The sequence below is a fragment of the Streptomyces canus genome (assembly GCF_030815415.1).
In the GTDB taxonomy this organism is placed as follows: Bacteria; Actinomycetota; Actinomycetes; order Streptomycetales; family Streptomycetaceae; genus Streptomyces; species Streptomyces canus_F.
Map to the genome: position 1 here is coordinate 461374 of NZ_JAUSWW010000001.1, position 112855 is coordinate 574228.

Sequence of the window (112855 nt, forward strand, 5' to 3'; positions counted from 1 at the left end):
CAAGGCCTCCCCTCGGGAACTCAAGCAGGAACGGGCCAGCCAAACCCGCAGGCAGCTCCTCAACGCCGCCTCCACTGCCTTCGCCGAAAAGGGATTCCCCGCCGTCACGCTCCAGGACATCGCCGACCTCGCCGAGGTGACCAAGGGGGCCGTCTACTTCCACTTCTTGAACAAAGAGGCCGTGGCCGTCGCGGTCACCGAGGAGTTCTACACACAGCTGCCCGCCATCGGCGAAGCGGTCACGGCCAGGCAACTCCCGCCGCTCGACGCGGTCGCCGAGCTCCTTCTGCAGACCGCCATCGCCCTGCGGGACAACCCGGTGATGCAGGCCGGCGCCCGGCTGCAGATCGAGCGGAACCTCGTCAACGCCGACATGCCTACGCCGTTCAGCGAGTTCACCCAGCTCATCACCGAACTACTCGCACAGGCCCAGGACGAGGGCACGCTTCGGACCACCACCGACATCACCTCCATGGCCCGGGTCGTCGTCGCCGCGTTCTTCGGCAGCCAGCACATCTCCTGGGTCCAGCACAACCGTGAAGATCTCACACAGCGCGTACAAGAGATCATCGACGTCATCCTCCCGCACCACACGTGACATTCGCGCCCTCCCGGCCACCCACCGCCACACAAGAGGAGAGCCCTGCCCATGCCTGCCCTCGCCCTCCCGGTCGTCCCCCTCGGCACCAACGGACCGTCAGTAGGCGCCCAAGGCCTGGGCTGCATGGGCTTCAGCGAGTTCTACGGCCCCAGCGCACCGGCCCAGGCGCAGGAGACCCTGCAGGCCGCCCTCGAGGCGGGCGTCACCATGTTCGACACCGCCGACCTGTACGGACACGGCGAGAACGAGGTACTCCTCGGCCCCTTCGTCCGCGCCCACCGCGAACAGGCCTTCCTCGCCACGAAGTTCGGCATCGTGCGTCGGCCGGGCCAGCGGACCTGGACCCAGGTCCGCGGCGACCGCGCCTACGTCCGACAGTGCGTCGACGCAAGCCTCAAGCGTCTCGGCATCGACACGATCGACCTGTACTACGCGCACCGTCGCGACCCTTCGGTCCCCCTGGAGGAAACCGTCGGCGCGATGGCGGAGCTCGTCCAGGAGGGCAAGATCCATCACTTGGGGCTCTGCGAGGTGACCGGTCCCGAACTGCGCGCGGCCCACGCCGTCCACCCGATCACCGCCTTGCAGTCCGAGTGGTCGGTCTTCAGCCGCGACGTCGAGACATCGGCGGTCCCCACCGCCGCGGAACTCGGCGTGGCGTTCGTCGCGTACTCGCCCCTCGGCCGTGGCCTGCTCACCGGCGCGCTCCCTGACAGCAGCGAACTGAGCCCGGGCGACGCCCGGTTGACGATGCCCCGGTTCACCGGCGAGGACGCACGCACCAACTACACGCTCCTCGAAACCGTCCGCGCGATCGCCGCGGACCACGCCGCAACCCCCGCCCAGATCGCGCTGGCCTGGCTGCACCGACAGTCCCGCGTCCACGGCCTCACCGTCGTGCCCATACCCGGCTCCCGCAGATCCTCCCGGCTGCGGGAAAACACCTCGGCGACGGCACTCACCCTGTCCGCGGCCGAACTCTCCGCGCTCGAACCACTGGCGGCACAGGTGGCCGGCACCCGCTACGCGGACATGAGCACCACCGCGACCGCCCGCGAGTGATCCCCGCAGCCCGACGTCGGCGTGCTGAGCGCCTGCTCCCGACAGGACCGCGCACCAGCGTCACGCACCCCCACCCGTCGGCGACAGCGCCCCGAGGACTGCCGCAAGACCACTCGGATCGCGGCGTGCGATGTTGTGGCCGACGGGAATCTCATGCACCCGCCAATCCGAGTCGCGGCGCGGCCGTTCGGCCACGTCCACGAATGGGCTGCCCGGCCACGCCCCACCGCTGATGAACGTGCGGCCGACCGCGTATCCGCCACCGTCGTGCAGCCTGAGCGACTGAAGGAAGCTCGGCAGCGGGTGCGGGCGCGCACGCGGGTCGATCACGGAAGGGATCGCCACCCAGCAGCCGTCGCCGCGGGCGCCGGCCATGAACAGGTACCGAAACTGGTCACTGGTCAGCGACCAGCACGAATCACTGGCCACCCGTGGCGGAGACGTGCGAGGCGTCACCGAGGCGGTGTCCTCCACCAGCCGCATGGCCGCGCCCCGCGCCTCATCGGAGTCGGCCGCCACCGGGATGGCGACACGCCCCGGGGTCCCGGCCGGAACGCCCTGCTCCCGGCTCGCCTACGTGTGCGCCTGCGGCGCGGCCGTCAGGTCTGCGAAGTCGGCCAGCATGGCGGACGTGTTCGGCGTGATCCCGGTGAACTCACGGAAGGAGTACGCCGCTTGGTGCACGAGCATGCCGCCCCCGTGCTGCACCCGGCACCCGTGGATGCGTGCAGCGTGCAGCAGGGGCGTTTCAAGGGGGCGGTACACCAGGTCCACGACCCACAGTCCGCCGTGCAGCATGTCGGCCGGCAGCGGAAGGCCCGGATGCGTGGTCATCCCGATCGGTGACGCGTTCACCAGTCCGTCCGCGTCGGCAAGTTCCGGGCCGAGTGCCTCCAGAGGCACGGCTTTGGCGCGTTCCGCGCCGGACTCCTTGTTCAGCGTCTTGACCAGCGCATGGGCCCGCTCCGCTACGGCATCCACGATCGAGAGCCGGGCCACGCCCAGATCGAGCAGGGCGTGGGCGACGGCGGAGCCGGCACCCCCGGCGCCGAGTTGCACCACGTGCCGCAGCGGCGCACCGGGCAACCCCTGCACGAATGCCGCGCGGAATCCGGTGATGTCGGTGTTGTGCCCCATGGCCCGCCCGTCGGAGGTGAACACGATGGTGTTGACCGCACCCAGCCGCACCGCGGTCTCCGACAGTTCGTCGAGGTGAGGCACGATGAGCTGCTTGCACGGATGCGTGACATTCAGGCCGTTGAAGCCGCAGGAGCCGGCGGCCCGGACCAGTCGCCAGGAGTCCTCGGGCCGCATGCCCAGATCGTTCAGGTCCACCAGACGGTAGAGGTGGCGCACGCCTTGGCGGTCCGCCTCGCGCTCATGGAGCTCGGGGCTGAGCGAGTGGCCGATGCCCGATCCGATGAGACCGACTAGGTACGAGTCCTGGGCCACGACAGCTCCACGAGAGTAATGTACGAACCAGTTCGTTATAAATATCAGCGTGGATGTGTCCCGGGGAACCCTGTGGGGGGACAGAAGTGTCGGTTGCCGAGCTGCCAGCATCCTGCCGAGTCCGCGACGCGGTCCGCACCAGAGCGGACATCCTCGACGCGGCCACTGCGGAGTTCGTGCGGGCCGGGTTCACCGGAGCCCGCATGGACGACATCGCCAACCACACCCGGACCACCAAGCGGATGATCTACTACTACTTCGAGAGCAAGGAGCGGCTGTTCACGGAGGTCCTGAAGCGGGCCTACAGCGAGATCCGCAGATCCGAACAAGTCCTGGACCTCAGCGAGTTGGGCCCTGTGGGCGCGATCCGGCGCCTCGCGGACCTGACCTTCGACCATCACGAGGCCCACCCGGACTTCATCAGGCTCGTCTGCATCGAGAACATCCACGAGGCGGAGCACCTGGTCGGCGCGGCCAAGCAGCTCTCCGCGCTCAACGCACCGGTGCTGGCGGTCATCGAGCGGATCCTGCTCGCCGGCCGTGAGTGCGGCCTGTTCCGCAGCGACGTGAACGCGGTGAGTCTGCACGCGCTGATCAGTTCGTTCTGCTTCTTCAGGGTCGCGAACCGGCACACGTTCGCCACCCTGTTCGGGGTCGACCTGCTCGACGCGGGCGACCGTGAACGTCATCGCGCGATGCTCGGCGACATGGTCGTCGCCTACCTCACAGCCCCAGGTACACCTCCCTGACCCGAGGGTCGTGGCTGAGCTCGGCGGAGGTGCCGTTCATGGCCACCTCGCCGTTCTCCATGACCAGGCAGTGGCTGGTGGCACCGAAGGTCAGCTTGGCGTTCTGCTCGACCAGCAGCAGACTCAGCCCCTCCTCACGCAGCTTCAGCAGGACGTCCAAAATGCTCCCGACCAGCTTCGGCGACAGCCCCATGGAGGGTTCGTCGAGGACCAGCAACCGGGGGCGGGCCATCAGGGCCCGCCCGATGGCGAGCATCTGCTGCTGCCCGCCCGAGAGGGCGCCGGCCAGCCGGTCGCCCATCTCGCCGAGCACGGGGAACAACTCGTAGACCTCGTCGAGCTGTTGGCGGCTCTCCTGGTCCCAGGCCCGTGAGTACGCTCCGAGCAGCAGGTTCTTCCGCACCGGCAGCCCGGGGAAGACGTGCCGCCCCTCGGGAACGTAGCCGATGCCGTGTCGCACCATGTCGCGGGCCTTGACCCGGGTCAGGTCCCGCTCCCCCAGGGTGATGCTCCCACCGCTGCGGGGCACGAGCCCCATCAGTGCCTTCAGGGTGGAGGTCTTGCCGGCTCCGTTGGCGCCGATGATGCCCACGGACTCGCCGGGCGCGACGGTGAACCCGATGGAGCGCACCGCGCAGACACCTCCGTAGTGGACGCTCAGATCGCGCACCGTGAGCTTCTCGGCGGTGCGGGTCTCGACGGTCTTCACGAGGTGGCCTCCTTCGGCCGGGGGGCCGACTCGGTTGTGTCCCGGCCGAGTTGGGAAAGCTCGGAGTCGCCCAGATACGCCTCGATGACTTCCGGGGAGGCCACGACCTCGCTCGGTGTCCCCTCGGCGATGACCTTCCCGCTGGAGAGTACGGTCACCTTCTCGCACAGGGACATCACGAGCCCCATGTTGTGTTCGATGAGCACCACGGTCGTTCCACTGTCTCGGATGGACCGCACGATCCGGATGAGCTGCTGGACCTCCTCACCGTTCAGACCGGCCGCTGGCTCGTCCAGCAGTAGCAGCCGGGGCCCGGCTGCCATGGCGCGGGCGATCTCGATGCGCCGCTGGATGCCGTACGGCAGCGAGGTCGGGGCGGCGTCCGCGAAGTCGGCGAGGCCGTAGCGGTCGAGGATCTCTCCGGCCCGTTCGCGCAGTTGCCGTTCGTGGCGGATCACGCCGGGCTGCCACACCGCGTACTGCCACATGGCGTGGGTGTGGGTGCGGTCCAGGGCGACGAGGATGTTCTCACGGACCGTCAACTGGCCGAACAGACGCAGGTTCTGGAAGGTGCGAGCCATGCCCGCGAGAGAGAGGCGATAGGTGCGGGCCGTCGTGATGCCCGCACCCGCGAAGCTCACGTCGCCCGCCGTGGCACGGTAGAAGCCGCTGATGACGTTGAACAGGGTCGTCTTTCCTGAGCCGTTGGGCCCGACGATGCCGCGAATCTCGCCCGCTTCCACGTGCAGTGAGACGCCGTCCAGTGCACGCAGGCCACGGAAGTCCTTGCTGACCGCATCGATCGTCAACAGCTTTTCCGGATGCGGAGGTTGAGGCGTGGGGTCGTACGGGACGAACGGTCGTAGCTCCGCGCGCGCCACGCTGCGGCCGCGTCGGCGTTCATACAGGTCGCGCAGCCTGACGGGCACGCCTGCCAGTCCGGTCGGCGCGAAGACGACCATGAGGACCACAACGACGCCGTAGCCGAGCTGGGCGTACGTCGAGAAGTCCGAGAGCCACTCCCGGATGAGCGTGAGCCCGATCGCGCCCACCACACAGCCGACCAGGGAGCGCCGGCCGCCGATGATGACCATGGCCAGCAGGATGAACATGTTGCCGATGGAGAAGGTCTCGGGGGCGACGTAGCGGATGAGTCCGGCGTAAAGGACCCCGGCGGCCCCGCCGTACAGGCTGGCCAGCAGGAACGCCGTCATCCTCAGCAGCGGGATCTCCGCGCCCATCGCCCCGGCGGCGAGGGCGTCGTCGCGCATCGCGCGCAGGCGGCGGCCGAGCGAGGTGTGGACGACGAAGAGACCGAAGACGAGCCCGGCCCCGAACACGACGGCTTCCAGGTAGTAGTAGAGGTACTCGCTGGAGAGGTCGATGCCGGGCAGGGACGGCACCGGAACTCCGGAGATGCCGTCCGCACCGCCGCTGATGTCCGCGTTGGTGATCCAGTTGATGAAGCCGAGCGCCAGGCCGAGGGTGACGATGCCCAGGTAGTGGGACTGCATGCGCAGGGCGGGGATGCCGACCAGCAGCCCGGCGGCGACCGTGGCGAACACCGCGAGGACGGAGGCCGCCCAGAAGCCATAGCCATTGTGGGTCGTGAGGATCGCGACCACATACGCGCCGACGCCGAAGAAGGCGACCTGGGCGAGGTTGATCTGGCCGGAGACGCCCATGGCCAAACCCATGCCGAGCGCGAGCAGGGCGTAGATGAGGGCGATGTCGACGACATGGATGCTGTAGCCGCCCAGACCGTAGGGCAGGGCCCAGGCCGCGACCAGTACCGCGCCCACGATGGCGATTCGGGACTTCACGCGCGGCTCACCGTCCTCTCGCCGAAGATGCCCGTCGGGCGGATCATGATCGCCGCGGTGAAGACGAGGAAGGTCACCAGGACCGAGTAGCCCTGGAAGTGGCCCGCGGCGTACGAGTCGAGGACACCGATGGCGACACCGCCGACCACGGCGCCGGGGATGGAGCCGAAGCCGCCGAGCATGGCCGCGGCGAAGCCCTTGATGCCCAGGGCACCGCCGAGCGAGGCGTCGACGTAGAGCATGGGACCGACCAGGCCGCCGGCGAGAGCGGCGAGGCCCGCGCCGATGGCGAAGGCCAGGGCGTTGCTGCGGCCGACGTCGATGCCGACGGCGGTGGCCGCTTCGTGGTCCATGGCCACCGCCTGCATGGCGGCCCCGCGTTTGGTGCGGGAGAGGAAGAAGGCGAGAGCGACGACCGCGATCGCAGTGACGCCCATGACCAGGAGGTCGTACGTCCGCACGCGGACCCCGAAGATGTCCAGCGGGGCGGCACGCAGCGGGGACGGTACCGCGCGGCCGGTCGTCCCCCAGATGAGGATGGCCACGGCCTGCAGGACGATGCCGAAGCCGATCGTGCCGATCAGCATCAGGTCGAAGTCCTTGTTCTCCAGCGGCCGCAGTGCGCGTTCGATGACCAGGCCGATCGCCCCGGTGATCACGATGGCCGCCGCCATGGCCACGACGAAGGGGAGGTGGGCGGTGAGGTAGAAGGTGGAGGCGGCGTACGCGCCGATCATCGCGATGTCCGCGTGGGCGAAGTTGACCAGTCCCATGGTGCGATACACCAGGGAGAAGCCCATCGCGACCAGGGCGTAGACGGCCCCGAGGCTGAGGCCGCCGACAAGGGTCTGGAAGGTTTCCTGCACGTCCGTCTCACTTCTGCGCGACGAGCTTGCCGTCTTGGATGACACCGATGCTGGTCTGGGTGATCCCGACGCCGTCGGCGCCGTAGGAGAACCGTCCGAGGAGCCCGTCGTACTGGGTGGCGCGGATCGCGTCGGCCAGTTCCTTGCCGGTGGCGACACCGCTGCTCTTGAGCGCGGTGAGCAGGATGTTCGTGCCGTCGTAGGCCTTGGCTCCGTGGAGTTCGGCGTCCTCGCCGTAGGCGGCCTTGTAGGCGGCGGCGAACTTCTGGGCGGCGGGGCTGGTGTCGTTGCCGAGGTAGGGCGAGCTGACGATGGTGCCCTCGACGGCCGCCTTGCCGGCCGTGTCGATGAAGACCGGGGTGCCCTGCGGGGCCGCGCCCGCGAACGGGGCGGTGATGCCGAGGTCACGGGCCTGCTTGACGATGAGCCCGGCTTCCACCTCCTCCGAGCCGATGAAGATCACCTGCGGCTTCTTGGAGCGGATGGTGCTCAGGGCGGCGCTGAAGTCCTTCTGGTCGGTGGTCACGACCTGGTCGGTGACCGGGGTGATGCCGAGGTCCTTCGCGGCCTTGGAGAACGCGTCGTGCTCGCCCTTGCCGAACGAACCGTTGTTGGTGATCACCGCGATCTTCTTGAAGCCCTTGTCCTGGACCAGGTACTTCGCCAACGTCGTGTCGTACGTGGTGCTGGTGGGCCCGTTGAGGAAGAGGAACTCGCTCTTCTGCTCCACCAGCGCGTCGGCCTGGCCCGAGGTGATGTTGGGGATCTTCGCCTGCTTCAGCGCCGGGGCCATGGCGATGGTGACCGCGCTCTCCGCTGTACCGATCATGGCGATGTACTTCTCGCCGGCGATCTTCCGGGCCAGGTTGGTCCCGATGGTCGGGTCGCCCTGGTCGTCGAAGGACTTGATCTGGATCTTGCGGCCGTCGATGCCGCCCTTCTTGTTCCACTCGTCGACGGCGAGCTTGGCGCCCTTCCACTCCCAGTCGCCCAGCGACGAGAGCTGGCCGCTGCGGGCGTCGACGACGGCGATCTTGATGGGGCCCGAGTCGGACCCCGCGTCGTCGCTGCCGGAGTCTCCTGGTGCACTGCACGCGGCCAGTGCGACGAGCGTGACGAACAGGGGGGCCACAGGCCTGAGGGAGCGGTTCATGGTGGTCACCTCATGGAGGACGAGGAGTGGGTGAGGGGCATGGCGGCCGTACCTCTGGCCCGGTGGGGGCGGATCAGGTGGTGTCGGCAGGGAAGTTGCCTGCGTAGATGTCCTTGATGTTCCAGTGCCCCGGGGTGGGCACCGGCTCGTTCACCATCGGTACGTCGATCACGGCGGGCCGGCGCCGGGCGATCGCATCCGCCAGGGCCTTGCCGAGATCGGCGGGGGTGGCGACGACGTGGCCGTCGGCGCCGCAGGCCTCGGCGTAGCGGGCGAAGTCCGGGCTGTACGGGCGGCCTTCGGGGTCGGTGAACTCGCAGCCGTACGACCGTCCGAAGGCGCCGGCCTGGAGGTCGGCGATGGTGCCGTGGGCGCGGTTGTTCATCACCACGAAGATGACGGGGGCTCCCTGCTCCACCGCCATGGGCAGCGCGGGGAGTTGGGCGCTCATCCCGCCGTCACCGATCAACGCCACGACGACGCGGTCGGGTTGGGCGATCTGGACGCCGACGGCGGCGGCCGGGCCGAAGCCCATGGTGGAAGCGCCGCCGGGGGTGATGAAGCGGCCCTGGTCGGGGAGTTCGTAGCACTGGGCGACGCCGTTCTTGTTCCAGCCGACGTCGGTGACGAGGACGGCGTCCTCGGGAAGGGCGTCGCGCAGGTCGGCGAGGATGCGCTGAGGGCGGAGCGGGAAGTCGTCGCTGCGGCCGGCCTCCCGCGCCTCGTCGAAGACCGTGCGGCGGGCGACGGCAATGCTTTCGCGCAGTCCGGGGCGTGTGAGCGGGGTGCTCCGCCGCGCGCGGACGGCGGCCGTGATCGCCTCGAGGGCGAGCCCCGCGTCCGCCACCACCCCTGTCTCCACCGGGTAGTTGCGGCCGATCTCGGCCAGGTCGAGGTCGATCTGGATCAGCCGGCTGGGCGGGAAGTTCCAGGTGTACGCGCTCTCCCAGGAGCTGGCGTCCGTCTCGGCGAAGCGGGTGCCCACGGCGAGGACGACGTCCGCGCCCTTGGTGTGCTCGTGGGTGCTCTGCACACCCCAGAACCCCGGCATGCCCAGCAGCAGGGGGTGCCGGTCCGGCAGCACGCCCTTGCCCATGAGGGAGTGGGCGAGCGGGATGTCGAGGTGTTCGGCCAGGTCGAGGAGGGCGGTGCGGGCGCGGGGGTCGCGGATGCCGCCGCCGAAGTACACCAGGGGACGCTCCGCCGCCAGGAGCGATTCGGCGATGCGGCCGGCTGTGGGTTCGTCCAGGCCGGGGCGGCCCAGGTGGACAGGCAGGGGATGGTCGTAGGGCTGCACCCGGCGGTTGAAGAGGTCCATGGGGACGTTGACGAGGACGGCTCCAGGCCGGCCGCTGGTCGCGGTCCAGAAGGCGCGCTCGGTGGCCCTGCCCAGGTCCTGGACGCGCTGGACGTGCCAGGTGCGCTTGGTGAAGGGGCGGTAGATGGCGCTCTGGTCGGCGTCGGCGTGGAGGTTGACCTCCTGGTGCGGATGGCGGCCGTGGTAGTACGAGGGGATGTCGCCGCTGATCACGACGAGCGGTATGGAGTCGAGGGCGGCGGTGGCGACGCCGGTGACGGCGTTCATCATGCCGGGGCCGACGTGGGTGAGCAGGACTCCGGGGCGGCCGGTGGCCCGGGCGTAGCCGTCGGCCGCGTGGGCGGCGGCCTGTTCGTGGCGGGCGATGACGAACTCGACGGGGCTCGGGCCGAGGGCGTCGAGGAGGGCGATGTTGGTGTGGCCGCAGGTGCCGAAGACGTACTCGACGCCGTAGGACCGGAGTTGGGTGACGAGGGCCTCGGCCGCGGTCACGGTGGTCACGGGGTCTCCTTCGGCAGCTCGCGCAGGTCGCCCCAGGGGGACAGGCCGCGCAGCACGAGGGTTTTGACGACGGTGTAGTCGTCGATGAGCCAGCGGGGTGCCTCGCGGCCGAAGCCGGAGTCCTTCACCCCGCCGAACGGGACATGATCCAGGCGGAAGTTGGAGGAACCGTTCACGATCAGCCCGCCCACCTCCAGACGCCGCCAGGCGGTCACGATGCGGGTGATGTCGTGGGTGAACAGGCCCGCCTGGAGGCCGTACCGGCTGGCGTTGCACTCGTCGAGCACGGCGTCGAAGTCGTCGTAGGGCATGACGGCGACGAGCGCGCCGAACACCTCGTGCACGACGACCGAGGCGGTGCGCGGCGGGTCGGCGACGATGGTGGGGGCGGCGGTGGCGCCGTCCCGCGTGCCTCCGCGGACGACCGTCGCGCCCAGCCGTGCGGCCTCCTTGGACCACTCCACCACACGCTCGGCGGCCACCTCGTCGACCATCGAGCCGACGTCGGTGGTGTCGTCGAAGGGGTCGCCGACGACGAGCGCGTCGACGGCGGCGGTGAACGCGTCGAGGAATGCCGGGTAGTTGGCGCGGTGCACGTAGACGCGCTGGACGGAGATGCAGCTCTGGCCGGAGTTGCTGTAGCCGGTTCGGGCACAGACGGCAGCCGCATGCGACGGGTCGGCGTCCTCGCAGACGATCGTGGCCGCGTTGCCGCCGAGTTCGAGGGCGAGGCGTTTGGCTCCGGCGGCGCGGGCCACGGCGTTCCCAGTGGCGGCGCTGCCGGTGAAGCTGATGACGTCCACCTCGTCGGCGGCGCAGAGCGCGGCGCCGGTCTCGCCGCCGCCGTGCAGGAGTTGGACCGCCTGGTGGGGCAGGCCGCTGTCGAGGAGGAGGGCGATCACGGCGGCGGAGGCGGCCGGGGCTTGTGGTGGTGCTTTGACGAGGGTGGTGTTGCCGGCCGCGAAGGACGCTCCGAGTTTGTGGGCGAGGAGGTTGGCCGGGGCGTTGAACGGGGTGATGGCCAGCGCCACTCCGGCCGGGGCGCGGTAGGTGAGGGCGGTGTTGCCGATGCCGGTCGGCCAGCCGGCGGACGGCAGGTTCTCGCCGTCGATGCGGCGGGCCTCGGCCGCGCAGACGGCGAGTGTGGAGGCCACGCGGTCGATCTCGGTGCGGCTGTCCTTGAGGGGTTTGCCGAGTTCGAGGGCGAGGAGGCGGGCGAGTCGGTCGCGGTGGGCCGTGGCCGTCCGGGAGGCCGTCTCCAGGATCTCCGCGCGGGCGGCCGGTGCCAGCGAGGCGATCTGCGGGGCGTAGCCGCGGGCCCGGGTGAGGGCGTGGTCGAGCTCGGCGGCGGTCGCCGTGGGGGCCCGGCTGACCGTGCGCCGCAGGTAGGGGCCGGTGCGGTCGAGGGGCGGGCCCTCGCCGCCCCAGGAACCCGAGACGAAGGAGGGCACGTCGACGGGGTCGCTTCCGTCGGCGGCTTTGAGAAGGTCTTGCAGCATTACCCCTCCAGAGAAACCATCAGGTGGTTTTCATGGACTGCTGTGCGGGTTGGCGTGTAACGTACGGGCGGCCGGGAGGCCGTGACAAGAGGCCGGGCACAAGGAAGTTGAGGCCGTCGGTTCGCCCCGGGCCCTGGACTGGTGGAAGCTGTCGCCCCAGGTGCCGGTGCCCGTTCGCCGGGCGGTACCGGCTTGTTCGCCGACTCGCGAAGGAGACCCCCGTGGACGCGGACCAAGGCCAGGGCGGAGTGCGGAGTGTGCGCCGGGCTCTGGACATCCTGTCGCTGCTGACCGAGGATCAACCCGCCGTCCCGCTCCGGGACATGGTCGAGGCCACCGGCCTTCCCAAGACGACCGTGGTGCGCCTCGTGCAGACCCTGGAGCAGTACGGACTGCTGTGGGCCACACCGGGCGGTTACACCGCCGGACCCGGCCTGTGGCGCTGGGCCCATCTGGCGCATACCAGCTGGGAGTTGCCCCCCGACACCCAGAAGCTGCTGCGCGAACTCGCCGAACGCCGGGGCGAGACCGCGAACCTGATGATCCGCCGTGACATCCACCGGGTGTGCGTCGCCCAGCAGGAGAGCCCCCAGCCACTGCGGCATGTGGTGCGGGTCGGCGACGAACTGCCCCTGTGGGCGGGAGCCTCGTCCAAGGTGCTCCTGGTCGGGGCGACCGACGGCCTGCTGCAACGGGTCGCCGCCGACTCCCCGCACGGAGTGGCGCACATCGAGCAGTTGCGGCACTGGGCCGAGGAGGCCGAGACGCGCGGCTACGCCGTCAGCCACGGCGAGCGCGACGTCGGCCTCACCGCCGTCGCCGTACCCATCCGCACGCACTCGGGCGTGGTGGTCGCCTCGCTCTCGCTCAGCGGCCCGAGCGCCCGCATCCCCGACCGGCTCACCGGGGAGTTCGCCGAGGACCTGGCCCAAGTGGCGGCACGCATCGCGTCACAGGGATTCGACCATCCCCTGGGGCCGCCCGCCTGACACAGTCGCCGGCGCCGCTCTGCCGGCGCCCGGAAGGAGACGTCACATGCACGTCCGCCCGCTTGACGGAATCCGCGTCCTCGATCTGACGAACGTCCTGGCCGGCCCCTATTGCAGCTACCAGTTGATGTTGCTGGGCGCCGAAGTGGTCAAGATCGAACGCCCCGGCCAGGGCGACCTGGCCCGCAGCCTGGGCCCCGATCCCTCCCTCAACCGGGACGGGGTCGGGGCCTCCTTCCTAGCCCAGAACGCCGGCAAGAAGTCCCTGGAGCTGGACCTCAAGGACATGGCCGACCGGACCCTGTTCGAAGATCTGCTCGCGGGCGCCGATGTCCTGCTGGAGAACTTCCGGGCGGGCGTGCTGGCCCGGATGGGCTACGACTCCGAGCACCTCGCCGCGCTCAACGAACGCCTCGTCTACTGCTCCATCTCCGGCTTCGGCCACACCGGCCCGATGAGCGACGTACCGGCGTACGACCAGATCATCCAGGGGCTGACCGGCATGATGAGCGTCACCGGCACGCCCGAGACGGCACCGCAGCGCGTCGGTTTCCCCGTCTGCGACACGACCGGCGGGCTGATGGCGGCGCTCGCCATCAGCGCAGCCCTGCTGCAACGCGAGCGCACCGGGCGGGGCACCAGGCTGGATGTCTCCATGCTGGAGGCGTCGCTGTCCGCCATGGGCTGGGCCGTGTCCAACTACCTGGTCAGCGGGGTGGCACCCGAGCCACTCGGCGACCAGAACGCAACGGCCGCGCCTTCCGGCACCTTTCACGCCCTCGACGGGCCGCTCAACATCGCCGCCAACCAGCAACGCCAGTTCGAGACGCTCTGCCGGCTGGTGGGCGCGGAGGAACTCGTCTCGGATCCCCGCTTCAGGGAGCGCGAGCAACGCAAGCTGCACCGCGGCGAGTTGAACGCCGCCCTAAACGACGCCCTGGCCACGCGCCCGGCCGCGGACTGGGAGCGCGAGCTGAACGCCGCCGGGGTGCCCGCCGCACGTGTGCTCACGGTGCCGCAGGCCCTCGGGCAACCACAGTTGGAACACCGGCGGTTCGTGACCGAGCTGGAGCACCCCGGGCGGGCGGGACACAAGCTCAGGGTCATGGGCAACGGCGTGCTCCTCGACGGCGAAGCCCTCACGCCTCCCTCTCCCCCGCCCCTGCTCGGCCAGCACAACCACGAGCGGGAGCAGCTCGCCCGCCGATGGACCACCGAGGAGGCGGCCGCGTCATGACCGCGTCCCAGGACGAGGCGGCTCTCTGGTGGGCCACCGCCGTCAGCCACATCGAGCCGGGGAGCATCGAGCTGCGCGACCGGCCCGTCCAGGAGCTCATCGGCACCACGGGCCTGGTCGACGTCATCTGGCTCCTGCTGCGCGGCGATCTGCCGACGCCCCGTCAGTCCGCGCTGCTCGAGGCCGCATTGGTCGCCGGCGTCGACCACGGCCCGCAGGCCCCCTCGATCGCCGCCGCCCGCATGGCCGCCACCTGCGGAGTCGGCCTCAACAACGCCGTCGCCACCGGCGTCAACCTGCTCGGCGACTCGCACGGCGGGGCCGGACAGCAGTGCGTGGAGATGCTCGACGACATCCGGGCCCGGCACGACGCGGGCGCGCACTGGCCTGACGCGGCCCGCGAGGTGACGGCGGACTGGCAGAGCCGCTCACGCTATCTGCCCGGTTTCGGCCACCGTTTCCACCCCGTGGACCCGCGCCGCGACCCGTTGTTGGACCTCGTTCACGAGGCGGTGGCCGACGGCGTGGTGAAAGGCGAGTTCCTACAGGCTGCCCTCGCCGTGGAGGAGTTGCTACGGCTGCGCCGCGCCGGCGCACGTCCCGTACCGATGAACATCGACGGAGCCACCGCCGTCATCTACGCCGAACTGGGCTTTCCCGCGCCGCTCGCACGCGGCCTGTTCGTGCTCAGCCGGAGCGTGGGAGTGCTCGCCCACGCCTGGGAGGAGACCGGTCAGGGGCGCCGCAACAAGGGCCCCATCCCCCGCAGCATCATGCCGGCACGGCTGCCGGCTTCCGAAGACATCTGAACGATCGACGCCCCGACTCTTGTCACACACGTGACGCCTGCCTAACGTAGCTAACTGCCAATCGGGCAACCATCATACGGGTTTCAGAAACCGTACAGCGGACCAAGATCCGCACCAATGCCACTCCCTCCCCCTCTCAGTCCAGCGGCCCCCATGCCGTACGGACTGGTCAGGTTCATGCCACGAAGAAGTGAGGGATCATGGACAGACGCAGCTTTCTCACCTCGGCGGCCGCCGGCACCGCGACGACGGCAGGCGTGCTCGCCGCTCCCCCCGCGCAGGCCGCCGAAGCTCTGGCCCGCCCGGTACCGGCCCAGGCACACCCGGCCACGGGCCGTAACTTCCCCAAGGCCGGCGGCAACCTCGGCAACCACAACTACTCGTCCCTCAAGCGCATCACCACCGACAACGTCCGCCAGCTGGGCGGCACTTGGCACATCAACCTGGAGAACGGCTCCACCAGCAGCTCCCAGCAGTGCGCGGTCATCGCGCAGGACGGCGTGCTCTACCTCGCCACCACCCAGCAGAATGTCTTCGCCATCGACGGCCGGACCGGCCAGGTCCGCTGGAAGACGAACGTCGGCACCGACACCACCAACATGCGCGGCATCGCCCTGGGCGAAGGCCTGGCCTTCACCATCTCCGGCTCCAACCTGGTGTACGCCCTCGACCAGAAGACCGGCGCCGTCGCCTGGACCCGCGAACTGCTGGTCGAGGACCAGGGCGACCCGGGCTGCGACCCCGAAAGCGGGCAGTGCGGGGGCAGCAAGGGCGGACTGGCCGGCGCCGTCGTGTACTGGGACGGACTCATCTACATCGGCACCGAGGGCAGTACGGCCGGGGCCCGGGGGCGCGGTTACGCACTCAAGGCCTCCACCGGCGAGCTCGTCTGGACCTTCTGGGGCACCCCCGGCCCCGGCGAGTACGGCCACGACACCTGGGAGGGCGACACCTGGAAGACGGGCGGTGCCGTCTGCTGGATCCACCCCGCCGTCGACCCTGAACTCGGCCTGGTCTACTGGGCGTTCGGCAATCCCTATCCCCGCACCGATGGCTCCACCCGCGGCGGTGACAACCTGTTCGCCAACTGCCTCGTCGCCCTCGACGCCAAGTCGGGCGAACGGCGCTGGCACTTCCAGTCCGTCCACCACGACATCTGGGACTACGACAACGTCATGCCGCCCGTCCTCGCCGACCTGCTGATCAAGGGCAAGAAGCGCAAGGTCGTCGTCTACGGCAGCAAGACCTGCATGTACTACATCCTCGACCGCGCCACCGGTGAACCCGTGCACGGCATCGAGGAACGCCCGGTCCCCCAACACGCGGCGCAGAAGACCGCACCGACCCAGCCCTTCCCCGGCGGCGAACCGTTCGTCGAGACCGAACCCCGCCTGGACAAGGCCACCCGCCCGGTGCCCTTCTACCCGACCGGCGGCATCTACGAGGTTCACTGGGACCGCGCCACCATCATCTTCCCCGGCGCGGGCGGTGGCGCCGACTGGGCCTTCCCCTCCTTCAGCCACCGCACAGGCCTGGTCTACGTCGGCTACGGGCTGATCAACTCCGCCTACTCCAACACCCACGGCGGCCGCGTCAACACCGCCCGCCCGCTGGGCGAGTACTTCGCCGGAGGGCTCGCGGCCGTCGACCCGCGCACCAACACCGTGGCCTGGCGGCAAGAGGGCGACTGGTCGCTGGCCCACGGCAACGGCATCCTGAGCACCGCGGGCGGCCTCCTCTTCCAGGGCCGCCCGGACGGGGTGCTCACCGCCCTCGACGACCGGGACGGGCGCCGGCTGTGGAGCTGGCAGTGCGGGGCCGGGGTCAACACGAGCCCGCTGACGTACGAGATCGACGGCGAGCAGTACGTCGCCGTCCTGGCAGGCGGCAACGGGCTGCCGTACCCGGACGTCCCCAAGGGCGACCACCTGTGGGCGTTCAAGCTGGGGGGCACCGTCGGACCGGCCACGGCTCCCACTCCCCCGTCCCGCCGCAACCAGATCCGCGCGGTCGCCGTCACCGGCGCCGTCGCGAACAACACCGTGACTCTGGGCCGCACTTGGGACAGTTCCAAGAACGCGCCGGGAGCGACGGAGAACCTGGTCGCCCAGAACGCCATGGCCCCGCAGCACCTGACCGTCGCCAAGGGCACCACGGTCACCTTCACCAACCCGTCGGACAACAAGTCCGCCCACGGTGCCGTGGCCTTCTTCGAGGCCGAGTTCGACACGGGCCTGCTCATGCCGGGCCAGTCGTACACGCACACCTTCGACACGGCCGGCGAGTTCTTCTACAACGACCCGATCGCCCCGCAGAGCACCGGCAAGATCGTCGTCCAGTGAACCGGAGGGCAGCAAACATGCAGCGCTTCAAGCCGATCCACGCGGCGCTGGCCGCCGCTGCGGCCGCAGTCGCCCTGCTCCTGACCAGCACCCTGAGCATGGCCCAGGGCCGACTCGGCGTGGGCGCCCAGGAGCTCGGCGATCCCGACTACGGCGTATGCCGGGGTGTCGACGCCCGCTGCTATCACGACTGGGGCAACTTCGACGCCTCCCAGGGCCACAAGATCCTCCTCTACACCCGCACCGCCGGCCCCCGGCACGCCAACCTCGGCCCCGCCCTGGGCATGGGCCTCAACCCGACCTTGACCGCCTCGAACGTCGTCCAGAACGCAGTCGTCAAGCTCGGCGCGGACAACGGCTTCCAGGTCGACTACACCGAGGACGTCTCCCAACTCTCCTCCCCCGCGGCTCTGTTCCGGTACAACGCGGTCGCCTTCTTCTCCACCAGCCGCGACACCCTCGACGACGCCGCACAGACCTCCCTGCGCCAGTACGTCCGCGGCGGCGGAGGCTTCGTCGGCATCCACAACGCCTTCGGCACCGAGTACAACTGGCCCTGGTACGAAGGTCTGCTGGGCGGCGCCAACTTCTACGACCACGGTCCCGAGCAGTCCGGCACCGTGCTCACCGTGAACCGCAAGGACACCTCCACCAAGGATCTGCCCCGCACCTGGACCTTCACCGACGAGTGGTACAACCTCGTCCCCGCGCCCAGCCGGGTGCGGGTGCTCGCCGAGGTCGACGAGAGCACCCTGGCCAAGGGAGTGGCCGGCAACTACCACCACCCCGGTCACGGAGACGACCATCCCGTCGCCTGGTGCCAGTACTACGACGGCGGGCGGGCCTGGCTCACCACGCTGGGCCACGACGCCAAGGACTTCACCACCGACGGCTCCTACCCCGGCGCCGCCGAGTTCCAGAAGCTCATCCTCGGCGGCATCGAGTCCGCCATGGGCAAGAAGCCGTTCTGCAAGTAACCCACGGCACCAGAAGGGGAGTTCTACTACGGCGCCACGCTCATCCCGGACCTCGACCCCGCAACACACGCCCCGCTCCATGCATGCGGCCACCACCGCACAAGACACGACACGTCGCTTCTCATAGCTGCAGTGGGAGCGGGCCGCTCTGGGGAAGCCCAGCTCCTACCGCAGCGAGCTGAACAAGCCCTCCCGCGACGGTCTCCCGCACGAAGGTGACCGATCTTCCCCTGCATGGCCATCATCGCGGTCCACTCCGGGGTGGTGAACCGCTCGAGCTCGAAGTACGCGGGCGAGAACAACGCCAGCAGCCAGCCCCGCTCGAGCGCGGCGTTCATCTTCAGGATGAAGTTGTCACCTCCACCCCAGTCCCAATAGTCCAACTCCACCTGCAGGCCCGCGTCCAGGAGCTGCCAGGCGATCCACTCCGCCCACGCCCGATCCGCACCCGCATGACTGATAAACCACACCTGGTCCGACGTGCCGTCAGACGCCCCCGCACCCCTCATAGGGTCCCCTGCACCGTGCCGCCGTACGCCACCAACCAGCCTATGACCAGCGGCCCTTGACCGGCCCCACGTTCACCCGCATCCATTCCGGGCCGTCGGGCAGGGCCCGGGTGGGTCCGCGGCGCACGCCGTCGACGCGAACCCGCTGTCCTGCCCCACGAAACAGCACCTCGACAGAGCTGCGCCCGCCAAGACGGGGGAGCCTGGCGGGCGCACCAACAGTGTGGCATGCGAGGGCCGGATGTTCGCCAGGAACGAGGAACGCAGGCGCGCCGAGGCCGAGAAACGCCGGTCGACGCCCGAGTACAGCCAGAAGGAAATGCGCGCGTGCCGGAGGTGGGGCCGCGCGGCCGGCCCCACGGCCAACGCGGCCACCGCCTCCGGCGCCCAGCCGCCGACTCCTTGCCGGCGGTCGAACTGCCGAACGGCTGCGACACCACCGACCGGCGGCGTTCGAGACGGCTGGATGGATCGGTGGAACCTGGCCCCCTCCTGGCGCATGCTGCTGGCAGCGACGTGCTGTCAGTCGTCGTGGCAGGCGCCGAGTCAGCCGTTCTGCGTCTGCGCACCCGCGCATTCGTCGCCGAGTGACGGACATCCGGGTGTGCACCCCGTCGGATTGTCGATGTAACGACAAAACCGGCCCCTGCCGAATAGGCTCGGCCAATCTGTCACCGACAAGCCCATGGGGGTCTCGTGACACAACGCCCGCTCGCCGGATCATTCAGAGGGTTACGCCGTATCGCGGTTCTCACCGTACTCACCCTGACCGTCCCGCTGACGGCCACCACCGCCGAGGCACACAGCAGCGTGGAGGCCACCCCGGGCAATCCCGTCATCGCCTGGAACATCCACGCCCAGACCGCCATCTACGACACCGCCAAGCAGTCGCCCACCACCAGCACTCGCAGCTTCGCCATCGTGCAGGGCGCCGTGTACGACGCGGTCAACGCCGTCGCCGGCCGTCCGTACGAGCCCCTGGTCAGCGCGCCCCGCAGCCGCCCCGGGGACTCCACCGCCGCCGCGGTGGCCGCGGCCGCCCACGACACGCTGCTGTGGCTCTTCCCCACGCAGGCCCAGTCGCTGAACGCCCGCTACGACGAGGCGCTGGCCGCGATCCCCGACGGCCGCGCCGAGGACGGCGGGGTGGCCGTCGGCAGGGCCGCCGCCGCGGCGATGACCGAGAGCCGCCATGACGACGGATTCGACCCCACCGCGCCGTGGACCGTCGGCACCGAGCCGGGCGAATACCGGCTCACCCCACCCGGCTACGTCAACGTCGGCGCCTGGGTGCCGAACCTGAAGCCGTTCGTCGTCCCCGACTCCGGCGCCTACCGGGTCAAGCCCCCGCCCGCCCTGACCGGCGCCGCTTGGGCCCGCGACCTGAACGAGGTCAAGAGCCTTGGCGCGGCCACCAGCACCGTCCGCACCCAGGACCAGACCGAGGCGGCGATCTGGTGGGACGACCCCCGCATGGTCGAATGGTCGATCACCCGGCAACTCGCCGGCGCGCACCACCTCAGCAGCCTCCGGACGGCCCGGCTGCTCGCCATGGTGTACGTGGCCTCCGCCGACACTCTCATCGCCTGCTACACGGCCAAGGCACACTGGAACTTCTGGCGCCCAGTGACGGCCATTCCGCTCGCCGGCACCGACGGCACCGCAGCCACCGATCCCGACCCGGACTGGACGCCGCTGCGGAACACCGCCCCGTCGCCGGAGTACCCGTCGGGCCACGCCTGCTTCACCACGGCGGTCATGACGGCCCTGGGGTCGTTCTTCGGCCGTGACGACCTCACGTTCGCCGCGTACAGCCCCGCCTCCGGCACGACCCGCCACTACGACAGCCTTCGGGCGGCGACAGCCGAACTCCTGGAGGCGCGCATCTGGGCCGGCGTGCACTACCGCTTCGCCTCCGAGCACGGGCACCGGCTCGGGCTGGCGGTCACCCGCGACGTCCTCAACCGCGCCTTCCAACGGCGCTGACACGGCCGTTTCTTCCACCACCGCCGGGAGGGCAGCTCGGGACAGCACCGACACCAGGACGGCAACCGAATCCAAGCTCAGCGGGGACGGACCGCGGAGAGGATGACTGGTCTCCGGCCAGGACATGGTGGTTGTCGCGGGCAGGGTGCAACACTGAGCATCCCACGGAGTTCCTCGTGCGACAGAAAGATCTTGGTCGATCTCCTGACTACGGGGAACTCCGCTGCCACGTGAGACTTTCGCCGGACAACCACCCACATCGGGGCAGAGTTCACACAGCCAGAGCCCCTACAAACTCGCCCCCCAACGCCCGCCACCTGCGGTAACACGCCAAGTAGCCCGCATTGCTTGTCAGACAGCGATGCCAGCCGACCTCCAGGCCCCGATCGGCTCGCCGTACGCCGTGCGGAAGCCGCTCTGGTGAAGGTCGCCGACGGGGCGCAGCCGATGCCCGGTGCGGCGGATGTGGTCGCAATTCTCGCCGCCAGGGTGCCGGTCGCGGTGGCTGGCAACGGGCCTCGCGTTCTCCTGGGACAAGTCACTGGCGCACGGTGGCCTCTCCCGGTGGCTGCCGATTACGGTCTCGGGCGACGACGTCGCCACGCCCAAGCCGCACCCCGCCTGCTACCTCGCCGCCTGCGCGGCACTCGGCATCGAGCCCGGCAGCGCCCTGGCTGTCGAGGACTCCCCGGTCGGCGCCCGTGCAGCCCATGCCGCCGGGATGACCGTGCTCGGCGTGGGCACCCTGGCCCTCGGGCGTACGTGCACGCTCACGTACCCGCCCTCGACGATGCGGCGCTGCGCCGCTGGCTCGCTGGTTGGTGAGCGGCAGCGCCCAGACGTGCCAGGGCGCAGAAAGCGAACACGCCGCGAGCCGACTGGAGTTGCGGGCACGGCACGTTGACTGCAGCGGCTCTGATTACAGTTCCCGCCCAGGAAAACGGGTCCTTGGGCGTGCTCTGCTCGCCCGCGCGCAGACCGTCGCCGCGCGCATCGCCGCCCTCACTCACACCCCGGCCACAGCCCCGCCAGCTGATCACCGGCAGTCGGCGGGCATCGGCCGACCACAGTGCCGTGCGCTCCCGCCGGCGCCCAGAAGCCGCCGTTCTCGTCGTATCCGAGCAGGAGAACGCGATGGTCAACGTCGAGGAGGATGGCGCGGGCGGCCTCCCTCATCGGCGGAGTGGAGGTGGTCATGCCCCGAGAGCGCCCGCACGTTCGACCTGCCCGCCGTGCGGGAGGCCGCGGCGCAAACCGTGGATACGCTGTTCGCGTACGTGGAGCACATCATCCGGGTGCACCCCTTGGCCGAGGGCATAGGCATCGCCGCCCCGCGGATAGGCATGGGCCGCGCGGCCGCCGTCGTCCAGCCCCCGGCGAAAGGATCGGCGCCATCGTGCTGCACAACCCCCGCGTCACCGCCGCGCGCACGGACTGGGTGTCGATGATCAGGCCGGAACGCACCGCGCCTCACAGCCGACCTGATCCGAACGACGGGCCCTGACGTCCGGGCGCCCCCGCGCGCAATCCGTCCATGACGAGATCCAGCAGGCGGGTCGCCTGTGGCTGCCAGTTCTCGTGGGGAGCGAGCTGCCACAGGCCGGCGATGGCCAGCATGAAGTCGTCGGTCGTGACGCCGGGACGGATCGTGCCCGCCTCCTCGCAGGCACGGAGCAGGAGGTCGGCCGCGTCGATCACCGGGGTGTGGCCCGGCTTCGCCGCCTTCCCCGACGAGGTGTTCAGGGCCTGGCGGATCGCATCCCCCAGGCCGGCCTTGGTCATCGCGAACCGGGCGAGGTGGTCCATCCACGCGCGCAGCGCACGGTCGGGTTCCCCGCTCTCCAGCAGCACGGACGCGGTGTCGGCGACCTGCTGCACCTCGTGGCGGTAGATCTCGAGTACGAGCGCCTCGCGGTTGGGGAAGTTCCGGTAGAACGTGCCCTGGCCGACGCCCGCCTTCTTCGCGATCGCGCTCAGCGGGGTGTCGGCTGCCCGGGAAAGCTCGGCGAGGGCCACTTCCAGGATGCGTTCGCGGTTGCGCTGCGCGTCCGAGCGCAGGTGCGGGTCGTTCTTCTGCCCCACTCGTCCTCCTCGCCTGCTCGTGTCCGAAAAACGGCCCTTGAGAAACGGACAGTTGTCCACTACGTTCGGACCGGGAGCGGACAGTTGTCCGCTTGAGCTCACTCTAGCGTCGGATTGACGCCCCGACGTGTCCGGGATACGCGAAAGAAGGCTGAACATGGTCCCAGCCCCCTCGTCGACGTCCAGCGACATCACCCTGAACATCAACGGCGAGAAGCACACCCTCCCCGTCGACCACCGCACCACCCTGCTCGACGCCCTGCGCGAGCGCCTCGACCTGACCGGTACCAAGAAGGGCTGCGACCAGGGGCAGTGCGGCGCCTGCACGGTACTGCTCGACGGGCGCCGGGCGGTGTCCTGTCTGCAACTCGCCGTGGCCGCCGAAGGACGCGAGATCACCACCATCGAGGGCATGGCCGAGGGTGACCGACTGCACCCGGTGCAGCAGGCGTTCCTCGACCTGGACGGCTACCAGTGCGGCTACTGCACCCCCGGCCAGATCTGCTCGGCGATCGCGGTGATCGAGGAACACGCGGCCGGCTGGCCCAGCGCCGTCACCGACGACGTCCGCCCCGAGGCCGGACCGCCACCCCTGAGCACCGAGGAGATCCGGGAACGGATGAGCGGGAACCTGTGCCGCTGCGGCGCGTACGTGTCGATCGTCCAGGCCGTGGCCCGGGCAGCGGAAGCGAAAACCGAGGAGGCGGCAGCGTGAGGGAGTTCGCATACGACCGGGCCCTCGACGTCTCCGGCGCCCTCGCCCTGCTCGACGCCGACCCCGACGCCCGCTTCCTGGGCGGCGGCACCAACCTCGTCGACCTGATGAAGACCGGCGTCGAGCGGCCCTCCCGCCTGGTCGACGTCCGCGAACTGCCACTGGACGGCATCGAGGTGACGGCGGACGGCGGCCTTCGGATCGGCGCGACCGTCACCAACAGCGACCTCGCCGCCCACCCCGAAGTCCGGCGCCGCTACCCGGCGTTGGCCCAGGCCGTGCTGGCCGGCGCATCCGGTCAGCTGCGCAACATGGCGACCGTGGGCGGCAACCTGCTCCAGCGCACCCGCTGCGGCTACTTCGCCGACGTGACCAAGGCCTGCAACAAGCGTGTGCCTGGCAGCGGTTGCCCCGCGATCGAGGGCGAGCACCACAACCACGCCATCCTGGGCGCCTCCGAGCACTGCGTGGCAACCCACCCCTCGGACATGGGCGTCGCGCTGACCGCCTTCGACGCGGTCGTCTCGTACGAAACCGCCGAGGGGCCGGGAGAGTTGCCCCTCGCCGAGTTCTACCTGCCGGTCGGCGACACCCCGCACCGCGAGACCGCCCTGCCGCCGGGCGCGCTGATCACCGGCGTCACCCTGCCGCCCGCTCCGGTGGCCGCCCGCTCCCGCTACCGCAAGGTGCGCGAGCGTGCCTCGTACGCCTTCGCCATCGGCTCGATCGCCGCCGCGCTCGACGTCCAGGACGGCGTCGTACGCGAAGTGCGCCTCGCCTTCGGGGCGGTCGCCTCCCGGCCCTGGCGGGCGACGGCGGCCGAACACGTCCTGACCGGGGCGCCCGCCGACGCCGGGGCCTTCGCCGCCGCCGCGGACGCCGAACTCGCCGCGGCGAAGCCGCTGCCGCACAACGCATACAAGGTGACCCTCATGCGCAACCTCGTCGTGGCCGTGCTGACCGAACTGGCAGAGGAGGCCGCCCGATGACCACCGCCCCCACGGCACGCGAGAACGCCGTCGGCACCGCGCACACCCGCGTCGAGGGCCGCGACAAGGTCACCGGCGCCGCACGGTACGCCGGCGAGATCCCGTTCGCCGACCTCGCGCACGGCTGGCTGGTGCTGTCCACGGTCGCCCGCGGCCGCGTCCGCTCCATCGACACCGCCGACGTCCTCGCCATGCCTGGCGTGATCGCCGTCCTGCACCACGGCAACGCCCCGCGGGTCGAGACCGGGTACGTCGGTCTGCTGGGCGTCCCGGACCCGACCGCGGCCGTCTTCCAGCACGACCGGGTGCCGCACGCGGGCTGGCCCGTGGCGCTGGTCGTCGCCGAAACCTCCGAACAGGCCCGGGAAGCCGCCGAAGCGCTGGTCGTGCACTACGAACAGGAGCCGCACGACGTCGACTTCACCGGCGAGCACCCCGACGCGTACCCGGTCGACAGCCACGGTCCGGCGGTGATCGAGAAGGGCGACCTGGAGGCCGAACTCGCCGCGTCCGCGGTCGTCGTGGACGCCGAGTACACCACCCCGGAAGAGCATCACAACCCGATGGAGCCGCACGCGGCGACGGCCCGCTGGGACGGTGGCCGGCTCGAACTCGTCGACTCCAACCAGGGCACCTTCTGGGTCGCGAGCGAACTCGCGAAGATATTCTCGCTCGACCCGGCCTCGGTCCGGGTGCGTTCCGAGCATGTCGGCGGCGGCTTCGGCAGCAAGGGGGTCCGTGCCCACCAGGTGGCCGCTGTGATGGCCGCGACCGAACTGCACCGCCCGGTACGGGTGGTCATGACCCGTCGGCAGATGTTCTCGCTCGCCGGCTACCGCAGCCCCACCCGGCAACGCCTGCGGCTCGGCGCCGACGCCGACGGCCGGCTGCGCGCGCTGGAGCACCGTTCCCTGAGCGCCACCTCCACCGTGCACGAGTTCATCGAGTCGGCCGCCGGCCCGGCCCGGACCATGTACGGCGCCGACGCCCACCACACCGCCAACCGGCTCGTACGACTGGACGTGCCGACCCCGACCTGGATGCGCGCGCCGGGCGAGGCGCCGGGGTCGTTCGCACTGGAGTCGGCGTTCGACGAACTCGCCGAGAAGTGCGGCCTGGACCCGATCGAACTGCGCGCCCGCAACGAGCCCGCGACAGGCCCTGTGTCCGGACTGCCGTTCAGCGGACGCAACCTGATCGCCTGCTTCCGGGAAGGCGCAGGCAGGTTCGGCTGGGCCGACCGCGACCCGCGCCCCGGCCTGCGCCGCGAGGGACGCTGGCTGCTCGGCACCGGCACGGCCGCCGCCTCCTTCCCGGCCGGCGCCGCGCCCTCCACGGCGGCGGTGACGGCGGAGGCGGACGGCACGTTCACCGTGCGGATCAACGCCGCCGACATCGGCACCGGCGCGCGGACCGCGATGACGCTGGTCGCCGCCGACGCCCTGCGGACCGCGCCCGAACAGGTCCGCGTACACATCGGCGACAGCGACCTCGGATTCGCGTTCATCGCCGGCGGCTCGATGGGCACCCGCTCCTGGGCGTGGGCGGTCACGATCGCCGCAGAGGAACTGCGGGCACGGCTCGCCCTCGGCGCCGGCATCCCGCCGGAGGGGATCACCGTACGGTCGGACAGCACCGAGGCCATCGGCGCCCTCACCCAGAAGGAACGGCACTCCTTCGGCGCCCAGTTCGCCGAGGTCGCCGTGGACCCGGCCACCGGTGAAGTCCGCGTGCGCCGCATGCTCGGCATCTTCGCGGCCGGCCGGATCGTCAACCCGCTCACCGCCCGCAACCAGTTCGTCGGCGGCATGACCTGGGGCATCTCCATGGCCCTGCACGAGGAGGCGGTCCGCGACCGGGCCCTGGGCAGCCACTACGGCGCCGACCTCGCCGGCTACCACGTCGCCGCCCACGCCGACGTCCCGGCCATCGAGGCGGACTGGATCGACGACCCGGACCCCGAGGACCCGGTGGGCATCAAGGGCATCGGCGAGATCGGCATCGTGGGCGCGGCGGCGGCCGTCGCCAACGCGGTCTGGCACGCGACCGGCGTACGCCACCGGGACCTGCCGATCCGCCCCGACCGGGTCCTGACGGCAGGCGTCCATGCTTGACCTCGCCGAGGAACTGCACCGCTGGACGGAGGAGGGGCGCGCGTTCGCCGTCGCCACCGTCGTGGCCGTCGGCGGCAGCGCCCCGCGCGGACCCGGCGCCGCCCTCGCCGTCGACAGCGAGGGCACGGTCATCGGCTCGGTCTCCGGCGGCTGCGTGGAGGGAGCGGTGTACGACCTCTGCCTCCAGGCGCTGCAGGACGGTGAGACGGTCGTCGAACGGTTCGGCTACAGCGACGAGGACGCCTTCGCGGTCGGGCTGACCTGCGGGGGGATCATCGACATCATGGTCACCCCGGCCGGCGGGGACGCGCCCGTGCGGCCGGTGCTCCGGTCGGCCCTGTCGGCCGCCGCCCGGGACAAGCCGGCAGCCCTCGTCCGCGTCGTACGCGGCCCCGCCGAACTCCTCGGCACGGCACTGCTCGTGCGGCCGGGCGAAGCGAGGCGGGGGTCTCCCCGGGCGGAGTCCGGGGCAGGCTCGTACGAAGGCGGTCTCGGCGGGCAGGCGGAGCTGGACCGTACGGCGGCCGGCGAAGCCCGCGCCCTGCTGGACGCCGGCCGCACCGGCACGGTCGAACTGTCGGCGGACGGCTCGCGCTGCCCCGGCGGACTGACTTTGCTCGTCGAGTCGAGTGTGCCGCCGCCCCGCATGATCGTCTTCGGGGCGATCGACTTCGCTGCGGCACTCGTACGGATGGGCAAGTTCCTCGGCTACCACGTGACCGTATGCGACGCCCGCCCCGTCTTCGCCACCAGAACCCGCTTCCCCGAAGCCGACGACGTCGTCGTCGACTGGCCGCACCGCTATCTGCGAGGCACCGCGACCGACGAGCGCACGGTGCTGTGCGTGCTCACCCACGACGCCAAGTTCGACGTGCCCCTGCTGGAAGCGGCCCTGCGGATACCGGCCGCCTACGTCGGCGCGTTGGGCTCACGGCGTACACACGCCGACCGTGAGCGACGGTTGCGCGAAGTGGGCCTGAGCGACGGGGAGTTGTCCCGACTGCGGGCGCCGATCGGCCTCGATCTCGGTGCCCGCACACCCGAGGAGACCGCCCTGTCCATCGCCGCGGAGATCGTCGCCACCCGGCGGGGCGGGACGGGCACACCCCTGACCGGGTCCGGTAGGCCGATCCACCACGAGGAAACGGACAACGCGGGGACCGGCCCCGGCCCCTGGGCGCGGAGCAGCGTACCGACGCGATCGTCCGTGCCGAGCCTGCGGTAGTTGGTGGCCATGCGCCGTGACGTGCGGGTGGACCGTACGGTCCAGCCGCCCTGACGGCGGCGCCGGTGGCGGTCGCCACCGGGGCGTCGGTGACAATCTGCCATCACACGCAAGGCGCGGGCCGAATCGCAGGCAATCCGGCCGCGGTTGCCGTCGATGTACAGCGCCGTACCCGGATCCAGCACTTCGCGCGACGCACGGCGGACGTCTTCGACACGTGACACGTCCTGGATGTACGGCTGCACGCCAACGGGCTGGTGTCGCCGCTCACCTCCGACACCGCGAACCTGACGGGCATCGCCCCAACCCACGGGGTACTGCTCGGGCATCACGACGTGGCCGGGGCAACCACAAGTACGACAGCTCGGACGAGCAGAAGACGCAGGAGATCTACTCCCTGATCGACCGCCATATGCGGGAAGCCGTCCGGCACTGAGGAAAGGGCGGTCGCCGGCCGTCCCCACGACAGCCGGCGACATCCGATCTCCGTGTTCTTGTCAGACGAGGGGCGGGCGGGGTGATCTCGAACTTCTCGGCGTTCTCCATGAGTTCGCGCCATACCTTGGGCGCCACGGGAGTACCGTGCTCGGCCCGTTCCACCGCCACGGCGGCACTGCGCTCGCCCGGGTAGTACACGCCGTCGGCGCCGTCGGCGACCGGCAGACCCTTAAGCGTGGACAGCGTGGACAGCGTGGCCTCGACGCCCTCGGCGAAGCCCTGCGTACCGCCGAAGGCGGTCGGGTCGAGGGCGATGAGCAGGGCGTGCTGGCGGTGCTTGCGGCCCCCCGGGTCCCCCGAGTGGAACGCGGCGAAGATCGGCGCGCCGACCAGGACGCTGGTGAGCAGTTCGAAGGCCAGCGACATGCCGGACCCCTTGGCGCCGCCCAGCGGCAGCGCCATGACCGCCTTCTCGGGGTCGGTGGTGGGGGTGCCGTCCTCGGTGGCGGCCGCGCCCTCGGGCAGCGGGGTGCCGCTGGCCTTCGCCTGGCGGATCTTGCCCGGCGCGATGGTGGCGGTGGCCATGTCCAGGAGCAGCAGGGCGTGAGCGGACGCTGTATCCGTCGGTACGGCGAGGGCGAGAGGGCTGGTCGACGGCGAAGCCCAGCCTGGTGGCGCCGCTTTCGTTAACCAGCCCGTCTCGTCGCCGGACAGGGTGAAGTAGTCCACCACCCCGTCCGGACCCAGATCCCGCCCCGCTGACAGCCGCTTTCGTCACCCCCGTCCCCCGCGTTCGGGCTGAACGGTATGCGCGCCGGTGTATAGCGGGGACGGATATCGGCGAAGGACTCCCTTCGGAAGGAGGACCTGGTGGATGGGCCGCTACCGAAAAACTGTCATAGGCATCAGCTGTGGTCGAAGGCCGCCGCGGTGGCCACGCACGAGAGCGATGTGCTCGACGAGGTCACCGAAGGCAGGCTGCGGACCAGGAACCTGCGGAACCGTCAACGCCCTGACGGACCAGACGGTCCTCGAGCCGGTGATCGCCGGTGTGACCGCGGGCTCAAAAGGCGCGGGCACAGTGTCGCCGGTCGGGCGCCTGAAGGGTGAGTGCGGCTGCCGCATGGACAGGCGTGACCGTGGGCCTCAAGCCGCTTCGCGGAAGGGGTAGTCGGTGTAGCCCTCGGCGCCCGGCCCATAGAACAGTTCCGGCCGCGGCTCGTTCTCCGGGTGGCCACCCTGCCAGCGCTCGACCAGGTCGGGGTTGGCGATGAGGGCCCGGCCCACGACCACGGCGTCGGCGTAGTCGGCCTCGATCTGCTGGAGCGCCTGCTCGCGGGTGGTCTGCCCCCCGAAGGGGCCGCTGTTGACGATCAGCTTGCCGCCGAAGCGCCGCCGCAGCTCCTGTACCAGCTCGCCGCCCGGCTCGGCGTGCAGTACGGAGAGGTAGGCCAGGCCCAGCGGGCGCAGTTGGTCGAGCAGGGTGCCGTAGGTGGCCAGGACGTCGTCCCGGTCGGTCTCGAAGACGTCCCCGAGGTCGACCTCCGGCGAGATCCGCAGCCCGACCCGCTCGGCACCGACAGCCTGGGCGACCGCCGTAACGACCTCCACCACGAAGCGGGCGCGGTTCTGCGGCGAGCCGCCGTATCCATCGGTGCGCTGGTTGGCAGCCGGGGAGAGGAACTCCTGGAGCAGGTAGCCATTGGCGCCGTGGATTTCCACGCCGTCCGCTCCCGCCTCGATGGCCCGGCGGGCCGCGGCGACGAAGTCCTCCACGGCTGCCCGGATCTCTGCGGTGGTCATCGCTTCCGGTACGGGGTAGGGCTGCTCGCCCTTCTCGGTGAACGTCTTGTTGTCGATGGCGATCGCGCTGGGGGCGAGGATGCGGCGGCCACCGTTGATGTCGGGGTGGGTGCCGCGGCCGGCATGCATGATCTGCAGGACGATGCGGCCGCCCTCAGCGTGCACCGCCTCGAACACCCGCTGCCAGCCGGCCGCCTGCTCGTCGGTGGCGATGCCCGGCTCACCGACATACCCCTGCGACGCGTGGTCGGGGTAGGTGCCTTCGGTGATGATCATTCCGACGCTCGCCCGCTGCCGGTAGTACTCGACCATGAGGTCCCCGGGGATGCCGGAGGAACCGGCCCGGACCCGGGTCAGCGGCGCCATGACGATGCGGTTGGCGAGCTCGATCTTCCCGAGAGAGACGGGGGAGAAAAGTGACGGAACAGGCGAAACTTCTGAAGTGTTGACAGGCATGAGTTTCCTTCTGCAATAGGGAGGGGAACGGGATGAAGGTCTGTGAGGCAGGGGGTCCACGCTGTCCCGCCGGGGGCGCGGATGCGGCCCTCGGGCAAGCGCGGGCCCGTTGACGGTGACGCGGTTCCGGGACCGCGATGGGGTGTGGGTGGCGCTGGCCGCGAACGCGGCGAGAGCCGCATGCCGTCGGCGTCGGTGTCGACGCCGACCAAGGGCAACTGCCCGCCGGAGTAGGGGTGTTCGCTCCTTGCGCACGATCCGCAGCCAGCAAGGTGACGGAGTCATGTGCGCCGCCGCCGCAGTGGGTACGGATCGGTGTGGGCAGGCCGCGCCGCGACCGACTCCCTCGATGCACCCCCGCACAGAGGACCGATACACGGCTTCAGGCGATTGCGGCGGTGGCGGTAGCGGGAACAGCGATCCTCGTTCTCGCCGGCGTCAGGCACTTCCGCCGACCGGTCACTCGTCGGACAGCCTGCTTCACGAAGGCGCGGGCTTAGCTGAGCGGGACGTCCGCGACGCCCTTGAGGTGACTGAACGTCTCGAGGGAGTACCGGCCGTGGTATCGACCCATGCCGCTTTCGCCGACGCCACCGAAGGGCAGGCCGGTCATGAGCAGTTGCATCACCGGCTGGCCCCAGGCGACGCCGCCGGAGGACGTCTCGTTCAGGAGACGCGACTTGGTGGCCTCGGACTCGGTGAAGGCGTAGAGGGCGAGGGGCTTGTCGCGTTCGTTGATGAAGGCGATGGCGGCATCGAGGTCTTCGACTTCGACGACGGCGAGGATCGGGCCGAAGATCTCTTCCTGCATGACCGGCGATGCGGGGTCGACATCGGTGAGCACGGTCGGGGCGATGAACAGGTCGTCACGGTCGTGCTGACCTCCCACCGCCGCCCGGCCGGAGTCCAGCAGACGCGTGAGCCGGTCGAAGTGCCGCTCGTTGATGATCCGGCCGAAGTCGGCTGAGGTCTGCGGGGTGGTGCCGAACTGGGCTTCGACGGCCGTGCGCAGGGCGGGGACCAGTGCGGCGGCGGTGGCAGGGTCGGCCAGTACGTAGTCGGGGGCAATGCACTGCTGGCCCGCATTGCCGAACTTGGCGCCGATCAGCCGCTTGGCGGTCTCGTCCACGTCGGCGTCGGGCGCCACGTAGACCGGTGACTTGCCTCCGAGTTCCAGCGTGACGGGGGTGAGGTTCTTGGCGGCTGCGGCCATGACGATCCGGCCGACGGTGCCGTTGCCGGTGTAGAAGATCTGGTCGAAACGCTGCGCCAGGAGGGCCGTGGTCTCCTCGGCACCTCCTTCGACGACGGTGAGCACGTCGGCGTCGAAGTACTCACGCAGGAGGCGTGAAGCGACCGCCGATGTGTGCACCGAGATCTCGCTCGGCTTGGCCACCACGGTGTTTCCGGCGGCCAGTGCGCCGATGATGGGGTCGATGAGAAGGTGCAGCGGGAAATTCCACGGGGCGATCACCAGGACGACCCCGAGCGGGTCGTACGTGGTGTAGGCCGTTGTGGTGGGGCCGAAGTGGGCAGGAACGTCCACCGGGCGGGGCTGAAGCCAGCTCTCGAGATTCGCCAGCGTCTCGTCGATGTCGGCGACAGTGAAGTCGATCTCCTGCGTCTTCGCCTCGGCGGCGTTCTTCCGCAGATCCGCCCAGAGCGCTTCGATCAGCTCCTGCTCGTTCTCGACCAGCAGTGCCCGCAGCCGCTGCAGCTGGCTGACGCGCCAGTCCAGTCCGCGGGTGACGCCGGTGTTGAACGTCGCACGAAGGCGGCCGACCACCTCCGCGGCCGTTTCGCTCTGGCGGGTCCTCGAATCGGTCGCCTGTGTTGTGGTCATGGGGTGTGTGCTCCGCTCTTGATGCACGCCACGCCGTCAAAGGCGTTGAGGGCATGCCGTGGTACCGGTGATGGGCAACCCGGTGGATGACGGATGAAGGGTCAATCCGTGCCTTCACTGTAACCTATGTACGCGCCGACGCGAACATAGGGCAGGGGTTATTCTTTCCTCATGGCCAGTCGCACCTCATCACCCCTCGTCCACCCCGACATGGACGACCTCGACCTCTTCAAAATCATGAGCGCGCTGACCGACGAGACCCGGCTCACCATCGTCGTCACCCTCTCCGTCTCCCCCGGTCTGGCTTGCAGCGGCTTCACGCAGGACGTCACCGCGTCCGTACTCACCCGCCACTTTCGCGTCCTGCGCGAGGCCGGTCTCATCCGGCAGCACGATGTCGGCACCCGCCGTTTCAACACTCTGCGCAAGGAAGATCTGGACCAGCGGTTCCCCGGACTGCTCGACCTCGTCCTCAAGGAGAGCGTCGGCCGCGTGGAGCCCTACGTGAACGCCGAGTGCGCCTGACCCTCCGGGCGCCCCTCCGCGGCCGCGACGAACCGGGCCCACCGCAGCCAGGGGGTGTCCGGCTGGCTTCGATCACGTCGAACGACACCCCGGCACAAGGTCGACCAAGTCACGGCCGAGTCGGCGAGGTCAGCCTCCCGCCCCGCCGTACCCCTGCACGGACCGGCCACTGACCGCCTCTACGCACATGCGGATTGGACCGGGTCGACTCCATCGGCACGAAGACCTGCTCTCGTAGCAGGTGGCGCGGCACTTTCGGGGACGGCGAGCCGAGCGGGGCGGCGACACCCGTCAACCCCACCGCCTGGTACTCCAGTGCGGTTTCGTGATCTATCCACCAGGTTCGTCGACGGACCGCTGTTGGTAGTGGCTGCGTCGGGCTGCGGCCTGGTGGCGTCGGCGCCAGGTGGACCAGTGCAGCAGTCTGTCGGCAGTACAGGCCGGTGGGACGAAGACGGCAGCGAGCAGGTGGCGGTTCTCTGGGACGCTCAGCCTGATCGGGTCGTGGCCGCGGGCGGGATGGAGCGGGTCGGCAGGCCGGGTGGGGTTCGCGTCGGCGGCCAGGAAGGCGAGGGCGAGCATGATGTGCCGGTGCCATGAGGTCCAGTGCCTGACCTGGTACCGATCCAGGCCGACCTGGATGCTGGCGGCCTGGAGGCACACATCCAGCTCGGTGCCCCGTAGTCCTGATCTGGGGCATCTCAACGTCCACTGGACCGCCGTGATACGGGAGTACGCGGCCGCGCATGACTGGCTCACCATCGTTCAACTGCCCTCCTACGCACCGGACGTCAATCCGGTGGAGGGCATCTGGTCGCTGTTATGGCGCGGCCCGCTGGCCAACACCGTCTTCCCGATGACGAGCATCTCCAACGCACCCTGCGTCGGAGCCTGCGCCATGTCCAGCTCCGGCCCGACTCTTCCACGGCTGGCTTGCCGGCACCGGCCTCACCCTCACCCTCACCCGACAACAACCCGACGAGCTCAGCAACTCAGTCATCACAACCCGATGTTGGACACCCTCTATGTGTTCGTGAACCCCACAATCGGAACTGCTCGTCTAGGCCGAAACGGCTACTTGCCTTCGGCTTCGCGGGAGACGGGGGCCCACTCGGCCCACGGTGTTCGAGGCCGAGGCCGAGGCCGCGGCGAAGATCGGCGCCGAGTGGAACGAGCACCCGCACCAACTACCGCAACGGGCACCGCGACAAGACGCTCACCACCCAGGCCGGCGACCTCGACCTGGCCATCCCCCAACTGCGGTCCGGCAGTTTCTCGCGGACCAGCCTCCCCCACCCAGGACAGTGATCGGCTCACTCAGGCACCCCAGTGCCGGAATAAGCCGTCCCAGGCCGCATACTCGGTGATCGCTGGTGCCGTATGCCGCACCGGTGGCTATGTGAGTGTTGAAGCAGGGAAGGACAACGGGGACATGAGTGAGGCAAGCCGCCCGGTCATGCCGGAGACGGTGGACAGTCCCGCCTCGCGGGCGGAGCCGACCGGCAGAACGGCGCGGTGGCTGTTGCGTCATCGGGTGCAGCCGGTGGGGCCGGCGGCCGGTGCGCATCATGCCGATGCCGAGGCGCATGCCTGGTGGAAGGTGATGTGTCTGACAGGAGTCGACTACTTCTCCAGCCTCGCCTACGTACCGGCGATCGCTGCCTTGGCCGCAGGAGCCGTATCCCCCCTGGCGACGCTGCTGATCGTGGCGCTGACCCTGCTGGGGATGCTGCCGATGTACCGCAGGGTGGCCAAGGAGAGCCCGCACGGTGCGGGGTCGGTGGCGATGCTGGAGGACCTGCTGCCGTTCTGGTGGGGCAAGCTGTTCGTGCTGGTCCTGCTCGGTTTCGTGGCCACCTCGTGGATCATCACGATCACCCTGTCCACGGCGGACGCCTCGGTTCACGTGGTCGAAAACCCCTTCTTTCCCACGGCCCTGCATGGCCATGAGGTCGCGTTGACCGTGGCGCTGCTGCTGATTCTGGGCGGGGTCTTCCTGCTCGGATTCAGCGAAGCGGTCAAGGTGGCCATCCCCCTGGTGACCGTCTTCCTCGCCCTCAACGCCGTCGTCATCGGCGTCGGCGTGGCGCACGTGCTCACCAACCCCGAGGCCTGGTCGGCGTGGACCGATGCCCTCACCGACCTGGGCGGCTTCGGGGATCTGATCGGCCCGGCGCTGCTGGCCTTCCCGCTGCTGGTGCTGGGTCTGTCCGGCTTCGAAACCGGGGTGAGCATGATGCCGCTGGTGGCAGCCGACGGCGCCGACGACGAAGAGCGGTTGAAGGCCCGCATCCACAACACCCGCAAGCTGCTCACCGTCGCGGGGCTCATCATGAGCGTCTACCTGCTCTCCGCCAGCTTCGTCACCACGGTCCTCATCCCCAAGGACGAGTTCGAGCCCGGCGGCGCCGCCAACGGCCGGGCGCTGGCCTGGCTGGCCCACGAGCATGTCGGCGAGGCGTTCGGCACCGTCTACGACATCAGCACCATCCTCATCCTGTGGTTCGCCGGTGCCTCCGCCATGGCCGGGCTGATCAACATCGTGCCCCGCTACCTGCCCGACTACGGCATGGCACCCGAATGGGGCCGCGCTGTCCGCCCGGTCGTCCTCGTCTACACCGCCCTGTGCATCGCCATCACGATCGCCTTCGACGCCAATGTCGACAAGCAGGCCGGCGCCTACGCCACCGGCATCCTGGCGATGATGGTCTCCGGCGCCTTCGCCGTCACCATGTCCGTCGCACGCGACCGCCGCCGGACAGCGACCGTCGGTTTCGCCCTGCTCACAGCAGTCCTGCTCTACGCGCTGGTGGCCAACATCGTCGACAAGCCCGACGGCATCGCCATCTCCGGCTTCTTCATCCTCGGCATCATCCTCGTGTCGCTGGTCTCCCGCGTCTCGCGCACCACCGAACTGCGCGCGGACCGCATCGTCTTCGACGAGACCGCACGCCGGTTCATCGCCGACACCGTTCCTGTGGACTGAGCGGGAGTGAGCCCGTTCAGCCGCGCGCCCCGAACGGTCTTGGGCGAGCTGGTCCCCGGCGTACTCGACCCCGGGTGGCGACACGCATCCTGTGCGTGGTCCGGGCCCGGGAGGCCAGTTCCCTGCGCGACCTGGCCAGTTGGGCACGGCCAGAGGCGGCGGGGAGGCCCAGACCCATCCTCTGGTGGAGCAGGGGCCCCGCACGCTGACGCCGTACCCGGTGTCCCAGGTCGCACGATCACGTTAGCCCGATCAGCCCAGCACTCCGCAAGCCCGCCAGCAGACGATCACCCGATCGAGCTAACTCGACCTCGTACGCACTCCCTGGCGAGCAGTTATCAACCCTCGCCCACGACGACTCCATCAACATCATCGCCAACCGGCGCCAGACCGGCGACGAAGCCGAGTACAGCGGCAAGGAACGCGAACAGCGCGGCACCAACCCGGTACCGGGCCTCGCCGACGTGCTCTTCCTGGAAATCGACGTCGTCGACCCCTCCGACTTCAGCGAGACCCTCACCGTCCACGGCGTCGAAGTCGACGGGTACCGCGTCCTGCGCGCCCAGGCCCCGGCCGCGCCCAACGCCATCGCCGCCATCCTCCTGGCTCTGCGGGATGCCACCGGGGTGCGTCCGCACTGCTACTTCGCCTGGGCCGAGGGAAGCCCCGTGGTGCACATGTTCCGCTACTTCCTCCTCGGCCGCGGCGACACCGCCCCGGTCACCCGCGAGATCATCCGCAGCAACGAACCCGACCCCGACCGCCGGCCCGGCATCCACGTCGGCGGCTGAGCGGCGGGCTCGCCGCATGGCCTCTGATCGTGGCCGGCCTCGTCGAGGACGTGGCCGGCCACGATGGTCATGTCTACGCCGGCGGCGTGACGGTGGTGTGGGTGACGGGCAATTCAGGGACCGGCAAGTCCTCGGTCTGCGGGGTGTTGCGAGGACGTGGCTATGTCGCGCTCGACGCCGATGAGGACGGCTTCTGTCACTGGATCGACCGAGCCACGGGCGAGGTCGTGACGGATTCGCCGTATCCGGTTCCCTAACCGGAGTTGATCAAGAGCAGCAGGCCACCCCCGGGCCACATCTCCTGTTCGGCCACAAGGCCGGTGAGACACCTGCCGACTTCGGCCAAGACAGCGGCACGGTCGGTGGGCCCGAAGAAAGACGATGAAGTCGTCTGCTGCGGCCTCGTAGACCCGTACGCGGCTGTGCGGGCCGGTAGAGGACGCTTCGCGGATACGTACCGGCACCACACCCCGAGCAACGGCACCCCTGCGCAACCTCGCCATCGGACTCATACGCCAAGCAGGCTGGACCAACATCGCCGCCGCAGCCGATCACTACCGGTCACGCCCGCAGCACGCGACCGCCATGCTCCGACTCACAGCGTGAGAACGCATCGCCCCTGCGGGAAACAGAGCAAACCGAACCTCGTGGCAGCCATCACGAACAGCAAAGCTGCATAAACGCCAAGCTTAGAGAGAAGAGCCCTTATCGTTCCGAGAGTTCGTCGATTCCCCGCCCGACCCCCGCGGTGCGAACCGGCCAGGCTGGTCCTCGATCAGCCAGCCCCGCTCCACCAGCCGCTTCAACTTCCCCCGCGTCCCCTCGATCTTCACGGTCACCGTGGGCAGCCCGATCCGGGCACGATCTGCCTGGCCTGCATCGGCCCGGACGCGTCCGCGATCACCTCCACGATGTCCTGGTACACGTCCGGCAGGACATCTCTCGTGAGACCTTCCCGCCAGTGCGGCACCATGATCGCCCCCACCACCCGCACTTCGGGCTCCACCTGCGTCTGTGGCGCCACCGGCTCCCGCAACGGCGCAGTCTCGGCCACGTCCTGCCCGGACAGCTCGGCGAGCACCTCGGCCACCGTCTCGCGCGTCACCCGCAGCCGCGACGCCTCCCGCTCGCCCTCAAGACGCGCGGTCAACTCGGCGATATCTGCCTCGAGTTCCTCCACCCGCCCACGGGCCGCCACCTCCCGCGCCTCCAACTCCTCGATCAACGACACCATCGACCCCCTACTCCACCCGCCACAGTAGAAAGACGCCTACCCCACCCACACCGTCAACCAGCGTTCTCCCAGCTCAGAGCTACCCTGGGAGAGAGCCACACCCAACGCGGTTCGGCGCCACCCCGGTGAGCCGCAGCCCCGCAGGCGGCCGGTAGTGTTGGCCGGTGATCACCAACCCGAAACTCCAGCTGACCATCGACTGTGCCGAGCCGGAGCGACTCGCGGCGTTCTGGTCCGCAGCACTGGGCTACGAAGTCGAGCCGCCACCAGCGCCCTTCGCCAGCTGGCGCGCGTACTGGTTGGACCAGGGCTTGCCAGAGGAGGAGCTAGGCACGGGTGACTGCAGTGACTCCGTCGTCGATCCACAGGGCGTCGGACCGCGGATTTGGTTCCAGCAGGTGCCCGAGCCGAAGGCCACCAAGAACCGGCTCCACCTCGACCTCGGCGTGAGCGGTGGGCGCGGCGTCCCGTTCGCAACCCGTAAGGAGCGTGTCCTTGCCAAGGTGGCGCAACTGGAGAGCGCTGGTGCGTCCCGGCTACGCGTCGAGGAATCGGAGCAATCGGGCTCCTGCTTCGTCGTCATGCAGGATCCGGAGGGCAACGAGTTCTGCGTTCACTGAGCTCAGCGCCGGCGGTCCCCTTCGCGGCGCGTTTCAGCACCGACCCTGCTCAGCCCTTCCCCCCCCAGAAGAGCTACACCCGTCGGCGATGGACCAGCCGACGACTTTGTCGCGAAGCAGTCCAGCACAGTCGCGAGATAGAGGAACTTGCCGCCTGCGAGCGGGAGATACGTGATGTCGCCCATGTACTTCCGTCCCGGCCCGGAGGCCGTGAAGTCCCGCTGGAACAGGTCCGGGACCCGTGAGGTGGCCGGGTCCGGGCGGTGGTGCGGACACGTCTGGGGGAGGCCCCACGGGTCCTCCCCTCTCAGCGTGAAGACCGTGACTGCCGGGGAAGTGGGAAGTCATGGCGGAGAAGCGACGGACGTTTGATCCGGAGTTCCGTGAGGGTGCGGTAAGGATCGTGGCGGAGACCTGGAAGCCGAATCGCCGAGGTCACCAAGGACCTGGGCATCAGCGAGAGCACGCTGACCAGCCGTCTGGCGCGGGTGGCGGATCTGGGGAGAGTGGAGTGCGACGTCGTTGTGCGGCTCCTGGTGAGGGGAAGGACTGGGCTCCGTACGGCCCCGGGGCTGTGCGGAGCCGGCCGGTCAGCTGCCGTCTCGGCGTGCGTATGCCTGGGCGAGGAGGAGGTAGCTGCTGGCGGTCCAGGTGTAGGCGCGGTCGCGCAGGCCTGTGCCGGTGAGGGCGTCGAAGTTCTCGGCGAAGCCGTGGGTCTCGCACAGGGCGCGGAAGCGGGCGCTGATGTCGTCGGCCAGTCGGTCGTGGCCGGCGCGGCGCAGGCCGTCCTCGACGAGGACGGTGGCGGGGGCCCAGATCGGGCCGCGCCAGTAGCCGTCGGCCAGGTAGTGCGGTGAGGTGGGCTGTTCGGTGGCCAGGCCGTACGGCGTGAGGTGGGCCTTGATGCGGTCGGCGAGCGTACTGGCGATGTCGGCGGGCAGGTGCTCGCCCAGTGCGATGGGCATCAGGTCGAGGAGGCTGGCGCTGCTCCAGGTCTCCGCGGAGCCGGCCGAGCGGGCGACGAACCTGTCTTCGGTCCAGAGCTGGTCGAGTAGCGCGGTCTGCATCTCCTCGGCCGCGGCGTGCCACCGGCTCGCTTCGTCCGGCCTGTTCAACTCCTTCGCCACTTCGGCGAGTTCGTGCATCTGGAGGGTGAGGAAGGCGGCCAGGTCGGCGGTGACGACCACGCGTGCGGGGTCGAAGGTGGTGGCGTTGTCCCAGCCGCTGTCGTTGCCGTGCTGGTAGTGGGGCAGGTCGGCGCCGGGGGCGCGGCGGGCGGTGAGCCAGAAGCCGGTCCAGCGTTCCAACCGCTCGTACGCCTCGGTCAGTTCGGCCCGGTCGAGTGGTATGGGCAGCATGCGGCGCAGGTGGCCGAAGGCCCAGCCGTGGATGGGCGGCTTGACGAAGTTGTAGAGGACCTCGGAGTGGGTGACCGAGTCCGGCAGGGCGCCGCTCTCGTCCTGGTGGTCGAAGGGCAGGTGGAACTGGTCGCGGGCCAGTTCGGGGCAACCGGAAGCGAGGGCAAGGGCGTTGAAGCAGTGGTCCCAGCTCCAGACCTTGTCCATCCAGTGCTTGGACATCAGCACGCCGGGCCGGGTGACCAGGCCCTTTGCCGCCACGGTCGCCGACCATACGACGTAGGCGGCGAGTTCGGCGGCCGGGGTGGCGGCCGAACGCCAGGGCGCCACCGCGTCGGCGAAGGCGGCGAAGGCGGCCTGCGCGGCCGCCACGACCTCGTCGAAGGATGCCGAGGGATCGTAGCGCGGGCGGGCGGTGTCGAGTTCCTCGATCGCGATCTCCCAGACGCCGTCCGCCTGCGCGGTCATGACGACCCCGCGCTCGGCACCGCCCAGGGCCTGGGTTCCGGCCGTGCGGGCGATCGTGCCGGACAGCACGGTGACGCGGTAACGTCGTCCGGTCTCGTAGGAGGTGAACACGTGCGCGTTCGCCGCCGGGTCGTGGAAGAAGTACGTCCCGCTGAACGGGGTCAGGACGTGCGCGGCGGCGAAGACGCCGAGGTCCAGGCCGCTCCCCCGCAGCCGTACGGTGTCCGGCGTCTCGTAGGCGAGGTCGACGCGTCCGCTCTGGGCTGTCCAGCTCAGGAGGCCCGGTGTCGCCTCGACGCGGGTCTCCGCGCGGGCGGCCGAAGTCGTGTGCAGGGGGGCCAGTCGCAGGACGGCGTGCATGCCGTTCTGGTGCGAGACGAGGTGGAGGTCCTCGGCGTAGGTCTTCTCCGCGATCACGGGCGAGATGTCGAACCAGGATCCGTAGGTGCTGAACGGGATGTCGTGGACGGAGAAGGCCGGGCCGGCAGGGGCGGCGGTCATGGGGCGTGACTCGTTTCTCGAGCAGGGGGTGGGGGCTCAGTCCTTCACGGCACCGGCGGTCACGCCGGCGGCGACGTAGCGCTGGGCGAGGACGAGGATGACCGCGGCCGGCAGGGAGGCCATCACCGCGGTGGCCATGATGGCGTTCCACTCCTGGTTGTTGTTGCCGATGTAGTGGTAGATGCCGAGCGTGATCGGTTCGTGGGCGCCGCCGTTGACCAGGGTGCTGGCGAAGATGAAGTCGGACCAGGACCACAGGAAGGCGAACAGGGACACCGTGACGACGGCGTTGCGGCTGATCGGCAGGACGATGGACCAGAAGGTGCGCAGGGCCTGGGCCCCGTCCACCTGCGCGGCTTGGAGCAGCTCGCCCGGAATGCCGGACATGAAGGCGGTGAAGATCAGGACCGCGAAGGGGACGGCCAGGGTGGAGTCGGCGACGATCAGGCCGGGGACGGACTGGAGGAGGCCGAGCTGGAGGTAGATGGCGTAGAAGCCCATCGCCATGATGATGCCGGGGATCATCTGGGCGGCCAGCAGGACGAAGCTCAGGATGCCGCCGCCCCGTGGGCGGAGCTTGGCCAGGGCGTAGCCGGCGGGGGCGGACAGGGCCACGGTCAGGACGACGGTGCCCAGGCCGATGACGAGACTGGTGCCGAGGTAGGGCAGTTGCTCGTCGAGGACGGTGCGGTAGCCGGCGAGGGTGCCGTGGGTGGGGAACAGGTCCGGCGGGCTCTTGCGCATGTCCTGGTCACGGGTGAAGGACACGTTGATCATCCAGTAGACCGGGAAGAGCATGATCGCGGTCAGCAGGACGCCGATCGTGGTCTTCCCCCACGTACGGCTGCGGGTTCGGCTCATGACAGCGCCTGCTTTCTCTGCGCCCGGACATAGACCAGGCCGAAGACCAGGGCGGCGACCACGAGCAGGTTGCCTACTGCCGCTCCGGGGCCGAAGGCGGGCAGAAGGTTGCCGAAGCCGAGCTGGTAGGACCAGGTGGCGAAGGTGGTGGAGGAGTCGGCCGGGCCGCCTTTGGTCATGATCCAGATGATGTCGAAGACCTTGAGGGTGTAGATCAGCCCCAGCAGCAGGGTGATCGCGGACACCGGGCGCAACAACGGGAAGGTGATCCGCCAGAACCGCTGCCAGGCGTTCGCCCCGTCGATGGCCGCCGCCTCGTACAGCGAGGTCGGGATGGACTGGAGGCCGCTGTAGAGCACGACCAGGTTGAAGGGGACGCCGATCCAGATGTTCGCGATGATCACCGAGGTCAGTGACCAGGACGGGGAGGTCAGCCAGTTCACCGGGTCGAACCCGAGGCCGCTCAACAGGGCGTTGACGATGCCGGAGTCGCTGTTGAGCATCCACGACCAGGTCGAGGCCGAGACGATCAGCGGCAGCAGCCACGGGACCAGGAACAGGGCGCGGAGTGTGGCCGAGAGCCGGAAGTTCTGGTGGAAGAAGACCGCGAGGGCGAGCCCGATGGCGTACTGGAAGATCAGGCATACGGCGGTGAACACCACGGTGTGCAGCAGGGCCGGTGCGAAGGTCGGGTCGTCGAGGATCTTGCGGTAGTTGTCCAGGCCCGTGAACGGCGCGTCGCCCTGGACGAAGGAGCGGACGGTGTAGTTGCGCAGGCTCAGGTCGAGGTTGCGGTAGAGCGGATAGGCGTAGAAGAGGGCGAGGTAGAGGGTCACCGGGGCGAGGAAGCCCCAGGCGGCCCACTGGGTGGAGGCGGGACGGCGGCGCGTGCCGCTGCCGTCCGGTGGCGGGGCGGCGGCCGCCCCACCCTTTCGGACGCCCTCGGTCCGGTGGTCCGGGAGCTGTGTCGTGTGATTCATCAACGGCCCTTGTGGTCGGGCTACTTGGCGGCGGACTGGGCCTCGGACAGCGCGTCCTTGGGCGACTTGGAGCCACTGAGGGTGGACTGGACGGCCTTCCACAGCTGCTCGGAGATCTTGGGGTACTTGGTGCCCAGGTCGTCGCTGGTGCGTCCCTTGGCGGCCTTGACCGCGTCGACCCAAGGCTTCAGGTCGGCGTTCGCAGCCACCTGCTTGTCCTGGACCTCGCTGGTGGGTGCCACGTAGGACAGGGTGGTGTCGGTGTTGTAGAGGTTGTCGCCGCTGGTCAGGCAGGTGACCAGCTTCTGGGAGGTGGCGTAGCGGCCACTGTCGTCCTGGACCGGGATGGTGACGAACTCACCGCCGGTGGGGGCCGCCGCGCTGCCGCCCGCGGCGGCGGGGATGGGCAGCACGCCGAAGTCGAATCCGGCCTTCTTGGCGCCGGCGAGCTGCCAGGTGCCGTTCTCGGCGAAGGCGTAGTCGCCGGTCGCGAACTCCTGCCAGCTGGTGGTCTGGGTGTTGTTGAGGACAGAGTTGGGGGCGTAGCCGTCCGACAGCCAGTCCTTCCAGAGCGTCAGTGCCGACACGGCCTGCGCGGAGTCGAGTTCGGTGAGCTTGGCGTCCGCGCCCCAGAACCAGGGCAGGAACTGGAAGCTGCCCTCCTCGGTGCCGATGGCGGAGAAGGTGATGCCCTTCTTGCCGGCCTTCTTCACCTTCGCCAGGGCGGCCGTCAGCGACGGCCAGTCCTTGATCGAGGCGACGTCGACGCCGGCCGCCTTCAGGACGTCCTTGTTGTAGTAGAGGGCGAGGGTGTTGGCGCCGATCGGGGTGCCGTAGGTCTTGCCGCCGGACTGGCCGGCCGCGAGCAGGTTGGGGTCGACCTTGGAGGTGTCCAGCTTGTTGTCGTCGGTCGTGGTGAGCACGCCTGCCTCGGCCATGGTCGACACCACCGGGTTGTCGACGATGAGGACGTCCGGGGAGTTGCCCTGCTGCGCCGCCAGCAGGGTCTTGTTGCCCAAGTCGCTGGTGTCGAAGGCGGTCCGCTTGACCTTCACGCCGGCCTCGGTGCCGCACTGGTCCAGCAGCTTCGCCCAAGCCGAGGTCTTGTCGAACTGCGGGTAGGGGTCCCAGAGGGTGTACGTGCCGCTGCCGGCGTCCTTGGTGTCGCTGCTTCCGGAGCCGGAGGAGCAGGCGGTGGCGGTGACGGCCACGGCGAGGGCGGTCACGGCCGCGGCGGTCAGACGGCGCTGTCTGGAGAAGCTGTTCATCGCGAGGATTCCTTTGTTCTGGGCATGCGGGTGCCGAGGACATGGGGGTGTCGAGGGCAAAGGGGTGCTTAGGGCACGGGGTGGTGGCAAAAAGCGGCCACGGTGAGCGGTCCAGGCGCCCGGTGAGTGAGGTGAAGTGGGGTGAGGTGAACTGTGCGGGTGTGGTCAGGAGGCGGTGCCCGGCCCGGTGCTGGCCCGCAGGGAAATGGGCGGTGTCAGGAGATGGTGCCGGGGCGGCGCGTCGGGACGGTCGAGCCGCTCCACCAGCAGGTCGACGGCGAGCCTGCCCATCTCCTCCGCCGGTACGTCCGCTGCGGTGAGCTGCGGGGTCACCGTCTCGGCCCACCGGCCGGCGACGACTCCGGTGACGGAGAAGTCGCGCGGCACATGGCGGCCCGCCCGCGCGAGCCCCCGGTACAGCCCGCCGAGGGCGGCTTCGTTCAGGGTGACCAGCGCCGTGGTGGCGGGGTCGTCGTGCAGGATGCGTTCCACGCAGGTCTGACCGGAGGCGGCGTCGTCCCCGCAGCAGTACGTCCGGACGGTGAGCCCGCGTTCGGCGGCGGCCTTGGTGAAGCCGTCCAGGCCGCGGTGCGCGGACTCGTACCCGGCCCGCAGCAGCTGCTCGGGGCGGTTGACGAAGGCGATCCGGCGATGGCCGAGATCCGCCAGGTGGTGCACACACGCCGCCGTCAGTGCGGTGTGGTCCAGGCCGACCCACCAGCTGCCCTCCGGGTGGGCGGTGCGGCCGATGGCGACGGAGGGGAAGTCCAGCTCGGCCAGGTGGTCGGCCCGGTCGTCCTCGAGCCTGATCTCCATCAGGATCGCGCCGTCGACCCTCCGCTCCCCCAGCAGCCGTTGGAACGAGCGATCACTGTCCACACCGCTCGGGGAGAGCAGCACGTCGTAGTCGTAGGCTGCCGCGGCCTCCACCACACTGCCGATGAAGTCCAGCTGCATCCCCGTGTAGTGGTTCCCGGCCGGGGGGAACACCAGGCCGATCGTACTGGTCCGCCCGTTGGCCAGGGCACGCGCACTGGCGTTGGGCCGGTAGCCCAGTTCGTCGATGACCTCCTGGATCTTCCGTCGGGTGTCGTCCGAGACCGGGCGCTTGCCGCTCAGCGCGTACGAAACGGTGCTCCGCGAGACACCGGCCCGCCGGGCGATCTCACCGATGTTCACGGGTGGCTCCTTGCTCGAACCGGTTCGGCTCCTCGGTGGAGACCGTACTCGCCGGTCGTGAGAGTAGAGGGTGGAACGTCTGGCGAAAGCCGATCGTCGAACCGGTTCGCGTGAAGTGAAGGTAGGAACAAGCCGAACGCCTGTCAACACCCCCGACAGCACTTTCCTGTCCGCCAGAAAGCCCGGATTTCTTCGGGCCTGGGGGATTGCTGGCCAGGATTCCCGGTGCTAGCTTCCCCGAACCGGTTCGATGAAGTGATCCTTCCGACGACCCCACGCCGGTTCCACGCCTTCCTTGGGAGGCACAGAGGCCGCCACCCCCTGTCCACCTAGTGAGTCCCCCACTGCCCCCGTTCCATGATCGAACCGGTTCGACGCACCCGACACTCCAGGATTGAGGACGCAATCCATGCCACCCGCTGACAGATCAGCCCGGCGCCGGGCTCCGGCCGCCGTGGCACTGGCCCTCGGCGCCGGCCTGCTGGCCGCGCCCGCCGCACCCGCGCAGGCGGCCGAGACGCCGCAACCCATCGCCCGCTACACCTTCGACGTGGACGATCTCGCCTCCGGGAAGATCACCGACACGTCCGGGAACGGCCTGACGGCAACCCTGGTGAACGGCTCCACCGCCCAGTCCGTCGACGGCGCGACCGGCGGCAAGGCGCTCGCTCTGCCCGGCGGCGCACCCGACTCCAACGGCGCCTACGTCCGCCTCCCCCGCGAAGTGCTCGGCGACGCGGCCGACTTGACGGTCTCCGCCCGCGTGAAGTGGAGCGGCGACAAGTCGTCCTGGCAGCGGATCTTCGATCTGGGCACCAACACCACCAAGTACCTCTTCGCCACCCCGTACAACGGCAACGGACTGCTCCAGACGTCCGTGACCACCGGCGGAGGGGGTGCGGAGGCACAGGTCCGCGGCTACGCGCCACTCCCCGCCGACCAGTGGCGGACCGTCACCGTCACCCTCGACACCGCCGCCAAGCGGCTCACCACCTACCTCGACGGCGTGGCGGTCTCCTCCACCGCGACCAGCATCAAGGCCAAGGACGTACTGGACGCTTCGGCCACCGCCGCCGGGTACATCGGCAAGTCATTCTGGCCGGACCCGCTGCTCAAGGGCGCGGTCGACGACTTCGCCGTCTGGCACGCCGCGCTCAGCCCCGAGCAGGTGGCCGGCACCGTCGGAACCGTACCGACCCTTCAGGAGCTGTCGAAGACGTCCTTCGAGGTCCGTACGACGACCGGAACCGCCCCGTCCCTGCCCGCCGCCGTCCGCGCCTCCTTCTCCGACGGTTACGACCGCGACGCGCCGGTCACCTGGGACGCCGTACCGTCCGACGAGTACGCCCGGCCGGGCACGTTCACCGTGGCCGGAACCGCGGCCGGGCGCGCGGTGAAGGCCACCGTCACCGTGGTCCGCGAGGGAGCCCTGACCGTCGACCTCGCCTCGGACACCGGCGCGTTCCACGGCGGCGCCTCCGGCACGCTCTACGGCGTGTACGGACCGGACGTCCCCACCAACAACCTCATCGAGGGCATGGGCCTGCGCACCGTCTCCACAAAGGCCCAGGACGGTCCGCAGCACCCGGGCGCCGACGCACTGGAGGTGGTGCAGCCGCTGGCCGACTCCACCGACGGGGACGTCTACATCTACATGACGGACATCCACCGCGGCTTCCCGTACGAGTGGCCCGGCGACACCCCCGCGCAGAAGCTGAAGCTGTACGAGGAGAAGATCGCCAAGCAGGTCGACCAGGTGCTGAAACTGCCCAAGCAGTACCAGGACAACATCGTCTTCGTGCCGTTCAACGAGCCCGAGGGCAACATGTTCGGCACCGGCGACTGGAGCTACAACAAGGTCAGTTGGCTCAACGACCCCGACGACTTCTTCGCCGCCTGGGACTCCGCGTACAAGCTCATCAAGGGCAAGATGCCGGACGCCCGCATCGCCGGCCCCAACACCAGCGTCCTGTACGACCAGGTGAAGGGCTTCCTCACCCACTCCCTGGCCGCCGGCACCCTCCCGGACGTCATCACCTGGCACGAGCTGAGCCACCCGGAGGCGGTGCGCCAGAGCGTCGCCAAGTACCGGACGTGGGAGAAGGACCTGTTCAAGGGGACCTCCCGCGTGGGCACCCAACTCCCCATCAACATCAATGAGTACGCCTTCAACTACCACACCTCCGTACCCGGCCAGATGATCCAGTGGGTGTCCGCGATCGAGGAGTCCAAGGTGGACGCCGACATCGCGTACTGGAACATCGACGGCAACCTCTCCGACTCCGCGGTGCAGTCCAACCGCGGCAACGGCCAGTGGTGGCTGCTGAATTCCTACGCCTCGATGAGCGGGCACACGGTCGCGGTGAACCCGCCGTTCCCCGGCCAGAACTACACCATGCAGGGTGTCGCCACCCTCGACGAGAAGAAGAAGCAGACACGCCTGATCTTCGGTGGCTCCACCGGCAAGGGCCACATCACCTTCGCCAACGTCCCGAAGAAGGTCTTCGGCAAGAGCGTGCACGCCTGGGTCCGCGAGATCGACTGGAGCGGCCAGATCGGCGACAACTCCGGCCCGAAACTGCTCACGGAGACGAACCTCAAGGTCGGCGCCGACGGTACGGTCAACGTCGACTTCGGCGACGGCACGCTGCCGACACTGAAGGAGTCGTCGGCGTACGAGATAGTCCTGACCCCGGCCGGGGAGGCGAAGGGCACGCAGATCGCGCCCGTGCGCTGGCAGGGTTCGTACGAGGCCGAGGACGCGGCGCACACCGGGTCCGGCTACTCCAAGAACGGTCCGGAGGGCTCGACGAGTGACGTGTCGAAGTTCTACACCTCTGGCGGCTACGACGTGGGCGGCCTGCGCACCGGCTCCGACGTCACGCTCGACTTCACCGTGGACGTCCCCGAGGACGGCACCTACGACCTGAGTGTCTTCGCCAACTCCCTCAACACCTTCGACAAGGTGAAGGAGCAGGGCCCCACCAACGTCTTCCTCCGGGTCGACGGCTCCGCCGACACCGAGCAGGAGTTGTCCATGCCGCTCGGCTACAAGTGGGTGGTGTGGGACCACACCGACACCAAGGTGAAGCTGACCAAGGGCAAGCACACCCTGACGCTCGCCGCGAAGAGTCTGGACGGCAAGCGGGTCACGAAGGGCGACGCCATCGTGGACCGGCTCACGCTGTCCCTGCCGAGCGCGGCTGCCAGCACCCAGGTGTACGAGGGTGAGTTGGCCTGGGTCGGCGGCGGTGCCCGGCCCGTGTACGACCTGCCGAAGCGGGCGGCCACCGGATCGGGCGCGGCCCGGCTCGCGAAGGGCCAGACGGCCACGTTCTGGGTCTACTCCCCCGCCGACCGCGAGGCCACCCTCGACATCGACACCCTCGGCGGGGCGAACGGCCGGGTCTCGGTCAACGGACACGAGGTGCTACGGCTGTCCAAGGACCGGCGTGCCGTGGCGGTCTCCCTCTCGGGCGGCGTCAACAAGGTGACAGTGACCGGTGGTTCGGCCCCGACGCTCGTCGACCGGCTCACGGTCACACCCACCGAGGGCGCGCTGCCGGTGCGCACATACGAGGCACAGGACGCTGCGCTCGTCGGCACAGCGAAGCTCGCGCCACTGTCGCTCGCCACCCACGGTACGGCGATCACCGGCATCGGCGGCGACCCGGGCAACGGCAACACGGCGACGTTCACGGTCGCCGCGGACAAGCCCGGTCTGTACGCGCTGCGCATCCGCTACTCCAACCCCGAGCAGTCCGAGGCCACCCACTACAACCCGGACCCGCTCGCCCGGCACGCGGACATCTCCGTCAACGGCGGCGCGATCCAGCGGGTCGGCTTCCCGCACACCTTCCACCAGAACGACTTCTGGGAGCTGACCGTCCCCGTCCAGCTGAAGAAGGGGCAGAACACGATCTCTTTCCGGTCCGAGGAACTGCCGAACTTCGACGGCAAGACGTACGCCTCGGACACCTTCCCCGGCGTGCTGCTGCGCTCGCGCTACGCCCCGCTGATCGACCGGATCGCCGTGGCGCCGTACGCACGGGAGGTGCGCTGAGGATATGACCACCGGCGGCGACGCGAGGCGCACAACGCCTGGGTAGCGGGGCGCTCTCTTCCCCATGCCCCGCTCCACAGGTACGCGCGCTTCGCCGCCGGTGCGCACATCAGACGCCCGGTTCGGCCTTCGTCGGCGGAACCGGGCGTCCGCCATGGCCGGACCGGACGCGGCCCGTCGTCCCCGGATCAGCACGCCGGAGCCAAGGCTCCGGCGTGCCCGCGCATCGTCTGCGCGACCCCTCCACACAAGTGGGCCTGGCCGGTGAAGCAGTCGACGCATCGGCTCTGCGTACCCGGATGCCGCACCACACTTGGCCTCCGTCCACCGACTGGCGGCGAACTCACGGCAGTCTCCTGTTGACTTCCTCTCCCGCCTAAAGGCGGGGGATTCCAGCGGTCGCCCGCTGGGGTTCCTGCTTCAGCTGAAGAACGGCAGGCTCGCGCGTGTGTATGCGGCGCCTGTCGGCTCGGGACACCGTGGCCGGGTACGCGCTCGACACCCGGCACGGCACAGACACATCCCGGTCCTGACGCAGGTCGGGCAGATTCGAGCGACCCGGGGCACCAGTCTCGGCGGGGCTCCTCTCCATCCGGGGAGCGCTTGGCCAGCCAGTCGACGTCTGCCGGTGCGGATCGGCAGCCGCATGGCCGCGAGCTGGGCATGGGGTTCCTCCTGCATCAGCCCTCACGGGGGATCCGGCGGTCACTGCGCGGGGGGCGCTCCAACTCGCTCGTGCGCACAGATCCTGGATCCTCCGTGGCTGGCACCACCAAGTACCACCGGGTGTCCACCGAGCTGAGCCGGAGCGCCGGATTGCCTCACCCATGACGGTCCTCCGCCCGGGCGGTGGGACATAGGCCCCTGATCGCGGAGTGTCCCGGAAGCAGTTCCAGCTTGACCTTGCGCTCTGAAACCGATCGGTTTACTCTGATGGAAACCGATCGGTTTCTCATTCTGTGGAGGCAATCATGACCGCTCTGAAGGGCGCAAACGTCTTCGTCACCGGTGGCAGCCGGGGCATCGGCAAGGCGCTGGTGGAAGAGCTGTACACGCGCGGCGCCGGCAAGGTCTACGCCACGGCCCGCGACCCGCGCACCGTGACGCACCCCGACGCCGTCCCGGTAGCCCTGGAGGTCACCGACCCCGCCTCCGTGGCCGCGGCCGCCGCCCAGGCACAGGATGTCACCGTGCTGATCAACAACGCGGGTGCCGCGGTCGGCGCCTCCTTCCTCGACTCCCCGGTCGACGACGTGCGCCGGGAGTTCGAGACCAACTTCTACGGCCCCCTGCTGCTCACCCGGGCCTTCGTCCCGGTCATCGAGCGCAACGGCGGCGGCCACATCCTCAACGTGCACTCCGTGCTCTCCTGGCTGGCCCTCGGCAACTCCTACAGCGCCTCCAAGGCCGCCCTGTGGTCGCAGACCAACTCCCTGCGCCTGGAGCTCCAGCCCCGTGGCATCGCCGTCACCGGACTGCACGTCGGATACGTCGACACGGACCTGGCGGCGGGCGTCGACGCACCCAAGTCCGACCCTCGTGACGTCGCCGCCCTCGCCCTCGACGGGGTCGAGACGGGCGCGTACGAGGTGCTCGCCGACGACATCACGCGCCAGGTCAAGGCGGGCCTGGCCGGCGACCTGGCCGGCCTGTACCCCCAACTGGCCAAGTAATCCCTTCACTTATCAGGAGTCGACAAGATGCCCAGCCCCAGCCAGGACCCCCGTCCCACGATTCACGTCCCGGGGACCACCAGTCACACCATCACCCCGCGGGCAGGACACCGCAGCGACGAGGGGACCCTGCGCTACCTCAAGGCGGGCAGCGGCGCGCCCCTGGTCCTGCTGCACACGGTGCGCACCCAGGCCGAGCACTTCCGGCTCCTCATCCCGCTCATCGCGGACCGGTACACCGTGTACGCCCTCGATCTGCCGGGGATGGGCTACTCCGAGATCGTGCCCGGTGCGTCGTACGACGAGCACGCCATGCGCACGGGCGTCGAGCGGCTCCTCACCGAACTCGACCTGCACGACGTGACGTTGGTCGGGGAGTCCATGGGCGCGGTGCTCGCCCTCACCACCGCGGCCGATCTCCCCGACCGCGTCCGACGCGTCGTCGCGGTGAACACGTACGACTTCCCCGGCGGGATCGCCCGCTCCAGCCTCCTCGCCCGCGTGGTGATCAGCGGTGTCCTCACACCCGGGGTGGGCACGGTGGTCGCCGGGGTGGAGCCCAAGCCCGTCGTCCGCAGGATCCTGCAGGGCGGGCTGGTCGACAAGAGCGCACTGCGCGAGGACTACGTGGACGAGCTGCTCCAGGTGGGCCGCCGCCCCGGCTACCCGATCGTCGCCCGGGGCGTGTACCAGAGCATGCCCAGTCTCATCGCGGCCCGCTCGCGCTACCCCGAGGTGAAGGCTCCCATCCACCTCGTCTACGGCGAGAAGGACTGGTCCCGGCCCTCGGACCGGCAGGCCAACAAGCAGCTGCTGCCCGCCGCCGACTTCACGCAGGTGCCGAAGGCCGGCCACTTCATCGCCCTGGAACGGCCCGAAGTGCTGGCCGACCTGCTCAACGCGGTGGCGTAAGCGACCCGAGACCGCCGTGGTCACCCTCTTTCGGGGGTGCCGCGTGAGTGGAGACCCGATCAACCGTGTCTCGCAAAGACGTCGTGGCAGGCAAAGAAGGAGCACATGACGGAGATACAGATCGAGTTCGACGTACCCGCGGAGATGTGTGACGGCACGGTGCCGCGCGCGGATGTCTGCCGGCCCGGCGCAGCGGACCGTGGCCGGTCCCCTGCTGAGCAGGCTGGCGTGCGGGAAGCAGATGCCCTGGCGGTCGCACCTCGATCCCCTGGCGGCGGCTCGGCGTGGCTTCATCGTCGTGCTCCAGGACACCCGCGGCCGGTTCGCCTCCGAAGGCGAGCGGGAGCCGTGGACGCACGAGGAGAGCGACGGGTACGACACCGTACGGTGGGCTGTCGCCCTTCCCGGCGCGAACGGGTCCGTCGGCATGAACGGCGCCAGCCATTTCGGCAACACGCAGTGGATGGCGGCGCTGTCCAAGCCGCCGGAGCTGAAGGCGATCGCGCCGATGGTCACGTGGTCCGATCCGGACGGCGGACTGTGGACGCGCGGCGGCGCCATCGAGCTCGGCATCACCGCCGACTGGACCCTCTTGATGGGCGCCGATGCGCTGATGCGCCGACACGGCACCGCCCAACCAGTGCGCCGACGCGGATCCCGCCGTCGGGTGGTGATGACGGTCCTGGCGCTCAGCGGTCTGCGGGACTCATCACCGGACATGTCGAAGTCGTCCGCGCCCGCGGAAGCCACGGCACCACCGGATCTTCCACCAGAAGCAACGCACACGGCTCTACCTCCGCTGTGACCAGCACACCTACGGACCCATGTCCTGACTAGCGGTCTCACTCAGGAAGAGCTACACCCGAAGAGGAAAGCCAGAGCGCTTGGCCTGTCGCAGCCGAGTGCCACGGCCCAGATCTTGTGACTGTTGATCGGATCGCCCTCAGTCGGAGTGCGTCTCCTGGACCACGTATCCGCGGCGCTTGTCCACCACGTTGCGCAGTGGCCGGCCCTCGAGGTGCCGGGTGAGGTTGTCGAGGAACACCTCGACGAGCGCCTCCCGCTCGCTGGTGGTCTCGCCCGCCGTGTGCGGGGAGATCATCACGCCGGGCATGTCCCACAGAGGCGATTCGGCAGGCAGCGGTTCCTGGGCGAACACGTCAAGGGCCGCGCCGCCGAGCCGTCCGGAGGCGAGGTGGTCGACCAGCGCCTCCTCGTCGACGAGTCCGCCCCGGCCTACGTTGATCAGGCGTGCCCCCGGCTTCATGGCGGCGAGCACGGGGGCGTCGACCATGCCCCGGGTGCCCTGGGTGAGGGGTGCGGCCAGGACGACGTAGTCCGCTTCCGTCAGGGCGGAGCGCAGGGTCGTCGCACCGTGGACCGTGCCGAAGTCGGGGTCGTCCGTGCGGGCCTTGCGGCCCGCGCCGCACACCCGCATCCCGACGGCGCGCAGCAGCCGGGCGATGGCCCGGCCGATCGGCCCCGTGCCCCAGACCAGCACGGTGCGGCCGGTGATGCTGTCACTTGGTCGCGGACGCCACTCGCGGCGCTGCTGGTGCTCCCAGGTGCCGGGGAAGTCCTTGGCGAGGGCGAGGATCAGGCCGAGGACGTACTCGGCGGTCGGCTGGTCGTACACGCCGCGGGCGTTGGTCAGGACGACGCCGGGATCGTCCACCAGGGCGGGGAACAGGAAGGAGTCCACGCCCGCGGAGGATGCATGAACCCAGCGGGGTGCCTTTTCCGGGTTGTCGGGCCAGGCCTCGCGGATGGCCGGGGTGATGGTCACCCACGCCAGGAGGGCGTCGGCACCGGGGAGGAGGTAGGGCAGTTCCTCCTCGGTGGCGTAGACGGTGTCCGCGAGGCCTTCGATGAGTGCGGTGGCGGGTGGCCGGTTGCCCCGGTAGAGGACGACGAGTCGGTCGGACATGTCAGGCTCCGACGGGGACGGCTATGTACTTGTACTCCAGGAACTCGTCGATGCCGACGCGTCCACCTTCGCGGCCCAGACCGGACTGCTTGACGCCGCCGAAGGGCGCGGCGGGGTTGGAGACCAGTCCGGTGTTGACGCCGATCATGCCGCTTTCGAGGCGTTCACTGACGCGCAGGGCCCGGTCGAGGTTCTGGGTGAACAGGTAGGCGGCCAGGCCGAATTCGGTGTCGTTGGCGGCCGCTATGGCCTCGTCCTCGGTCTCGAAGGTACGGATCGCGGCGACCGGGCCGAAGATCTCCGTGTCGATGATCGCCGACTCGGGGGCGATGCCCGTGAGGACGGTGGGCGGGTAGAAGCAGCCCGGCCCCTCGGGCAGTTCACCGCCGGTCAGGACGGTGGCGCCGCGCTTGACGGCGTCCCGCACCAGGTCGTGGGCCTTGCTGCGGCCGACGATGTCGATGAGAGGGCCGACGTCGCTGCCGGGTTCGGTGCCGTCGCCGACCTTCAGGGCGGCCATGCGGGCGGCGAGGCGGGTGGCGAACTCATCGGCGACGGAGGTGTGGACGTAGATGCGGTTGGCTGCGCAGCAGGATTCGCCCATGTTGCGCATCTTGGCGACCATGGTGCCTTCGATGGCGACGTCGAGGTCGGCGTCGTCGAAGACGATGAGGGGGGCGTTGCCGCCCAGTTCCATGGAGGTGCGGATGACGGTGTCGGCGCACTGGGCCAGCAGGATCCGGCCGACCTGGGTGGAGCCGGTGAAGGAGAGTTTGCGGATCTGCCCGCCGCGCAGGAGGGGTTCGACGACGCCGGCGGCGTCGGTGGTGGTGACGATGTTGAGCACACCGGCCGGTAGACCCGCTTCGGTGAGGATCTCCGCCAGGGCGAGGCTGGTCAGGGGGGTCTGGGGGGCGGGTTTGAGGACGATGGTGCAGCCGGCGGCGATGGCGGGCCCGATCTTGCGGGTGCCCATGGCCAGGGGGAAGTTCCAGGGGGTGATGAGCAGGCAGGGGCCGACGGGCTGGCGGGTGACCAGCAGGCGGTTCCTGCCGTCGGGGGCGGTGGTCAGCCCGCCGTCGATACGGACGGCCTCCTCGGAGAACCAGCGGAAGAACTCCGCGCCGTAGGCGACTTCGGCACGCGCCTCGGCCAGGGGTTTGCCCATCTCCAGAGTCATCAGCAGCGCGAGGTCCTCGGTGCGCGCGATGATGATGTCGTAGGCGCGGCGCAGGATCTCGCTGCGCACCCGGGGCGGAGTGGCGGCCCAGGAGGCCTGCGCGGCGACCGCCGCCTCGACGGCACGCCGGCCGTCGGCGGGAGAGGCGTCGGCGACCTGGCACAGTGCCTCGCCGGTGGCCGGGTTGTCGACGGACAGGGTCCGGCCGGACTCGGCGTCCTGCCAGCCACCGCCGATGAAGAGCTGCTTGGGAACATCACGGACGACAGTCATCGTGGGTATCTCCTTGGATGTGTGGTGAGGGGCTGCCGACCGGTCAGCGGATGCGGTCCAGCGTCTTGTAGTAGGCGCCCGCGAAGGGCAGGAACCAGGCGGTGCCGTTGTAGAAGGGGATGCGGGGCGGGGCCAGGTCGCGGACCGGGCTGACCTCGGGGTGGCCGTCCATCACCTCGGCCATGACCTGCCCCATGTGCGTGGCCATCTGCACCCCGTGGCCCGCGTATCCCATGGAGTAGTAGACGCCGTCATCGCTCTGCCCGGCGTGCACGATGCGGTCCATCGCGAATCCGACGGAGCCGCCCCACACGTACTCGACCTTCGTCCGGGCGAGTTGGGGGAAGATCTCGCACATCTCACGGAACAGGACGGCCCCGCTCTTCTTGTCCGAGGTGGGGTCGGACGGTGCGAAACGGGCACGGCCGCCGAACAGCAGCCGGTTGTCCGGGGTGAGCCGGAAGTAGTGGCAGACCTGGTTGGAGTCGACGATGAGGCGGGCCTTGGGGATGATGTCCCGGGCGAGGTCCTCGCCGAGCGGCTCGGTCACGACGATGAAGCTGCCCAGGCAGACCTGTCGGCGGCGCAGCCACGGGAAGTTCTTGTCGGTGTAGGCGTCGGTGGCCATCATGACCTGCCCGGCGCGGATCACACCGCGCTCGGTACTGACCTCGAACCGGCCCGCGGCGGTACGCCGTACGCCGATGGCCGCGTTGCGCTCGTGGATCTCGACACCGGCGCGCTCGCACGCCTCGGCCATGCCGCGCACGAAGCGGCCGACGTGCAGTGCGGCGCTGAACGGGTCGAGCAGGCCGCCGTGGTAGGCATCGGATCCGATCTCGGACCGCAGCTCGGACTTGCCGATCAGAGTCGTCTCGTGCCCGAAGTACTTGGCCAGGTCGCGCTGTTGGGCCTTCTTGCTCTCGAAGTGGGCGGGGCGGGACGCGACGCCCAGGCGTCCGACGCGGCGGAACTGGCAGTCGATGGACTCCTCTTTCACGAGCCGCTCGACGGTGTCCACGGCCTCGCCGTAGGAGTTGTAGATCTCGCGGGCCCGCTCCAGTCCGTACCGGCGGATGGCCTGGCCCACGCCGATCGTGAAACCCAGGTTGGCCATGCCGCCGTTGCGCGCGGAGGCACCGGAGCCGATCTGGCTCTTCTCGACGAGGGTGACGCGGGCGCCCTTGCGGGCGGAGTGGAGGGCGGTGGACAGACCCGTCAGGCCGGCGCCGACGACCACCAGGTCGGTGTCCTCGGTCAGTGGCTTGCCGGACCGGTCGGGAAACGCCCCGGCGGTTTCTACCCAGTACGGGATCGTCTTCATAACGGGTCTCCTGCGGGAATGTGTTCGGGGAGGGCGCGGCCGGGCACCACCAGGGGCGGTCCGGCCGACGGCGCTGTCAGCGGTAGGGCGGCCCGTGCCGGTGCGAGGCTCAGGTGAGGGGTTCGACGGGCAGGACGTTCTGGCCGCCTCGGTGGCCGCCGAGTTTGCGGACGAGGGCGACCAGGGCGAGGGCGAGGATGGCCAGGGCGATGAGGACGGCGCTGACGGCGGTGACGGTCGGGTCGACGTCGAACTGCAGCGCGTTGAAGACCAGGACCGGCAGGGTGCGGGTGTCTGGGGTCGACATGAACTGGGCGATGAAGAACTCGTCGAAGCTGGTGATGAACGAGAACACCGCGGCGGCGATCAACCCGGGTGTGGCCAGGGGGAAGGTGATGCGCCGGGCGATGGTGAGCCGGCTGGCGCCCATGCTGGCCGCCGCGTCCTCCAGCCGCTCGTCGATGCCCCGCAGCGTGGAGATCATGATGAGGATGGCGATGGGTGCGGCGAGCACGGTGTGGCCGAGGGCGATGGCCAGCGGGCTGCCGAGCATGCCGGCCGGTTCGAAGAAGAGAAACAGGCCGAGCGCGATGACCACCTGCGGGATGAGCAGCGGGGCCAGGACCAGCCCGTACACCGCCGTGTGCAGGGGCAGTCGGCCGCGGGCCAGGGCGGTGGCGGCGGTGGCCCCCAGGATGAGGGAGAACACGGTGGTGAGGGAGGCGATGAGGCTGGACAGGGCGATGGAGGTGGCCCAGTTGCCGCCGGGCGCGGCCATCTGCTCGTACCAGTGGGTGCTGTACTCCTTCGGCGGGAAGGTGCCGATGCCGTCGGCGCCGAAGGAGGTGACCAGGATGATGACGATGGGCATCGCCAGGAACAGCAGGATCGCGGTGGCGCTCAGGGCGCGGCCGATGTGTCCGGCCCGGGTGGCGGGCAGTTCCATCATGAGCTGCTCCTTCGTGCGTGTGCCTTCTTGCGGCGGAGCTTGGCCAGGCCGAGCACGCCCAGGCCGGCGAAGGTGAGCAGGAGCAGGATGACGCCGAAGGCGGCGGCGGAGTTCCACTGGTCCTGCTTCATCACCTGCTGGTCGATGAGCGCGGCGACGACGGTCTGCTTGTTGCCGCCCATCAGAGCTGGAGTGATGTAGTAGCCCAGGCACAGGATGAAGCTGAGCAGCCCCGCGGTGCCGAGCCCGGGCGCGACCAGCGGCAGGTAGATCCTGCGGAAGATGGTGAACCGGCTCGCACCGAAGCCTGCCGCTGCGGCCAGGAGCCGGCCGTCGACGCCCCGCATCACGCCCTGCAGGACCAGGACGGTGTAGGGCAGCATCACCGAGGTGGTGCCGATGACCACGCCGGTCTCGTTGTAGAGCAGGGAGTAGGGGGCGCCGGGGGCGTGCACGGAGGTGGCCAGGGTGTTGATGAGGCCGTGTTCACCGAGCATGATGATCCAGCCGTACGTGCGTACCAGGGCGCTGATGAAGTGCGGCACCACCACGATCAGCATCGCCAGTGCGGCGAAGACGGGCCGCATCCGGGCGATGGCGTGCGCCAGGACGAAACCCACCAGGAGACTGAGCACCGCGGTCTCCGCGGAGATCCGCAGGGTGGAGAGCAGCACGGAGAAGTTCACGCCGCTGAGGGCGTCGGCGTACCAGTGCAGGGTGAAACCGCCGCTGTCACCCTCGAGGCTGAGGGAGAGCACCCCGATGATCGGGTAGACGAACAGCACCAGCAGGAACACCGTGACGGGGACGGCGTTGACCAGGGCGATCCGGGAGCGGTGCCCGCGCATCGCGGACGTTTTCACACGCACCTTGCCGGGTGCGAGAGCGGTGCCGGCCATGGCTCACCCCCCGTCCGTCACGTCGAAGACGCTGACGTCGTCCCGGTCGGCGGTGACACACACCCGCTCGCCGGGACGCGGCGGGACGGCGGCGGTCTCGATCCGCAGCGGCTGCGTCCCCGGAGCGGCACCGTCCAGGCGGACGGTGATCCGGGTCAGCGAGCCGACGTAGACGGCCGTCTCGACCGTGCCGGAACAGCAGCCCTCCTCCGCACCGACCAGGCGCAGCTTGCCCGGCCGCACCGCGGCGCGCACGCTCTGTCCGGGCACGCAGGGGTGAGCGCGGGCCGTGAGCACGCCGCCGGTGTCGAGGCGCACGCGGGTGCAGTCGTCTGCTCCACCGTCCTCGACCTTGCCGGTGAGGAAGTTGGCGGCGCCGAGGAAGTCGGCGACGAAGGGCGTGCGAGGGCGTTCGAACAGGCCGCGGGGGGTGTCGAACTGCTCAATGCGGCCGTCCTTCATGATGGCGATCCGGTCCGACAGGACCAGCGCCTCCTCCTGATCGTGCGTCACATAAATGACGGTCAGGCCGAGTTCGCGCTGGATGGACTTGATCTCGGTCTGCATCTGGTCGCGGAGCCTCTTGTCCAGCGCACCCAGCGGTTCGTCCATCAGCACGATCGGCGGGCGGTAGACCAGGACCCGGCACAGGGCGACGCGCTGCTGCTGACCGCCGGAGAGCTCACGGGGCTTGCGGCCGGCGAACTTCGACAGCCCCGCCGCCACCAGGGTCTCCCCCACCCGGCGGCGGATCTCCGCCTTGTCCACCCCGCGCAGTTGCAGGGGGAAGGCGACGTTCTCGGCGACGGTCATGTGCGGGAAGAGCAGGTACTGCTGGAAGACGAAACCGAAGTCCCGCTTGCCCGGATTGAGTTTGGTGATGTCCCGGCCGTCCACTGCGACTGAGCCGGAGTCGGGCTCGGTGAACCCGGCCAGCATCATCAGCGTGGTCGTCTTGCCGGAACCGGAGGAGCCGAGGAAGGTGACGAACTCACCCGCCGCGATCTCCATGTCCACACCGTCCACCACCGTCGTCCCGCCGTAGGACTTCCGCAGCCCCGTCACGGACAGCGACCTGCCCGTCGGTGAGGAGGAGTGAGGGGCCAGGGCGGCGGCGAAGTCGTCGGCGGACAGCTTCGCGGCGGTCGGGCTCTGGGTCCGCTCAGGCATCGGCCCACTCCTGCCAGCGCTTGGTGACGGCGTCACGGTTCTTGTCCCACCAGGCGGCATCCGCGTCGAACCCGGTCTTGAGGTTCTGCGGCGAGGTCGGCAGCGTGGCGAGGACGTCCTCCGAGAGCAGCTTGGTCGCCGCCGGGACGACCGGGCCGCCGGTGGGGCTGAGCTTGGCGAACGCCGCCTGCACCTCGGGACGCAGCGAGAAGTCGATCAGCTGGTAGGCCGCGTCCGTGTTGTCCGCGCCCTTCGGGATGCCCCAGCCGTTGGTCATCCTGCGGGCGCCGTTCCACTGGTAGGCGACCGGCTGCCCCTGCTTGATCAGCTCGTCCGCGCGGCCGCCCCACAGGGAGGTCATGACGACTTCCTTGCGGCCGAGCAGGACGGCCGGCAGGGCGCCGGTGTTCCAGAACTTCTTCACCTCGCCGCGGATCCGCGACATCGACGCGAACGCCCGGTCCACATCCAGCGGATACAGCCTGTCCAGCGGCACACCGTCGGCCAGCAGCGCGAACTCCAGCTCCGGCAGGTCGGCCTCCGCGCTCTGCAGCGAACGGGGGCCGCTGAAGGAATGCGTGTTCCAGAAGTCGGCCCAGCTCTTCGGGGCGCGCTTCAGGCTGTCCGTGCGGTAGGCCATCACGCTCGCCCACACGTTCTTGCCGACCGCGTGCGCCGGCAGGTTGTGCTCCGCGATCCCGGCGCCCTTGACACTCTTCAGCCGGTCCTGGTCCACCGGCTCCAGACACTCCAGCCCCGCCATCTTCTGGAAGTTCAGCAGTGTGTTGTCCATCAGGTCCACCTGCGGACGGCCCTGCTTGACCTGGGCGATGATCTGCGCCGACTGGTAGTTGACCGTCGTGACCGTGATGCCGGTCTCCTTGGCGAACGGCTCGTAGATCGCCTCGGTCAGGGCGTCGTTGTAGGCGCCACCGCTGTTGCTGACGACGAGCCGTTTCTTGGAGCCGCCCGAGCCGCGGCTTTCGCTGCTGCCCATGAGGGTGCCGCAGCCGGTCACCACGGTGGCGGCGGCCAGCGCGCCTGTGGTGCGGAGTACGGTTCTGCGGCCTATCCGGTTGGCTTCCATCGGGCGCCTCCTGGTGAGGGTGTGGATTCGGGGGAACGGAAAACGCTGGGGTGGGGGGCCTTCGGGGCTGTGCGTGCGGGACGGTGTGCGTCGTGATTCAGATGCCGAGCATGGTGTTGAGCTCGTCCAGGGACTTCACCGGCACGTAGTCGTAGCCGTGGGTGACCGGGTCGCAGCCCCGGTCCAGGAGGATGAGGTTGCGGAAGCCCATGTCGTGCATCGGCATCAGGTCGTAGCGGGTGTGCGAGGAGACGTGCACGAAGTCCTCGGGGGACGCGTCGAGCTGGTCGAGCATGTACTCGAACGCGGCGTACCGGGGCTTGTAGTAGCCGGCCTGCTCCGCGGTGAAGACCGCGTGGAAGTCCGCCCCGAGCCGGGGCACGCTCTCCTCCAGGTAGGAGTCCCCTGCGTTGGAGAAGATCACCAGCTTGTAGTGCTCGCCCATCTTCTTCAGCGGTTCCGGCACGTCGGCGTGCGGGCCCCAGCTGCGCACGCCGTCGGCGAACCGCTTGCCCGCGTCCGGCGCCGCCTTCACACCCCACTTGCGGCAGACCCTCTCGAAGGAGTCCTGCAGCACCTGCTCGTAGGGGTAGTACTCGCCGCGGACCTGGTCGTAGCGGTAGCCGCGGAACTCCCGGACGAACTGGTCCCAGTGCTCCGTGGGGATCTGGTCGCCGACGAGCTCACGCGTGATGGGGGTCATGGGCCACTCGATCAACGTGCCGTAGCAGTCGAACGAGACGTACTTCGGCCGGAACTGAAACGACGGAATGGGCATGGAAGAACTCCAGTTCTTTGCTGCAGGAACAGGCTGTGATTCAGCATTTGTCACTACTTTTCCGGCACACCTGTGACGGACTTCCCCCATGGGGGAGGCGAGGTGGCTTCGGGTCAGACGGCGCCGGCTGCGGCCGGTGCCAGGAAGTCGACGGGATGGTCGGTGGTGCCGTCCAGGGCGAGGTCGGCGGCGATCTCGCCCATGGCGGGCGCCAGTTTGAAGCCGCTGCCGGAGAAGCCGGCCATGACGATGATGTCGTCCTCGCCGGGGAGGCGGCCGACGAGCGGGTTTCCGGTGTCGGTGTAGCCCTCCATGTAGGCCGACATCCTGATGGGGTCGGGGTTCAGGTCGGGCATCAGCTCGCCGATGAACTCGCGCATGGTGGCGAGTTCCTCCGGGCGGACCGTGCGGTCGAGCCGTTCGGGGTCGGCCACCGGCAGATGGCGCGCGGAGTGGAGGCCCAGCTGGAAGGAGAGGCCGAGCTTGACGGACATGCCGTCGGGCGACGGGAGTCCGTAGCAGTCGTGGGGTGTGCTGCGTACGAAGGCGGGGGCGCCGCCCGCGAACCAGTCGTGGCGGGTGGGGAGGTGCCAGGAGCTGATCAGCCGGCGGACGTCGACCGCCCGCGGCAGGTCCGGGAGCAGGGTGTTGATCCAGGGGCCCACGGTGACCACCGCGGTGTCCACGTGTTCCGTGCCCTGGTCGGTGACGATGTGCACCCCGCCGCCTGCCGCGGGCGCGATCTCCCGCACCGGGGTGTAGCGGTGCAGTCGGGCGCCCAGTTGCTCGGCACGGGTGGCGGCGGCCTGGATCGACGCCTCGGGCCTGAGGACTGCGCCCATCCGGTCGAGGACGGCGGTGTGCCCGTCCGGGAGGTGGTGCTGCGGGTAGCGGCGGGCGAGTTCCTCCCGGTCCAGTACCTCGTGATCCAGCCGGTGGGTGGAGCCGGCCGCGAGCAGGAGGCTCATGGAGGGCGACGCGGTGTCGCCCATCACCAGGCATCCGCTGCGGCGTCGCAGAGAGAATCCGGTCTCGCCCTGGAGGCGGTCCCACATCCGGTCGGCGAGCCGCAGCAGCGGAATGTAGCGGGGTTCGCCGAGGTGGACGGCCCGGAAGATGCGGGTCTCGCCCCCGGCCGCACCGCGGTCGTGACCCGGCGCGTACCGGTCGTAGCCGATGACCTCGGCTCCGCGGGCGGCCAGTCGCCACATGGCCTGGCTGCCCATGCTGCCGGCACCGATCACGGCGACGCGCTTCGGGATGCTCATGAGGTCGCTCCTTTCGATGGTGTGGTCCGGGTGGCATTGGGCCCCAGCACGGTGCGGACATCGTGGGGACTCTTCCGGTTCGGGTCCCACTGGGGATGGCGTTCACTTTCGGCCCGGGGGAACCTGCAGGTCAACCCACACTGTGTTCCACCGTGGGGCCTTCTCGAGACGGTCTGTCACTGCGGACGGCCGGGCCGCACAAAATGCCGGTCCCCTCTTGTCACGGTGAGTGGCCGGTGCGAGGGTGACCCCGATCCCCTCGGATGAAAGCACCCCCTATGCCGCCCAGACGTCCCGCAAACGGGCACTTCCCCACGATCACGGAAGTACTGCGCCTGCCCGTGCTCGCCGAAGGGATGCCGCGCGTGCTGGCCGGTGAGTCACAGCTGGACAGGGCGGTGCGCTGGGTGCATGTCACCGAGCTGCTCAATCCCGCCGATTTCCTGGAGGGCGGCGAGCTGGTGCTGACCACCGGCATGCCGTATCCCGAGGACGCCTCCGAGCTGCGAGGCTACGTCGACCAGCTCGCCGACGTGGGCGCGGCCGGTCTGATCGTGGAGCTCGGTTACCGGTACCGGAAGGTGCCCGGCGAACTGGTGGCGGCGTGCCGTGCCCGTGACGTGCCGCTGGTCGAACTGGCCCGGGGCGTCCGGTTCATCGACGTCACGCAGACGGTGCACGCGCTCATCCTTGACGCCCAGGGGGCCCTGCTGCGGCGCGGGAGGGACATCCAGGACGTCTTCACCGCCCTGACGCTGCGGGGCGCGGACCCCGAGGAACTGGTGCACACCACCGCGGAGCTCACCGGCGCCCCGGTGGTGCTGGAGGACCTCACCCACCGGGTCCTGATGTGCGAGCTGCTCGGCCGGCCGTACGAGCCAGTGGTGTCGGCCTGGTCGCGGCGTTCGCGGGCCGCCCCGACGCCGGAGAGGATCACGCCGAGCGGCCCGGAGGGGTGGCTGATCGCGCCGGTGCAGGACCACCGGGGGCTGTGGGGGCGGCTGGTCCTGCTGGAGGGCCGGCTGAACGCCGAACCCGACCCGGAACACGTCCTGGTGCTGGAGCGTGCGGCGGTCGCGCTGACCATGGCGCGTCTGGCCGGGCCGGCCTGGTGGGAGCGCCGGGCCCACCGCTCCGTACTGCGGGACCTGTACGAACGGCGGTTCCGCTCCCCCGCGGACGCGCGCGCCCGCGCCGAGGCACTGGGGCTCCCGGCCCTCGGGCACCGGCTCTTCGCCGTCGTCATCCGCCACACGTACACCGGCACCGAGGGTGAGCACCTCGACGAACGGATCGCGAAGGCGCTGGCACAGACCGGCGTCCGCGCCCTGGTCGGCGAGACGGCCCCGGGCCGGATCGGCGTACTTCTGGCACTGGCACAGGCGAGCGCCTGGCAGCCGGTCGCCGAGCGGATCGGCCGTCTGACCCGGGAGGAGCTCGGACCGGAAGCCGTCGTCGCCGTCGGCCCCGGGGTGACCGACCTCGCCGGGATCGCCCGGTCATGGCAGGAGGCGGAGCAGACGGCCGAGGCCATCACACCGGCCTCCCCGGAGCGGTGGTTCTACGTCCCCGCCGACGTCCGGCTGCCGGAGTTGCTGGGCGTCCTGCGCGAGGACACCCGCCTTCAGCGGTTCGCGGAACGGCAACTGACCCGCCTCATCGAGCACGACGACCGCAACAGCGGCGATCTGCTCCCGGCACTGCGCGCCTATCTGGCGGCGGCCGGGAACAAGTCGGTCGCTGCGAAACGCGCCGGCATGTCCCGGCAGGCGTACTACCAGCGCCTCCACACCATCGAGCGGCTCCTCGGCTGCGACCTGGAATCAGGTCTGCAGCGCACGTCCCTGCACGTCGCGGTGCTGGTCCTGGACGCGCAGGAAGCAGCTGTTCCCGACGTATGACGGGCACGCCGGCCGGCACGCGAAGCAGCCTCGCGGCGGCCGGATGGGGGAGCCGATCAGTGACACCCGGTCACCGGCGCCGCGTGCGCCCACCCTTGCCCGTGGAACGCCCGCGCCCGCGAAGCCCGCCGTGGCGAACGGCTGACGTATGCCAGGCCCGGGCAGCGAGGTGCCTGAGTTCCTCAAGTCCGGCCCGGTCCGGGTGCGCGGAGGCCAGCGCGGCGGCGACCGCGTCTCTGGCCTCGGAACCCTGGGCACGCAGCGCCTCCTCGGCGCCGCTTGATCCGCCGGCCAGCTCCACGAGCTGGAGCAGGCTCTCGGCCAACACCAGCAGATGTTCGGCGTCGGTCATGTCCGCGGGGGACAGCAGTTCACGGTGTGTCAGCGCGCTCAGCGCGAGCGGTGCCAATACGGCGTCGCCGCGCAGCACACGCAGCAGCCGCTCGCCCTCACCGTCGGGCAACGCCGCCGCCAGCACGTCGAGCATCGCCTGTGCACGCGTACGGAAGGCCGTACCCGCCATGGTCCGTACGGCATCGGTCAGTTGCCGCAGTGCGACATCCCTCTCCCCGCGGGCCGAGATCCAGCCGCCCAGTTCCATACGGGCGGCATCCGGGTCGTAGTCCTCCGCCAGCACCCCCAGCAGACCGGCCGCCGACGCCTGGACCAGCTCACCGACCAGAGGTGCGTCCCGGCCGGCCGCCAGCAGCCGCTGCCGTACAGCCTGGGTGCCCAGCTCGGTGAGGCGGATGAGTTCGACAGGCCCGGCGGTCAGCTCCTCGCGCAGGCGACGGTCACGCTCCCGAGCCGCCGCCGGATCCGCTGCCGTCCCCGTGATTCCTAGCAACTCCCCAAGCTCCTGCGGCATGCCCGCGGGCAGTTCAGGTCCGGAATCTTCGAGATCGGAGAGATCGGCCTCCAGGAACACCGGGTCGACCATCCCCTGCTCACGCTCGACCGCACCCAGGTCCACCAGCGCCTCGAGCACCGAGCGCAGGTCCCGGTCGGCGTGCTCGAACCACATCCTGTGCTGGAGGTCCGGGCCGGCGTCCAGATGGAAGCGGGCCCGGTAACCCAGGTGCACGGAATCACGCAGCCGAGGCCAGGGCATCGGGTACGGCAGGCTGTAGAGCGTGTTCAGCACGTCCTCCAGCATCTCGTCGTAGATGTCGAAGAGCATCGACTCGACATGCCAGCCGCTGCGCGCCCCGATCAGAGCCTGCCGCAGTTCGAAGAGTGCGTCGAAGGCGCGGGACCAGAGCTGAAGCGGGTCGGCCAGCACCGGCCGGGCCTTGGCCACCGCGTACAACCGGCCCTTGGCCACCCGGACCAGCCGCGCCTTCTTCGCCCACTCCACCAGCAGTCCCAGCCGCGGCAGGTCGGTCGAAGAGCGCACCCCCTCGGTCCTGTCGCCGGTGCCCAGCACGTCCACCAGCTCGCGGGCGTCGGCCATCCGCAGCCGCCCCGCGGCCGTCACCACCCGCCCCTCGCGCCCCACCCACTCCGCAAGCCCCCGCAACTGCGCCACAATCGTCGACGCCTCGGCCCGTCGTCGCAGCTCCCCGTCCGAAGGCAACACCACAGGCAGCTGCGGCTCGCCCCGGGCCCCGTCGGCCAACCCTCGGCCGTTCAACCGGCGGTCCATGATGGCGTCAAGGGTCCGCTGGTCGAAGGCGACGTCCCCGCGCTGAGCGCGCTCCGCGAACCGCTGAAAAGCCGCCCCGTCCATGACGTCCACGCCCTGCTCGGCAGCGGTCACCGCCCAGAACTTCGCCAGACCCCAGCGGGTACGGTCCGCCATCGCCATCGGATACCGCTCCGCGGCCGCGTCCACCGCGCCGAGGGAGTCATCAAGCGCGGGACCGCGTGGGTCCGCCAACCGCACGGCGTGCAGAAAGCGCAGCAGGGTACGCAACGTGCCCGGACCGTCGCCGCGTTCCTCCCCGGGAAGCTCGGTGAGCTGTTGGGGAAGCCAGGACAGCAGCAACTCCTCCACATGCCGCGGCTCCCACAACCCGAGCCGACCGTCGGCGGTCGCCCGGTGCCGGTAGTCCAGCGCCACCTCCACCAGGAACCCGTCCACCGGTAGCCCCTGCTCCCCCGCCCACCGGACCAACCGGTCGATCAACAGCCCGCACGCCGCCTCGAACTCCTCCTCGGCCCCGGCTTCGCACCGCATCCGCATGAAAATCCACCCCGCCCGTCCGCAGCTCTGCTCGCCTCGCCACGCTACCGCCGAACCGCGGCGCACCGCTCTCGGCCGAGGATCAGCGGCCTGCCGCCGACAGGTCCCGTTGGCTGCCCGCACCCGCACTCACCCGGACCGTCCGGCGACGGATCGCTCATCGTCGTACGAGCCCGCGGCACAGGACCGCTTGAGAACGGCAGGCCGTCCCGGCCGAGTTGGATCGGCGCCGGTCCTGAGTACTCTCCCTGTGCGGCAGTCTCGGCGGACATCTCACGCGGGCCTGTCGGCCAGTGCGGCAACCCGGGCCCACGAGAGTCACTCCCCGTGGTAGAGGCGGGCAAATCGATCAGTTGGATCGTGGGGTCGTCCTTCGCGAGGCGACGCAGTTCACCGGTGAAGCCGGTGCCGCTGAAGCAGTGCAGTCGTGTTGTCTCGGTGGCCGCATCGCTCCTGTCCAGGAGAGAGCGGATATGCCGGAGGCGCTACAGGTGGCCGGCCTTCGCCCCTGATGCGCGGACGCCACCCGGCCGTTGTGCAGCTGGCAACCAGGTACGGAGTGCGGGTCGGTGTTCCGCGAGGTTGCCCCGTGGTGCCGCACGCTGACCTGTCCTGCGTTCGGGCGCTACCGAGCCGTGCGGTTTCGCCGGATGGCCGGATCCGCGTCGGGGTCGTCGGACAGGGCGATGCCGGCGGTGATGCGTTTGCCGACCGGCTCGCGGTGCGCCGCGAAACTCTGGGCGACGGCCATGACGATCTCCAGGCCCTGCTGGCCCACCCGGCCGGATTCCGCAGCCCGCGCCAGGGGCAGGGACGGGCCGCTGTCCCACACGGTCTCTTCCAGCCTGGCACCGGCAACACGAAGCTCCAGCAGGGCAGGCCCAGGGGCGTACTTGGGGGCGTTGGTGACCAGTTCACTGACCACCAGCTGCGGAACGTCCATGGCACGCGCCGAGACCGGCAGGCCGTGATCGGCCCGCATGCGGCTCAGAACAGTCGGCCAGCAGATCGCGCGCCTGAGCGATGCAGGAGAAGTCCCCCCGCAAGGGCTGCGGCCGTCTGCAGCGCAGTCGTGCCTCCCGTCGCATCGCCCTCACCCTGAGGCATCTGACCTGCTGCCACGACCGAGAGGAGGTCGGGGAGTACGCGCCGGGCAGCCGACGCCTGGCCCTGTCCGCCGGAAACGCACTGCTCTTCCCGCGCCGGCGCAGGACGGCCGGTGCCTGCGGCTCGGCTCGGCGCAAGGCGGCGTACAACGCCGGCCAGGCACTCATCAGCGCCGCAAGCAGAGCAGCAGCAGAAAGGATCAACAACATGACGTGAGCCCACGCCGGTTGGCTAGAGATGGCGGCCGTGGTGGCCAGTACGCAACAGCAGCAACGCTGCTGCCATGAGCAGACGCTGGTGCGGTCGTTGCTGTCTCATGCGCTGCCATCCGGGCCGTGACGGGATTGCCATCCTCATCATGATCGACGCCTTCATACCGTAAGACACCGGTAGACGGCTTTTGCCGACCCCTTGTGAATGGCTGGTGATACAACCGCTGGATCTCGCCCTGACACCTGCCTGCCTGCCCAGCGCGCCGGCCGGCCCGACAGGGCACCAGCGGCTCGGGCTCCCTCCAGCTGTGCCGCTTCGGCTACCCGCCTGTACTTGGCACGCCTCTGCCCGCCCACCATCGGGCTCTCCACCCGGACCCGCGTCGAAGAGCTCTGCGAAACCGCGACCGCTGCCAGGCCACACAGCGGCCAGAAGAAAGACGAGAAGGCGGCGATCGACCTCCCCAGGCTTCCCGCCGCACACTCGTCAGCCTCCGGCACATTCCCCCGAACGCGCGTTCCATGCCGGAAGCCTTAGCAGGTCCACTGCCGTGCGCGGCGCCACCGCGCACGGCATGCGCACTCCGCCGTCCGGCCCCATCCTGGTAGACGGCACCATCGGCTGCACAGGCCGACCATCCCCTCCGGGAGGTCCTGTGATCCTGCTCGCCCTGCTCGTGCCCGCCCTGATGCTGGCCCTCCTCTTCGCCATGGACGCGCTGGAGAATCTCCTCTTCCCCCGCCCCACAGCGACACACGACGTGACAGTAGCCACCGACGCGTCCAGCCGTGACAACCAACAAGAGGTGATCCAGCCACCCGCCACTCAGCTCCAGGTAGGTTTGGTCCCCGGTCCGTCGACCACCGAGGCCGACATCGTGCGCGACGGTCTGACGTGGGCGTCGGTCGGGGTGGAGGGAGTGGCACCTCGCCGGCGGCCTACCTCACCCTGAACACGCACATCAGCCACACCACTCAAGTGCGACCACACACCCTCGACGGGGTTGAGTTCGGGTGCGTACGGAGGCAGTTGGCAGACGGTCAGCCATAATCGGGCGGCGATCAGCTCGTGCAGCCTTCACCAGCTCACCGCGTTGGTGACGACGCGACTGAAACGGATACAGTACCGCCCCCGCCTCATCGAAGATCTCATCGCCAAGACCGGGCTCGACCGGACCGTGTTCAAACCGTCGGTCGGGTCTCGTGTGGACGAGGCCCGACCGATGGTTTCTCGATTCCCCTTTACGGCGCGATATTGAAGGTCTGGGTGAGCTTTGTGCCGGGAGGCCGCTTGATGGTGAGGGTCGTGCTGTACGAGTCCTCTTCACACTCGACCTTTGCGGTGGCCTTGGTGCCCGCGCCCGAGGGGATCTTCTTGAAGGTGATCTTGTAGATTCCGTCGTCCTCCACCCGCGGCTGGGCGTCGACGCCGACTTCACCGTTCTTCGCCGTTATCGTCACCTGGAGCGGAGCGGTATCGTCCTCGCAATCCTGGACCGTGCCCGTGACCACGACCCTCGGCTTCGCCGGATCTGCTCCTGCCTGGCTCGCTCCCGCGATCGTGGCCACCCCTGTCAGAGGGAGCACTGCCGCGAGGGCAACAATGACGCGCTTGCGCATGACTTCTCCTAGGTGTGAGACCCAGCTGCAGAGGCTGCGAATGGCGGCGAAATGCTGCGACGAGAATGCAGCGAATTCCTATGGAGTCATCACCGCTCCACATTCTCGGAGTGAATGCAGATTCGCCGGTTCGGTTCGCTGTTCCGGTTGATGCAGCGACCGGACTTTCTGTACAAAGATCTGGCATCGGCCGGTGTGGGTCAAGGGGAACGATTACCCACGACTGCAGGGCAGAACTACCCACAGCCGCCTGCTCGGAACGCCTCTATCTCTGCTCTGTGAGGCCGTTTTCGACCGCGAGTCGGGTGAGGTCGGAGCGGCGGCGGGAACCTGTCTTCTCGCCGATTCGGTCGAGGTGGGACTGGACCGTGTGCTTGCTGATGCTCAGCTGGGCGGCGATCTCGTGGTCGGTGGCGCCGTTGGCGAGGAGCTGCAAGATCTCCTGCTCCCGGTCCGTGAAGTGTGGGGAGCGTCTGAGCAGGTCGCCGACGGGCGCGCACACGTAACTGCGGCCCGAGCCCACGACCCGGATCGCCGTCAGTACCTCTTCCGCCTCGGCCTGGCGGCTGAGGTAACCGCTAGCACCCGCCCGGATCACCCGGACCGCGTCGATCTGCGGAGAGGACGACACGACGATGACGGCGTGCCCCCGCTCTCGCAGCTCCGCCACGGCCGCGACGAGCCGCGGGGCGGACTGCTGCACGTCCACCAGGACCACCTCGGCGCCGCGCAGGGTGCCGTCCGCACTCTCGATGGAAGGCGCGGCGGCGACCAGATGAAGGTCGGGAGCCGTGCCGATCAGCTGGGAGACGCCATGCCGGAAGACGGGGCAGTCGCCGACGACCGCGATACGCACTGCCACCTCGGCGCCAGCGCCCATGGACATCTCCGATCTCGCCTCACTGCCTAGCCCTCAGCCTCGGCGGACCGGGAGCCAGCAGCGCGTCGGACTAGCCCGTTCGAGGTCGGGGCCGAAACCCGCCGCCGATACGTACGAAGCCCCCTGCTCGCCTCGGAACGCAGCCCCAGCGGCCAGCGGCAGTACCCGGACAGCGCGGTCGACCGCGTCCAGCTGATCCAGCAGTTGTACGCCGCCGGGCTGCCGAGCAAGTCGATCGCGGATCTGCTGCTGTGTGTCGTGAACGGTGAGGCCACGCCAGAGCTGATCGACCGGCTTTCGGCGGAACGGGATCGCATCGATAGCCGGATCGGCGATCTGGTGGGCGCCCGGAACAGGCTGGGCGCCGTGATTGCCGCCGCCACCGCGAACTGGCGAACAGGCCAACACTGCCGACTCCAGTAACCAGCATGCCAGGCTCTGCGGGTGGGGACGGAGATGCCCAGCAATCGCCGATTGATGAGCAAGATCGGTAAGGAGCGGCGCGCGGCTGGATCGGCGCCGGATCATGCACTTGACTTCCTCCCCCTCGTGAACGAGGGGGATTCCTACGGCTCGCGCCGTGGCGTTTTCTGCTTCACCGCCGACTGCCCCGTCCGGGAGGACTCCCGTTGAGGTCTTACACCGGCTCCACAGACAGACACCGCCAGCCCGGCGGCCAGAATGTTCTTCGCCGCGTTCACGTCCCGGTCATGGACCGCGCCGCATTCACACGTCCACGTGCGGACGTTGAGCGGCAGCTTCGCCCGGATCGTGCCGCAGACACCGCACAGTTTCGAGCTGGGGAAGAAGCGATCGACGACCACCAGTTCCCGTCCCTACCAGGCGCTCTTGTACTCCAGCATCGTCCGCATGTCGCTCCACGCCGCATCCGGCAGCAAACACCACCTGATCTGCGACGGACGCGGAACTCCGCTCAAGGTCATCACTACCGCAGCCAACGTCAACGACGTCACCCAAACCCCGCCCTGGTCGACGGCATCCCACCCGCCGCCGGCCGCCCCGGCCGTCCTCGCATGCGCCCAGAGGCCCTGCTCGGAGACAAGGGCTACGACTCCAATCCGAACCGCGAAGAACTCCGCAAGCGGCGGATCCTGCCTGTATCTCCCGCAAGGGCGCCCCGAACATCCAGGGCATGGGCAAGCTCCGTTACGTCGCGGAGCAGACCTTCGCCCTGCTCCACCACTTCAAACCACTCGCCGTTCGATGGGAACGCCGCACCGAACTCCACGACGCCTTCGTCTCTCTGGCCTGCAGTCTGATCTGCTGGCGACTCCTCAAAAGGACCCGCTCATGATCGTGTTACGAGCTCATACTCCTACGGACTCAAGAGCCCTTGTGCATCGCCGGTGTGCGCCAAATGCGGTCCGGCCACCTGCGGAAGTGCTCGACGCACAGCAACCCAAGATTCGCTGCCGCACCCGCACCGACTATGGCTGCAGCAGGCGCCAGGAGACCGGAAAGCGCGTAACAGCCGATCCATGCCCCGAGGAACGCCCCGCAGACCGCGGCCACCAACCCTGCGCGCCGCATCTGGGATGAGCGCTCATTACGGGTCCAGGCCAGATAGGCGCCGAGGCCTACCATCAGGCCCGTCCCGGGCACGATCACGCTCGCGCTGGCCACGAAGTCATCGGGACCTACCGTCCAGATCAGCAGAACCCCCAGCAGCCATCCGCCAAGGCCAAGCGGGATCACGGTCCCGGTTCGTACCCAGACACTCGCGCGGGGACCGAAGCCGCCGCGCCTGCGCGACCAGCGTGCGATCACGGCAAGCAGAGCGAGGCCGAGGGTTGCGCCTGCCAGGGTGGCTCCGATCAGTAGCTTGGCCACCGTGGACATGCTCCACGGGACGGCCTCGAAGTTGACGGGCCTCCTGTCGAACTGGGACCTGTCCGCCCTGCCGGTGTCGAAGAAGGTGGTCAGTAGACGTTTTCCGGCTTCGGGACGGTGCTCCCAGAAGTCGGCGGTGTGGCCCAGCCCGGGCAGGATCACCTGCTGTCCCCGGGACAGGGCGGGCAGCAGTTCGTCGGTGGCCAGTTGCGCCGGGGTGGAGAAGTCGACCTCACCGCTGACGAGGAGGGTTTCGACGCCACTGGGCCGCATCTGGCGATACTTGGCGTTGTCGGGGCTGTCCGGCCATACCGTGGACAGACCGGACTCGCCGGCCCACAGGAAGTCGGTTGAGGCGTTGCCCAGGGTCGAGCCCGGATCGCCACCGCTGTCGTAGTAGCGCTGTGCTGCTGGTCCATCGATCATGGCGAAGGAAGCGAACTCGCCCCAGACGATGGCATCCGGCAGTGTGAGGTCACCGAGGACAGAGATGGCCCACAAGGCGCCGGTGTCCCGGCTGAGGTAGGCGTCGATGACGGTCGGAGCGTTGTTCGGTGCCGAGGCCGGACCGTTGCGATGCATGGCGTACTGGCTCAGAACCCGGACGTTGGTGTCCTTGATGCGGAAGGGCCCCCAGCGTTCAGGGATCTCGCCGGCGGTCTTCCGGATCGATTCGGCGAGGTCGGATGTACGCGCGGCGCAGGCGTCGTCGTCGCACAGCCGTGTGTACTGGGCGAACTGCGCATCGGTGATGCGCGGGTCCCAGACGAAGTGTCCGGGAGTATTGACCGACACCATCGCGGAGCGGTGCAGCACCGCCGGGTGCCGCCAGGAGTAGATCATGGCGGTGCGTGTTCCAGCACTGGAGCTGAGGAGGTTGATCTGTGAGTAGCCCAGGGCGGTACGGGCCGCTTCCAGATCCTCCACCCGCTGGAGAGCGGAGTAGCCGGTGAGGTCGATCCCGTCGTCGGTGAGACGGTCCGCACACAGTTCGAACGCTTTGGTCGTGGCAGGCAGTGTCTTCGATCCCGCGATTCCGTCGGCGGACTGCATGACCGCGGTGACCTCGGGGCAGTCCAGACGGCGCGATCCATCGATGCCCCGGTAACCGACCAGGACCACATCGTGTTGGCCGGTGAGCCGGCTTGCCTGCGGGAAGTCCATGTTCGTTCCTCCGGGGCCGCCGCCCAGTCGGAAGATCGGTTCCGCGGGATCTGCGGAAGTGGCCCGGACGCGAGTGACGGGAAGTGCTATCAGCTCGGACTTGGGGTCGCGCCGGTTCTCCGGGACGGCGAGTGTGCCGCAGTCGGCGGCGACGGTTCCGGCTTCGGTGTCGTAGTCGCAGGGGCGCATGGTGAGCGACCCGGAGGCGGCCCCCTCGGGTACGGACAGGAGATGTTCTGGCCGCAGCGCCAAGTAGCAGAGCAACACCAGGAGTCCGCCGGTGACCACGAAGGCGAGCAGGGGCCGCCATGACTTGAGAAGTGTCATTTCGTTTCCGTATAAGTGCGCGCGGGCTCGAGCTTTCCCCAGGGGAATGTACGACGGGCATTGGCGTGTGGGGTCGTCTCGGGTGGTTCGGACCGTCGGGGAGCCCTGTCAGCCTCGCTCCCACAGCGGCAACCGGAACATGGCGTAGGTGAACTTGCCGCTGATACGTCCTGCGGTGTCGAAGTGGAACACGTCCACGCCGTGCCACTGCATGCGGCCGCCGTAGCGCGCACGGGCGAACAGGCGCAGTGGCAACGGCACATGACGGCCGGACTCTCCGCTCATGTCGAGCCGGCAGGCCCAGCGGATCGTGGCGCGCCGGTTCGGCTCGTCGACGATCTTGTCGTACACGGCGAAGTGCATGGTGCCGTAGCGCCCGGCGAAGTGCGGCTCGAACTCTTTGCGGATCGCCGCGATGCCACGTCGCTCCGGAAGGTGGCCGGGCAGGTACACGGCGTCGTCGACGAAGAAGGACATGACCTTGTCGAGATCGGGGCTCGGCTCATTGAAGGCGGCAACGAAGTCGTCAATGGTCTGACTGAGGTTGGTCGAGGTGGCGGAGATGGTCTTTCACTCCCGGAAGCGCGATGGGTTGTCGGATGCCGAGACATTAACAGAACACCCGTCCCTTAACAAGAGATGGGTGTTCTGTTAGATCTGGACTAGGATGAACGGTCATGTCAGCGCCATTCCAGCGGGCTCGACGCCCTGATCAGAAGGACCAGCGCCGCGAGGCCATCCTCACCGCCGCTCGGGAGCTCGCCGAGCGCTCCGGCGTGGCCAGGGTCAGCCTGCAGGACATCGCCACCGCGGTCGGACTCGCCAAGTCCAACGTGCTGCGCTACTTCGGCACGCGTGAGGAGATCTACCTGCATCTGCTGATGAGCGCGGGTTCCGAGTGGGCGAGCGTGGTCAGTGCCCGGTTGCAGGAAGTGAGTGGGACCGAGGCAACAGCCGGCGTTCTCGCGGATGCCTTCGTGGACCGGCCGCTCTACTGTGATTTGACCACGCACGCGGAGACGATGCTCGAGCACAATGTGTCCGTGGAGGTGCTAAAGGTCTTCAAGAGGTGGGCCATCGACACCTACTGGGCGATCGGCCAGCGCATCTCCGCCGCCTGCCCGGAACTGACCCCCGCCGATGGCGCCGCACTCGTGATGACAGCCAGCGCTTTCGTCGCGAAGCTGTTTCCCATCACGCGACCGCCTGAGGCGCTGCGTGAACTGTACGCGCGCGAGCCGGAAATCGCGGGGGCGTTCCCGCCGTTTCGCCCCACACTGAAACGCATGGTGGCGGCCACTGCAGCCGGCCTGCCTCTGGTGCGACAGTAGACGACTGAAAGGGTGTCAACAGGCGGTGAATGAGATCCGGTTGCGGCTGTGAGGTCCGCGAGCCGGGACCGCGAACGGCAGCTGGCTGCGCAAGACGATCCTGCCCCTACTTCGAACAGGCCCAGCACACCAACCTGAACCTTCCCCTTGATCGTGAACACCTGGAGACTGGGACGTGAGTTCCAGAGGAAGTAGTGCCAGGTGGGAAGTAAGAGCAACCGCAGCAGGCGGTACACGGAGGAGTTCAAACGGGACGCAGTCGCTCTCGTGCGTTCCTCCGGGAAGACCGTCACCGAGGTGGCCCGGCAGGGAGGGGCTGAGTGCTTCAGCAGCACACAGCCGCCGCGGTTTCCTGCGGCGGCTGTGCTTCCTGCTGGGAGGACGGTGTCACCGGCCGGCGGTCGCCGCCATGTGCAGCAGCCGTTCGGTGATCTCCCGGTACTGCATGAGCGCGACCCGTAGTTCCTCGGTCTGCGCTTCGGTGTCCTGGCCCTGCCAGCCCGATCGCAGGACGCGCCGCTGCTCTGTGAGGGTGTTCGTGAAGTGGGTGGCGACTTCGTCGAAGACGCTGTCGGCTTCCTCCACGGCCTGGCGTGGGCTGTCGACGAAGGTGTTGAGGGCCTGTTGGAGGCGCAGGTTGAGCTTGTCCCGTTCGCCCTGCGGGAGCATCTCCGGCGTCGGCTTGCGATCGGGGCTGGAGCGGCCGGCGTCGGCGCCGTTGGTGGCGGGTTCACGCGGGTCGTGAGCAGGATTGGTGACAGGCGCCTGCGGGGTCCGCTGGCTCTGCGGCACCTGCGGGTTGCGCGGCGCCGAGGGATCCGGGCTTCCGGGCTGGGATTGCCGTGCGTGTTCGGCGTTCTGCGACATCAGGTGTTGTTTCCCTTCACGTGGGGTCGGTTCAGTGCCCATGGCGCGTGGCCGTTGCCGTCGCGGGACTGAGGAGTCTGCGAGCTGCCCTGGTCCGGGTCGGCAGGTTGTTCGGCGACCAGTGCCTCGAAGAGGCTTCGGGCTTCGACCATGGCCTCCCGCATCTCCTCGGTGCCGCTCTGTCCGCGGGCGGCCGTGTGCATGCTGCGGTAGCCGTGGACATGGGCGGGGTGGTGGACGGAAAGGGCGGCGAACTGCTCCTCGAACTGCTCGCCGTCGGGGAAGCCGCGGTCCCTCGCCAGGCCGGCAAGGAGTGCGTCCGCCTCGATGACGGCCTTCTGCGGTGATTCGACGAACCGCTCCTGGACGTCGGCCCACTGAGCCCGGTACTGCGCGCGGGCCTCGGGCGACAGCAGCCGCTCATCGAGGGAGCCATGCTGCTTGACGCGCTCGCCGAGTTCCTGCTCGGCCGCCTTGGTGTCGCCACCGTGGTCGGCGACGGCACGGTCGTACTCGGGTCCGAAGCGGTGTTTGAGCCCGCGTCCTCCGCCGGCCCGGATGCGCCCACGTCCGACGACGAAGAGGACGACGGCCGCGATAACGATCACGGCGATGATCACGATGGTGAGCATGGCGGCCTTCTCTGGCTCTCGGCTCGTGGAGTGTTCGGCTTCATTGCCACTCCCGTCATTTCCTGTGAGCTGATTCCGCGTTGGCCTGCCGGGTGGCGGCCACGCGACGTGGGCACCACCCGGGGCATTTGTGGTCAGTGCTTGAAGGCGTCCTTGGCCTTGTCACCGGACTGCTTGAGGTTTCCGGAGACCCGGTCAGTCCTGCCTTCGCGCTGCAGTCGCCGGTTGCGGGTGGCCCGGCCGACACGTTCGGTGAACCGGCCCTTGAATGCCTGGGTCTTGTGCCTGATCGTCTGTCCGAGGCTCATGGCTGTCCTCTGCTCGTTCTGGATGGGCTCTCGCGCGTGATCGCCGTACAGGCCACCGTCCCGGAGGGCGGGAGAGCGCCTGGTGTGTGGGCTATCCGCGACTGCGGCTGTACCGGCGGCCGCCGCTACGGCGTCCACCGCCGCGTCCGCCACTGCCGCGCCCGCGCATGGCGAAGCCGACGATCCAGACGACGAGGAGTACGGCGGCGACCCACCAGAGGGCCTGCATGGTGAAGCCGAACCCGAACACCACCAGGATCAGCAGAAGGAGAAGAATCCAAAGCATTGCCGGGCCTCCAGATCGCGGGAAGTTCCTGAGTTCCGCGGGGTCCGGGCGAAGCGGGAAGGTGGAATGCGCCGACCGAATGATCCGGAGTGGCATAGCCCTACGCCGTGCTGTCAGTCAACGCCCGGCAACCTCCCTTGTCAACATGGTGTCGGCACAGGGGAGTTCTGCGAGCGGGGCAGGGGCCGCCGGGACGAACGGAGCCTTTGCAGGAGGGTCGACCGGCTCGGCCGGCGCCGCCGGCAGGATGCGGTCTTCCCACCAGGACAGGCCCATGACGGTGGCGAGCAGAACGAAGGGGACAGAAGCCGGAACGATCAGTACGTACATGCGTACCGCCTGCGGTGGCTGCGTGCGACGCGGCGGGCAGCGGAGGGGGATGCCCGCATGGGGCGCATCGGTGCGGCGCCGGGATCGAGTGGCGACGGCGGGGGCGGCCCGTTGGGGGCGGGGCGGTTCCGGCACTGATGCGCGGGGTGCGCCCTCGAAGGAGCGCGAGAGGTGTTCGACGCTGCCGGGGGCTCGGGCCGTACCGCACACGCTAGCCCTGACCGCACTCCCCGGACAGACGGCAAGTGGCCATCTGTCCAGGCGGAAGACCGTTACCTGGGGCGCTATCCGCAGTCTCTGGGCAGAGCTACGCTGTTCGAACAGGCCCCGGCCCCCGGCAGCGACGCTTTGTTCCGTTCCGGGAGGCCCGCCGTGTTCGTTCTGCTTCTCGTCCTGATCTTGATTCTGTTCGGCAGCGGCTTCCTCAATCCCCTCTGGTGGTGGGCCGCGGCGGTGCTCGTCTTCGGTGCCACGCGGCACGGCCGGGACCGTCAGGAGCGCTGGGACCGTCGCTACAGCCATCGGCACCGGGCGCGCTGGAGGCGCGAGGACCGCCGGGACTACGAACGCCACGGGTGACCGATGAAGTTGCACCCGAACATCCAGAGGTTCCGGGACGGCTTCCGCCCAGCCGGACGCACCGAAATCGTCGAGAGGTAGTGCCATGTACCGCACAACCATGCTTCCGGAGAACTGGTGGGATCTGAGGACCGAGGCCGAGGCGGGGAATGCCGCGACTCAGGATGTCGTGGCGCTGCGCGCCGAGATCGAACAGCTGCAGCGGGCGCTGGCCGGCCGTATGGTCATCGATCAGGCCTGCGGCATGGTGATGGCCCTGGCTCCCTGCCGCCGCGGGCCGGCCAGGAACCTGCTGATGGACATGGCACGAGAGTGCAACACCAAGCTTCCGGACGTGGCTGCAGCCGTGGTCGCCGCCTGGGAGGGGGCGCCGCTCTCGCGGCTGATGCAGAGGGCACTGCGGCATGCACTGCGGCGGCTCTACGCAGAAGACCGGGGGTGCGACTCGCGATCGGCAGATGAGCTGTCCGGAAGGGGAGGTCCGTGATCCACGCAGCCGATGTCCGTGAGTGGCGCAACTGCGACGTCGTCGACAGGGAAGGTCACAGGGTCGGTGTGCTCGAAACAGTCCATGTCCTGACCGCTGATGGACACGATGACTGCCTGGAGAAGGACTTCGTTGTGAGGTATGCACCATGCACCAGCTGACCACCCCCCGCGAGGACCAGCCGTTGTTCACGGCTGTGACGTCGTTGGGGGACGCGGACCTAGCTGTCGAGGTTCTCGAACTACGCGTCAAAAATGAGCAGTTGAGCCAGGCGCTGGTGAGTCGTGCGGTGATCGACCAGGCCCGCGGCATGGTGATGGTCCTGGCGCCGTGTTCCAGTGAGCGAGCCTGGGACCTGCTCGTGGAGGTGTCGCAGCGCTGCAACGTCAAACTCCGCGACGTGGCTGCGGCCCTGGCCGCCACCACGAAGGGCCAGGAACTGCCCGAGGCGATACGGCGCGAGTGGCGTCGCGCGCTGCGGCGCCTTCACGCGCTGGAGCGGCGGTGACCGGATCATGCGTTCACGGCTGTCGGTGATGGCGCCCCATGTGATGGGCGGCCTGGATACCGAAGGAGTCTTCCGGTGCCGGGTGTTCCGTGATTCGCCGGCCGGGCGGGGATGGCGGCGGAGCCGAGAGATCGAACTCGGGCCGAGGGCGCTGGGCTTTGCGGCGCTCGGCTTCCTCACGCTGGTGCCCCTGCTGATCGTCGTCTCCGCAGCCGATCCGGAGCAAGGGCGAGGATTCGCGCAGTGGCTGGGGGACGGGCTCGGTGTGTCGAGTGCCGCCAGGGAGGAGGTGGGGAAGCTGTTCCCGCGGCCGGGCCAGGTGCTGCAGACCACGACTGCTTTCGGCCTTGCCGCTCTCGCTGTCTTCGGGCTGAGTTTCGGGGCGGCGGTGCAGACCGGCTACGAGAAGGTCTGGGAGCTGCCTCCGGCCCGCTGGTACGCGAGATGGCGGCACGTGCTGTGGCTCGCCGTGCTCGTCGGGTCCCTCTACCTGACCGCCACCACCACCCTGTGGCGGCATTCACCGGTCGGCACGCTGGCCGCGACACTGAGCGCCATCCTGTTCTTCTGGTGGTCTCAGCGGATGCTGCTGGGCGGGCGGATCGCCTGGAGCGCCCTGCTGCCGGGCGCGGTGGTATCGGCGCTCGGGCTGCTCGGTCTTCGGGTCTTCTCCCGTCTCGTCTTCTCACCGCTGATCGCGTCCAGTGCCGTCGCCTACGGTCCCTTCGGAACCGTTCTGGTCGTCCAGTCCTGGCTGGTCGGTGTGGGCGTCGTCGTCTACGGCGGTGCGCTGGCGGGCCGCCTGCTGTACGAGGAACTCCCCCGCGCGGCACAGGCGGTGAAACAGCGGGCTCGGCGGCAACGATCCTGAAGGCCAGGACAACTCCCCTTCCTTCTTCACGCTCGGCATGCCGAGCGGTACGCCGCGCAGTCGGAGGCCGGTGCGGCACAGGGCTCGGCCCTCCAGGCCCATGCCGGACGACGAACTATGAACCATTCTGTCCCGTCCAGGCTGCGCTCGTCCGCTGCGCACATCAAATGCCCGGCCCGGGGCACTTGGGGGCAGTGGACGCGTATCGCGCGTCCACACTATGGGGAGGACATCGTGACCTCGTCCAACACGCAAGGGCGCGGCCAGGCCGTGAAGTCCGCGGCCCGCACCACCCAGAACGAGACGCTGACCGCCGCGGGGCGAGCGGGCTTTGTCGCACGGGGTGTGGTGTACGTCCTGATCGGCGCCCTCGCTCTTCAGATCGCCCTCAGCAGCAGCGACGGCGAGTCGGCCGACCGGCAGGGCGCCCTGGCCCAGGTCGCGGAGCAGCCGTTCGGGAAGGTGATGCTGTGGGCGATGGTGGTCGGCTTCGCCTCCATGGCGCTGTGGCGGGGAGCCCGCGCAGTCCTCACCAGGGGATCTCAGCGGAAGGCCGGTTCGCGCGTGCTTGACGGCGGGCGGGCGGTCTTCTACGCCTTCGTCTGCTGGACCACCGCGGTGTACGCCGCCGGCGGCGGCCAGGGCTCCAGCGGAAACGCGCAGTCGCAGGACTGGACGGCATCGGTGCTCAAACTGTCGTACGGCCAAGTGCTGGTGGGAGCCGGGGGCTGCCTCCTGACCGGCATCGGTGTGGTACTCGCCGTCCGGGCGGCCATGCGGAGCTTCCTGAAGCAGTTGGATACCGGCAGCATGAGCCACCGTACGAAGCAGGTCGTCACAGCTCTGGGCGTGGGTGGAGGCGTGGCACGGGGCGTGGTGTTCGCCGCGGCTGGGATCTTCGTCCTGGTGGCAGCCGTCCGCTTCGACCCGGACGAGGCCAAGGGCGTGGACGCGACGCTCCGCAGCTTCACGCAGACACCGGTGGGACCATGGCTCCTGGTCGCCGTCGCGATCGGGCTGATCCTCTTCGGCGTCTTCTCCTTCGCCTCCGCTCGGTGGCGCCGCCTGTAACGGTGATACAAGCCTGATCTGCCGGCTCCTCGCCAGGCTCGCCTTTGGGCCGGGCCGTCGCCACGCACTGGTCAACACATCAGCGACGAACCGTCCTTCCGTCTCCGAGCCGCATGTGGAGCGGCGGTCCGCCCTCCACCACCACGCGTCAGCGGGCCGGGCGTCGGCGCATGCGCGATACCGAGCGCACGAGCAGGTACAGCACGGCGGCGACGAGGAGCAGCACGCCGGTGGAAACCAGATACAGCAGGCCGTCGACGACAGCGCCGATGACGATCAGCGCGATGGCGCAGATGAGCAGAACCAGGAAGAAGACCATGGCACTACGCCTCCTGGGGTGGTGGCGGATGGGCGGACCAGAGGCCGTCCACCCAGTAGTGCCGGTGTCCTCCGGTCTCGCCCATACCTCAGCTTCAGGGTAGACGCAACCCGTGGCAGTGGCCTGCCGGGCAGAACGGTTCTACCGTGGGGAGAGGAAGCAGATCCCAGGAGCGCGCCATGATCATCCTCGGACTCGTCATCCTCGTCGCTGCGGTGGTCATCGCTGTCGCCGGCGTTCTTTCCAACAGTGGCGGCGCCCACGAGTTCACCGGCGGATTCTCTGTCTTCGGTGTCGACGTCACCGGCTCCACCGGCACCCTCTTCCTCTGCGGCATCGTCGTCGGGACGGCGGCGTTGCTCGGGTTGAGCCTGATCCTGGCCAGTACACGCCGTACCACCCGCCGCCGCACGGCACATCGCGGGCCCCAACCGTCCCGGCGCGGGGCTGTTGCGGCCGAACGAGAACCCGGTGGCCTGACCAGCGAACGCGACACCTCCCGCGGGCAGATGGTGCAGGCGGAGAGGGAGGTCGAAGACCGGGCCGACCTGGTCGAACGCCCCTGTCACAAGCAGGACTGGTTCCGCCGCCGGGCCGCTCCCCCGCTGACGATCTCGCAGGCGACCGTGCCCGCACCGGACGACCAGACGCCGCTGTGGTCATGAGCGGTCGGCTGCGACACAGACCTCGATGGACCTGCCGGGCACGGTGACGATGGGTACGCAGAGAGCGGGTGTTCCTCATGGACTGGCTGAGAAGGCTGCCCGTGATTGGAAAGCTGATGCGGACGCACGCCTGGCGGGCGTTCGAGCGGCTGGATGCCGTCCACTGGGCCCGGCTCGCCGCGGCCATCACCTTCACCAGTTTCGTCGCGCTCTTTCCGTTGATCACCGTGGGTGCGGCGATCGGTGCCAAGCTGCTGAGCGAGGGCCAGCTGGGGAAGCTCCAGGACAAGATCGCCGACCAGGCGCCGGGACTCTCCGACCTGCTGGACCTGGACAGTCTCGTCGCGCATGCCGGATCCGTCGGACTGATCGCGGGCGCGCTGCTGCTCGTGATCGGCATCAACTGGGTCGGCGCCCTGCGCGGCAGCCTGCGTGCGGTGTGGGAGAAGGAGCAGGACCCGGGCAATCCGTTCCTGCTCAAGTTCAAAGACTCCAAGGTGCTGGTCGGCCTCGGCGTGGTCGGGCTGGTCGCGATCGGCAGTTCGGTGTTTGCCAACAGTGCCGTCGGCTGGGCCGCCGACAAGGCCGGGATCGAGGGCGGGGCGGGACGGGCCCTGCTGTTCTTCGCCGGCCTGGCCATCGCCCTGGTCGTCGACTTCCTGTTGCTGGTCTACCTGCTCACCCGGCTACCGCGGGTACATCCCGGTCGGCGTGCGGTCGTGGTCGCCGGGCTGATCGGTGCGGTGGGCTTCGAACTGCTCAAGTGGTTGCTGACCGGCTACCTGCAGGGCGTTGCGGGGAAGAGCATGTACGGCGCCTTCGCCGTTCCGGTGGCCGTCGCACTGTGGATCAACCTCATGGCCAGGCTGCTGCTGTACTGCGCCGCATGGACAGCAACGGCGGCGGGAACGGCGGTGCAGTCCGCCGAGACAGCCGAGGGCGAGAGCCCGGAGCCCGGGATCAGCCCCGCAGCCGACGGCGCACCACGGCGTGCGTCAGTCGGCAGCGGCGCACCAGCAGCACCGCACCTCCAGAAGCACGGGCCCTGATCTGGGCGTGATTCCTCGTGCTCGGGCAGCTGCGTGCGGTCACCGCTTCGGCGACGGTGTCAGGCCACCAGGCCGGGGAGGGGTTCGGAGGCGTCGATGAAGGCACGGGCCACCTCGGACAGGCGGCGGTTGTGGGAGCGGGCGTACCCGCGCAGCGCAGTGAACGCCTGTTCCATGTCGATGTTCTGGCGTTCGGCGAGTTTCCCCTTGGCCTGCTCGATCAGTACGCGGCTGTTCAATGCCGTCTGGAGTTGTTCGTTGAGGACGGTGCTGCGGTGGGTGGAGCGTTGTTGCAGGAGGCTGATGGTGGCGACGTCGGCCAGGGCCTGGCCGATGAGCGTGCCGGCCGGGTCGAGGGGGCCGGGGGTGGCGTGGAAGAGGTTCAGGGCGCCGACGGTCTCGTCCCGCAGGCGCATGGGCAGGGCCTGGACGGCGCCGAAGCCGATGCGGTGGGCCGCTGTGGCGAAGTGCGGCCAACGGTCGACCTCGCGGGTCAGGTCGGGGACGATCACCGCTGTTCCGGTGCGGTAGCACTCCAGGCAGGGGCCTTCGTCGTTCTGGAGCTGGAAGAGTTCCAGCAGGCGTACCTGTTCGTCGGAGGCGGCCATCACGCGGAGTTTGCCGTCGCGGTCGGCGAGCAGCACCCCGGCGGCGCTCGCGTCGAGCATGCTCACGCAGCGGTCGGTGAGCAGGCGCAGGAAGTCGATCAGGTCGAAGTCGGCGACCAGGTTGTCTGCCAGCTCGACGAAGGTCTTGGCCAGGAGCTGCTGATTCATCGTGTCACCCTCGATTGAGACTAGTCCCGCCAGGAGGGGGCGGGAAGCGCAGCACGCTTATCGTCCGGAACCGGTGCGTCAGACGTCATCGTCCGTCCGTTTCGGTTCCGTGTCGGGGGAGAAGCGGAGCCGGTGGGCCACCACGTCGGCGGCTACGTCGGCGAGTCGGCGTCCCTGGGTATAGGCGTAGGCGCGCAGCCGGACGAAGGCTTCGTCGATGCCGACTTCGAGCTGGACGGTGAGGATGCCGGTGGCCTGGTCGATCTCCGCCCGGTATCCGCCCAGGTCCTCGAAGCCCCGGTCTGCCAATGCTCCGTCGACCGGCGCGCCCGTCTCATCGATCCGGGCATCGAGCAGGAGCAGCGTGGCGAGATCGGCGAACGCCAGCGCGTCGGCCAGTTCCTCCGCGTCCAGCACGGTGGGCACGTCGGCGTACAGGTCCAGGACTCCCGGGCTGATCGCCCCGATCTGCAGGGGGAGCGCGAAGACTGCGCGTGCCCCGGCGTCCAGGGCGGCATCGGCGAACACGGTCCAGCGGTCCTGCAGCTCACCGGTGAGCAGATCGGGTGTCAAGACCGCGGAACCCTGCGTGAACGCGTCCACGCAGGGTCCCTCGCCCAAGGTGAGCTGCAGCTCTTCCAGTTGCTCGCTGATGGTGTCGGTGCTGCACAGCGGATGACTCGCCGCGGTCCGGGACATCGCCGATACCCCGGCTCCGCCGACCGGGAGGGCGGCCACGACCGCGGTGCACACGTCCACGACACCGGGCCGGGCGCCGCGTCGGGCCGCCTGCTCGGCAACCAGCACCTGGATCCGGGCCGAGCGGCTGTCGGACCTCATCCGGGCCACCGTGTCCATGCATCGTGGACCAGGCCCTCCAGTCGCGCCGTGGTGCGTTCCCCGAGGGGCAGTACCAGCGCTCGGAACATGGTCGGGCCCGCCGGCCGCCACACCTCTCCCAGGTCCAGCCATCCCCAGGAGCGGAGTGAGGCAAGGGTCGGGTGATCGTTCTGATCCACCAAGGTGGCGCCGAGGGATGCCTGGTGGTCGCTCAGCAGCCGCTCCTGCAAACGGCGGGCCATGTCCTGGTCCAGTTCGTGTGGCTGGACCAGGATGCCGGTGATCGCGAAGACGCCGCCGGAGGCGGTGAGTTGCTCGATGCTCTGCGGCAGTGCTCCGTCGAACCCGAGCCACCAGAAGCCGTCGCTGCTCACCGGGAACCCGAAGGCGCATCCCACCAGGTGGTCCGTCTCCGCGATCACCATGGCGAACCCCGGCCGCCGGATGTCACCGGTGAGACGGTTCAGGAAGTCCTGGCGGCTGCGGCTGCGGTACGCCTCAGGGACGGACGTCTCTCCGGAGTCGATGTACAGATCCGCCAGCTCCGCGCCCAAGCCCTGCGCCAGCCAGCGGTTCACGCGGCGCAACCGCACCGCGTCCATGGTGGACGGCTCGCCTGCACGGGGCTTGTGCAGCTGCCCCTGCCTGGGCTGGGCCATCACCGCACACCGCCCGACGCGACAGCCACCAGCGGAATACTCCGGTCCGGCAGGGCCGGAGCGACCGGGTCAGGGACGTCCCCGAGAGACGGTGACAGATGCCCGAGCGGAAGGCCCAGAAGCAGGAACCCGCAGCCGGTGAGCTCGAAAATCCGCCCCAGTGACGGTGGCGGATTGTGCAGTCGTACGGTCCCGCCGGCCTCCCTGGTCCGCTGCGCGGCGTAGAGGAAGGCGTTGAGGCCGCTGCAGTCGCAGAAGGTCACGGGGGTGAGGTCGAGATCGATGATGCGGATGCCGTCGCTCAGGCATCGTGCCAGTGTCGCGCGCAGCAGCGGTGCCGATTCCAGGCCGATCTCACCGGCGAGGGTGATCAGTGTCCGGTGCCTTTGGTCATGACGGTGGATGGTGAGCTGTGGGACAGGCATGACGCCTCGGTTCAGAGACCATCCGGCAGCGAGATGGGGACACCGGGTTTCCCAGCCCCCTTGGCGCGCTGTCGGCAGGGGCGTACGTTCGGCGGAGACGGAACGAGGGCCGGTCCGAGGACCTGTGCAACAGGACAGGGGACCCACCCGGTTCTCTCCAGGGATGCGCCGGGTGACGGACGAAAGGTCCACTCCCTGCGTCATCTGTGTCGTGAAACGACAAGCCGCCGAGGTCTGGGACGCCTGTATAGCAGCATAGCCCTGGCCCAGTGCGACAGACGCTCCGAGGCCGTCCCATCTCAGGATGCGGACCGTGTCAACCCGTGGCGGCGCGCTCATGTCCGTTGCCCCGCACGGTACTTGGTCCCACAACGTCAAGCCACGGCCCACGGCCGCTCAGGTGTGACAGACCGTCGGCTGTCCGACGGAGGTTGTCGACGGACGGGCCATTCCGGCTCTGCCGGCGATCCTGGATGTTGCTGGTGATCTTCAGGTGGTCAAGATCCGGCAGAGTAGCCGGAATTGGCCGACCCGCCTGATCCGGCCTGGTGGTGAACTGCCCGGTGGGATGCATCCGCTGAGTCTGATGATGTCGGCTCGACGATCGGTTTGCCGGTCTCCGTCATGATCCAACTCGGCTGCTCGGTCGAGGAATCATGGGAAATCCTCGTCGAGGTGTCCCAGCGCAGCAACACCCGGGTGCGCGTCGTGGCCGAGCAGATGATCGCGGCCGTGACGACAAAGAACCCTTTCCCGACAGTCTGCGGGATCACCTGGTCACCGCGACGAAGCGAAGGTCAGTGCTCGAACATAGGCCCGGCCTGACAGGGTAGACGCGCTGCACCGGCCGGGGAAGGACCGTGACCCGGGGAGGTCAAACGGTCCTTCCCCGTTCTCAAGACTGCAGGAGAACGTCTCGGTTCGGACCAGCCGCCATGGTGCCCGCTGAACTCCCCCTGCCGGCCGCCACCGACCTCCAGACGCACAAGCAGACGACGTTTCATTTGGTGATGTGCGGCGGAACGGGCGTCGTAGTCCGGGCAACGCGAGGCATCGGTAACGGGCGGGAGAGTGATGGCTGGCCTTGCAGCAGCGAAACGGGGCAGCAGCACTGCATGACGCCGCAACCGCGTTTCACGCTGGCCGCGACCACCCTTGATGCACCAGACGCCCACGAGTTGGCGCAGTTCTATCAGGGCCTGCTCGGGTGGCCGATGCGGAAGGAGGAACCCGGCTGGGTTGAGATCGCTCCGCCCGACGGCAGTGCCGGGCTGTCGTTCCAGACAGAGCCACTCTTCACCCGCCCGCGGTGGCCTTCCACACGGTCCGAGCAGCAGATGATGATGCATCTCGACATCGCGGTGCACGATCTTTCATCAGCCGTCGAGCATGCTCTTGTCCTGGGGGCGACATTGACGGACTTCCAGCCTCAGGATGATGTACGCGTCCTGTGCGACCCGGCGGGCCACCCGTTCTGCCTCTTCGTGCCCACCGGCTCGAGCGCCTGACATGGTGCGCACGCCCCTACGTGCCGCCCTCCCCTAGACCTTCGCCGCTCAAGTTCACCGCATCCGGCCGGACCGTCGCCTGCGACAGATCGGGGGGCAAACGGCCCGCCAGAACATCTGGGCTGCGTCCGTGCCCGGCCTGCACGGCCGCGACCGCCTGCTCGTACGAAGCAGAGGCCAGATGTTCCTGCAGATGCGCGGGCATCGGCTCCTGGCGAGCCGTCGCCATCACGGCCTCCGCCACATCACGCAGCTTGGCGTTGGAGTGCTGGGACACCCTGACCAAGACCTCCCAGGCTTCCTCAGGAGTGCACGACCAGCCCGCCATCAATATCCCGCATGCGATGTCGATGACCGGGCGCGTACTCATCGCATGCCTGAGCTGCTCAATTTCCTTTTGCAGCGACTCTGCCTCGGCCTGCTCCAGCAACGGCGGCTCAGCGATATCACGGGCGTCTTCTCGGGGTTCTACCTCCTGCGGACCGCTACCGGACGTCTCAGCTCCAGTGCGGCCACGCCGAAGACCTGGGCGTTGGGGAGGTCGCATAACACGCGCATTCCCGACAGCACCCGCCCCACACATCCGAGCATCCTCCGCCTCACCCGCCCGCAACAGCTCACGCGCTTCCGCCCAGGCACAGACTGAAACCGGGATGATCACCTGCCGGAGCAGGGCAGTGGCCGGCCCTGCTGGAACAGGCGCGGATGGTCATAGTGGCCGTGGCTGCGGTGACGGTGCTGGTCGCGCTGTTGCTGACGTCTGGGTGACCTGCTGCCCTTGGCCGCTGGAGTCGCCGTCAACTCCCCGTTTCCGTAACGGGCTTCGTCGTCTTGCAGGACACGGGGCGATCGTGGTGGGAGGCTTCCGGTAACTGGGCCCGAGGGCCGGCTCCCCCTGGCCTTGGGTCCTCGCGCGTGGCGCCCACCGGCGCCGAAGCCGCGGGAGGTGCCCCGGTCGCCTGTGGGCAGGGGCTGGAGCCGTGTTGTCGGCGATGCGGCTCCAGCTGGCCTGAGTGGTCCCACTGTGCTGCTTGAAGGGTAGTAAGCAGCGCTGGTTGATCGGAAGCGCAGCGTTGGGGCAGGCGGCCTGCAGGAGGAGACGGGACTGGACGCGTCGCAGATTGAGGCGCGGACCGTCGTCCAGGCCGGGCGCCGTGCAGCCAAACTGCCAGCAGAGCAGCGTGCGGACCTCGATGCCCTCGGCATGCACTCTGGTAGAGGGGCTTCCCGGTCCACACACCGCTCGCGTCGAAAGCGCGGAATCGGTGCGCACCGTGGAGAACCGACGTTCGGGGAAACAGGGGCCGATACGGGCTCGGGCGGTGGACGACACCGACCATGTCTGCGTCTTTGCCGTCCAGCTGGTCGCGGCCCGAGCCGATGCGCGCCATGCCGGTCCTCGATCCGACGTTGCCTGTCCGGAGTTGGTGTTTCCCGGTGAGGGTCAGTCGTGGAAGGTGGCATGACGGCATGGGACGACGGCGAGCCTTTGGTGGCCTTCGCCCGGCTGACGGATGAGTACCGGCTCAGCGGCGAGGGTGACGACAGCGCCACTCACGCGGCGAGGTCACGCGACGCGAGGACGACGCTGTGACGTGTGTGGACGGGCTGGCTCAGTGGATGGGCCGGGTGCGGGTGGTCATAGTGCCGGTGGCGGTGCTCGTCGTGGCCTCCGCGCTGACCGTGGCGATGTGGTGACTGCGCATCAGATGCGCCGGAGTACGGCAGGACGGGATCAGTCGTAGGCGTGCCCGCACAGGAACGGACGCACCGCTCCCTAGAGAAACGGGGCTGGCTGCTGCGGGCGAAGGACGGACGGTTCAAGCACCATCTGGGAGTGGTGGTCGAGGCGGCGATCGTGGTCGCGGTTGAGGTGGCGTGAGCGGGAGAGCCGGCTCAGCGTGCGCTCCACCACCCACCTGGGGGCCAGTACGACAAATTCGCGTTGCCCGTCGGAGCGGCGCACGACCTCGATCCGGACTCCGTGGCGGGCGAACGCCATCGCCAGCGCCGGACCCTGGTAGGCACTGTCGACCCACACCAGCTTCAACAGCCGGCCCGGCTGGTCCATGAACGTCTCCAGCAGCGCGGGGCGGCCTTGGAGTCGTGCAGTGCACATCGGCCGTGGTCACGAAATCCGGTTTGCCACAACGCACTCAGCCCGGCTGGGCGGACCTCAGCGCCGCCAGCAGCGAACGAGCGTCCCGGACCGTGGGGTGGCCGTCACCGAGACGTACGGCGGCCTCGTCCACGACGCGTTCGGCGTAGGCCGTTCCGCTTGTCCCGTCGCAGCCGAGCATGGCGTGGGAGACCTTGAGGCGCAGGGCCAGGGGGTGGTCCTCGCCGAGCCGGGAGCGCGCCTCCGCGGCGAAGGCGCCGCATTCCCGGCGTACCTGGTCGGTCGACTTCGAGCCGCCTTCGCGTTCCCAGGCGAGGACTTGGGCTTCGAGGTCCCGGGCCGCGGTGTCGGGGGTGCGGGCCTCGGGTGGTGTGTCACTGGTGTCGCCGCCCGTCGCCGGCCGTGCGGCGACCGTGGTGTCGTCCAGCCCCTCGAGCCGAGTGTGGACGAGCGTCTCGAAGCGGCGGGTGGCCGGGAGAGCCGCGTGCTCGCGGATGAGGGTCGTTGCCTCGGCGGGCAGGGGCGGCGGGGCGCAGCGTTCCGCCTCCGGTCCGAGGGGTGCGCCCGCAGGGCCGGCCGCGAGGGCCGCGGCGACCTCGGCGGGGGTCGGCCGCCGGGCCGGATCGGTCTGCAGACACGACCGCACCACCTGCTCCAGTTCGGCGGGCAGACCCTCCAGGTCGGGCGTGCCGTCGCAGATGTTGCTCATCACGGCGAGAACCTTCCTGCCCCAGGGAAGGCGCCCCAGGGCGAGGCGGGCGAGGAGCGTGCCGAGGGAGAACACGTCGCTGGCCGGGGTGAACTGCTGGTGCTCCCGGATCTGTTCCGGCGAGGCGTAGGCGTACGTTCCGGCGAACCCGCTCCGGGGCTCGGTCAACCGTTCAATCTGCGCGATACCAAAGTCGATGACGCGGGGGCCGTCCTCGGTCAGCAGCACGTTCGCGGGTTTGAGGTCGAGATGCACGATGCCCTCGGCGTGAATGGCGCTGAGCGCGGAGGCAATGCCCGCACCGATGCCGCGGACGGTGGCGGTATCCAGGGCGCCGCACCGCTCGGCCACCTCCTGCAGCGAGGGCGCGGCCACGAACGGCACGGCCATCCAGGGGGTCTCGCCGCTGGTGTCGGCGGCGATCACGGGCACGGTGAACCGGCCGCTGACCCGCCGGGCCGCCTGCACCTCGTGCGTGAACCCATCCCGGATCGAGGAGTCGGCCGCGTACTCCGCGTGCAGGGTCTTGACCGCCACCATGACGCCGTCCGGATCCTGGCAGAGGTAGACGCGACCGAACCCGCCCTCCCCGACACGCTCCAGGACCTCGTAGGGACCGAAGGCCGCCGGATCCTCCATCGTCCGCGCGGACGTGGCCCGCGCCACCTGCCGCCACTCCCCCAGGGCCTCGGCTTCGGCATGGACGTCCGTGGGACCACCCTGGGCACGCGCGGGGGCGGGTTCCGGCCCCGCCGGCTCGTCGTCCACCACGACGAGCGACACCGAATGCGCCGTGCCGTCCCGGAAGGAGTAAGCCTGCACGTTGACATTGCCGGCGCCCTCACTGGAGACGTAGACGCCGAGCAGCCCCAGCCGCTCGCACAGAGCGATCTCCTCGGGTATCGGCCGGCGGTCCGCACGGGCGAAATAGAAGGCACGGGCCTCGCATCCCTGGTCGGCCACGTGCTGGATCACGGTGCGCCACTGCGCGACGCTGACCCGGTGCGGTCGCGTGTCATCGGTATCACCGCTGACCGGGAAGACCTGGGCGATATGCCGGGCGCGGGCTTCGCGTGCCAGCAACCCGAAGGCCGTGGCGGGTGCCGCCTCCACCTGCCTGGCGAGCAGGGTTCCCGCCGTGTCGCCGATGTGCAATTCCGTCGTCCCGGCTGCCCGAGCGAGTCCATCGCGTTGCTGGGACAGCGTGTCGTACTCGGGAGAACCCGGGCCCTCCCCGCGTAGCTCCATGCACGCGAGCACTTTCCCGAAACAGACAACGGCTTCGGCCAGGCCTTCTGGGTCATCCGTCTGCATGGCCACCTTCGCCTGCGACACCAGCGCGCCGAGCGTCCGGTCACTGCCCGCACCGTACAACTCCTCACATTTCTCCGCTATTTGACCGTACATGCGGGTGGCCCTCCGCAGGTCACCGCTCCGCTCGATCTCCGCGACCGCCGCGACGAGCCCCTCCAGGCTGTCGTGTCCCCGCTCATGACCGAAGGGCAGCCCGCCGGCGAGTTCGGCATAACGCTGCCGGGCGATACCGGTGAGCCGGTGCTGCGAACCGAGTTCACCTTCGGCGGTCTTCAGCATCCGAGTGAAGGTGCGCAGCGCAGCCGCGTTGTCGCCGGCCTGCTGCTGCCAGTGGCCCATGTCGCAGAGCAGGTTGAGCGCGGCCTCGGTACGGCCCTCCTGCTCGGCCGAGCGGTGCATCTCCTCGTAACGGAGTACGGCTTCCTCGGCCCGCCCTGCCCGGCCATGCCAGTGGGCGAGCTGGTGGCGGGCCAGGCCGGTGTCCTGATGCCGGGGCCCCTGGAGCCGCTCACGGTCGGAGAGGAGCTGCGCGAACAGCTGCACCGCGCCCTCCGGGTCGCCCGACTCCCCTGTCCAGTGGGCGAGTTGATGCCGCAGGGCCAGGGTGTCGGGGTCGTCGGGCCCGGGCGCGGCCGTCGCACGAACGACCAGTTCGCGGTACCGCTTCACCGCCTTGCCGGGCCTGCCCTGCCGACCGTCCTGCTCGGCCGAGGCACTGCCCTCCCGCAACCGCGCGACCACCTCGGCCGCCGACTCACCGGACTCCGGAGTGCCGTTCCGTCGCTTGCCGATCCAACGCATACAGACCCCCGGAGCTGTCGATCGGCCGACATCCCGCCCTGCAGGCAGACCGGATGAAGAGCCCGTACACGGCAAAGTACCGTTCCCACATAGGGAGCGGGAGTGGGTCGTAGATCCATTCCTGTTCACTGCGCCTGCCTCGAACGGTGTTGGGCGGACTGGGTTGCCGCGTTCGCGTCCACGGCGGCGGGGCCGGTCGGCTTCCGGGGGGTGGGTGGGTGAAGAGGGCTTTGAACTGGTCCATCGGCTGGCGGGCGAGGGCGGTGCGGCATTCGGGGCAGTGCCAGCCGTCCTCGGGCGGGGCATACGGGTAGCTCAGGCCGGGCGCGCTGGTGAAGGGCCGGCCGCATCGCTCGCAGGGAACAGGCAGCGGCACGGGAGGAGTTGCCACGGCCATCCGCTCGCGATCCTGCGCCAGCCATTGAGCCTGCTGCTGGCGCTCTTGTTCCAGTTGCTCATCACGCTGACGGCTCTGCTCCATGTCGCGCTGACACCAGGCGTCGACATCGTCGGGGTTGGCCAGGGCGGTGGTGAGGGTTTCCCACTGGCGGTGACCGCATTCACCTCGATGACCCGCTGACTGAGCCGACCGATCCGCCAGGCCCTCCCGGCTCCACCCTCGCGGGCGGCGCGCCCTCTCGACCTGAAGGACCTGCTCAGGCACGGGTCCCGCCACTCAGTTACGCTCAGTAGTGGGCGGTCGGCTTCCCCGACCTCGCCCTGAAGGCTCCCAGCCCCTGAGCCGCGTGACCGTCCCGCCCGAGGCCAACTGGAGCCGCATCGCTGACATCGCGGCCCCAGCCCCTGCCCTCCGGCGGCGGGGCCAGGCCCGCGGCGCCGCGTCGAAGGGCACCCGCGCGAGGACACGACCGAAGGGGAGCGTCAGGTCCTCGCGCGAGGCGGTCGCCGCCCTCGCCGACGGGTGGCCGCCGCCGCACTCAGCCGCCCCAGGCGCGGCTTCAACCCCTGTGTCCTGAACCGATGTACGCCACATCCGAGCCGGCCCGGACGCCCTTCTACGCCCGGCACGACTCGGCACCAGGAGACGGGCAGGGAAGTGCCCGCGCGGGGCCCGCAGGCCCGAGGCACCTACCGGGCGGCTGTGCCGTCCTTGCGCACCAGCCGGTCGTGAGCCTCTTCGAGCCGGTCCGTGATCTGCTCGACGCCGATGGCGTCAAGGCCCTTCTGCCGTCCCGTCACGGCAGCCTTCGCCGCCGACGACGCGGAGGCGAACAGGGCCCAGGAGTCGGCCGTGTAGTCCGCCCGCTCCGGACGTCCGATCTTCTCCAGGGCGTCCCGGATCGGTGTCGTGTCCACGGGGCGGTCCACGTCCCCGGAGAGGGCGTTGAACGCGTCGAGAACGATCTTTCCGGACTTGAGGACGAACCTCGCCGTGTGCGCGCCGTCGGGCAGACCGCGGAGCGCGTACGTCGCGAGGCGCTTGTCGGTCGCGGCCGTCTTCGCGTCCCGCGCGATCAGCTTTCCGTCGACGTAGACGTCGAGGACGGCGGTGCCGTCGTTGCCACCGATGATGTCGATGCCCGTGCCGGCGAACGGAACGGTGAACGACGAGCCGGCGGTCGTGCCGGTCGACGTCGACCGGTACCAGTCCATCGCGTCGCCGAGGGAGGCTTTGCGGCTCCACGTGCCGTCGTAGGTGACCGAGCTGTCCATGTTGTCGAGCTGCGCGCGGGCGTAGGGCGTGTACCCGTCGATCTTCTCGACCTTCAGGTTGTCGAACGCCGTCTTGTGGAAGTCGGATCCGAGCTTGACGCGTCCTTCGGTCTGCGGAGTCGGGTCCTGGTACGTGGACACGGCCTTGCCGTCGATGTAGGCCGTGATCGTCGCGCCCTTCGCCTCGACGGCGAGGCGGTAGCCGTCGGATGCCGCGACCGTTCCCGACTTGACGGCCGTGCCGTATTCGTAGAACGTCCAGGCGCCGGTCGGTGCGATGCGCACGTTGTAGGCGGCGTCGCTGATCGCCATGCCCTTCTGCTGACGGACGCCCAGGGCGGCGAGTCCGCCCTCCGGGTCGGGGAACGAGACATCGACCGTGGCCCGGTAGTTCTCCCAGCGGAAGTCGCCGACCGACGTGTTCGGGGTGTTGCGGTTCCAGGCGCCGGTGTCCTTCATGGACTGGTCCATGTACTGGTACAGGACGTTGTCGCCGTCGGCGTCCTCACCGACCTCCCAGGCGCCGGTCTGGTCGACCATGTAGCGAGGCTGGTTGCCGCGCGACCTGAGGTAGGGCTGGGACGTCTTGTGCGCGCCGTCACCGGTGCCGACCTGGACCCCGCTCTCCTCCTCGTACCCGAAGTCGTCGGCGTACAGGAACTTGTCGCGGGTGTTGTGCTTCTTGCCGGTCGCGTCGGTGTCCAGCACCGTGCGGTCCCAAGACTCGGGCAGGCGTTCCTTCGTCGCCTTGTCGTGGCTCCTGTCGAGCGTCGTCAAGGTCACGATCGACCTCGGCTTGACCGTGTAGGTGTAGTACCCGGCGCCGCCGGGCCGGATCTCGTCGACGAGGTGCTTGAAGTTCGCGTCGTAGGGCCGGCCCGCGTCCGGTCCGCGGGTTTCCCAGATCTCCATGGTCGGGTCGGAGCCGAGTCGCATGTTCTCGGCCTTGATCCGGTAAGTCTTGGGCTGGTCGCTGTCGTTGACGACGATCGTGGAGAAGTCCTTCTTACGGGGGTCCGCGAGCGTCATGTAACTCGGGGCCCCGTTCGAGCCGTCGAGGTTCTCGGTGCCGCTCACTCCGCTGTAACTGGCCTCCGGCACGGCGCGCCAGATGCCCGCCGTGTTCGTGTCGTTCTCCCAGCCGGTCTTGGCGAACTGGGTGAAGTGCTGCATCACGTAGAGGGCCGCGTCGTAGTGGAGGTGGCCCGACCACGGGTCACGCGCGCTGACGAGTTCCTTGTGGCTGTACTGCGCGCCTTCGTAGAAGGAACCGATCGCCGGCTGGAAGATGTAGTGCGTCCGCTTCGAGTTGGCGTAGCCCTTGACGGAGCGGTTCGCGAGATCGAGGGCGCTCTGGACGCCGCCGATACCGGTGCTCGTTCCGTTCGGGCCCTCGGTGTTGTTGACGCGGTAGTCGGTGTAGCCGAAGGAGCCGACTCCCTCGCTGTACCAGACCTCCTTGTCCTCGCCGTACTTGTTCTCACCGGTCGCCAGCCTGGTGTACGGCAGGTTGGTGTCGCTGCCGACGGGCCCGTCCTTCCGGTCATCAGTGGTGTAGTGGTAGCCGACCGCGTCGACCATGCCGAAGAGTTCCGCGTCGCTGAGCATCGACGGCCCCATATTCAGGGTGGTGTTCTCGTCGGCGGCGGTGATCTTTATGCTGCGGTAGGCCTTCTCGGCCTGCTCCCGCTTTTTCGCCGGGATGCCGTAGCGGGGGTCAGCGAAGTCCGTGTCGGCCAGAATCGCCTTCTTGTACCACTTGATGAAGGCCTCGTCCGGATCCCGCGTCTCGTTCGTGTCCGGGTTCACGTAGTCGACCATGTACCCGTATTTCTCGTACGCGTCGAGAATCGTCTCCTTGTACCACTTGTACATCTCGTCGGAGCCGGTGCCCTTGTTCCATTCGTTCTGGACCCATCGGGGCATGACCCAGCGGAGAATCGAGACCTTGAGCTTCGGGTTGACCGTCTTGGCGTCCGCTGCCAGTTGGAAGCCCGGGGAGCGCGACGCATCGGCGAGTTCGTCCGCCGTGCGCATGGTCGCCGGATCGGAACCGGTCGACGTGTTCGTGTCCGAACCCATCTCGACCTTGACATGGTTGATCAGGGGGTTCTTCCCACCGAACAGCACGCGGATGAGTTCCCAGTACCGGCCGGGATGCTCCGCCTTGTAGTCCATCAGCAGATTGCTCGTGCTGTTGCAGCTGAGCACGCCGAGGCCCTTGTAGGTCAAACCGTTCACGTTGTCGGCGCGCACGTCGTCCCCGTTGACCACGACCTCCACGGGATCGTCCGCGGTGTGGGCGGCGGGGGCGGTGATCACTCCGGCCGCGAGTGCCATGGTGGTTGCCGCGGCAAGCGCCATCCAGCCGAGCCTTCGCTGTGGACCCATTCCGCTTCGACTCCTTGTTCTCGCAGGGGCGTACCGACGCCAGACGTTCGAGATTCCGAAAGGTGTCCGCGATTCCGGGAGGACCGTAGGTGGTAAGCGATTTCTACGTCAATCCCTGTGCACGTCGTGCCAATTGAGGCCCCTGGGCGTCCTCACCGGCTGGAAAACGTCCGGATGCCGAGGCGGCCGTCGTGGGACACCGCGTTCGCGGCGGTGCGGGATGATCAGGCCGGTGCCCGGTTGGTGTCCCCTGGAGGCACATGGCCTCCGCACAACAAAGATCCCCCGAGCCCATGACCTGGGGGATTCCTGCTGGAGGGGTGACGAGAATCGACTCGCGCTCGCAGCCCGGGAAGCGACGCCAAGTGCGGGGCCACTCGATTGCTGACCTGCATGGATTCCCGCGGTCGGTGACGGCGGGAGGGCCTGTTCGCACCGCAGTGCACCGCGGGTGTCCGTTCTCACGGGCACGCCGTAGGTACAACTTCGCGGCACGGTGGGCGGAAGCACGCGTCAGCGGCCTCTGCGCCTGTCCGACTGGTTCGGATGTCCAAGTCGGGGGTGCTTGCGAGCGCACAGCCCTGCCGGTGTCGGAATCGCCGAACGGACACAACAGCGCCTTCCTGACCCCATGCCGGACAGGATCTCGACGCCAGGCTGACCGGCAGTGCCAAGGCGACGCAAGCAAGGTGGATGAAATCTGTCCGTAAGTGGTCGGAGAACGGCGATCTCCTCGACGATCGCACCTTCGGATCCTGAGCTGGAGTTTCCTTGTCGGTCCCCGAATCCTGGTGGGAGTTCGACGTCCGCCCCAAGGGACGGGAGTTGCGGGTCGGCTACGGTCAGAACCCGGCCACCTCTATCTGCGCCGTGCGGCCTCTTTGCGAGCAGGGCGTCTTGGCCCCGACCTTCCCGGGCTCGATGGTGCTCGGGTCGACGGCTTCTCCGGGCGCGCCGAACCTGGTAGTCGCCGGTGGGGTCGCTGTCGCGGTCGTGCGGCAGAAATCGCTCAGCTGAGTCAACTAGCCTGTCCGGCTGCGGTACATACGAGCGGGGCGAGGCGCCGGAGACAGAGCTGACGGAGAGGCATTTCCGGCCGTAAGACAGGGGAGCCGACGTCGGGGTGACGCTCTGTGCGGGTGCCGAAGGCCGGGAGGGTGTACCGCCGTGTCAGCGCGGCACTTCCACCTCGATGCCGCCGAGAGCGTAGTTCCAGCGCGGGTCGAGCCGGGAGCCGCTCTTGCGGGCGCCCTTCAGGTTCTTCACAAAGGCCCTGCGCTGGGCCGGGGTCGCCGAGCGCCAACGCAGTTCGAGGACGGGGCGCACCGGAGGGATGAGTTCGCGCATCCGCTGGTCGTACCTGGCGAGACTCGCCTCATAGTCGAACGGCCGGTAGACCAGGTCGAGGTCGATCGACGGTGCCGTGCCGCCCGCCTCGTGGTGACAGGAACCCAGCCAGTTGGCGAGGTAGTCCAGCCCGATCCGCACGTCGGAGGAGATCTGGTCCTGCCACTTGCCGAGGTAGGGCGCGTTCACCGCCTCCGCGGTCACCTCTTCCGGCATCACGATCAGACCGCGCACGGAGGTCCCTGACAGGGCGACGTGGATGCGCGGCCAGTGCCCGCCGGCCTCGATCCGGAAAGAGGGGAAGTGGCCCGCCATGCCCATCCCCGTCCGCAGCTGGGCCCAGCCCATCGCGTCGTGCGGGGGCCGCTCCGGCGAGTAGGGCCCGCTGGTGCGGTGCCCGAGGTCGCCCTCCCGCATCATGAACACGGCTTCGAACACATCACCGCGCAAGGCCATGCTCACTGGGAAGTACGCCCCGACCTCCGCCATGAACGCCTTGCCGGTGATCAGGGCGCCGATGCTGGACCGGTCCGCAATCATCGTCGTCTCCTCCATCCCCTCCGTGTCGGCCTGGGCGGTACCGGCCCGGGCAGACTGTCCAGTTCGGCCTGGACGGCGAGGGTGTCCGTATGGTGCTCGCCCAGACGCAGCCGCCGCTTCGCCAGCACTTCGCGCAGGGCCTGCGCCGCGTCACTGTGCCGTCCGCGCCGGCGGTGCACACGGGCCAGCCCCACCCGGACCTCCAGGGTCTGGAGGTCGTCGGGGCCGAGGCGCCTCACGAGCTGTGGCACCAGCATGTCGTACAACCGCTCGGCCTCGTCCAGTTCGCCCTTGTCGGTGAGCAGCAACGCGAGTGCCGTGATCGCCTCCAGGGTGGCCGGATGGTCCGGCCCCAGGTCCCGTTCGCGTTCCGCGGTCACCGCCCGGATCAGGGCCAGGGCTTCCGTCTGCCGGCGCAGATCGATCAGTACCGCGGCCCAGCCGAGCATCGCGCGCTGAGTCTCGACGTGCCCGGCGTCCCACAGGTGGGAGCGCACGTCGACGACGAGCTGCCAGGTCCGCTCGGCCGCGACCGGATCGCCCTCGCTGTGCAGGAGGGGGGCGGCCTCGGCGAGCGTGACGAGGTCGTCCTGGAGCACGGCGGCGAAGTAGTTGGCCCAGAAGGACTCAAACCGGTTGAGTTCTTCCTCCGGTCTCAGCAACAGCGTGAGCGCCTCGGCCGTGCCCGGTGTCTCGTCGGGCTCCCGGCTCGCCAGGTCCTGGGCCACGGAGTGCATGTAGAGGCGGTAGCCCGTGTCGTTGCGGGAGAGAACCTTGTCCAGTTCGGCGGCGAGTTCCAGGGTGCGGGTGACAGCGTGCCGCTGCCGCTCGCCGATGCGGGCCATCGCCTCGATGAGCGCCGGGCGGCTGTCGTCACGGGACGGCAGCTCGACGGCGACCTCGGCCCGCAGTTCCTCGATCACGGGCTCGGACTCCGCGCGCAACACCCCGGTCGCGGAGCCGAAGTCGTACTCCCAGTCCAGGGCCCAGGTCAGCAGGCGGCCGCGTTCGTCGCCGGCCAGGAGCAGGGCGCCGTCGGGGGCCAACTCAACGTCGGTGACCGCGGCCGAGAAGCCGGTGAAGGCCCGCAGTTCCCGGCCGCTCGTCAGGTCCCACAGGCGTGCCTGGCGGTCCTCGCCGCCGGACGCCGCGAGGAGGAAGTCCGGCGTGACGGCGAGGCTGCGCACGGCGGCGGTGTGTCCGGTGAGCACATGGACGCAGCGGGCGGCGGCGACGTCCCACAGCCGGACGGTGCCGTCGGCGGAGCAGGACAGCAGGTACCGGCCGTCCGGGCCGGGCAGGACGTCGACCACGGCGTCGGTGTGTCCGGTGAGCACCGCCTCGCACTGCCCTTCGGCGGTCCGCCAGACGCGTACGGTCGCGTCGGCGCCGCCGGTGACGACGTAGCGGCCGTCCTCGCTCAGCCGTGCGGCGCCGATCCACTCCTCGTGCCCGCCCAGCACCCACCGCAGTTCGCCTGTGCGCAGGTCCCAGATCTTCACGGTGACGTCCTGGCCGCGGGAGAGCCCGTAGCGGTGGTCGGCGCTGACGGCCACGTCCAGCACGGCTCCGGGGTGGGCCTCCCAGCGTCCGAGGGACCGGCCGCTGGGGATGTCCCAGGCGGCGACGACACCGTCGGCGGTCCCGGAGAGGGCCACGTGGCCGTCCTCGCTGACCGCGACGTAGTACACGTCGTCGCGGGGGCTGGTGAACAGCTGGACGATGCGCCGGTCGCGGGGCTGCCAGGCGACGACCCGGCCGTCCTCGCCCCCGGACACCGCGAGCCGGCCGTCGGCGGTCATCGCCAGGGCGCTGAGGTGGCCGGTGTGCAGGCTGAGCGTGTGCAGCAGCTGCCCGGTCTCCACGTCGAAGACCCAGGCTTCGGAGTTCCCTGCGCGGGCGAGCGCGGTGGGGCTGCGCCCGCTGAGTTCCAGGGCCCAGGACCGGTCGTCGTCGGGGGTGATCCGGCCCGCGGACCAGGCGTCGACGAGTGCGGTACGGCGGCCGAGGGCACCGAGTCGGCGCCACAGGCGTACGGGCTCGGTGTGGCGCCGGTGGCCGGGCAGTGCGCGGGCGGCGCGGATCAGTTCGGCCGCCTCCTCCAGCCGTCCGGCTGCGCCGTGCGTGGCCGCGTGGTCCAGCAGTTCGGCTGCTCGGGCGGCAGCGGCGGTGACGTCCCCGGCCTGGTGGGGGCGGACATAGCTCCAGGGGGCCGGTGGTCCGGCGGGCGGCAGGTGCCATGCGCGCACGGTCTTGCCCTCGGCGGTGAGGGCGCGGTGCCCGGTCGCGCTCAGCGCGACCTCCTTGGTGTCGGGTCTGGCGTCCAGGGAGAGGCGGCAGCGGCCCGTGGCGAGGTCCCACACCCGCGATGGCTCGGCGCGTCCGCCGCTGGAGAAGCCGACCGTGCCGTCCGAGTTCAGGGCTGTCCGGCCGTATTCGGTCTTGAGTACCCGTGAGGCATCACCGGAGCCGAGGTCGGCCAGTCGGACGTGGGCGCTCCCGCCGGTGACCACGACGAGTCGGCCGTCGTCGGTGAACTGCACGCTCAGGCAGGCGTGGTCGAACCGGTGGACCAGTGCGCCCGTGCGGACGTCGTACACCGAGCTGGTCCGGCGTGTGTGGTCGACGGCGCAGCACAGGGTGCCCCGGGCCCCCAGGAAGTCGGCCTTGCTCTCGAACTGCCGGACCTCCACGGGTTCGCCCGTCTCCAGGTCCCAGGTGACGACCTCTCCCTCGTACCCGCTGGTGACCGCGTGCCGCTGATCCTGCGTCAGCGCGACCGCGAGCACCCAGCTGGGGTGGCCGGGGAGTTCGAACCCGGTGGCGGCGTCGAGGTCGAGCACCAGCGCGCGCCGGGTGCCGCCGCCGACGACCAGGACGCGTCCGTCGTCGCGGACCGCGAGTGTCGAGGCGCGGTAGTTCTCCAAGTGCAGTTCCTGGCGGCACTCCCCCGTGGCCAGGTCCCAGATCCGCAGCCCGCCGGAACCGTCCGCCGAGATTCCGGTCGTGCCGTCCGGGGTCAGGGCGAGGGCGGTGATCCAGTCGTCGTGTTCCCCGGGCAGCACAGACTGGGCCGGGGCGGGCACGTCCTGCACCGAGGCAAGAGCGGCGGCGATCTGCGGGTCGTCGGGCATCCGTGCCGACGCGTCCCGCAGCAGTTCGGCCGCGGCAGGCGCGTCGCCCCGCTCCCGGTGCACCAGCGCCAGCAGGTACGTGCCGTCGTCGGGGTCGCCGAACCGCACGGATTCCAGCTCGTCCACCAGTTCGGCGTCGGTGATCACACCCGTCCGCCAGCGGTGCAGTCCGCGGTTGTAGCGGGCGTGCGGGTGGTGGGGATCCGCCCGCAGGGCGCGGGTCCACAGCTCCTCGGCGCTATCGCGGCGGCCGAGGTCCAGCATCGACAGCGCGTGGTTGGAGAGGCTGTCGGCGAGCAGGGTGGCCGCGGACGGTGCACGGCGGGGGTAGGGGCCGACCTCGCGCCGGTGCACCTCGACCAGCCGCTCGGCGAGCGGGCCGAGCCGCGAGGGGCGTGCGGCGGGGTCCTCCGCGAAGCACTCGCGCAGTACGTCCAGCATCTCGACCGGCACCCGCTGGATCGCGCCCGGCGTCTGGGACCGGGTGTAGTCCTCGAAGGCGTCGCCCGCGGTGGTCCCGTCCCGTACCGGCGGCCTACCCAGGAGCATTTCGAACACGGTGACGGCCCAGGACCAGACGTCCGTGGCCGGGGAGAGCCCGGACGGCGACCGTGCCTGCTCGGGCGAGCAGTACGCTGGGTCCAGGCCGCCCCGGCTGACGAACGGCTCCGCGTCCCCGGCCGTGCGGGCCCGCGCCAGGCCGAAGTCGGTGACCTTCACCGTGCCGTCCCGGGTCAGCATCACGTTGGCGGGCTTGACGTCCTGGTGCACGACGTCGTTCTCGTGCGCGTGGTCCAGGCCCCAGGCGGACTGGATCGCGACGTCCAGCAGCGTCGCGAGGGAATCGTCGCCGTAAAAGGTCCGGTTGCGGACGGCTTCCGCGAGGCTGCCGCCGTCGGCCCACTCGGCGAAGACCCTGGGCACGTCCTCCAGGGTGCGCACGTAGACGCAGTTGGCGATGTGCGGGTGCAGGCCCAGCCCCACCCACACCTCCGCCTCCCGCTCGAAGTCCCCGATTCCGTCCGGCGAGCGGACGACGGCCGGGCGCGGGGTCTTCACCGCCAGGTCGATGTCCCAACCGCGGTGGTGGACCCGGTGCACCAGTCCGAGGCCCCCGGTGCGCACCACGTCCAGGACCTCGTACAGGTCCAGGATCACGTCGCCGCGGCGCCAGGTGACCATCGCCGTCAGTCCACCACGGCGGCGTACAAGGGTGTTCCAAGCAGCACCGACCTACCGGTACCGTCCGGGCTCTCGCCGTGCAGCAGCCGCTTCGCCACGAACTCGACCTTCTGCGCCGGCCAGCGCAGTCGCGCAACAGCCCGCTCAACGCGGCCCAGCGCCGCGCGATCGACGTGGTCGAGGTCGCCGTCCACCGCGTCGGCGACGTACTCGTCCTCCAGATCGGAGGTGATCCCGAGGCCGTCGAGCATGGAGGACATCATCGAGCGCCCCACACCGTGCGCCTCGGCGTCCGGCACCCAGTCGTACACGTGCCGGTACGAGCCGCCCAGGGCGACGACGGTGTCCTCGCTGCGCCCGCCGAAGAACACCAGGGAGGACGCAGGGTCGTCGCGGAACGCGCCCCAGCGCATCCGCAGCGAGCCCCAGAAGTACTGGCCCGGTGCGTCCACCGTACCGAGGTCACCGTGGTCGCGGAGGTACCGGACGACCGCCTCGAGACGGGTGATCCGGTCGTTCGGCGGACCCTCGGTGGTGCGCTTCGCCGACAGCACGGAGAGGTTCACGCCCACCTCCGTCTGACGCTTGGCCCCGAACCCGGGGTCGATCTGCGGCAACAGCATGTCGACCTTGCTGTCGGAGATGTACACGTAGTAGCTCAGCGACACTGCCGGATCCTCCCAGGCCTCGACCCTCCCAGCCTATCGATCACGGCCCGGAGTGGGCCATGGGAAGCGCGGGCGAAGGGAGTTGAGCGGAGCGGCGACGGCGGCCACGTCGCCCAGGCGGTTGCAGTGCGGCGGGGTCCGGAATCAAGACCGGAAGTGGGGGCACGCCCGGCACAGCAGAACCTGCGCGAACGAGCGGAACAGATCGCCGCCACCGTGGAGCCGAGTCGGCCACGCACTCCCCCGAGCAGTTCGTCGGCTACGGCGTCGATCATCGGTACGGCGGCTTGGACGCGCTGCGCGTTGAAAAATCCAGCCGCAAACGGCGGTCATCACTCCTTGGATGGTGATCTTCCTGGGCTGGGCGGCTCGTACACTGACGAAAATGGAGGACCACACGGCCACCGGGATCGGTGCACGTCCGGCGCCCGTCTTGCGGCAGTACGTCAACTCGTATGTCGGCTTCGACCTCCGCGGGTTCCCGACGGGGGTGCACTGCGGCCCGCCGGGCCGCGCGCTCACCGCGGTGATCAGCCTGTCAGATCCCTTGGAGGTGGCGGCGGGCGTTGACGACGGGTCACCGGTCACCCGATTCGGCAGCGTGGCCGGCGGTCTGATGTGCCGGTCCGTCGCGATTCACCACGACGGACGCCAGCAAGGTGTTCGGGTATCGCTGACACCGCTCGGGGCCCGGGCCATCTACGGCATGCCCGCCGCCGAACTCGCCCACCGACTGGTCCCACTTGACGAGCTTCTCGGAGCGCTTGCCGTCGAGTTGGTCGACCGGCTCCGAACGGCGACAACATGGGCGGCGCGGTTCACCGCGCTGGACGAATTGCTCCTGCGAGCTGTCGGCCGCGGCGCCTGCGACGACCATGTGCGCTGGGCGCGCCCCGAGGTAGCCGAGGCGTGGCGCCGCCTCGTCGCCGCGCGGGGTTGCGTCCAGGTCGGTGCGGTCGCCGCGGAACTCGGCTGGAGCCGTCGGTACCTCACCGAGCGATTTCGCGGTGAGGTGGGCCTGTCGCCGAAGACCTTCGCCCGCGTCTTGCGCTTCGAGCACGCGCACGAACTGGCGGCGGCGCAGGACCCGCTCCCGTGGGGCGATGTGGCAACCGTCTCTGGCTACGCCGACCAGGCCCATCTCGTTCGGGACTGGCGCGAGTTCACGGGCCGGTCGCCGACGGCCTGGCGTCGCAGCGAAGTCCTCCTCGGAGCCGGGTAGCCGCCGACCCTCTGCCCGTCGCGTCGGCTTCTCTTCCCTTTTCTTCAAGACCACCCGATCGCTGTCATGGACGATCGTCGGCATGAGACTGGTCAACCACGAACCCAATGCCATGGACCTGCGGACCACCCCCGTGCACCTCGGACTGGGATCGAGAGCGAAACCCGTCGAGGGCTTCACCTGGGACCCGGAGGTGCTCCAGGCCTACAGCGCCGCGGTCGCGGCAGACGGCGCCGAGGGCCGGATGGTGATGATCTTCGACGGCGACGGGCCCGGCGACCATTGGGAGAGCCACCCCGCAGGCGACGAACTGGTCGTATGCCTCAGCGGGTCCGTGACGGTCACCCGCGACGTGGACGGGGTGCCCGACCGCGTTCTGCTCGGGCCGGGCGAGGCCACCATCAACCCGGCCGGGGTATGGCACGTGGTCGACATGGAGGGGCCGACGTCCATCCTGGCCATCACTGCGACCCTCGGCACCGACCACCGTCCTCGGACCGGCACCCGCCCGACCGAACGCATCGGCACGCCCACCCCGCAGGAAGCGCCGTGACGACACGCATCGCGTGCCTCGGCGACAGCCTCACCCGCGCGCAGTTCAGCGTCGACTACCTGGATCGTCTCGGACGACGCCACCCTCCCGGTGACGTGCAGCTTGCCCGTTTCGGCGCCAACGGCGACTTCGCCTACAACCTCTTGCAGCGCCTCGATGCTGTCGTCACGAACCCACCCGATGTGATCACCGTGTTGATCGGGACCAACGACGCCCGAGCGAGCCTTGCCGGCTACCCCGTCGAGCAGGCCATGAAGCGCAAACAGCTCCCCGCTCGCCCGTCGGCCGGCTGGTTCCAACAGTGCCTGGCAGCCGTCGTCGCACGGCTGCGAGCGGAGACCGACGCAACGATCGGTCTGCTGTCGATCCCGGTACTGGGCCAACAACTCGACGGAGCAGCGGCACAGGCATCGCAGGCATACAGCCGGATGATCGCCGAGGTCGCCGCCACCAACGAGGTGGCCTACCTTCCGCTCCACGAACGCCAGATGGAGGAACTGCGCCAAGCGGACCCGCCGCCGATTTCATACCGGGAGGTGACGCCCGCAGCCGTCGTCGGCGTCCTCGTCCAGCACGCAGTGCTGCGCCGCAGCCTCGACACGATCTCGCGGCGGAGAGGTCTCGTGCTCACGACCGACCACATCCACCAAAACAGCCGCGGCGCCACCCTTATCGCTGAGGTCATCGACGCCACTCTGCTGACCCAGAGCGCGTAACTGGTGCCGGCGCCCGGCCAGTCGGATCGGATGCCATCTACCGCGCGGAGGTGGCATCCGATCCAGGCGGTCAACGCCTACGACATCCGGCTCGTCTGGCTGCGTGACCACCGCGAGGGCACCTGGGTCACGGTCCCGTGGCGGATGCTGTCGTCGACTGCGACCCCATTCGGCGGGCCGGTGGCTCTGTCGATGACGAGGGGCTCTGGTCCACTTCGTGTGGTCCGGTGACGCTCGGCCACGCCAATAGAACCCGCTTGCGTAGAAGTTCGAATCCTGCGCGGCCGAACATCTGACGCTTGAGCATCTTGATCCTGTTGACATGGCCCTCCACGACGCCGGAGTTCCAGGCGAGGGTGAGGCCGGCGGTGACGGCGTCAAGGTCGCGCAGGAGGTACTGAGCGAACTGGCGGAGGCTGAGCAGTTCGGCGGTGGCGCTGGCTGCTTCGCTCCATTCGGGGAGTCGGTCGCCTTGCAGGTGGGTGAGCATGTGGGCGAGGGAGCGCACGTGTTCGGCGAGTGCTGTCAGTTCGGGGCAGTTGGCCAAGGGGGCTTTGCTCGCGGCCTGGCTCGCCGAGCGGCCCGGCATCGAGATCATTTGCCGTGACCGGGCCCCCTTCTTTGCCGAAGGCGCCACCTGCGGCGCCCCGCAGGACCTTCAGGTCGCCGTGCCACCATCCACGCTCGCCTCGGACTCTGATCATTCGTCGCCAACGCCCGCAGGAGAGCCGCCAAACTGAGCCCCGAACGCCGTGAGTCTCTCAATGCGTTGGGGATGCGCTGGTAGATCTCTTGCCGTGTACGGCTGAAGAGGGCTTTGAGCAGGCGAAGTACGTCGAAACTGTGCACCAATCTGGTTGCGGTGCCCAGACTGCATGCGTGACGCGGTGTTCACACGGGATGATCACCTGGTTCTGTACGCCTGCTTGGCTTCTGCCTGCACTTCGGGGGACCGCATGTACCGCTTCACCCGCCACACCGGCCGTGCTCTGACTGCCGTCGCGCTGATTACCGGCATGGCATCGGCCTGCTCTGACTCGCCTACGCCGTCCAAGGCTCCCCAGTCCCAGAGGGCGGCGAGCTCCACCGCGTCACCCACCGCGCAGCCGTCCTCCCCGTCCGGCCGGGAGCAGCTGGACAAGGAAGCCCGCGACCTGCTCAATATGACGGATCGCCTGGAGTCGGATGAGGAGGGCTTGGTCTCGTCCGGCTCCCTCGCGGTGCCCGGAGAGAACCTGGACAAGACCATCAAGACCGGCACCGCCCTGCGGGTGGAGGTGGCCTGCGCAGGGGAGGGTACGGTCACCTTCACGGTCGCCTCGGGCACCGCCAAGACAGCCAAGCGCGTCGACTGCACGCAGCCGATGACGAACGGGTTCGACTTCACCACGGCCGGGCCGGGCCTCACGATCCAGGCGGACTCACCCGAGGAAGACAGGGTGGGCACCGCCTACATGGTGAGCCACATCTCCTGACTGTCCAGCTGACGGCCCTGGTCGCCCTGGTCTCGGCTCGCCGCCGCCTTCCTCTCCGAGCGGGTGGTTCCCGCCGGAGATATGACGTGGCTTGTCGACCAGGTCCGGCTGGGCAAGGACGGGGCAGCCTTTCGGTCCGGCCCAAAGCCCCAGCCGAACTGGCCTACTGGCTGAATCGCAGGGCGATTGACCGGCATCCGCCACGCTCTAGGATCCCAAGGAGCGCCCAGGCTTCTGTGCCGGGAGCCGGCCGACCCCAGCCCCCGGGCCCGGAAGTCAACTGAGCCCGCTGGGAAACCGGAGCCCGCCTCCCGCGAACGGTCTGCGGCCCCGATCCCTCGTCCTTTGGCCCGCCGGGGCGAACTCCCGCACGCTCCCACGGTCATGAGGACGATCCCGCGCGGGCCTCGCGTCTGGGGACGACGCGAGGCCCGCACCAACGGGCGCTGCCCTCGGACGCAGGCGGCGGCCGCCCCACTCAACCTTCAACTACCCGGCCCCGCAACCGACGCACCCGCGATCCAGGCCATTCCCGCGTGCCGATCACACCCGGGCATCATCCGCCCGCACCAGCCCGACAGGACATCCAGCGCGCCAGCCACAGCTTCCGGAAGCCGTCACCGCGCCGCACACCGCCGCCCCGGCCGAGCGCGGCACTCCATCCACGGCCATCCTCCACCCGCGCAGGGCGGACGCCGGCGCGCGAGTACTACGCGCCGTGCGTGCGCACACTGCGCTCGCCACTCCACATGGCCCGGATGACGGTGATCGCCTCTTCAAGTGCGTCGACGGCCTCTCTCGGCCTGCGACGGGAGCCGCCCATGGCCTCGATGGCTTCCCAGAAGGCGCCGGCACCCCGGCCGAGCTGGACCCGGGAGCCGGTCAGTCTGTCCAAGGTCGCCACAGCCTTCGCCAGCACGGCTGGCGGACGTAACGGCAGGGAGCTGACCGTCGGGACGAGCGTGACATGTCGCGTCCGCGCAGCCAGGAAGGTGAGCAGTGTCCAGGTGTCGTCGAACGCCGCTCGGTACGGGTGGTCCTGGATGGTGAGAAGGCCAAGGCCGAGACTGTCGATGAGTAGTGCCTGCTCACTGGAGCGGCCGACGGGGAGGGCATTTGGCTCTACGCCGTTGGTCGCATCTCGGGAGCGGGAAAGGAAACTGGCCCGTCGTCGCCTCAGAGGCCGCGCCCTCGAGACCGGGCGGCAGCCAGGCGGCGGCTGTTAGTGATGGATCCGAACAATCGGGCCCTGACTGTCCAGCTCAGCGGGAATTTCACCCTGTCGACCGGTACCGGGCTTGCCGGCCCTGCGAGTCACAGGAACTCGCTCCGATAGGTCGAGGCCAACTCGGCCGCGCGGCGGCGGCGCTCCGCGAGCTCGCCCTGCGACAGCTGTGGCGGCGGCGCGTCCTTGCCCGCGACGACATCGCCGATGCGCGTGAAGTACTCGTCCTGGCCGGCCGGGGTGCACATGCACAGCATGCGGGCCGGCGCACCCGAGGCGTTGCGGAAGTTGTGCGGGGCGTTGGCCGGGATGTTCACTGTGGACCCGGCCCGCACCGTGTGCTTCTCGCCGCGGAAGGTGAACTCGATCTCGCCCTCGAGGACCGTGAACATCTCCTCGAAGTCGTGCCGGTGCGGCGGCGGACCACCGCCGTCGGGCACGAGCATGTCGATCAGGCAGTACCGGCCGTCGGTCTGCTCGCCGGTGACGAGCATGGCGTACGTGTTGCCCACCAAAGAGATGTACGTCGTACCGGGATCGTCGGGGTCCGCCACGGTCAGCGAACGGGACAGGTCGTCATCAGGAATCATCGAAATCGTCTCCTTCAAAGGTCAGTCAGGTGAGGATCAAGTGCCGTCGGCTGGCATGCAGGCCGGCAGTCTCCCGGCCATCGATGCGCACGCTGCCCGACGTGGGAGTCCGGCCCGGCCGCGCGGTGCTTCAGTCTGTTCTTGCCGGTGTCCGAGGGGCCCCATCGCGGAGGGCTACGGAGCGAGGGCCTGCCTGTGTGGCGGGCTTGCATACCCCTGCTGCGGCACAGGGTGAGGGCGCTCGGTGCCGGCTCAGATCGACTTCAGGACCCGGACGCGGTCGGCGATGGCGCGGCGGGCGACATCGGAGGTGAAGGCGATGGAGTCGAACTCGTGCGGGGCGCCGGGGTGCAGGTGGAATTCGACCGGCACGCCGGCGCGGCTGAGCTTGGTGGCGTAAGCGGTGTCTTCGTCGCGGAAGACGTCGAGCTGGCCGACCTCGATGTAGGCCGGCGGCAGTCCGGTCGCGTCCTCGAGCCGGGCCGGGGCCGCCGCGGCCGGGACGTCGGGCCCGCCGGCGGCCTCGCCGAGCAGGGCCGGCCAGGCGGTGAGGCTGTCGTCGTAGGACCACAGCGCGTAGGGCGCGATGTGTGGATCGGGGGTGGTGGTGCGGTCGTCGAGCATCGGCATGAGCAGGATCTGGCGGGCGATCTTCGGGCCGCCGCGCTCGCGGGCGAGGATCGTCAGTCCCGCGGCCATGCCGCCGCCCGCGCTGTCACCCATCACACCGATCCGGTCCGGGTCGATGCCGAGTTCGGCGGCGTGTGCGTGCAGCCAGCGCAGTGCGGTGTAGGCGTCCTCGAGCGGGGTCGGGAAGGGGTGCTCGGGGGCGCGGCGGTACTGGACTGACAGCATCGGCACGCCGCTGGCGGAGACGTAGCGGGAGACCGGGCCGTCGAACAGGTCGATGTGGCCGAAGATGTATCCGCCGCCGTGGAAGAACAGCACGGCCGGGCCCGGCGCCGCGCCGTCCTTGGTGTACCAGCGCATGGTGATCCGCGCGCCGTCGCCTGCGGTCGTGTGGTGCTCGCTGGTCTGCACGTCGGCCGGGATCGGCTGGGCCGTTCCCGCGGCGCCGATGATCGGCTCCCACATGGCGCGCCGCGCCGCGATGTCCCCCACTGCCGGTGGTGTTGCGTCCGCCATCGCGCCGGCCATCGGGGCCAGCGCCTCGGCGACTTCGGGATCCAGACTGAGTGCCATGGCCTTTTCCTTTCGGTGGAGGATCGGCGTCAGACGGCGGGCGGAACGACGATGACCTTGCCGTGCACGGTGCCTTCGGCGGCCCGGGCGTGGAGCGCCGGCAGGTCGGCCAGCGGCAGCCGCTCGGCGACGTCGACGCGCAGCTCGCCGCGGTCCGTCAGCGCCACGAGTTGGGCCAGCTGGTCGGCGTCGCTGCGGACGAACAGGTCGATGCCCTGCACGTCGCGCTCCTCGTCGCTGGGGACGGGCATCCATACCGTGGTGTTCACGACGACCCCGCCGGAACGGACCAGCGTGACGAGCGCGGCCAGTTCGTCCGGGGCGACCGGTGCAAGGTTGAGTGCGAGGTCGACCGGTTCGGTCACCGCGGCGGTCACGCTGGTGGTGGTGTGGTCGATGACTTCGTCGGCGCCGGCCGATGTGACCGCCTCGCTGCTGCGCGGACTGGCTGTGGCGATGACGTGGGCGCCGGCGTTCTTGGCCAGTTGTACGGCGTAGCCGCCGACCGCTCCACCGGCTCCGTTGATCAGCACGCGTTGCCCGGCCGTCAGCTTGCCGTGGTCGAACAGGGCCTGCCACGCGGTCAGGCCCACCACCGGGAGTGCGGCGGCGTCGGCCAGGGGGATGGTCTTGGGGGCCGGGGCCAGGACCTCGGCCGGCGCGAGAACGTAATCCGCCGCGGCTCCGTTGCCGTCCATCGGCAGGAAGCCGACGACGTCGTCACCGACCGCTGTGCCGTCCACGCCCTCGCCCAGCGCCTCGACCGTTCCGGCGACGTCGATGCCGGGAGTGTGCGGCAGCACCACCGGTATGGGGCCGCGCATGAAGCCACCGCGGATGTTGCCGTCGACAGGGTTGAACGACGTCGCGGCGACGCGGATCAGGACCTCACCGGCCCCGGGGACGGGCTGCTCCACGTCCTCGTAGCGCAGGACGTCGGGATCGCCGTACTCGTGGAAACGCACTGCCTTCATGGGGGTTCTCACCTTCACTGCGATGGGAGTTGCTTCGAATTCGAAGCAACTGTTGATGACAGTACATCTGCTTCGAATTCGAAGCAAGTGGTGTCGGTCACTGCCGGCGAGAGCGCATCGCCGTGGCGAGCTCGACGGCGGCTCGGTCGATGCAGGCGCGCAGCCGCCCCGCGTCGCTGCCAACCGTGGTCTGCCAGTCGGCGGGGCCCGCGACGACGACCGTGGGCACCGGTTCGGCGTGCACGCCGGCCAGACGCGTGCGCATCACCTGCGCGAGGTCGGGCGGCCGCCGGTGGCAGCCGCTGTTGAGCGCCAGCAGCACCGGCATGCCGGAGAGGACTTTGTCCCCGAGGACGGCGAAGAACGAGTCGAACACCTTGCTCGGGGATGCGGCGAGCACCGGGGTCGCCACCACCAGCCCGTCCGCTGTCACGACCGCCGCGATCGCCTCCCGCAGGTCCAGGCTGGCGCGGCCCTGGGCGGAGAACTGGGCGAGGTCGGCCGCCAGCCGGTGCAGCTCCAGCACCTCCACCTCGGCGCGCGCACCCCCGGCCGCCAGTGACCGGCACACCGCCTCCGCAACCCAGTCCGCGAGGAGGCGAGTCGAGCACCCGTAACCGACGCCGGCGCACAGGACCGCCAGGGACACCGGCCTCCACGCGGCGGCGCTCATCCCGGCATCGTGTTCATGGCTTCTGCGCTGCGGCCGGGCTGTCGTGCCGCCACCGGGGAGGGCCGAGAACGACATTGCGCGAGGCAGGGGATGCTCAAGGCCGGTCCTCGGGATACGTGGGCGGCGGCGCCGTCCTTCTGCTCGTAACCCTGTGCCGCGGCCCTGTCCGAACTCCATGTTCTGCGGTGCTCAGTCGGGCCCGACACTGCCCACACCGTGTGCCCACTAGGTCACCACATCGGGCCGGGCGACCCTCGCGCCCCTCCGATCCACCTGCCCGGGCTGGCACCGGAACTCACGCAGGAGTTCAGTTCCAGCCCCGCCCGGGATGGCTGGACGGCGCCACGCCACACGCTTCGAATTCGAAGCAGTAGACTGCGGTCATGCCTGATTCACCGCCGTCACTCGACCCCGTACAGCTCGGCGCCTACTTCGACCTCATCGAGGTGACCAGCCTGCTCCGGCACGCGGTCGAGCAGCAGCTGCGCGAGGCCGGCGATCTCAGCTACGTGCAGTTCCAGCTGCTGGCCCGCCTCGGGGACTCTCCGACGGGCAGTCACCGCATGACCGACCTGGCCGACGGCGTCGTCTACAGCCGCAGCGGCCTGACCTACCAGGTGGATCTGCTCCAGAAGGAGGGCCTGGTCGTCCGCGCTCCCTCACCGGACGACGAACGGAGCATCACCGTCACCCTCACCGACGCCGGACGTGAGCTGCTCGCGAAGGTGCTGCCGGGCCACATCGAAGTGGTCAGCGGCCTGCTGTTCGAACCGCTTTCGCGCGACGACGTCGAAGCTCTCGCCGGCCTGCTGGCGCCGGTGCGCGACCACATGCGCTCGATGCCGTCCCGCTCGGCCGCGCCTCGCCGCCGCAAAGGCGGAGCATAAGGACTCGACCCAGGCCACGCAGAAAGGGCAACGACACGTCCCGCTCGACGCCGCGCCAAGGAGAAGTGACGAGCGCGCCGAGGACAGGGACTGGGGCGCGTAACACCCGGACGACACCGAATCGATGCAGCACACATCCGAGCAGCGCCCCCTGCCCCGGGGTGCTCCCCCGCGCTCGG

The 112855-nt window shown here is 69.4% G+C and carries 103 protein-coding genes and 8 pseudogenes (1 of these 111 cut by a window edge); 49 read left to right on the plus strand and 62 right to left on the minus strand.

Going from position 1 to position 112855, the window contains the following annotated elements; translation table 11 throughout:
• Nucleotides 1-598, plus strand: partial view of a ScbR family autoregulator-binding transcription factor gene (locus QF037_RS02125; RefSeq protein WP_307021218.1) — the 3' portion only. Its footprint begins 32 nt before the window's first position; the window shows 598 of its 630 coding nt (coding positions 33-630); the start codon falls outside the window, past its left edge; it ends in the stop codon at nt 596-598.
• A 51-nt stretch (nt 599-649) separates the two neighbouring features.
• Nucleotides 650-1663, plus strand: coding sequence for an aldo/keto reductase (locus tag QF037_RS02130; RefSeq protein ID WP_307021220.1), 1014 nt, complete (start codon nt 650-652; stop codon nt 1661-1663).
• Nucleotides 1664-1723: 60 nt separating this feature from the next.
• Here QF037_RS02130 and QF037_RS02135 read toward each other — a convergent pair whose 3' ends face one another.
• On the minus strand, nt 1724-2182 hold the full coding sequence (locus tag QF037_RS02135) for a hypothetical protein (RefSeq protein ID WP_307021222.1): 459 nt from the start codon (nt 2180-2182) through the stop codon (nt 1724-1726).
• A gap of 54 nt (nt 2183-2236) precedes the next feature.
• Nucleotides 2237-3115 carry a shikimate dehydrogenase gene (locus QF037_RS02140; protein WP_307021224.1) on the minus strand — a complete coding sequence of 293 codons (879 nt, stop codon included), beginning with the start codon at nt 3113-3115 and terminating at the stop codon, nt 2237-2239.
• An 86-nt stretch (nt 3116-3201) separates the two neighbouring features.
• Here QF037_RS02140 and QF037_RS02145 point away from each other — a divergent pair, with 86 nt between their 5' ends.
• A complete protein-coding gene (locus tag QF037_RS02145) occupies nt 3202-3864 on the plus strand; it encodes a TetR family transcriptional regulator (RefSeq protein WP_307021226.1) in 663 nt (220 codons plus the stop codon).
• Here the strand turns inward: QF037_RS02145 and QF037_RS02150 are convergent.
• The 6 genes from QF037_RS02150 to QF037_RS02175 all read right to left on the minus strand — a co-directional run bounded on the left by QF037_RS02150 (nt 3839) and on the right by QF037_RS02175 (nt 11733).
• A complete protein-coding gene (locus QF037_RS02150; RefSeq protein WP_307021228.1) occupies nt 3839-4573 on the minus strand; it encodes an ABC transporter ATP-binding protein in 735 nt (244 codons plus the stop codon). The genes QF037_RS02145 and QF037_RS02150 overlap by 26 nt on opposite strands.
• Nucleotides 4570-6396: a branched-chain amino acid ABC transporter ATP-binding protein/permease gene (locus tag QF037_RS02155; RefSeq protein ID WP_307021230.1), complete on the minus strand. Its 1827-nt coding sequence runs from the start codon at nt 6394-6396 to the stop codon at nt 4570-4572. Before QF037_RS02155 ends, QF037_RS02150 begins: the two co-directional genes overlap by 4 nt.
• The gene (locus QF037_RS02160; RefSeq protein ID WP_307021232.1) at nt 6393-7262 is read right to left on the minus strand and encodes a branched-chain amino acid ABC transporter permease; all 870 of its coding nucleotides are present in this window, start codon (nt 7260-7262) and stop codon (nt 6393-6395) included. The genes QF037_RS02155 and QF037_RS02160 overlap by 4 nt, the downstream gene beginning before the upstream one ends.
• A 7-nt stretch (nt 7263-7269) precedes the next feature.
• Complete coding sequence (locus tag QF037_RS02165; RefSeq protein ID WP_307021235.1) at nt 7270-8415, minus strand: ABC transporter substrate-binding protein; 1146 nt, start codon at nt 8413-8415, stop codon at nt 7270-7272.
• Between the two features lie 73 nt (nt 8416-8488).
• Nucleotides 8489-10234 carry a thiamine pyrophosphate-binding protein gene (locus QF037_RS02170; RefSeq protein ID WP_307021237.1) on the minus strand — a complete coding sequence of 582 codons (1746 nt, stop codon included), beginning with the start codon at nt 10232-10234 and terminating at the stop codon, nt 8489-8491.
• Complete coding sequence (locus tag QF037_RS02175) at nt 10231-11733, minus strand: aldehyde dehydrogenase family protein (protein ID WP_307021239.1); 1503 nt, start codon at nt 11731-11733, stop codon at nt 10231-10233. Before QF037_RS02175 ends, QF037_RS02170 begins: the two co-directional genes overlap by 4 nt.
• Before the next feature lie 221 nt (nt 11734-11954).
• Between QF037_RS02175 and QF037_RS02180 the strand changes: the two genes are divergently transcribed.
• The 5 genes from QF037_RS02180 to QF037_RS02200 all read left to right on the plus strand — a co-directional run bounded on the left by QF037_RS02180 (nt 11955) and on the right by QF037_RS02200 (nt 18087).
• On the plus strand, nt 11955-12722 hold the full coding sequence (locus tag QF037_RS02180; RefSeq protein ID WP_307021241.1) for an IclR family transcriptional regulator: 768 nt from the start codon (nt 11955-11957) through the stop codon (nt 12720-12722).
• Between the two features lie 46 nt (nt 12723-12768).
• Nucleotides 12769-13959, plus strand: coding sequence for a CaiB/BaiF CoA transferase family protein (locus QF037_RS02185; protein ID WP_307021242.1), 1191 nt, complete (start codon nt 12769-12771; stop codon nt 13957-13959).
• Nucleotides 13956-14768 (plus strand): citryl-CoA lyase, encoded by an 813-nt coding sequence (locus QF037_RS02190; protein WP_307021245.1) that lies wholly within the window; start codon nt 13956-13958, stop codon nt 14766-14768. Before QF037_RS02185 ends, QF037_RS02190 begins: the two co-directional genes overlap by 4 nt.
• Before the next feature lie 200 nt (nt 14769-14968).
• On the plus strand, nt 14969-17110 hold the full coding sequence (locus tag QF037_RS02195; RefSeq protein ID WP_307021248.1) for an outer membrane protein assembly factor BamB family protein: 2142 nt from the start codon (nt 14969-14971) through the stop codon (nt 17108-17110).
• A gap of 17 nt (nt 17111-17127) precedes the next feature.
• Nucleotides 17128-18087: a ThuA domain-containing protein gene (locus QF037_RS02200; protein ID WP_307021250.1), complete on the plus strand. Its 960-nt coding sequence runs from the start codon at nt 17128-17130 to the stop codon at nt 18085-18087.
• A 26-nt stretch (nt 18088-18113) separates the two neighbouring features.
• Here QF037_RS02200 and QF037_RS50830 read toward each other — a convergent pair whose 3' ends face one another.
• Complete coding sequence (locus QF037_RS50830) at nt 18114-18596, minus strand: toll/interleukin-1 receptor domain-containing protein (RefSeq protein WP_373463645.1); 483 nt, start codon at nt 18594-18596, stop codon at nt 18114-18116.
• 696 nt (nt 18597-19292) lie between these two features.
• On the opposite strand from QF037_RS50830, the gene QF037_RS02205 reads away from it, so the two are divergent.
• On the plus strand, nt 19293-20582 hold the full coding sequence (locus tag QF037_RS02205; protein WP_307021252.1) for a vanadium-dependent haloperoxidase: 1290 nt from the start codon (nt 19293-19295) through the stop codon (nt 20580-20582).
• A 463-nt stretch (nt 20583-21045) separates the two neighbouring features.
• Entirely contained in the window at nt 21046-21486 is a 441-nt protein-coding gene (locus QF037_RS02210) for an HAD family hydrolase (protein WP_307021257.1), read from the plus strand.
• Nucleotides 21487-21584: 98 nt separating this feature from the next.
• Here QF037_RS02210 and QF037_RS02215 read toward each other — a convergent pair whose 3' ends face one another.
• Together QF037_RS02215 and QF037_RS02220 are read right to left on the minus strand one after the other, a co-directional pair.
• Nucleotides 21585-21779: a hypothetical protein gene (locus tag QF037_RS02215; RefSeq protein WP_307021259.1), complete on the minus strand. Its 195-nt coding sequence runs from the start codon at nt 21777-21779 to the stop codon at nt 21585-21587.
• Between the two features lie 273 nt (nt 21780-22052).
• Nucleotides 22053-22664, minus strand: a complete 612-nt coding sequence (locus QF037_RS02220; RefSeq protein WP_307021261.1) for a TetR/AcrR family transcriptional regulator — start codon at nt 22662-22664, stop codon at nt 22053-22055.
• Between the two features lie 157 nt (nt 22665-22821).
• On the opposite strand from QF037_RS02220, the gene QF037_RS02225 reads away from it, so the two are divergent.
• From QF037_RS02225 to QF037_RS02240, 4 genes are read left to right on the plus strand one after another with little or no spacing between them, the layout of a single operon-like run.
• Complete coding sequence (locus QF037_RS02225; protein ID WP_307021263.1) at nt 22822-23379, plus strand: (2Fe-2S)-binding protein; 558 nt, start codon at nt 22822-22824, stop codon at nt 23377-23379.
• The gene (locus QF037_RS02230) at nt 23376-24368 is read left to right on the plus strand and encodes an FAD binding domain-containing protein (protein ID WP_307021264.1); all 993 of its coding nucleotides are present in this window, start codon (nt 23376-23378) and stop codon (nt 24366-24368) included. The genes QF037_RS02225 and QF037_RS02230 overlap by 4 nt, the downstream gene beginning before the upstream one ends.
• Nucleotides 24365-26482 carry a xanthine dehydrogenase family protein molybdopterin-binding subunit gene (locus tag QF037_RS02235; protein ID WP_307021266.1) on the plus strand — a complete coding sequence of 706 codons (2118 nt, stop codon included), beginning with the start codon at nt 24365-24367 and terminating at the stop codon, nt 26480-26482. Before QF037_RS02230 ends, QF037_RS02235 begins: the two co-directional genes overlap by 4 nt.
• On the plus strand, nt 26475-27707 hold the full coding sequence (locus tag QF037_RS02240; RefSeq protein WP_307021267.1) for an XdhC family protein: 1233 nt from the start codon (nt 26475-26477) through the stop codon (nt 27705-27707). Before QF037_RS02235 ends, QF037_RS02240 begins: the two co-directional genes overlap by 8 nt.
• Nucleotides 27708-28097: 390 nt before the next feature.
• On the opposite strand, the gene QF037_RS02245 is transcribed toward QF037_RS02240, so the two are convergent.
• The 3 genes from QF037_RS02245 to QF037_RS02255 all read right to left on the minus strand — a co-directional run bounded on the left by QF037_RS02245 (nt 28098) and on the right by QF037_RS02255 (nt 32274).
• A complete protein-coding gene (locus QF037_RS02245) occupies nt 28098-28874 on the minus strand; it encodes an Ldh family oxidoreductase (RefSeq protein ID WP_307021269.1) in 777 nt (258 codons plus the stop codon).
• A 417-nt stretch (nt 28875-29291) separates the two neighbouring features.
• The gene (locus QF037_RS02250) at nt 29292-30404 is read right to left on the minus strand and encodes an alkene reductase (RefSeq protein ID WP_307021271.1); all 1113 of its coding nucleotides are present in this window, start codon (nt 30402-30404) and stop codon (nt 29292-29294) included.
• Nucleotides 30405-30900: 496 nt separating this feature from the next.
• A complete protein-coding gene (locus QF037_RS02255) occupies nt 30901-32274 on the minus strand; it encodes an aldehyde dehydrogenase family protein (protein ID WP_307021273.1) in 1374 nt (457 codons plus the stop codon).
• A gap of 144 nt (nt 32275-32418) precedes the next feature.
• Here QF037_RS02255 and QF037_RS02260 point away from each other — a divergent pair, with 144 nt between their 5' ends.
• The 6 genes and pseudogenes from QF037_RS02260 to QF037_RS02285 all read left to right on the plus strand — a co-directional run bounded on the left by QF037_RS02260 (nt 32419) and on the right by QF037_RS02285 (nt 36806).
• Entirely contained in the window at nt 32419-32772 is a 354-nt protein-coding gene (locus QF037_RS02260; RefSeq protein ID WP_307021275.1) for an ArsR/SmtB family transcription factor, read from the plus strand.
• A 651-nt stretch (nt 32773-33423) separates the two neighbouring features.
• Nucleotides 33424-33760 (plus strand): annotated as a pseudogene (locus QF037_RS51430) (transposase); the annotation flags it as partial.
• 145 nt (nt 33761-33905) lie between these two features.
• Nucleotides 33906-34047, plus strand: a pseudogene (locus QF037_RS02270) (transposase); the annotation flags it as partial.
• A gap of 157 nt (nt 34048-34204) precedes the next feature.
• Nucleotides 34205-35758 carry an amino acid transporter gene (locus tag QF037_RS02275; protein ID WP_307021277.1) on the plus strand — a complete coding sequence of 518 codons (1554 nt, stop codon included), beginning with the start codon at nt 34205-34207 and terminating at the stop codon, nt 35756-35758.
• Between the two features lie 464 nt (nt 35759-36222).
• On the plus strand, nt 36223-36549 hold the full coding sequence (locus QF037_RS02280) for a hypothetical protein (protein ID WP_307021279.1): 327 nt from the start codon (nt 36223-36225) through the stop codon (nt 36547-36549).
• Between the two features lie 29 nt (nt 36550-36578).
• Complete coding sequence (locus tag QF037_RS02285; protein ID WP_307021281.1) at nt 36579-36806, plus strand: hypothetical protein; 228 nt, start codon at nt 36579-36581, stop codon at nt 36804-36806.
• A gap of 578 nt (nt 36807-37384) precedes the next feature.
• On the opposite strand, the gene QF037_RS02290 is transcribed toward QF037_RS02285, so the two are convergent.
• Nucleotides 37385-37783: a hypothetical protein gene (locus tag QF037_RS02290; RefSeq protein WP_307021283.1), complete on the minus strand. Its 399-nt coding sequence runs from the start codon at nt 37781-37783 to the stop codon at nt 37385-37387.
• A 164-nt stretch (nt 37784-37947) separates the two neighbouring features.
• Between QF037_RS02290 and QF037_RS02295 the strand changes: the two genes are divergently transcribed.
• On the plus strand, nt 37948-38403 hold the full coding sequence (locus QF037_RS02295; RefSeq protein ID WP_307021285.1) for a VOC family protein: 456 nt from the start codon (nt 37948-37950) through the stop codon (nt 38401-38403).
• Between the two features lie 81 nt (nt 38404-38484).
• On the opposite strand, the pseudogene QF037_RS02300 reads toward QF037_RS02295, so the two are convergent.
• From QF037_RS02300 to QF037_RS02325, 6 genes and pseudogenes are all read right to left on the minus strand, one after another.
• Nucleotides 38485-38683: pseudogene (locus tag QF037_RS02300) on the minus strand (IS3-like element ISTesp3 family transposase); the annotation flags it as partial.
• Nucleotides 38684-38993: 310 nt separating this feature from the next.
• On the minus strand, nt 38994-40730 hold the full coding sequence (locus tag QF037_RS02305) for an amylo-alpha-1,6-glucosidase (RefSeq protein ID WP_307021287.1): 1737 nt from the start codon (nt 40728-40730) through the stop codon (nt 38994-38996).
• A 36-nt stretch (nt 40731-40766) separates the two neighbouring features.
• Entirely contained in the window at nt 40767-41591 is an 825-nt protein-coding gene (locus QF037_RS02310) for a carbohydrate ABC transporter permease (RefSeq protein ID WP_307021289.1), read from the minus strand.
• Nucleotides 41588-42571, minus strand: coding sequence for a carbohydrate ABC transporter permease (locus tag QF037_RS02315; RefSeq protein WP_307021292.1), 984 nt, complete (start codon nt 42569-42571; stop codon nt 41588-41590). The genes QF037_RS02310 and QF037_RS02315 overlap by 4 nt, the downstream gene beginning before the upstream one ends.
• 20 nt (nt 42572-42591) lie before the next feature.
• On the minus strand, nt 42592-43839 hold the full coding sequence (locus tag QF037_RS02320; protein ID WP_307021294.1) for a sugar ABC transporter substrate-binding protein: 1248 nt from the start codon (nt 43837-43839) through the stop codon (nt 42592-42594).
• A gap of 165 nt (nt 43840-44004) precedes the next feature.
• Nucleotides 44005-45018 carry a LacI family DNA-binding transcriptional regulator gene (locus QF037_RS02325; RefSeq protein ID WP_307021296.1) on the minus strand — a complete coding sequence of 338 codons (1014 nt, stop codon included), beginning with the start codon at nt 45016-45018 and terminating at the stop codon, nt 44005-44007.
• Between the two features lie 409 nt (nt 45019-45427).
• Here QF037_RS02325 and QF037_RS02330 point away from each other — a divergent pair, with 409 nt between their 5' ends.
• The 4 genes from QF037_RS02330 to QF037_RS02345 all read left to right on the plus strand — a co-directional run bounded on the left by QF037_RS02330 (nt 45428) and on the right by QF037_RS02345 (nt 52471).
• Nucleotides 45428-49081 carry a LamG-like jellyroll fold domain-containing protein gene (locus tag QF037_RS02330; RefSeq protein ID WP_307021298.1) on the plus strand — a complete coding sequence of 1218 codons (3654 nt, stop codon included), beginning with the start codon at nt 45428-45430 and terminating at the stop codon, nt 49079-49081.
• A gap of 971 nt (nt 49082-50052) precedes the next feature.
• The gene (locus QF037_RS02335; protein ID WP_307021300.1) at nt 50053-50754 is read left to right on the plus strand and encodes an SDR family oxidoreductase; all 702 of its coding nucleotides are present in this window, start codon (nt 50053-50055) and stop codon (nt 50752-50754) included.
• Between the two features lie 27 nt (nt 50755-50781).
• A complete protein-coding gene (locus QF037_RS02340; RefSeq protein ID WP_307021302.1) occupies nt 50782-51666 on the plus strand; it encodes an alpha/beta fold hydrolase in 885 nt (294 codons plus the stop codon).
• A 172-nt stretch (nt 51667-51838) separates the two neighbouring features.
• Nucleotides 51839-52471 (plus strand): CocE/NonD family hydrolase, encoded by a 633-nt coding sequence (locus QF037_RS02345; RefSeq protein ID WP_307021305.1) that lies wholly within the window; start codon nt 51839-51841, stop codon nt 52469-52471.
• Between the two features lie 138 nt (nt 52472-52609).
• Here the strand turns inward: QF037_RS02345 and QF037_RS02350 are convergent, their stop codons facing one another.
• The 9 genes from QF037_RS02350 to solA all read right to left on the minus strand — a co-directional run bounded on the left by QF037_RS02350 (nt 52610) and on the right by solA (nt 62521).
• The gene (locus QF037_RS02350; protein ID WP_307021307.1) at nt 52610-53593 is read right to left on the minus strand and encodes a D-2-hydroxyacid dehydrogenase; all 984 of its coding nucleotides are present in this window, start codon (nt 53591-53593) and stop codon (nt 52610-52612) included.
• Nucleotide 53594: 1 nt separating this feature from the next.
• Nucleotides 53595-55046: an NAD-dependent succinate-semialdehyde dehydrogenase gene (locus QF037_RS02355; RefSeq protein WP_307021309.1), complete on the minus strand. Its 1452-nt coding sequence runs from the start codon at nt 55044-55046 to the stop codon at nt 53595-53597.
• Nucleotides 55047-55089: 43 nt separating this feature from the next.
• The gene (locus tag QF037_RS02360; protein ID WP_307021310.1) at nt 55090-56370 is read right to left on the minus strand and encodes an NAD(P)/FAD-dependent oxidoreductase; all 1281 of its coding nucleotides are present in this window, start codon (nt 56368-56370) and stop codon (nt 55090-55092) included.
• A gap of 109 nt (nt 56371-56479) precedes the next feature.
• Entirely contained in the window at nt 56480-57319 is an 840-nt protein-coding gene (locus QF037_RS02365) for an ABC transporter permease (protein ID WP_307021312.1), read from the minus strand.
• On the minus strand, nt 57316-58218 hold the full coding sequence (locus tag QF037_RS02370; RefSeq protein WP_307021315.1) for an ABC transporter permease: 903 nt from the start codon (nt 58216-58218) through the stop codon (nt 57316-57318). The genes QF037_RS02365 and QF037_RS02370 overlap by 4 nt, the downstream gene beginning before the upstream one ends.
• A 3-nt stretch (nt 58219-58221) precedes the next feature.
• Complete coding sequence (locus QF037_RS02375; protein WP_307021317.1) at nt 58222-59388, minus strand: ABC transporter ATP-binding protein; 1167 nt, start codon at nt 59386-59388, stop codon at nt 58222-58224.
• Nucleotides 59381-60475, minus strand: coding sequence for a polyamine ABC transporter substrate-binding protein (locus QF037_RS02380; protein ID WP_307021319.1), 1095 nt, complete (start codon nt 60473-60475; stop codon nt 59381-59383). The genes QF037_RS02375 and QF037_RS02380 overlap by 8 nt, the downstream gene beginning before the upstream one ends.
• A gap of 97 nt (nt 60476-60572) precedes the next feature.
• Nucleotides 60573-61253 (minus strand): haloacid dehalogenase type II, encoded by a 681-nt coding sequence (locus QF037_RS02385; RefSeq protein WP_307021321.1) that lies wholly within the window; start codon nt 61251-61253, stop codon nt 60573-60575.
• Between the two features lie 113 nt (nt 61254-61366).
• Nucleotides 61367-62521, minus strand: a complete 1155-nt coding sequence (solA, locus tag QF037_RS02390) for an N-methyl-L-tryptophan oxidase (protein WP_307021323.1) — start codon at nt 62519-62521, stop codon at nt 61367-61369.
• 278 nt (nt 62522-62799) lie between these two features.
• On the opposite strand from solA, the gene QF037_RS02395 reads away from it, so the two are divergent.
• Nucleotides 62800-64422, plus strand: coding sequence for a PucR family transcriptional regulator (locus QF037_RS02395; RefSeq protein ID WP_307021325.1), 1623 nt, complete (start codon nt 62800-62802; stop codon nt 64420-64422).
• Nucleotides 64423-64492: 70 nt separating this feature from the next.
• Here QF037_RS02395 and QF037_RS02400 read toward each other — a convergent pair whose 3' ends face one another.
• Both QF037_RS02400 and QF037_RS02405 read right to left on the minus strand, forming a co-directional pair.
• Complete coding sequence (locus QF037_RS02400; RefSeq protein WP_307021327.1) at nt 64493-66607, minus strand: hypothetical protein; 2115 nt, start codon at nt 66605-66607, stop codon at nt 64493-64495.
• Between the two features lie 625 nt (nt 66608-67232).
• Complete coding sequence (locus QF037_RS02405) at nt 67233-67589, minus strand: ATP-binding protein (RefSeq protein ID WP_373463647.1); 357 nt, start codon at nt 67587-67589, stop codon at nt 67233-67235.
• Nucleotides 67590-67630: 41 nt separating this feature from the next.
• Between QF037_RS02405 and QF037_RS02410 the strand changes: the two genes are divergently transcribed.
• A complete protein-coding gene (locus tag QF037_RS02410; RefSeq protein WP_307037817.1) occupies nt 67631-67930 on the plus strand; it encodes a hypothetical protein in 300 nt (99 codons plus the stop codon).
• A 652-nt stretch (nt 67931-68582) separates the two neighbouring features.
• On the plus strand, nt 68583-68879 hold the full coding sequence (locus tag QF037_RS02415; RefSeq protein WP_307021329.1) for a hypothetical protein: 297 nt from the start codon (nt 68583-68585) through the stop codon (nt 68877-68879).
• A gap of 23 nt (nt 68880-68902) precedes the next feature.
• On the opposite strand, the pseudogene QF037_RS02420 reads toward QF037_RS02415, so the two are convergent.
• The 3 genes and pseudogenes from QF037_RS02420 to QF037_RS02430 all read right to left on the minus strand — a co-directional run.
• Nucleotides 68903-68992 (minus strand): annotated as a pseudogene (locus QF037_RS02420) (transposase); the annotation flags it as partial.
• A gap of 176 nt (nt 68993-69168) precedes the next feature.
• Complete coding sequence (locus QF037_RS02425; protein WP_307021331.1) at nt 69169-69546, minus strand: hypothetical protein; 378 nt, start codon at nt 69544-69546, stop codon at nt 69169-69171.
• 265 nt (nt 69547-69811) lie between these two features.
• Nucleotides 69812-70426: a response regulator transcription factor gene (locus QF037_RS02430; protein WP_307021332.1), complete on the minus strand. Its 615-nt coding sequence runs from the start codon at nt 70424-70426 to the stop codon at nt 69812-69814.
• 108 nt (nt 70427-70534) lie between these two features.
• On the opposite strand from QF037_RS02430, the pseudogene QF037_RS02435 reads away from it, so the two are divergent.
• Nucleotides 70535-70849: pseudogene (locus QF037_RS02435) on the plus strand (MerR family transcriptional regulator); the annotation flags it as partial.
• 143 nt (nt 70850-70992) lie between these two features.
• Here the strand turns inward: QF037_RS02435 and QF037_RS02440 are convergent.
• Nucleotides 70993-71322: pseudogene (locus QF037_RS02440) on the minus strand (RNA-guided endonuclease InsQ/TnpB family protein); the annotation flags it as partial.
• Nucleotides 71323-71579: 257 nt separating this feature from the next.
• Between QF037_RS02440 and QF037_RS02445 the strand changes: the two are divergent.
• Nucleotides 71580-71741, plus strand: a complete 162-nt coding sequence (locus QF037_RS02445) for a hypothetical protein (protein WP_307021334.1) — start codon at nt 71580-71582, stop codon at nt 71739-71741.
• A 29-nt stretch (nt 71742-71770) separates the two neighbouring features.
• Here QF037_RS02445 and QF037_RS02450 read toward each other — a convergent pair whose 3' ends face one another.
• Together QF037_RS02450 and QF037_RS02455 are read right to left on the minus strand one after the other, a co-directional pair.
• Nucleotides 71771-73768 carry an alpha/beta fold hydrolase gene (locus tag QF037_RS02450; RefSeq protein WP_307021335.1) on the minus strand — a complete coding sequence of 666 codons (1998 nt, stop codon included), beginning with the start codon at nt 73766-73768 and terminating at the stop codon, nt 71771-71773.
• Between the two features lie 108 nt (nt 73769-73876).
• Complete coding sequence (locus tag QF037_RS02455; protein WP_307036942.1) at nt 73877-74332, minus strand: YybH family protein; 456 nt, start codon at nt 74330-74332, stop codon at nt 73877-73879.
• A gap of 113 nt (nt 74333-74445) precedes the next feature.
• Between QF037_RS02455 and QF037_RS02460 the strand changes: the two genes are divergently transcribed.
• Both QF037_RS02460 and QF037_RS50835 read left to right on the plus strand, forming a co-directional pair.
• Entirely contained in the window at nt 74446-75099 is a 654-nt protein-coding gene (locus QF037_RS02460; protein ID WP_307021336.1) for a TetR/AcrR family transcriptional regulator, read from the plus strand.
• A gap of 201 nt (nt 75100-75300) precedes the next feature.
• Nucleotides 75301-75561 carry a transposase gene (locus tag QF037_RS50835; protein WP_373463648.1) on the plus strand — a complete coding sequence of 87 codons (261 nt, stop codon included), beginning with the start codon at nt 75301-75303 and terminating at the stop codon, nt 75559-75561.
• Here QF037_RS50835 and QF037_RS02465 read toward each other — a convergent pair.
• The 5 genes from QF037_RS02465 to QF037_RS02485 all read right to left on the minus strand — a co-directional run bounded on the left by QF037_RS02465 (nt 75487) and on the right by QF037_RS02485 (nt 77522).
• Nucleotides 75487-75966, minus strand: a complete 480-nt coding sequence (locus tag QF037_RS02465) for a hypothetical protein (protein ID WP_307021338.1) — start codon at nt 75964-75966, stop codon at nt 75487-75489. The two genes, QF037_RS50835 and QF037_RS02465, sit on opposite strands and share 75 nt — an antisense overlap.
• Nucleotides 75966-76598, minus strand: coding sequence for a hypothetical protein (locus tag QF037_RS02470; protein WP_307021340.1), 633 nt, complete (start codon nt 76596-76598; stop codon nt 75966-75968). Before QF037_RS02470 ends, QF037_RS02465 begins: the two co-directional genes overlap by 1 nt.
• Nucleotides 76599-76732: 134 nt before the next feature.
• The gene (locus QF037_RS02475) at nt 76733-76906 is read right to left on the minus strand and encodes a CsbD family protein (RefSeq protein WP_307021341.1); all 174 of its coding nucleotides are present in this window, start codon (nt 76904-76906) and stop codon (nt 76733-76735) included.
• Between the two features lie 91 nt (nt 76907-76997).
• Nucleotides 76998-77192 (minus strand): hydrophobic protein, encoded by a 195-nt coding sequence (locus QF037_RS02480; protein WP_307021343.1) that lies wholly within the window; start codon nt 77190-77192, stop codon nt 76998-77000.
• Nucleotides 77193-77309: 117 nt separating this feature from the next.
• Complete coding sequence (locus QF037_RS02485; RefSeq protein WP_307021344.1) at nt 77310-77522, minus strand: hypothetical protein; 213 nt, start codon at nt 77520-77522, stop codon at nt 77310-77312.
• 372 nt (nt 77523-77894) lie between these two features.
• Between QF037_RS02485 and QF037_RS02490 the strand changes: the two genes are divergently transcribed.
• The 6 genes and pseudogenes from QF037_RS02490 (at nt 77895) to QF037_RS02515 (ending at nt 81038) form a co-directional block, all read left to right on the plus strand.
• Nucleotides 77895-78101 (plus strand): hypothetical protein, encoded by a 207-nt coding sequence (locus tag QF037_RS02490; protein ID WP_307021345.1) that lies wholly within the window; start codon nt 77895-77897, stop codon nt 78099-78101.
• A gap of 85 nt (nt 78102-78186) precedes the next feature.
• A complete protein-coding gene (locus tag QF037_RS02495; protein ID WP_307021347.1) occupies nt 78187-78588 on the plus strand; it encodes an ANTAR domain-containing protein in 402 nt (133 codons plus the stop codon).
• Nucleotides 78585-78683 (plus strand): annotated as a pseudogene (locus QF037_RS02500) (PRC-barrel domain containing protein); the annotation flags it as partial. The gene QF037_RS02495 and the pseudogene QF037_RS02500, both read left to right, overlap by 4 nt.
• Before the next feature lie 53 nt (nt 78684-78736).
• Nucleotides 78737-79096, plus strand: coding sequence for an ANTAR domain-containing protein (locus tag QF037_RS02505; protein ID WP_307021349.1), 360 nt, complete (start codon nt 78737-78739; stop codon nt 79094-79096).
• A 43-nt stretch (nt 79097-79139) separates the two neighbouring features.
• Nucleotides 79140-79967: a ribonuclease BN gene (locus QF037_RS02510; RefSeq protein ID WP_307036944.1), complete on the plus strand. Its 828-nt coding sequence runs from the start codon at nt 79140-79142 to the stop codon at nt 79965-79967.
• Nucleotides 79968-80201: 234 nt separating this feature from the next.
• Nucleotides 80202-81038, plus strand: coding sequence for a DUF1206 domain-containing protein (locus tag QF037_RS02515; RefSeq protein WP_307021351.1), 837 nt, complete (start codon nt 80202-80204; stop codon nt 81036-81038).
• A 148-nt stretch (nt 81039-81186) separates the two neighbouring features.
• On the opposite strand, the gene QF037_RS02520 is transcribed toward QF037_RS02515, so the two are convergent.
• Nucleotides 81187-81357 (minus strand): hypothetical protein, encoded by a 171-nt coding sequence (locus tag QF037_RS02520; protein ID WP_307021353.1) that lies wholly within the window; start codon nt 81355-81357, stop codon nt 81187-81189.
• 179 nt (nt 81358-81536) lie between these two features.
• Here QF037_RS02520 and QF037_RS02525 point away from each other — a divergent pair, with 179 nt between their 5' ends.
• Complete coding sequence (locus QF037_RS02525; protein ID WP_307021356.1) at nt 81537-82022, plus strand: hypothetical protein; 486 nt, start codon at nt 81537-81539, stop codon at nt 82020-82022.
• Nucleotides 82023-82099: 77 nt separating this feature from the next.
• Entirely contained in the window at nt 82100-83071 is a 972-nt protein-coding gene (locus QF037_RS02530; protein ID WP_307021358.1) for a YihY/virulence factor BrkB family protein, read from the plus strand.
• Between the two features lie 59 nt (nt 83072-83130).
• On the opposite strand, the gene QF037_RS02535 is transcribed toward QF037_RS02530, so the two are convergent.
• The 4 genes from QF037_RS02535 to QF037_RS02550 form a co-directional block, all read right to left on the minus strand.
• Nucleotides 83131-83847 carry a GAF and ANTAR domain-containing protein gene (locus QF037_RS02535; protein WP_307021360.1) on the minus strand — a complete coding sequence of 239 codons (717 nt, stop codon included), beginning with the start codon at nt 83845-83847 and terminating at the stop codon, nt 83131-83133.
• 78 nt (nt 83848-83925) lie between these two features.
• On the minus strand, nt 83926-84687 hold the full coding sequence (locus tag QF037_RS02540) for an ANTAR domain-containing protein (RefSeq protein WP_307021362.1): 762 nt from the start codon (nt 84685-84687) through the stop codon (nt 83926-83928).
• The gene (locus QF037_RS02545) at nt 84684-85346 is read right to left on the minus strand and encodes a hypothetical protein (protein ID WP_307021364.1); all 663 of its coding nucleotides are present in this window, start codon (nt 85344-85346) and stop codon (nt 84684-84686) included. The genes QF037_RS02540 and QF037_RS02545 overlap by 4 nt, the downstream gene beginning before the upstream one ends.
• On the minus strand, nt 85346-85771 hold the full coding sequence (locus QF037_RS02550; RefSeq protein ID WP_307021366.1) for an STAS domain-containing protein: 426 nt from the start codon (nt 85769-85771) through the stop codon (nt 85346-85348). Before QF037_RS02550 ends, QF037_RS02545 begins: the two co-directional genes overlap by 1 nt.
• A gap of 624 nt (nt 85772-86395) precedes the next feature.
• Between QF037_RS02550 and QF037_RS02555 the strand changes: the two genes are divergently transcribed.
• Together QF037_RS02555 and QF037_RS02560 are read left to right on the plus strand one after the other, a co-directional pair.
• Nucleotides 86396-86596 (plus strand): ANTAR domain-containing protein, encoded by a 201-nt coding sequence (locus QF037_RS02555; protein ID WP_307021368.1) that lies wholly within the window; start codon nt 86396-86398, stop codon nt 86594-86596.
• Between the two features lie 110 nt (nt 86597-86706).
• The gene (locus QF037_RS02560) at nt 86707-87279 is read left to right on the plus strand and encodes a VOC family protein (RefSeq protein WP_307021370.1); all 573 of its coding nucleotides are present in this window, start codon (nt 86707-86709) and stop codon (nt 87277-87279) included.
• 16 nt (nt 87280-87295) lie between these two features.
• Here QF037_RS02560 and QF037_RS02565 read toward each other — a convergent pair whose 3' ends face one another.
• On the minus strand, nt 87296-87709 hold the full coding sequence (locus tag QF037_RS02565) for an ANTAR domain-containing protein (RefSeq protein WP_307021373.1): 414 nt from the start codon (nt 87707-87709) through the stop codon (nt 87296-87298).
• A 1032-nt stretch (nt 87710-88741) separates the two neighbouring features.
• Between QF037_RS02565 and QF037_RS02570 the strand changes: the two genes are divergently transcribed.
• Nucleotides 88742-88873 carry a hypothetical protein gene (locus QF037_RS02570; RefSeq protein ID WP_307021375.1) on the plus strand — a complete coding sequence of 44 codons (132 nt, stop codon included), beginning with the start codon at nt 88742-88744 and terminating at the stop codon, nt 88871-88873.
• Nucleotides 88874-89056: 183 nt separating this feature from the next.
• Here QF037_RS02570 and QF037_RS02575 read toward each other — a convergent pair whose 3' ends face one another.
• Nucleotides 89057-89398, minus strand: coding sequence for a transposase (locus QF037_RS02575; RefSeq protein WP_307021377.1), 342 nt, complete (start codon nt 89396-89398; stop codon nt 89057-89059).
• A gap of 37 nt (nt 89399-89435) precedes the next feature.
• Nucleotides 89436-92222: a protein kinase domain-containing protein gene (locus tag QF037_RS02580; RefSeq protein ID WP_307021379.1), complete on the minus strand. Its 2787-nt coding sequence runs from the start codon at nt 92220-92222 to the stop codon at nt 89436-89438.
• A gap of 421 nt (nt 92223-92643) precedes the next feature.
• On the opposite strand from QF037_RS02580, the gene QF037_RS02585 reads away from it, so the two are divergent.
• Nucleotides 92644-92802 (plus strand): hypothetical protein, encoded by a 159-nt coding sequence (locus QF037_RS02585; protein WP_307021381.1) that lies wholly within the window; start codon nt 92644-92646, stop codon nt 92800-92802.
• Nucleotides 92803-93311: 509 nt separating this feature from the next.
• Here QF037_RS02585 and QF037_RS02590 read toward each other — a convergent pair.
• From QF037_RS02590 to QF037_RS02610, 5 genes and pseudogenes are all read right to left on the minus strand, one after another.
• The gene (locus QF037_RS02590) at nt 93312-96287 is read right to left on the minus strand and encodes a GH59 galactosidase (RefSeq protein WP_307021383.1); all 2976 of its coding nucleotides are present in this window, start codon (nt 96285-96287) and stop codon (nt 93312-93314) included.
• Nucleotides 96288-97129: 842 nt separating this feature from the next.
• Nucleotides 97130-97289: pseudogene (locus QF037_RS02595) on the minus strand (DUF6009 family protein); the annotation flags it as partial.
• A gap of 168 nt (nt 97290-97457) precedes the next feature.
• Entirely contained in the window at nt 97458-98174 is a 717-nt protein-coding gene (locus tag QF037_RS02600) for a hypothetical protein (protein ID WP_307021385.1), read from the minus strand.
• A complete protein-coding gene (locus QF037_RS02605) occupies nt 98171-102490 on the minus strand; it encodes a WD40 repeat domain-containing serine/threonine protein kinase (protein WP_307021386.1) in 4320 nt (1439 codons plus the stop codon). Before QF037_RS02605 ends, QF037_RS02600 begins: the two co-directional genes overlap by 4 nt.
• Nucleotides 102491-102495: 5 nt before the next feature.
• Nucleotides 102496-103158 (minus strand): DUF7019 family protein, encoded by a 663-nt coding sequence (locus tag QF037_RS02610; RefSeq protein ID WP_307021388.1) that lies wholly within the window; start codon nt 103156-103158, stop codon nt 102496-102498.
• Nucleotides 103159-103543: 385 nt separating this feature from the next.
• Between QF037_RS02610 and QF037_RS02615 the strand changes: the two genes are divergently transcribed.
• From QF037_RS02615 to QF037_RS02625, 3 genes are all read left to right on the plus strand, one after another.
• A complete protein-coding gene (locus tag QF037_RS02615; RefSeq protein WP_307021390.1) occupies nt 103544-104380 on the plus strand; it encodes an AraC family transcriptional regulator in 837 nt (278 codons plus the stop codon).
• An 82-nt stretch (nt 104381-104462) separates the two neighbouring features.
• On the plus strand, nt 104463-104933 hold the full coding sequence (locus QF037_RS02620; protein ID WP_307021392.1) for a cupin domain-containing protein: 471 nt from the start codon (nt 104463-104465) through the stop codon (nt 104931-104933).
• Entirely contained in the window at nt 104930-105649 is a 720-nt protein-coding gene (locus tag QF037_RS02625; RefSeq protein ID WP_307021394.1) for an SGNH/GDSL hydrolase family protein, read from the plus strand. The genes QF037_RS02620 and QF037_RS02625 overlap by 4 nt, the downstream gene beginning before the upstream one ends.
• A gap of 127 nt (nt 105650-105776) precedes the next feature.
• Here the strand turns inward: QF037_RS02625 and QF037_RS02630 are convergent, their stop codons facing one another.
• The gene (locus QF037_RS02630; protein WP_307037820.1) at nt 105777-106238 is read right to left on the minus strand and encodes a hypothetical protein; all 462 of its coding nucleotides are present in this window, start codon (nt 106236-106238) and stop codon (nt 105777-105779) included.
• 367 nt (nt 106239-106605) lie between these two features.
• On the opposite strand from QF037_RS02630, the gene QF037_RS02635 reads away from it, so the two are divergent.
• Complete coding sequence (locus QF037_RS02635) at nt 106606-107124, plus strand: hypothetical protein (protein WP_307021396.1); 519 nt, start codon at nt 106606-106608, stop codon at nt 107122-107124.
• 709 nt (nt 107125-107833) lie between these two features.
• Here QF037_RS02635 and QF037_RS02640 read toward each other — a convergent pair.
• The 5 genes from QF037_RS02640 to QF037_RS02660 all read right to left on the minus strand — a co-directional run bounded on the left by QF037_RS02640 (nt 107834) and on the right by QF037_RS02660 (nt 111789).
• Nucleotides 107834-108304, minus strand: a complete 471-nt coding sequence (locus tag QF037_RS02640) for an LLM class flavin-dependent oxidoreductase (RefSeq protein ID WP_307036946.1) — start codon at nt 108302-108304, stop codon at nt 107834-107836.
• Nucleotides 108305-108438: 134 nt separating this feature from the next.
• A complete protein-coding gene (locus tag QF037_RS02645; RefSeq protein ID WP_307021397.1) occupies nt 108439-108939 on the minus strand; it encodes a cupin domain-containing protein in 501 nt (166 codons plus the stop codon).
• Between the two features lie 252 nt (nt 108940-109191).
• On the minus strand, nt 109192-110142 hold the full coding sequence (locus QF037_RS02650; RefSeq protein ID WP_307021399.1) for an alpha/beta hydrolase: 951 nt from the start codon (nt 110140-110142) through the stop codon (nt 109192-109194).
• Between the two features lie 29 nt (nt 110143-110171).
• The gene (locus QF037_RS02655; protein ID WP_307021400.1) at nt 110172-111116 is read right to left on the minus strand and encodes an NADP-dependent oxidoreductase; all 945 of its coding nucleotides are present in this window, start codon (nt 111114-111116) and stop codon (nt 110172-110174) included.
• Nucleotides 111117-111213: 97 nt separating this feature from the next.
• Nucleotides 111214-111789 (minus strand): NAD(P)H-dependent oxidoreductase, encoded by a 576-nt coding sequence (locus QF037_RS02660; RefSeq protein WP_307021402.1) that lies wholly within the window; start codon nt 111787-111789, stop codon nt 111214-111216.
• Between the two features lie 383 nt (nt 111790-112172).
• Here QF037_RS02660 and QF037_RS02665 point away from each other — a divergent pair, with 383 nt between their 5' ends.
• Nucleotides 112173-112676: a MarR family winged helix-turn-helix transcriptional regulator gene (locus tag QF037_RS02665; RefSeq protein WP_307021404.1), complete on the plus strand. Its 504-nt coding sequence runs from the start codon at nt 112173-112175 to the stop codon at nt 112674-112676.
• The last annotated feature ends 179 nt before the right edge of the window (nt 112677-112855 follow it).

What these genes read in the sequence shown, in the direction of transcription:
- QF037_RS02130 (WP_307021220.1), top strand. Translation starts at nt 650, where the DNA reads ATGCCTGCCCTCGCCCTCCCGGTCGTCCCCCTCGGCACCAACGGACCG.
- QF037_RS02165 (WP_307021235.1), bottom strand. Translation starts at nt 8,415, where the DNA reads ATGAACCGCTCCCTCAGGCCTGTGGCCCCCCTGTTCGTCACGCTCGTC.
- QF037_RS02175 (WP_307021239.1), bottom strand. Translation starts at nt 11,733, where the DNA reads ATGCTGCAAGACCTTCTCAAAGCCGCCGACGGAAGCGACCCCGTCGAC.
- QF037_RS02185 (WP_307021242.1), top strand. Translation starts at nt 12,769, where the DNA reads ATGCACGTCCGCCCGCTTGACGGAATCCGCGTCCTCGATCTGACGAAC.
- QF037_RS02190 (WP_307021245.1), top strand. Translation starts at nt 13,956, where the DNA reads ATGACCGCGTCCCAGGACGAGGCGGCTCTCTGGTGGGCCACCGCCGTC.
- QF037_RS02195 (WP_307021248.1), top strand. Translation starts at nt 14,969, where the DNA reads ATGGACAGACGCAGCTTTCTCACCTCGGCGGCCGCCGGCACCGCGACG.
- QF037_RS02200 (WP_307021250.1), top strand. Translation starts at nt 17,128, where the DNA reads ATGCAGCGCTTCAAGCCGATCCACGCGGCGCTGGCCGCCGCTGCGGCC.
- QF037_RS50830 (WP_373463645.1), bottom strand. Translation starts at nt 18,596, where the DNA reads ATGAGGGGTGCGGGGGCGTCTGACGGCACGTCGGACCAGGTGTGGTTT.
- QF037_RS02210 (WP_307021257.1), top strand. Translation starts at nt 21,046, where the DNA reads ATGTGGTCGCAATTCTCGCCGCCAGGGTGCCGGTCGCGGTGGCTGGCA.
- QF037_RS02215 (WP_307021259.1), bottom strand. Translation starts at nt 21,779, where the DNA reads ATGACCACCTCCACTCCGCCGATGAGGGAGGCCGCCCGCGCCATCCTC.
- QF037_RS02225 (WP_307021263.1), top strand. Translation starts at nt 22,822, where the DNA reads ATGGTCCCAGCCCCCTCGTCGACGTCCAGCGACATCACCCTGAACATC.
- QF037_RS02235 (WP_307021266.1), top strand. Translation starts at nt 24,365, where the DNA reads ATGACCACCGCCCCCACGGCACGCGAGAACGCCGTCGGCACCGCGCAC.
- QF037_RS02240 (WP_307021267.1), top strand. Translation starts at nt 26,475, where the DNA reads ATGCTTGACCTCGCCGAGGAACTGCACCGCTGGACGGAGGAGGGGCGC.
- QF037_RS02250 (WP_307021271.1), bottom strand. Translation starts at nt 30,404, where the DNA reads ATGCCTGTCAACACTTCAGAAGTTTCGCCTGTTCCGTCACTTTTCTCC.
- QF037_RS02260 (WP_307021275.1), top strand. Translation starts at nt 32,419, where the DNA reads ATGGCCAGTCGCACCTCATCACCCCTCGTCCACCCCGACATGGACGAC.
- QF037_RS02275 (WP_307021277.1), top strand. Translation starts at nt 34,205, where the DNA reads ATGAGTGAGGCAAGCCGCCCGGTCATGCCGGAGACGGTGGACAGTCCC.
- QF037_RS02290 (WP_307021283.1), bottom strand. Translation starts at nt 37,783, where the DNA reads ATGGTGTCGTTGATCGAGGAGTTGGAGGCGCGGGAGGTGGCGGCCCGT.
- QF037_RS02305 (WP_307021287.1), bottom strand. Translation starts at nt 40,730, where the DNA reads ATGACCGCCGCCCCTGCCGGCCCGGCCTTCTCCGTCCACGACATCCCG.
- QF037_RS02310 (WP_307021289.1), bottom strand. Translation starts at nt 41,591, where the DNA reads ATGAGCCGAACCCGCAGCCGTACGTGGGGGAAGACCACGATCGGCGTC.
- QF037_RS02315 (WP_307021292.1), bottom strand. Translation starts at nt 42,571, where the DNA reads ATGAATCACACGACACAGCTCCCGGACCACCGGACCGAGGGCGTCCGA.
- QF037_RS02320 (WP_307021294.1), bottom strand. Translation starts at nt 43,839, where the DNA reads ATGAACAGCTTCTCCAGACAGCGCCGTCTGACCGCCGCGGCCGTGACC.
- QF037_RS02330 (WP_307021298.1), top strand. Translation starts at nt 45,428, where the DNA reads ATGCCACCCGCTGACAGATCAGCCCGGCGCCGGGCTCCGGCCGCCGTG.
- QF037_RS02335 (WP_307021300.1), top strand. Translation starts at nt 50,053, where the DNA reads ATGACCGCTCTGAAGGGCGCAAACGTCTTCGTCACCGGTGGCAGCCGG.
- QF037_RS02340 (WP_307021302.1), top strand. Translation starts at nt 50,782, where the DNA reads ATGCCCAGCCCCAGCCAGGACCCCCGTCCCACGATTCACGTCCCGGGG.
- QF037_RS02345 (WP_307021305.1), top strand. Translation starts at nt 51,839, where the DNA reads ATGTCTGCCGGCCCGGCGCAGCGGACCGTGGCCGGTCCCCTGCTGAGC.
- QF037_RS02350 (WP_307021307.1), bottom strand. Translation starts at nt 53,593, where the DNA reads ATGTCCGACCGACTCGTCGTCCTCTACCGGGGCAACCGGCCACCCGCC.
- QF037_RS02355 (WP_307021309.1), bottom strand. Translation starts at nt 55,046, where the DNA reads ATGACTGTCGTCCGTGATGTTCCCAAGCAGCTCTTCATCGGCGGTGGC.
- QF037_RS02360 (WP_307021310.1), bottom strand. Translation starts at nt 56,370, where the DNA reads ATGAAGACGATCCCGTACTGGGTAGAAACCGCCGGGGCGTTTCCCGAC.
- QF037_RS02365 (WP_307021312.1), bottom strand. Translation starts at nt 57,319, where the DNA reads ATGATGGAACTGCCCGCCACCCGGGCCGGACACATCGGCCGCGCCCTG.
- QF037_RS02370 (WP_307021315.1), bottom strand. Translation starts at nt 58,218, where the DNA reads ATGGCCGGCACCGCTCTCGCACCCGGCAAGGTGCGTGTGAAAACGTCC.
- QF037_RS02375 (WP_307021317.1), bottom strand. Translation starts at nt 59,388, where the DNA reads ATGCCTGAGCGGACCCAGAGCCCGACCGCCGCGAAGCTGTCCGCCGAC.
- QF037_RS02380 (WP_307021319.1), bottom strand. Translation starts at nt 60,475, where the DNA reads ATGGAAGCCAACCGGATAGGCCGCAGAACCGTACTCCGCACCACAGGC.
- QF037_RS02385 (WP_307021321.1), bottom strand. Translation starts at nt 61,253, where the DNA reads ATGCCCATTCCGTCGTTTCAGTTCCGGCCGAAGTACGTCTCGTTCGAC.
- solA (WP_307021323.1), bottom strand. Translation starts at nt 62,521, where the DNA reads ATGAGCATCCCGAAGCGCGTCGCCGTGATCGGTGCCGGCAGCATGGGC.
- QF037_RS02395 (WP_307021325.1), top strand. Translation starts at nt 62,800, where the DNA reads ATGCCGCCCAGACGTCCCGCAAACGGGCACTTCCCCACGATCACGGAA.
- QF037_RS02400 (WP_307021327.1), bottom strand. Translation starts at nt 66,607, where the DNA reads ATGCGGATGCGGTGCGAAGCCGGGGCCGAGGAGGAGTTCGAGGCGGCG.
- QF037_RS02405 (WP_373463647.1), bottom strand. Translation starts at nt 67,589, where the DNA reads ATGCGGGCCGATCACGGCCTGCCGGTCTCGGCGCGTGCCATGGACGTT.
- QF037_RS02410 (WP_307037817.1), top strand. Translation starts at nt 67,631, where the DNA reads ATGCAGGAGAAGTCCCCCCGCAAGGGCTGCGGCCGTCTGCAGCGCAGT.
- QF037_RS02425 (WP_307021331.1), bottom strand. Translation starts at nt 69,546, where the DNA reads ATGCGCAAGCGCGTCATTGTTGCCCTCGCGGCAGTGCTCCCTCTGACA.
- QF037_RS02430 (WP_307021332.1), bottom strand. Translation starts at nt 70,426, where the DNA reads ATGGGCGCTGGCGCCGAGGTGGCAGTGCGTATCGCGGTCGTCGGCGAC.
- QF037_RS02445 (WP_307021334.1), top strand. Translation starts at nt 71,580, where the DNA reads ATGGGCAAGCTCCGTTACGTCGCGGAGCAGACCTTCGCCCTGCTCCAC.
- QF037_RS02450 (WP_307021335.1), bottom strand. Translation starts at nt 73,768, where the DNA reads ATGACACTTCTCAAGTCATGGCGGCCCCTGCTCGCCTTCGTGGTCACC.
- QF037_RS02460 (WP_307021336.1), top strand. Translation starts at nt 74,446, where the DNA reads ATGTCAGCGCCATTCCAGCGGGCTCGACGCCCTGATCAGAAGGACCAG.
- QF037_RS02465 (WP_307021338.1), bottom strand. Translation starts at nt 75,966, where the DNA reads ATGTCGCAGAACGCCGAACACGCACGGCAATCCCAGCCCGGAAGCCCG.
- QF037_RS02470 (WP_307021340.1), bottom strand. Translation starts at nt 76,598, where the DNA reads ATGCTCACCATCGTGATCATCGCCGTGATCGTTATCGCGGCCGTCGTC.
- QF037_RS02475 (WP_307021341.1), bottom strand. Translation starts at nt 76,906, where the DNA reads ATGAGCCTCGGACAGACGATCAGGCACAAGACCCAGGCATTCAAGGGC.
- QF037_RS02480 (WP_307021343.1), bottom strand. Translation starts at nt 77,192, where the DNA reads ATGCTTTGGATTCTTCTCCTTCTGCTGATCCTGGTGGTGTTCGGGTTC.
- QF037_RS02485 (WP_307021344.1), bottom strand. Translation starts at nt 77,522, where the DNA reads ATGTACGTACTGATCGTTCCGGCTTCTGTCCCCTTCGTTCTGCTCGCC.
- QF037_RS02495 (WP_307021347.1), top strand. Translation starts at nt 78,187, where the DNA reads ATGTACCGCACAACCATGCTTCCGGAGAACTGGTGGGATCTGAGGACC.
- QF037_RS02505 (WP_307021349.1), top strand. Translation starts at nt 78,737, where the DNA reads ATGCACCAGCTGACCACCCCCCGCGAGGACCAGCCGTTGTTCACGGCT.
- QF037_RS02510 (WP_307036944.1), top strand. Translation starts at nt 79,140, where the DNA reads ATGGGCGGCCTGGATACCGAAGGAGTCTTCCGGTGCCGGGTGTTCCGT.
- QF037_RS02520 (WP_307021353.1), bottom strand. Translation starts at nt 81,357, where the DNA reads ATGGTCTTCTTCCTGGTTCTGCTCATCTGCGCCATCGCGCTGATCGTC.
- QF037_RS02525 (WP_307021356.1), top strand. Translation starts at nt 81,537, where the DNA reads ATGATCATCCTCGGACTCGTCATCCTCGTCGCTGCGGTGGTCATCGCT.
- QF037_RS02530 (WP_307021358.1), top strand. Translation starts at nt 82,100, where the DNA reads ATGGACTGGCTGAGAAGGCTGCCCGTGATTGGAAAGCTGATGCGGACG.
- QF037_RS02535 (WP_307021360.1), bottom strand. Translation starts at nt 83,847, where the DNA reads ATGAATCAGCAGCTCCTGGCCAAGACCTTCGTCGAGCTGGCAGACAAC.
- QF037_RS02540 (WP_307021362.1), bottom strand. Translation starts at nt 84,687, where the DNA reads ATGAGGTCCGACAGCCGCTCGGCCCGGATCCAGGTGCTGGTTGCCGAG.
- QF037_RS02545 (WP_307021364.1), bottom strand. Translation starts at nt 85,346, where the DNA reads ATGGCCCAGCCCAGGCAGGGGCAGCTGCACAAGCCCCGTGCAGGCGAG.
- QF037_RS02550 (WP_307021366.1), bottom strand. Translation starts at nt 85,771, where the DNA reads ATGCCTGTCCCACAGCTCACCATCCACCGTCATGACCAAAGGCACCGG.
- QF037_RS02555 (WP_307021368.1), top strand. Translation starts at nt 86,396, where the DNA reads ATGATCCAACTCGGCTGCTCGGTCGAGGAATCATGGGAAATCCTCGTC.
- QF037_RS02560 (WP_307021370.1), top strand. Translation starts at nt 86,707, where the DNA reads ATGGTGCCCGCTGAACTCCCCCTGCCGGCCGCCACCGACCTCCAGACG.
- QF037_RS02570 (WP_307021375.1), top strand. Translation starts at nt 88,742, where the DNA reads ATGACGGCATGGGACGACGGCGAGCCTTTGGTGGCCTTCGCCCGGCTG.
- QF037_RS02575 (WP_307021377.1), bottom strand. Translation starts at nt 89,398, where the DNA reads ATGTGCACTGCACGACTCCAAGGCCGCCCCGCGCTGCTGGAGACGTTC.
- QF037_RS02580 (WP_307021379.1), bottom strand. Translation starts at nt 92,222, where the DNA reads ATGCGTTGGATCGGCAAGCGACGGAACGGCACTCCGGAGTCCGGTGAG.
- QF037_RS02590 (WP_307021383.1), bottom strand. Translation starts at nt 96,287, where the DNA reads ATGGGTCCACAGCGAAGGCTCGGCTGGATGGCGCTTGCCGCGGCAACC.
- QF037_RS02600 (WP_307021385.1), bottom strand. Translation starts at nt 98,174, where the DNA reads ATGATTGCGGACCGGTCCAGCATCGGCGCCCTGATCACCGGCAAGGCG.
- QF037_RS02605 (WP_307021386.1), bottom strand. Translation starts at nt 102,490, where the DNA reads ATGGTCACCTGGCGCCGCGGCGACGTGATCCTGGACCTGTACGAGGTC.
- QF037_RS02615 (WP_307021390.1), top strand. Translation starts at nt 103,544, where the DNA reads ATGGAGGACCACACGGCCACCGGGATCGGTGCACGTCCGGCGCCCGTC.
- QF037_RS02620 (WP_307021392.1), top strand. Translation starts at nt 104,463, where the DNA reads ATGAGACTGGTCAACCACGAACCCAATGCCATGGACCTGCGGACCACC.
- QF037_RS02630 (WP_307037820.1), bottom strand. Translation starts at nt 106,238, where the DNA reads ATGCCGGGCCGCTCGGCGAGCCAGGCCGCGAGCAAAGCCCCCTTGGCC.
- QF037_RS02635 (WP_307021396.1), top strand. Translation starts at nt 106,606, where the DNA reads ATGTACCGCTTCACCCGCCACACCGGCCGTGCTCTGACTGCCGTCGCG.
- QF037_RS02645 (WP_307021397.1), bottom strand. Translation starts at nt 108,939, where the DNA reads ATGATTCCTGATGACGACCTGTCCCGTTCGCTGACCGTGGCGGACCCC.
- QF037_RS02650 (WP_307021399.1), bottom strand. Translation starts at nt 110,142, where the DNA reads ATGGCACTCAGTCTGGATCCCGAAGTCGCCGAGGCGCTGGCCCCGATG.
- QF037_RS02655 (WP_307021400.1), bottom strand. Translation starts at nt 111,116, where the DNA reads ATGAAGGCAGTGCGTTTCCACGAGTACGGCGATCCCGACGTCCTGCGC.
- QF037_RS02660 (WP_307021402.1), bottom strand. Translation starts at nt 111,789, where the DNA reads ATGAGCGCCGCCGCGTGGAGGCCGGTGTCCCTGGCGGTCCTGTGCGCC.
- QF037_RS02665 (WP_307021404.1), top strand. Translation starts at nt 112,173, where the DNA reads ATGCCTGATTCACCGCCGTCACTCGACCCCGTACAGCTCGGCGCCTAC.